The 89,590-nt window shown below is 67.5% G+C and carries 88 protein-coding genes and 2 pseudogenes; 39 read left to right on the top strand and 51 right to left on the bottom strand.

Going from position 1 to position 89,590, the window contains the following annotated elements; all coding sequences use genetic code 11:
* Positions 1-254 precede the first annotated feature (254 nt).
* The 7 genes from NA4_RS08755 (at position 255) to NA4_RS08720 (ending at position 7,945) form a co-directional block, all read left to right on the top strand.
* Entirely contained in the window at positions 255-773 is a 519-nt protein-coding gene (locus NA4_RS08755) for an acetyl-CoA carboxylase biotin carboxyl carrier protein (protein ID WP_067466760.1), read from the top strand.
* Complete coding sequence (locus NA4_RS08750; RefSeq protein WP_245671200.1) at positions 770-2,146, top strand: acetyl-CoA carboxylase biotin carboxylase subunit; 1,377 nt, start codon at positions 770-772, stop codon at positions 2,144-2,146. The genes NA4_RS08755 and NA4_RS08750 overlap by 4 nt, the downstream gene beginning before the upstream one ends.
* A gap of 316 nt (positions 2,147-2,462) precedes the next feature.
* A complete protein-coding gene (locus tag NA4_RS08745; protein WP_067466757.1) occupies positions 2,463-2,654 on the top strand; it encodes a hypothetical protein in 192 nt (63 codons plus the stop codon).
* A gap of 230 nt (positions 2,655-2,884) precedes the next feature.
* Positions 2,885-3,937, top strand: a complete 1,053-nt coding sequence (locus NA4_RS42080) for an ABC transporter transmembrane domain-containing protein (protein ID WP_218022269.1) — start codon at positions 2,885-2,887, stop codon at positions 3,935-3,937.
* A complete protein-coding gene (locus tag NA4_RS42075; RefSeq protein ID WP_218022268.1) occupies positions 3,934-4,665 on the top strand; it encodes an ABC transporter ATP-binding protein in 732 nt (243 codons plus the stop codon). Before NA4_RS42080 ends, NA4_RS42075 begins: the two co-directional genes overlap by 4 nt.
* Positions 4,666-5,354: 689 nt before the next feature.
* Positions 5,355-6,212: a hypothetical protein gene (locus NA4_RS08725; RefSeq protein ID WP_169811000.1), complete on the top strand. Its 858-nt coding sequence runs from the start codon at positions 5,355-5,357 to the stop codon at positions 6,210-6,212.
* 593 nt (positions 6,213-6,805) lie between these two features.
* A complete protein-coding gene (locus tag NA4_RS08720) occupies positions 6,806-7,945 on the top strand; it encodes a fatty acid desaturase family protein (protein WP_084496916.1) in 1,140 nt (379 codons plus the stop codon).
* Between the two features lie 315 nt (positions 7,946-8,260).
* Here NA4_RS08720 and NA4_RS08710 read toward each other — a convergent pair whose 3' ends face one another.
* Positions 8,261-8,905, bottom strand: a complete 645-nt coding sequence (locus NA4_RS08710; protein ID WP_067466742.1) for a TetR/AcrR family transcriptional regulator — start codon at positions 8,903-8,905, stop codon at positions 8,261-8,263.
* 81 nt (positions 8,906-8,986) lie between these two features.
* Here NA4_RS08710 and NA4_RS08705 point away from each other — a divergent pair, with 81 nt between their 5' ends.
* Positions 8,987-9,625 carry a maleylpyruvate isomerase family mycothiol-dependent enzyme gene (locus tag NA4_RS08705; RefSeq protein ID WP_067466739.1) on the top strand — a complete coding sequence of 213 codons (639 nt, stop codon included), beginning with the start codon at positions 8,987-8,989 and terminating at the stop codon, positions 9,623-9,625.
* Positions 9,618-9,911 (top strand): DUF1905 domain-containing protein, encoded by a 294-nt coding sequence (locus NA4_RS08700; RefSeq protein ID WP_067466813.1) that lies wholly within the window; start codon positions 9,618-9,620, stop codon positions 9,909-9,911. Before NA4_RS08705 ends, NA4_RS08700 begins: the two co-directional genes overlap by 8 nt.
* 164 nt (positions 9,912-10,075) lie before the next feature.
* Here the strand turns inward: NA4_RS08700 and NA4_RS08695 are convergent, their stop codons facing one another.
* Complete coding sequence (locus NA4_RS08695) at positions 10,076-11,431, bottom strand: helix-turn-helix domain-containing protein (RefSeq protein ID WP_169810999.1); 1,356 nt, start codon at positions 11,429-11,431, stop codon at positions 10,076-10,078.
* Between the two features lie 447 nt (positions 11,432-11,878).
* Here NA4_RS08695 and NA4_RS08690 point away from each other — a divergent pair, with 447 nt between their 5' ends.
* The 4 genes from NA4_RS08690 to NA4_RS08675 all read left to right on the top strand — a co-directional run bounded on the left by NA4_RS08690 (position 11,879) and on the right by NA4_RS08675 (position 16,231).
* A complete protein-coding gene (locus NA4_RS08690; RefSeq protein ID WP_067466736.1) occupies positions 11,879-13,099 on the top strand; it encodes a WXG100 family type VII secretion target in 1,221 nt (406 codons plus the stop codon).
* Positions 13,100-13,134: 35 nt separating this feature from the next.
* Positions 13,135-13,665, top strand: coding sequence for a hypothetical protein (locus NA4_RS08685; RefSeq protein WP_157128901.1), 531 nt, complete (start codon positions 13,135-13,137; stop codon positions 13,663-13,665).
* Between the two features lie 380 nt (positions 13,666-14,045).
* Positions 14,046-15,482 (top strand): serine hydrolase domain-containing protein, encoded by a 1,437-nt coding sequence (locus NA4_RS08680; RefSeq protein ID WP_218022267.1) that lies wholly within the window; start codon positions 14,046-14,048, stop codon positions 15,480-15,482.
* Between the two features lie 29 nt (positions 15,483-15,511).
* Positions 15,512-16,231: a MerR family transcriptional regulator gene (locus NA4_RS08675; RefSeq protein WP_067466808.1), complete on the top strand. Its 720-nt coding sequence runs from the start codon at positions 15,512-15,514 to the stop codon at positions 16,229-16,231.
* A 46-nt stretch (positions 16,232-16,277) separates the two neighbouring features.
* On the opposite strand, the gene NA4_RS08670 is transcribed toward NA4_RS08675, so the two are convergent.
* The gene (locus NA4_RS08670) at positions 16,278-16,709 is read right to left on the bottom strand and encodes a MarR family winged helix-turn-helix transcriptional regulator (protein WP_067466726.1); all 432 of its coding nucleotides are present in this window, start codon (positions 16,707-16,709) and stop codon (positions 16,278-16,280) included.
* 128 nt (positions 16,710-16,837) lie between these two features.
* On the opposite strand from NA4_RS08670, the gene NA4_RS08665 reads away from it, so the two are divergent.
* On the top strand, positions 16,838-17,929 hold the full coding sequence (locus NA4_RS08665) for an alkene reductase (RefSeq protein WP_067466723.1): 1,092 nt from the start codon (positions 16,838-16,840) through the stop codon (positions 17,927-17,929).
* Positions 17,930-18,085: 156 nt separating this feature from the next.
* The gene (locus NA4_RS08660) at positions 18,086-19,009 is read left to right on the top strand and encodes a zinc-binding dehydrogenase (RefSeq protein WP_067466720.1); all 924 of its coding nucleotides are present in this window, start codon (positions 18,086-18,088) and stop codon (positions 19,007-19,009) included.
* A 7-nt stretch (positions 19,010-19,016) separates the two neighbouring features.
* Here the strand turns inward: NA4_RS08660 and NA4_RS08655 are convergent, their stop codons facing one another.
* The 8 genes from NA4_RS08655 to NA4_RS08620 are packed head-to-tail and all read right to left on the bottom strand — an operon-like array spanning position 19,017 to position 26,800.
* On the bottom strand, positions 19,017-19,829 hold the full coding sequence (locus tag NA4_RS08655; protein ID WP_067466717.1) for a carbohydrate ABC transporter permease: 813 nt from the start codon (positions 19,827-19,829) through the stop codon (positions 19,017-19,019).
* Positions 19,819-20,805, bottom strand: coding sequence for a carbohydrate ABC transporter permease (locus NA4_RS08650; protein WP_084496908.1), 987 nt, complete (start codon positions 20,803-20,805; stop codon positions 19,819-19,821). The genes NA4_RS08655 and NA4_RS08650 overlap by 11 nt, the downstream gene beginning before the upstream one ends.
* 4 nt (positions 20,806-20,809) lie before the next feature.
* Complete coding sequence (locus tag NA4_RS08645; protein ID WP_067466714.1) at positions 20,810-21,667, bottom strand: metallophosphoesterase; 858 nt, start codon at positions 21,665-21,667, stop codon at positions 20,810-20,812.
* Positions 21,664-23,037: an ABC transporter substrate-binding protein gene (locus NA4_RS08640; RefSeq protein ID WP_245671198.1), complete on the bottom strand. Its 1,374-nt coding sequence runs from the start codon at positions 23,035-23,037 to the stop codon at positions 21,664-21,666. Before NA4_RS08640 ends, NA4_RS08645 begins: the two co-directional genes overlap by 4 nt.
* 34 nt (positions 23,038-23,071) lie before the next feature.
* Entirely contained in the window at positions 23,072-24,205 is a 1,134-nt protein-coding gene (locus tag NA4_RS08635; RefSeq protein ID WP_067466708.1) for an ABC transporter ATP-binding protein, read from the bottom strand.
* A 9-nt stretch (positions 24,206-24,214) separates the two neighbouring features.
* On the bottom strand, positions 24,215-25,108 hold the full coding sequence (locus NA4_RS08630; RefSeq protein ID WP_067466705.1) for an alpha/beta hydrolase family protein: 894 nt from the start codon (positions 25,106-25,108) through the stop codon (positions 24,215-24,217).
* Entirely contained in the window at positions 25,105-25,629 is a 525-nt protein-coding gene (locus tag NA4_RS08625) for a YiiD C-terminal domain-containing protein (protein WP_067466702.1), read from the bottom strand. Before NA4_RS08625 ends, NA4_RS08630 begins: the two co-directional genes overlap by 4 nt.
* 10 nt (positions 25,630-25,639) lie before the next feature.
* On the bottom strand, positions 25,640-26,800 hold the full coding sequence (locus tag NA4_RS08620) for an acyl-CoA dehydrogenase family protein (RefSeq protein WP_067466699.1): 1,161 nt from the start codon (positions 26,798-26,800) through the stop codon (positions 25,640-25,642).
* 146 nt (positions 26,801-26,946) lie between these two features.
* Here NA4_RS08620 and NA4_RS08615 point away from each other — a divergent pair, with 146 nt between their 5' ends.
* The 7 genes from NA4_RS08615 (at position 26,947) to NA4_RS08585 (ending at position 33,591) form a co-directional block, all read left to right on the top strand.
* Positions 26,947-27,879 carry a PDR/VanB family oxidoreductase gene (locus NA4_RS08615; RefSeq protein ID WP_067466696.1) on the top strand — a complete coding sequence of 311 codons (933 nt, stop codon included), beginning with the start codon at positions 26,947-26,949 and terminating at the stop codon, positions 27,877-27,879.
* An 85-nt stretch (positions 27,880-27,964) separates the two neighbouring features.
* The gene (locus NA4_RS08610) at positions 27,965-28,663 is read left to right on the top strand and encodes a DUF8020 domain-containing protein (protein ID WP_067466693.1); all 699 of its coding nucleotides are present in this window, start codon (positions 27,965-27,967) and stop codon (positions 28,661-28,663) included.
* 321 nt (positions 28,664-28,984) lie between these two features.
* On the top strand, positions 28,985-29,359 hold the full coding sequence (locus NA4_RS08605) for a DUF1304 domain-containing protein (RefSeq protein WP_245671197.1): 375 nt from the start codon (positions 28,985-28,987) through the stop codon (positions 29,357-29,359).
* On the top strand, positions 29,356-29,925 hold the full coding sequence (locus tag NA4_RS08600; RefSeq protein ID WP_067466690.1) for a TetR/AcrR family transcriptional regulator: 570 nt from the start codon (positions 29,356-29,358) through the stop codon (positions 29,923-29,925). Before NA4_RS08605 ends, NA4_RS08600 begins: the two co-directional genes overlap by 4 nt.
* A gap of 229 nt (positions 29,926-30,154) precedes the next feature.
* Positions 30,155-31,177, top strand: coding sequence for an alpha/beta hydrolase (locus NA4_RS08595; RefSeq protein ID WP_067466687.1), 1,023 nt, complete (start codon positions 30,155-30,157; stop codon positions 31,175-31,177).
* Between the two features lie 690 nt (positions 31,178-31,867).
* On the top strand, positions 31,868-33,115 hold the full coding sequence (locus NA4_RS08590; RefSeq protein WP_218022266.1) for an NsdA family TPR-like regulatory protein: 1,248 nt from the start codon (positions 31,868-31,870) through the stop codon (positions 33,113-33,115).
* Entirely contained in the window at positions 33,112-33,591 is a 480-nt protein-coding gene (locus NA4_RS08585) for a hypothetical protein (RefSeq protein WP_067466681.1), read from the top strand. Before NA4_RS08590 ends, NA4_RS08585 begins: the two co-directional genes overlap by 4 nt.
* Before the next feature lie 273 nt (positions 33,592-33,864).
* On the opposite strand, the gene NA4_RS08580 is transcribed toward NA4_RS08585, so the two are convergent.
* Together NA4_RS08580 and NA4_RS08575 are read right to left on the bottom strand one after the other, a co-directional pair.
* Positions 33,865-34,902: a pentapeptide repeat-containing protein gene (locus NA4_RS08580; protein WP_067466678.1), complete on the bottom strand. Its 1,038-nt coding sequence runs from the start codon at positions 34,900-34,902 to the stop codon at positions 33,865-33,867.
* Between the two features lie 258 nt (positions 34,903-35,160).
* Positions 35,161-36,999: an Hsp70 family protein gene (locus tag NA4_RS08575; RefSeq protein ID WP_067466675.1), complete on the bottom strand. Its 1,839-nt coding sequence runs from the start codon at positions 36,997-36,999 to the stop codon at positions 35,161-35,163.
* 138 nt (positions 37,000-37,137) lie between these two features.
* On the opposite strand from NA4_RS08575, the gene NA4_RS08570 reads away from it, so the two are divergent.
* Both NA4_RS08570 and NA4_RS08565 read left to right on the top strand, forming a co-directional pair.
* A complete protein-coding gene (locus NA4_RS08570; protein ID WP_245671196.1) occupies positions 37,138-37,827 on the top strand; it encodes a hypothetical protein in 690 nt (229 codons plus the stop codon).
* 209 nt (positions 37,828-38,036) lie between these two features.
* Positions 38,037-39,593 carry a phytoene desaturase family protein gene (locus NA4_RS08565; protein ID WP_067466672.1) on the top strand — a complete coding sequence of 519 codons (1,557 nt, stop codon included), beginning with the start codon at positions 38,037-38,039 and terminating at the stop codon, positions 39,591-39,593.
* On the opposite strand, the gene NA4_RS08560 is transcribed toward NA4_RS08565, so the two are convergent.
* The 7 genes from NA4_RS08560 to NA4_RS08530 form a co-directional block, all read right to left on the bottom strand.
* The gene (locus tag NA4_RS08560; RefSeq protein ID WP_067466669.1) at positions 39,584-40,567 is read right to left on the bottom strand and encodes a zinc-binding dehydrogenase; all 984 of its coding nucleotides are present in this window, start codon (positions 40,565-40,567) and stop codon (positions 39,584-39,586) included. The genes NA4_RS08565 and NA4_RS08560 overlap by 10 nt on opposite strands.
* A 16-nt stretch (positions 40,568-40,583) precedes the next feature.
* Positions 40,584-41,006, bottom strand: a complete 423-nt coding sequence (locus tag NA4_RS08555) for an organic hydroperoxide resistance protein (protein ID WP_067466666.1) — start codon at positions 41,004-41,006, stop codon at positions 40,584-40,586.
* Positions 41,007-41,008: 2 nt separating this feature from the next.
* Positions 41,009-41,455 carry a MarR family winged helix-turn-helix transcriptional regulator gene (locus NA4_RS08550; RefSeq protein ID WP_067466663.1) on the bottom strand — a complete coding sequence of 149 codons (447 nt, stop codon included), beginning with the start codon at positions 41,453-41,455 and terminating at the stop codon, positions 41,009-41,011.
* Positions 41,456-41,641: 186 nt separating this feature from the next.
* The gene (locus NA4_RS08545; protein WP_084496915.1) at positions 41,642-42,697 is read right to left on the bottom strand and encodes a PQQ-dependent sugar dehydrogenase; all 1,056 of its coding nucleotides are present in this window, start codon (positions 42,695-42,697) and stop codon (positions 41,642-41,644) included.
* 337 nt (positions 42,698-43,034) lie between these two features.
* Positions 43,035-43,937, bottom strand: coding sequence for a dienelactone hydrolase family protein (locus NA4_RS08540; RefSeq protein WP_067466661.1), 903 nt, complete (start codon positions 43,935-43,937; stop codon positions 43,035-43,037).
* A 158-nt stretch (positions 43,938-44,095) separates the two neighbouring features.
* On the bottom strand, positions 44,096-45,016 hold the full coding sequence (locus NA4_RS08535) for an LLM class F420-dependent oxidoreductase (RefSeq protein WP_067466658.1): 921 nt from the start codon (positions 45,014-45,016) through the stop codon (positions 44,096-44,098).
* An 85-nt stretch (positions 45,017-45,101) separates the two neighbouring features.
* Positions 45,102-46,268, bottom strand: coding sequence for a PucR family transcriptional regulator (locus tag NA4_RS08530; RefSeq protein WP_067466655.1), 1,167 nt, complete (start codon positions 46,266-46,268; stop codon positions 45,102-45,104).
* Positions 46,269-46,622: 354 nt separating this feature from the next.
* Here NA4_RS08530 and NA4_RS08525 point away from each other — a divergent pair, with 354 nt between their 5' ends.
* Positions 46,623-47,096, top strand: coding sequence for a gluconokinase (locus tag NA4_RS08525; RefSeq protein WP_067466793.1), 474 nt, complete (start codon positions 46,623-46,625; stop codon positions 47,094-47,096).
* 9 nt (positions 47,097-47,105) lie between these two features.
* Here NA4_RS08525 and NA4_RS08520 read toward each other — a convergent pair whose 3' ends face one another.
* Complete coding sequence (locus tag NA4_RS08520; protein WP_245671194.1) at positions 47,106-47,954, bottom strand: DUF5995 family protein; 849 nt, start codon at positions 47,952-47,954, stop codon at positions 47,106-47,108.
* Positions 47,955-47,964: 10 nt separating this feature from the next.
* On the opposite strand from NA4_RS08520, the gene NA4_RS40190 reads away from it, so the two are divergent.
* On the top strand, positions 47,965-48,120 hold the full coding sequence (locus NA4_RS40190; RefSeq protein WP_157128900.1) for a hypothetical protein: 156 nt from the start codon (positions 47,965-47,967) through the stop codon (positions 48,118-48,120).
* 165 nt (positions 48,121-48,285) lie between these two features.
* On the opposite strand, the gene NA4_RS08515 is transcribed toward NA4_RS40190, so the two are convergent.
* The 3 genes from NA4_RS08515 to NA4_RS08505 form a co-directional block, all read right to left on the bottom strand.
* A complete protein-coding gene (locus NA4_RS08515; RefSeq protein ID WP_067466650.1) occupies positions 48,286-49,065 on the bottom strand; it encodes a M50 family metallopeptidase in 780 nt (259 codons plus the stop codon).
* Between the two features lie 748 nt (positions 49,066-49,813).
* The gene (locus NA4_RS08510) at positions 49,814-51,562 is read right to left on the bottom strand and encodes a protein kinase domain-containing protein (protein ID WP_067466647.1); all 1,749 of its coding nucleotides are present in this window, start codon (positions 51,560-51,562) and stop codon (positions 49,814-49,816) included.
* A gap of 186 nt (positions 51,563-51,748) precedes the next feature.
* Positions 51,749-52,627 carry a LysR family transcriptional regulator gene (locus NA4_RS08505; protein WP_067466790.1) on the bottom strand — a complete coding sequence of 293 codons (879 nt, stop codon included), beginning with the start codon at positions 52,625-52,627 and terminating at the stop codon, positions 51,749-51,751.
* An 83-nt stretch (positions 52,628-52,710) separates the two neighbouring features.
* On the opposite strand from NA4_RS08505, the gene NA4_RS08500 reads away from it, so the two are divergent.
* The gene (locus NA4_RS08500) at positions 52,711-53,637 is read left to right on the top strand and encodes an MBL fold metallo-hydrolase (RefSeq protein ID WP_067466644.1); all 927 of its coding nucleotides are present in this window, start codon (positions 52,711-52,713) and stop codon (positions 53,635-53,637) included.
* Here NA4_RS08500 and NA4_RS08495 read toward each other — a convergent pair.
* The 3 genes from NA4_RS08495 to NA4_RS08485 form a co-directional block, all read right to left on the bottom strand.
* A complete protein-coding gene (locus NA4_RS08495; protein WP_067466641.1) occupies positions 53,634-54,524 on the bottom strand; it encodes a bile acid:sodium symporter family protein in 891 nt (296 codons plus the stop codon). The two genes, NA4_RS08500 and NA4_RS08495, sit on opposite strands and share 4 nt — an antisense overlap.
* A gap of 88 nt (positions 54,525-54,612) precedes the next feature.
* On the bottom strand, positions 54,613-55,665 hold the full coding sequence (locus tag NA4_RS08490) for a Gfo/Idh/MocA family protein (RefSeq protein WP_067466639.1): 1,053 nt from the start codon (positions 55,663-55,665) through the stop codon (positions 54,613-54,615).
* Positions 55,666-55,881: 216 nt separating this feature from the next.
* A complete protein-coding gene (locus NA4_RS08485) occupies positions 55,882-56,247 on the bottom strand; it encodes a winged helix-turn-helix transcriptional regulator (RefSeq protein WP_067466788.1) in 366 nt (121 codons plus the stop codon).
* Positions 56,248-56,305: 58 nt separating this feature from the next.
* Here NA4_RS08485 and NA4_RS08480 point away from each other — a divergent pair, with 58 nt between their 5' ends.
* Positions 56,306-56,887 (top strand): carboxymuconolactone decarboxylase family protein, encoded by a 582-nt coding sequence (locus tag NA4_RS08480; protein ID WP_067466636.1) that lies wholly within the window; start codon positions 56,306-56,308, stop codon positions 56,885-56,887.
* 22 nt (positions 56,888-56,909) lie between these two features.
* Here the strand turns inward: NA4_RS08480 and NA4_RS08475 are convergent, their stop codons facing one another.
* Together NA4_RS08475 and NA4_RS08470 are read right to left on the bottom strand one after the other, a co-directional pair.
* Positions 56,910-57,587: a response regulator transcription factor gene (locus NA4_RS08475; protein WP_067466633.1), complete on the bottom strand. Its 678-nt coding sequence runs from the start codon at positions 57,585-57,587 to the stop codon at positions 56,910-56,912.
* The gene (locus NA4_RS08470) at positions 57,569-59,257 is read right to left on the bottom strand and encodes a sensor histidine kinase (RefSeq protein WP_174552915.1); all 1,689 of its coding nucleotides are present in this window, start codon (positions 59,255-59,257) and stop codon (positions 57,569-57,571) included. Before NA4_RS08470 ends, NA4_RS08475 begins: the two co-directional genes overlap by 19 nt.
* A 148-nt stretch (positions 59,258-59,405) precedes the next feature.
* Here NA4_RS08470 and NA4_RS08465 point away from each other — a divergent pair, with 148 nt between their 5' ends.
* Genes NA4_RS08465 through NA4_RS08455 form a run of 3 tightly spaced genes read left to right on the top strand, consistent with a single transcriptional unit; the run spans position 59,406 to position 62,144 of the window.
* Positions 59,406-60,212 carry an ABC transporter ATP-binding protein gene (locus NA4_RS08465; RefSeq protein ID WP_067466630.1) on the top strand — a complete coding sequence of 269 codons (807 nt, stop codon included), beginning with the start codon at positions 59,406-59,408 and terminating at the stop codon, positions 60,210-60,212.
* Positions 60,202-61,089, top strand: coding sequence for an ABC transporter permease (locus NA4_RS08460; RefSeq protein WP_067466627.1), 888 nt, complete (start codon positions 60,202-60,204; stop codon positions 61,087-61,089). Before NA4_RS08465 ends, NA4_RS08460 begins: the two co-directional genes overlap by 11 nt.
* Positions 61,090-61,091: 2 nt before the next feature.
* Positions 61,092-62,144: an ABC transporter substrate-binding protein gene (locus NA4_RS08455; RefSeq protein WP_067466783.1), complete on the top strand. Its 1,053-nt coding sequence runs from the start codon at positions 61,092-61,094 to the stop codon at positions 62,142-62,144.
* Positions 62,145-62,408: 264 nt separating this feature from the next.
* Here NA4_RS08455 and NA4_RS08450 read toward each other — a convergent pair whose 3' ends face one another.
* The 3 genes from NA4_RS08450 to NA4_RS40180 form a co-directional block, all read right to left on the bottom strand.
* Positions 62,409-62,936: a DUF6879 family protein gene (locus NA4_RS08450; protein WP_067466624.1), complete on the bottom strand. Its 528-nt coding sequence runs from the start codon at positions 62,934-62,936 to the stop codon at positions 62,409-62,411.
* 68 nt (positions 62,937-63,004) lie between these two features.
* Entirely contained in the window at positions 63,005-63,343 is a 339-nt protein-coding gene (locus tag NA4_RS40185; protein WP_157128899.1) for a PCC domain-containing protein, read from the bottom strand.
* A gap of 49 nt (positions 63,344-63,392) precedes the next feature.
* A complete protein-coding gene (locus tag NA4_RS40180; RefSeq protein ID WP_157128898.1) occupies positions 63,393-63,563 on the bottom strand; it encodes a hypothetical protein in 171 nt (56 codons plus the stop codon).
* On the opposite strand from NA4_RS40180, the gene NA4_RS08440 reads away from it, so the two are divergent.
* From NA4_RS08440 to NA4_RS08430, 3 genes are all read left to right on the top strand, one after another.
* Positions 63,556-63,792: a hypothetical protein gene (locus NA4_RS08440; RefSeq protein ID WP_067466621.1), complete on the top strand. Its 237-nt coding sequence runs from the start codon at positions 63,556-63,558 to the stop codon at positions 63,790-63,792. The two genes, NA4_RS40180 and NA4_RS08440, sit on opposite strands and share 8 nt — an antisense overlap.
* A 187-nt stretch (positions 63,793-63,979) precedes the next feature.
* The gene (locus NA4_RS08435) at positions 63,980-64,924 is read left to right on the top strand and encodes a GlxA family transcriptional regulator (RefSeq protein WP_067466613.1); all 945 of its coding nucleotides are present in this window, start codon (positions 63,980-63,982) and stop codon (positions 64,922-64,924) included.
* A gap of 84 nt (positions 64,925-65,008) precedes the next feature.
* Positions 65,009-65,731, top strand: a complete 723-nt coding sequence (locus tag NA4_RS08430; RefSeq protein ID WP_067466610.1) for an HD domain-containing protein — start codon at positions 65,009-65,011, stop codon at positions 65,729-65,731.
* Positions 65,732-65,809: 78 nt separating this feature from the next.
* Here the strand turns inward: NA4_RS08430 and NA4_RS08425 are convergent, their stop codons facing one another.
* The 10 genes and pseudogenes from NA4_RS08425 to NA4_RS41910 all read right to left on the bottom strand — a co-directional run bounded on the left by NA4_RS08425 (position 65,810) and on the right by NA4_RS41910 (position 76,704).
* A complete protein-coding gene (locus NA4_RS08425; protein WP_067466607.1) occupies positions 65,810-66,571 on the bottom strand; it encodes a siderophore-interacting protein in 762 nt (253 codons plus the stop codon).
* A gap of 489 nt (positions 66,572-67,060) precedes the next feature.
* Complete coding sequence (locus NA4_RS08420; protein WP_067466604.1) at positions 67,061-68,053, bottom strand: LLM class flavin-dependent oxidoreductase; 993 nt, start codon at positions 68,051-68,053, stop codon at positions 67,061-67,063.
* A gap of 66 nt (positions 68,054-68,119) precedes the next feature.
* On the bottom strand, positions 68,120-69,307 hold the full coding sequence (locus tag NA4_RS08415) for a serine hydrolase domain-containing protein (protein WP_067466601.1): 1,188 nt from the start codon (positions 69,305-69,307) through the stop codon (positions 68,120-68,122).
* Between the two features lie 206 nt (positions 69,308-69,513).
* Positions 69,514-69,918: a DUF4345 family protein gene (locus NA4_RS08410; RefSeq protein WP_067466599.1), complete on the bottom strand. Its 405-nt coding sequence runs from the start codon at positions 69,916-69,918 to the stop codon at positions 69,514-69,516.
* A 49-nt stretch (positions 69,919-69,967) separates the two neighbouring features.
* A pseudogene (locus tag NA4_RS08405) lies at positions 69,968-71,389 on the bottom strand (MDR family MFS transporter); the annotation flags it as partial.
* A gap of 174 nt (positions 71,390-71,563) precedes the next feature.
* On the bottom strand, positions 71,564-71,965 hold the full coding sequence (locus NA4_RS08400) for a DUF779 domain-containing protein (protein ID WP_067466593.1): 402 nt from the start codon (positions 71,963-71,965) through the stop codon (positions 71,564-71,566).
* Positions 71,965-73,482, bottom strand: a complete 1,518-nt coding sequence (gene exaC / locus NA4_RS08395) for an acetaldehyde dehydrogenase ExaC (protein WP_067466590.1) — start codon at positions 73,480-73,482, stop codon at positions 71,965-71,967. The genes NA4_RS08400 and exaC overlap by 1 nt, the downstream gene beginning before the upstream one ends.
* A gap of 118 nt (positions 73,483-73,600) precedes the next feature.
* Positions 73,601-74,803 (bottom strand): sigma-54-dependent transcriptional regulator family protein, encoded by a 1,203-nt coding sequence (locus NA4_RS08390; protein ID WP_067466587.1) that lies wholly within the window; start codon positions 74,801-74,803, stop codon positions 73,601-73,603.
* Between the two features lie 400 nt (positions 74,804-75,203).
* The gene (locus NA4_RS08385) at positions 75,204-75,758 is read right to left on the bottom strand and encodes a DUF8020 domain-containing protein (protein WP_067466584.1); all 555 of its coding nucleotides are present in this window, start codon (positions 75,756-75,758) and stop codon (positions 75,204-75,206) included.
* 631 nt (positions 75,759-76,389) lie between these two features.
* A complete protein-coding gene (locus NA4_RS41910) occupies positions 76,390-76,704 on the bottom strand; it encodes a hypothetical protein (protein WP_067466581.1) in 315 nt (104 codons plus the stop codon).
* Between the two features lie 215 nt (positions 76,705-76,919).
* On the opposite strand from NA4_RS41910, the gene NA4_RS08375 reads away from it, so the two are divergent.
* Both NA4_RS08375 and NA4_RS42480 read left to right on the top strand, forming a co-directional pair.
* Positions 76,920-77,432: a mycothiol transferase gene (locus NA4_RS08375; protein ID WP_067466777.1), complete on the top strand. Its 513-nt coding sequence runs from the start codon at positions 76,920-76,922 to the stop codon at positions 77,430-77,432.
* A gap of 91 nt (positions 77,433-77,523) precedes the next feature.
* On the top strand, positions 77,524-79,332 hold the full coding sequence (locus NA4_RS42480) for a metallophosphoesterase (RefSeq protein WP_245671193.1): 1,809 nt from the start codon (positions 77,524-77,526) through the stop codon (positions 79,330-79,332).
* 79 nt (positions 79,333-79,411) lie between these two features.
* Here the strand turns inward: NA4_RS42480 and NA4_RS08365 are convergent, their stop codons facing one another.
* Positions 79,412-80,887 (bottom strand): AIM24 family protein, encoded by a 1,476-nt coding sequence (locus NA4_RS08365; protein WP_067466578.1) that lies wholly within the window; start codon positions 80,885-80,887, stop codon positions 79,412-79,414.
* A 549-nt stretch (positions 80,888-81,436) separates the two neighbouring features.
* Complete coding sequence (locus NA4_RS08360; protein ID WP_067466576.1) at positions 81,437-81,733, bottom strand: hypothetical protein; 297 nt, start codon at positions 81,731-81,733, stop codon at positions 81,437-81,439.
* A 413-nt stretch (positions 81,734-82,146) separates the two neighbouring features.
* Between NA4_RS08360 and NA4_RS08355 the strand changes: the two genes are divergently transcribed.
* Positions 82,147-82,341: a hypothetical protein gene (locus tag NA4_RS08355; protein ID WP_157128896.1), complete on the top strand. Its 195-nt coding sequence runs from the start codon at positions 82,147-82,149 to the stop codon at positions 82,339-82,341.
* A gap of 71 nt (positions 82,342-82,412) precedes the next feature.
* Here NA4_RS08355 and NA4_RS08350 read toward each other — a convergent pair whose 3' ends face one another.
* The 4 genes from NA4_RS08350 to NA4_RS38805 form a co-directional block, all read right to left on the bottom strand.
* Positions 82,413-83,117, bottom strand: coding sequence for a DUF6081 family protein (locus NA4_RS08350; protein ID WP_245671192.1), 705 nt, complete (start codon positions 83,115-83,117; stop codon positions 82,413-82,415).
* 7 nt (positions 83,118-83,124) lie between these two features.
* On the bottom strand, positions 83,125-84,093 hold the full coding sequence (locus NA4_RS08345) for an SAM-dependent methyltransferase (RefSeq protein WP_245671191.1): 969 nt from the start codon (positions 84,091-84,093) through the stop codon (positions 83,125-83,127).
* 78 nt (positions 84,094-84,171) lie between these two features.
* Positions 84,172-84,636 carry a hypothetical protein gene (locus NA4_RS08340; protein WP_084496905.1) on the bottom strand — a complete coding sequence of 155 codons (465 nt, stop codon included), beginning with the start codon at positions 84,634-84,636 and terminating at the stop codon, positions 84,172-84,174.
* A gap of 26 nt (positions 84,637-84,662) precedes the next feature.
* A complete protein-coding gene (locus NA4_RS38805) occupies positions 84,663-84,911 on the bottom strand; it encodes an SAM-dependent methyltransferase (RefSeq protein WP_245671190.1) in 249 nt (82 codons plus the stop codon).
* A 260-nt stretch (positions 84,912-85,171) separates the two neighbouring features.
* Between NA4_RS38805 and NA4_RS08325 the strand changes: the two genes are divergently transcribed.
* Positions 85,172-86,077, top strand: a complete 906-nt coding sequence (locus NA4_RS08325) for a Sco1979 family transcriptional regulator (RefSeq protein WP_067466556.1) — start codon at positions 85,172-85,174, stop codon at positions 86,075-86,077.
* Between the two features lie 619 nt (positions 86,078-86,696).
* Here NA4_RS08325 and NA4_RS08320 read toward each other — a convergent pair.
* The gene (locus NA4_RS08320; RefSeq protein WP_067466767.1) at positions 86,697-87,446 is read right to left on the bottom strand and encodes an LGFP repeat-containing protein; all 750 of its coding nucleotides are present in this window, start codon (positions 87,444-87,446) and stop codon (positions 86,697-86,699) included.
* A 300-nt stretch (positions 87,447-87,746) separates the two neighbouring features.
* Positions 87,747-88,628 (bottom strand): LysR family transcriptional regulator ArgP, encoded by an 882-nt coding sequence (locus NA4_RS08315; RefSeq protein ID WP_067466553.1) that lies wholly within the window; start codon positions 88,626-88,628, stop codon positions 87,747-87,749.
* Positions 88,629-88,708: 80 nt separating this feature from the next.
* Here NA4_RS08315 and NA4_RS08310 point away from each other — a divergent pair, with 80 nt between their 5' ends.
* A complete protein-coding gene (locus tag NA4_RS08310; RefSeq protein ID WP_067466764.1) occupies positions 88,709-89,326 on the top strand; it encodes a LysE/ArgO family amino acid transporter in 618 nt (205 codons plus the stop codon).
* Here the strand turns inward: NA4_RS08310 and NA4_RS41305 are convergent.
* Positions 89,316-89,590 (bottom strand): annotated as a pseudogene (locus NA4_RS41305) (LLM class flavin-dependent oxidoreductase); the annotation flags it as partial. The gene NA4_RS08310 and the pseudogene NA4_RS41305 sit on opposite strands and share 11 nt — an antisense overlap.

Here is an 89,590-nt window from a genome sequence, read left to right as displayed (position 1 = left end):
ACCGCCGCAGTGCGGCATGCGCTGCGCCAGGCGGTCGCCGAGCTGGGCGCGCTACCCCGCTCGGAGCTGCTCGACCGCCGCCACCACCGTTTCCGCGCTTTCGGACTGTCCACCAACAACCAGGTCTCTCGATGATCGTGTCACCCCCAGCGCTGATCGGGGCGTGTGCCTCGAGGCTGCTGGCGCGGTTGTCACGTAAGCGATCAGCAACCCAGGGCGCCCAGCCTGAACACCGACAAACTTATGGAGAAGTGATGACCGAGTCCGTGACCACCGAGCCGGTCGGCCGCGCGCTGAACCCGGTCGACGCCGACCACGCGCTGGCCGTGCTGTCGCGTCACGCGCTGTCCGTGCGAGCCGAGACCGCGCCGACCTCCGTCACCGTCGCCAACGGTCCGCTGGTGTTGCGGATCAGCTGGGACGGGCAGGTCGCGGCGAGCGCCCCCACCGTTGCGCCCGTTCCCCGGGCGTCGGCCGCGACTACCTCGGTCGATGAGCCGGAGATCATCGAAAACGGTTCGGACACTGATACTTTCACCGTGAACGCGGAGACCGTGGGCGTGTTCTATCGCGCACCCGAGCCAGGGGCCGCCCCGTTCGTCACCGAGGGCGACCCGGTACGGGCCGGTCAGCAGGTCGGCATCGTCGAGGCGATGAAGCTGATGATCCCGGTGACCGCGACCAGGGAGGGGCGGGTCGCGGAATTCCTGGTGGACAACGGCGAGGCGGTTGAGCACGGCGCGCCGCTGATGGTGCTCGAGGTGGTGCGGTGACCGTGCGCCCGATCCGCAAGGTGCTCGTCGCCAATCGCGGCGAGATCGCCGTGCGGGTCATCCGGACCTGCGCGGAACTCGGGATCGCCACCGTGGCGGTGTATTCCGCGGCCGACGCCGATTCGGCCGCCGTCCGGCTCGCCGATCAGGCGTTCCGGATCGGTCCCGGCCCCGCGAAGCGCAGTTACTCCTACATTCCCGCCGTGATCGAGGCCGCGCGGGCCACCGGCGCCGACGCGATCCACCCTGGATACGGATTTCTGTCCGAAGACCCGGATTTCGCGGAAGTCTGCGAGTCGGAGGGATTCGTGTTCGTCGGCACGCCCGCCGCGATCATGGCCGATCTCGGCGACAAGTCCACGGCGCGGTCGCTGATGGCGGCGGCCGGGCTGCCGTTGTTGCCCGGCAGCCGCGATCCGCTCGATACGGTGGACGAGGCGCATGCCCTCGCCGACGACATCGGCTATCCGGTGATCATCAAGGCGGTGGCAGGCGGTGGCGGCCGCGGCATGCGCGTCGTGCGGGACTCCGCCGACTTCGCCGCCGCCTGGCAGGAGACCCGAGCGAATGCCACCGCGGTGTTCGGTGACGGCAGGCTCTACGTCGAGCGTTACCTCGACTCGGCCCGGCACATCGAAGTGCAGATCCTGGCCGATCGGCACGGAACGGTGCGGCACCTCGGCGTCCGGGACTGCTCCTTGCAGCGGCGACACCAGAAGCTCGTGGAGGAAGCCCCTGCCCCCGGGCTCTCCGGCGAATTGGTCGCCCGGATCGGCGCGGCCGCCGTGCGCGGCGCGGAAGCCGTCGGCTACGTCGGGGCCGCAACCTTCGAATTCCTCCTGGACCAGCAGGGACGCTTCTACTTCATGGAGGTCAACTGCCGCCTGCAAGTGGAGCATCCGGTCACCGAGATGGTCACCGGCATCGACTTGGTCGCCGAACAGCTGCGCATCGCCTCCGGTCTCCCGCTTGCGCTGCCTGCCGACGCCGCCACCCCACGCGGCGTGTCCATCGAGTGCCGCATCAACGCCGAGGATCCGGAACGCGAATTCGCCCCCGCCCCGGGAACGCTCACCGAATGCGTGCTGCCGGGCGGACCGTTCGTCCGGATCGACACCCACGTCCGTCCGGGATATGCTATTCCGCCGCACTATGATTCGCTGCTCGCCAAGATCATCGTCTGGGCCCCGGACCGTCCCGCCGCGATCGCACGGATGCGCCGCGCTTTGGCCGAAACCAGGATCAGCGGCCGCGGCATCGCCACCACGACCGACTTCCTCCACGACATCCTCGACCACCCCCGCTTCCGCGCCGCGGACCACGACACCGCCCTCATCAGCACCCTCACCACGGTGTCCCGCGTCGCTTCATGAAAGCCGCCGCCATCGGACGCGGTTGACGGCCCGCGTCCGATGGCGGCGCACCCCCGGCCCCTGTGCTGTCGGTGGTCCGATGCTGTCGACCCGCTCGGAGTTCGCGTCCGCCGTGCGGCGAAGCTCGCGATGGCGAGGACACGCAGCGGCACGTCGAGCGGATGGGACGGTCGTCGCTGCGTTCTCGAATGCGGGGTGAACGGGGCGCGTGCCGGTGGCTTTGTAACGGGCTTTGTAACGGGCGGAGCCCGGCGCTCGATTCAGCCACCAAGGTCATATTTGTGGCCGAAACCAACTCAAAGAGAACAGGTTTGAGATGATCCGAGTCAATCGCCACGTCGTCGCGGGGGCCCTGCTAGCCGGTGCGGTGCTGATGTCCGTCGCTCCCGCGCAGGCCGAGGCCCCGGTCGAGCCCCAGGCGATCGGCAACAGCGAGATTTCCAGCGGTTCGGCCGATCTGAACCGCTTCTTCTGCGGCACGATCTGGCGTCCGGTCTGCCCCTTCTGATCTCCTCGCGGAGAACGACGAAACCCACGGCGGCATCTCGCGCCGTGGGTTTCGATCTACAACCACCTCGTCAGCTTCGCCGTCACCAAGGCACTTCCAGGCCTCGACTGGCCCTGAGAGTTACGAGAGCGGACCCAGCTCGCGGTCGGCGGATATTCGCTGGCGGTAGCCCGCCTGGACGCGGGATCATTGCTCTGCATCGCTCGTTGATTCGAGACGAGAGGGGGAGCATGAGTTCACGCGCAACGGCGGTCAAGCTGGTGCTGCGTTTTTATGGCCGGGAAATGGCCGCCCGCAAGGCCACGACGATTCCGGCGCTGCTGGGGCCGGCCCTCGGCAATATCTGCAACCTGTACATCGCACCGCTGATCGTCGCCATGGTGGTCGGCCGCGTCGCGGTGACCGGAGATACGAGCTTCCGGGCGCTGGCTTCGTATATCTTCGCCTTCGGTGGCGCCCTGCTACTCGCGGAACTGCTGTGGCGCATCGGGATTCACTGTCTGAACCGAGTCGACGCCTACGGTATCGAGCACCTGTACGTGATCGCAATGGACGAGCTGCTCGCCAAGGACGCGGCGTTCTTCCACAACAACTTCGCCGGTTCGCTGACGAAGCGCTCGCTCAGCTTCGCGGCTCGGTTCGAACAGTTCGTGGACACCCTCGCCTTCGAGATCCTGGCGGCACTGGTGCCGCTGGTGTTCGCCTCGGTTGTGTTGTGGCGCTACAACCCCGTGCTGGTCGTCGTGCTGATGGGAATGCTCGTGCTGACCGCGCTGGTCATCATGCCCTTGATCCAGCGCCGCCAGAAGCTCGTCGACGACCGGGAGGCCGCCATTGCGCAAGTTTCCGGGCATGTGGCCGACAGCCTGGCCAATATGCAGGTGGTGCGCGCCTTCGCTGCCGAACCGCAGGAGGCGGCCGAGCATCGGCGGCGGGTGGCCTCGTCGCGGCGAAAGTCGTTGCGCTCCTGGGATTACGCGAATCTGCGGATAGATACGCTGGTGGCGCCGCTGTTGGTGCTCACCAACGTGATCGGCCTGCTGATCGCGCTGGGCCTCAGCGGCGGGAATGCGGGGGTGGAGGCCATTGTGGTGGCATTCACCTACTACTTCAACGCCACCGGGATCATGTTCCGGTTCAATCAGATCTACCGGCGGTTGGAGACCGTGCTCACCGAGGCGGCGCAGTTCACCGAATTGCTGCTCGACGGCCGAAGGTGCTCGATATCGAACATCCGGAACCACTGCGGCCCAATGGCTTCGATGTGCGGTTCGACAGAGTGAACTTTACGCACGTTGGTGCGCGGCAGCTGTTCCACGGATTGGATCTGCACGTGCCCAGCGGCGCCAGGGTGGGCCTGGTCGGCCGATCCGGTGGTGGCAAGACCACCATCACCCAACTGCTGCTGCGGTTGATGGATATCCAATCCGGAACGGTACGCATCGGCGGGCAGGACATCGCCCGGCTGCGGCAGGCGGATCTGCGCAGTCTGGTCGCCTATGTGCCACAGGATCCGGCCATGTTTCACCGGACCCTGAGCGAGAACATCCGGTTCGCGCGCCCGGACGCCACGGACGAGGAGATCCTGCGGGCCGCCAAGGCCGCGCACGTCACCGAGTTCGCGGACGCGCTGCCGCAGGGTATGGAAACGCTCATCGGCGAGCGCGGCGTGAAACTGTCCGGCGGCCAGCGCCAGCGGGTCGCGCTGGCCCGGGCCATGCTGCGGGACGCGCCCATCCTGCTTCTGGACGAAGCGACCAGCGCTCTCGACTCGGAAAGCGAATTGCTTGTGCAGCAAACGCTCTGGGAGTTGATGGAAGGGCGTACGGCGTTGGTCGTCGCGCACCGGCTGAGCACTGTGGCCGGGATGGACCGGCTGGTGGTGCTCGACCACGGGCGAATCATCGAGGAGGGGACACACGAGGAACTGCTCTGCGCGCAAGGAACATACGCGCAGCTGTGGCGGCACCAGTCGGGTGGATTCCTCGGCGAGGACGCGGTCGCCCGTTGATCGGAGTTTATTGGTTCAGTCGGATCTCGTCGAGTCACCTTGCCGGGCAACCGACAGTGGCCTCACGCCGGTCGAGTCAGCAGTCGAGTAAGTTGCTTCGCCTGCGACGTTCTCAGTCGCACGTCCACCCGTTCCGCCTCCCCCGGACTGGTCACCGCCGGGTCGTAGGTGAAGCACACTCGGTTCGGCCGGTCGAAGCGAAACTCGATTGCCGCCCATAGCGGATGCGTCATCGGCACATCGATGTGTTTGAACCGGCCCGCCCACACCATCACCCGTCCGCCGACAGTGTAGTTCCCCGCTCATGGCCAATTGACGAATCCAGCAACTTCCTGGCGATGATTGGCTTGCTGAAGCACGGAAGGCGCGCACCCGTAGTCGGAGCACGCCCACAGCGAGGTTGTCCGGTGTTTGTCGCGCGACCAGCGGCATTTCCGGACGTTCGCGCCCATCACGTAGGGCTCGGTCCAGCCGGACCAGGTGAGCTGGTCGAGGAAGCCGGCGGCCGGGCCACCGAGCCAATCGGCCTTCCGCGTCAATCCCTGAAAAGATATGGCAGACAACAGAGTAACGAGCAGGCCGTCATTTGACGACTATCCGGTCAGGAAAGGATCTAGCTCGTGCGAGCAGCTGGTTATGGCCATGCTGTGCACGATACGCACTGGATCGGCAAGGGAAAGAGACATGCTATGAGAGTGGTTCCGATGGCGGCTGCCGTGGCGTTGGCCGTCGGCCTTGTCGCCAGCTGTGGTCACAGCGACAAAGCGCCCGGGCCGACCCAGGCTGCTGAGCCGGCGTCGGCGACCACGGCCGCGTCGGCGCCCGGTCAGTCATCGACACAGTCGACCGGCGTGCCATCGACGCCGGTGATGCCCGCAGGCACACCGAAGACGGCGGAGATCACGACACCACACGATGGAGGGAACAGCTCCAAACCAGCCCCGCCGCCCGCGAATCCGCCGCAGGGCACCGGCACCGTGGTGATACGCACCCACACCCTCAACGGCGCCCCAGTGCCGAACGTGCCGGTCGAACTGAGCCTGCGGCAGCCGTGCGACCCTGCGATCAAAGACATTCCAACCCCCTCCGCCGAGGCGCTGCGCCGCGACGCGGTCACCGACGCGAACGGAACGGCCACCTTCACCGTGCCGGTCGGCTGCTACTACTTCGGCATGGGCACCCCGCCGCCCGGTACGACGCCGGTCCCGGAAGGACTGCACACCCTGTTCCTGGTCCACGCCGGACAAACCGTCACCGGCAAGTTCCGCTTCCAGGATCCCGAACCGTCCGAGCCGTGTGCAGTCCAAACGGTTTTGCGCGAACTCGACATACGTTTCGACCATCTCCGCAGCGCGAAGGCCACAGTCAGTCAATGTGACGGCGAGTGGGCACACATCGTCTGGGACTCGCCCGGCGACAGCGCGCGCATCATCCGCCGCACCGCCGGCGGCTGGACCAACTATGTCTTCTTCCCCCACGACATCTGCTGGGGCCCAGCCGCCGCGGACGGCGTCCCCGTCCGCTTCAAGGAATACTTCACCTGCTGACGGCATGGGACCAGGTCACCACCGCGCGCTGACCGTGGCATTCAGACTCGTACCGGACGGAAGTCCGGATCGTCTCGCACCTCCACCCACTCGAAGTGGGAACCACCCCAGTCCACACCCTGCCAGGCCCATGCAGGTCATCGACCACAACGGGAACGCATGCACATCGGCATAAGCTCAGCGCTTCTGAGCACGCGTGAAGCTCGCACGCTACCAGCGAGGGTTGTGAACACCATTCTGGAAGCCTTCATCATCATCGTCGTGCTGCTCGCAGCGCCGACCGTTATCGTCGCGACGGGGGGTTCCGCCGGGAAACAGGATGGGGTTCGAGCAGTTGTCCCATGGCGACGCGCCGGGCGTTCAGCGGAATCCTGGCGCACCGGCCGAGGCTGGCGCAGCGCAATGGTCACTCAGATGTACCGTCCGTCGGTACGTCAGTTAGCCTGGCGGTGTTCTCATCGCGACATTCTGTTGTCGAGGTAAGCGAGTCTCCATGTGTTGACTTCCAATAGCCTGCTGTGCTGGGCAAGGCCGTGGAGCGTAACGGTTCGAGCCCCGAGACCAACAACGACGACAGGATGCATAGGCAGCCCATGGCAATCGAAAGTAGTACCGGCTGGGTGGTGCCGAAATCCGCCGCGACAACGACCGCGCTCCTAGCCTTGGAGCACATCGATCCAGGCGCACCGGGAAGGGGGGAACACGGACCGGCGCGTGGCAGCGAGTACGCGGTCTTGTTGCGTCGGGTGCGGCAGGCGGGGCTGCTGGATCGGCGGCTGCGGTATTACGTCTGGAAGAGCGCGGTCACCGCGGTGGCGTTCGCTGCCGGGTGGGCGGCGTTCTTCTTCGTCGGCGACTCGTGGTGGCAACTGGGCGTCGCCGCATTCTTGGCGGTGGTGTTCGCCCAGATCGCGTTTCTCGGTCATGATGCCGGGCACAGGCAGATCTTCGGCAGCCGGCGGGCCAACTACCTGTTCGGTGTGATCGCGGGCAATCTCGGTATCGGGCTGAGCATCGGTTGGTGGGTCAGTAACCACAACCGGCACCACGCTCACCCCAACACCGAAGGTGCGGACCCCGACGTGATGGGAGTGCTGGCCCATTCCGGCGATCGAGCACGGGCGGGCCAGGGTTGGCGGCGGCTGATCTTCCGCTACCAAGCCTGGCTGTTCTTTCCGATGCTGTTCCTCGAGGCGGGCAGTCTGCACTACGCGAGTGTTCGGGCGGTGCTGCGCTGGGCGATACCCAACCGCATCTGGGAGGCCGTTCTGCTCGCCGCGCACGCCGCCGGGTATCTCGCCGCGGTATTCCTGGTCCTGTCGCCGGGCAAAGCGGTGGCCTTCATCGTCGTGCAGCAGGGCCTGTTCGGGTTCTACATGGGCTGCACCTTCGCCCCCAACCACAAGGGGATGGAAGTACTGGCCGAAGGCGAATCGACAGACTTCCTCCGCCGTCAAGTGCTCACGTCTCGCAATGTCCGCGGCGGTTGGCTCGTCGACGCGGCCCTGGGCGGTCTGAATTACCAGATCGAGCACCACCTGTTCCCGTCCATGCCGCGGGCCAACTTGCGCCGAGCCCAGCCGATGGTCGAAGCGTTCTGCCTCGAGATCCAGGTGCCCTACCGCCAGACGAGCCTGCTGGACTCCTACCGCCAAGCGCTGAGCCACCTCCACACCGTCGGCGAATACGCGCGACCACTACCTCCTGCGGTAGCCGACAGTCGAGCCAACTGAGTTTCATCCCGCTGCCCCCCATGCCCGGTACGGCCGTGACATTGCGGCCCATCGCACCTGGCGGTCGTCGGCCCGCAGCGACGAAATCCGGGCTCTCAGCTGTTCGGCTGCCGCGGGTTTGTCCGGCACCGGCCGGATATAGACCGGTAGGTGTCCATACCGGGGTCGCGCCTCGCGCGGTCGGCCAGTGCCAGCGCTATCTCCTCGGATTCCGACTGGCGCAGGTCCCGAACCTCGAACGCGGCGCGCACGAAATGCTCACGGTCGTATCCGAACACACTTCGTCCCTGTCGTTCGAGCCAGTCGCGGCGGATGTCAGCGGCGACCGATCCGGTACCGCCCCAGGAACAGGTCGACGCCGTCAGTGATGAGCCGGTCGGCGAAATCCTGGGGAAGGCCGGCGCCCATCGAGCCGACGATCAGATGGGGGTAAATGGTCAGGCCGAAGAACTGGATCACGGCCACATCGATGTCAGCGATTTCCAGCTGGCCGCGGTCGCACAGATCGCCGAATACTTCGCCCAAAGCGGCGCCGGAGCGGGTCGGCCCACTTTCCCGGTAGGCCCGGCCGAGTTGGGGGAAACGGCGCAGCTCACCGGTCACGAGGTTGCGCAGCGCCAGCCTTGACGGGTCGGTGGCCGCCGCGACCAGGGCGCGGGCGGTGTGGAGCAGGGCCTCGCGCACGTCCTCGATGTCGGCGAGACGAGCTCGTACCTCGGCCATCGTCTCGTGTGCCCCGCCCATCGCCTGGCCGATGACCTCGGTGAACAGCTCCTCCTTGCTGCCGAAGTGGTTGTACACGGTCACCTTGGACACCCCAGCCGTGGCGGCGATCATGTCCATGCCGGCGTCGAACCCCTCACGAATGAACATCTCCCGCGCAGCCGTCAGGATCGCCCGCCGGCTGTGTTCGGCTCGCTTCCCCGATGGCGCGGACGACCTGCCGCTGTCTCTGCCCACGCCGGCATCCTATCGAGACTGAACTCTTGAGTACAGTTGCCCTTTCCTGTACTGTACGGTTCAGTTGAATGAGGGGTAGATGTGAACGAGATCTGGGCCGTGGTCCACGCCGAACGCGACGCGCTGATCAGAGACTTGGAGAGCGTCCCCGCTGAGCGGTGGGCCATACCGTCGCTGTGCCCCGGCTGGGACGTTCATGACGTCGTGGCCCATCTCGCTGACGACGCCAAGACCACCCGGCTCAACTTCCTGCTGCGTTTCGCCGCCGCCCGCTTCGACTTCGACCGCTACAACAACGCGGGGGTCGCCCGGGAACGTGCCGGCGAACCAAGGCTCACGCTCGCCTCGTTCCGTGCGGCAAGTCGCAGGACCACCAGCGCCCCGGCGCCGAAGACCACCCGGCTGGTCGAGGTTTTCGTGCACGGCGAAGACATTCGGCGCCCACTCGGGCTGACGCGGAGCTATCCGGCGGCACACGTCGCCGTCGCTCTGCGGTATCAACTCGGCACCAGCGGGAAGCATGGCGGAGGCAAGGAACGGGCACAGGGGTTGCGGTTGGTGGCGACCGACGCGGACATCGACCTCGGCCAGGGACCGCAGACGCGGGGCACCGCCCTGGCGCTGCTGCTAGCGGTATCCGGGCGGCCCACCGGCGCGGCCGAGTTGACCGGCCCAGGCGCCCGGACGCTGACCCGAGATGGAGGAATTCGCCATGGCTGAGACCGTTAGGACAGTGCTCGACATCGACACCACGTTCACCGCCGCGATCGTTCCCGATTCCAACAGCGGTTGGCCCTGTGTGCGAATGCCCGGCTCGGCGGAGTTCTTCGGTACTGGGAGGGCGGTCAAGGTGGCGGGAACCGTCGACGGCCACGCCTATGAGGCGACGTTGTTACCGGTGGGCGGCGGAACGCACATGCTGCCGCTTCGCGCGCCGTTCCGGAAGATCATCGGCAAGGACCTCGGCGACGAGGTGACGGTGCGCTTGACGCGCCGACTCTCCTGAGCGGAACGATCGTAGACCTGAACTGGCGCGGTGGGACCCTGGACGAAACCAGCGTCGTTCAGGCCCGTGAACCCTCCGTCCACGGCGATGGACGCGCCCGTGAATGTTGTGTCCCCACCCGGCCGCATGAAGAGCATCAGTGCCGGGCAGACCACTATCCGTGTTCACAGGGCAGCTGGTGCGACCGTGCGGATCTCCTCGCGCATTTCGGCTACGGCGGGGTTGCGGTCGTAGCGGGCAGCGAGGGCGTCCAGATCGCGCAGGCGTGTGCGGCAGCGTTGCGACGACACCGAGCCGAGGGTGGTGATCGCCTCGCGGGCATGGGCCGCCGCAGCATCGTAGTCACCGGCCTGCAGGCATGCGGCGGCCAATGTCGGCAGCTGGCTGGCCCGGCTGTGGGCGTGCTCGGGCGGGTGGCCGTTGACGGCGGTGGTCAACGGGTCAATGGCGGCGGGGGCGACGGCGGTGTCAGTCAGCGATAGCAGGTAGTACGAATGGCCTTCCTGCGCACTGATTTCCGATGGAGTAATGTACGACGCCCAAGGCGGGGTGTTGTCGGCATTGACCGTACTGTAGTGCTCTTGTGCGGTGCCGATGGCTCGACGCATATGTTCGGACTCGCCAATTGCCGCCCAGTATAAGGCAGTTCTCGCGGACATGAAGCCCGCCGTGATCGTGCTGACCGGATGCTTTCTCGTACTGGCCGTCGTCGCCGCGAGGTGGGCAAGCGACAGCGCTTCCTTGGGTCGGCGATCGTTGCGATGCTGGGGGTTCAGTGGCCGCCACAGGTGCTCGGACTGGTGAGCCATGTCGAGGAGGATGCTCACCGCCAGATCAGTACTGCGCGGATCATCCTGCCCTCTGTAGGTGAGATCGAGCGCGTAAGCCCACAGCCGACGAGCTGACTCGTGATCCTCGGCACCGTCGTAGAAAAGCCAGGCCGCGGTCGCCGCCAAGTCGGCAGCGGCGATCCAATAGCGGGTACGCACGTTTGGACTGCAGTCGGCGCTCTCCAGGGCGCGTGCCTGGTGCACCTGTGCGAGTGCCGCCGTCCGGCACAGTCCTCCGCCGTAGGCAAGGTCCCAGCGTCGAAACCCCTCACTGATGGCTTCGATCGCATCAATGTCGGCCGCGCCGATGTGAGTGCGAGTGACCGGTGCACATTCGCCCGGCAGCTCGTTGCCCAGCCGGGCCAGTTCCGGATACAGACCGGAGCCGAGCGTCGCGGCGGTAGCAAGGACCAGGAAGTCTCGTCGCTCCACCCAACTCACCTCCTTTACCCTAAGGCTACCGGCATCCGTGCACGGAAAGCCCAGGCTCTGCGCCGGAATCCCCAGCCGCGCCGCCACTCGTGCCACGACTTTGACGTGCCCGATGCGCCGCTCGCCGCGCTCGACCGCTGATACTCGGGGCTGGCTCAGGTCGAGCAGGGCGCCGAGCTGAGTTTGGCTCAACCCCGTGTGTTCGCGCAGCGCAAGGAACACAGCGCCGAAGTCGTAGGCCGCCAACGCATCCCGCACCAGCGGCTGTTCATAGAACTCTGGCGGGATCGGACCAGAAAGCCCGACAACACGCAGACACGACGCGCATACCGCACCCCGACTCCCTGCATGCCAAACCCCACCGCATTTGGCACAGCTCGCTCTCCCCGTCATAGCGTCGCTCTCCCCTTGTCGCCGGTCGTGACCGACGTCGCCGACTCAACTCGATCGCCTTGTAGCCGAACAGTTTTCCGCCCCTTTACCCCTGCAGTCAGCCAAGGTCGGTCAACTGTGTTTTGCCAGGTAAGCCCACTGAACGGCGCGCGTCAAGCCCCAAAGGGGCTACACCTGCGGGGCGTGGAAAATGCATGCCACCGAGGCGACCGTTGGTCCCGGTACCCGGCACCGGGGTGACGCCGTGGCTCCCACACGGCGCATCGTCCCGCACGAGCCGGACCTGCGTCAGGCCACCCAGCGATGAGTTGGATGCCGCCCACGAAGACCCAGATCCGCCAATGGAACTTCGATGCCCTGACCGAACAGGGCAGCGAATGGGCCCGCGCCGCGCAGACGGTCACCGATCAGCACCGCGTCATCTCCCAGCAGCTCGCCGATTCTCCGGGATTCTGGCGCGGGTCCGCCGGTGAGGCAATGCGCGCGAAGAGCGAGGAAGCCAAGACATCCTTGTCCAAGGTGGTCACGGCCTTCGACAAGGCTGAACCCGCCACCTCGCAGATCGTCTACCTCCTGGGTTTTGCCAAGTCTACTGCCGTCAACGCGATCAAGGCGGCCGAGGACGAGAAGTACACAGTCGGCGAGACCGGTGACGTAACCTACGACCCCGCAGTTCTGGCTTGGCTGATGGAAAAAGACGGTGCCGAAAAGTCCGTCGCGGAGGCAGCCCTGAATCAGGGCGCCCGGCAGCACCGGGACGCGATCGTCAAGGCGCTGCGAGAAGCCGGTGATGCTGCGGCATCCGCCCGCGAGACGATCGAGAAGGTTTTCGCTGACGTCCCGATCCCACCCAATGCCAGACTCGACGAGATTCTGAACAACTACCAGGTCGAGCCCGACCCTCAGGGCTTGGTGGAGTGGCCTGACAACGAGCTACTGAAGCAGTTGCGAAGAATACCCTGGCTCGGTGACCAAATTCCGCAGGAAAAGGTCACGGTGAGTGAAGCTGCCATGCTCGACCAGCTCAGCCTTCTCGACAAGGCCAAATTCTTCCAGATCCAGTCCGACGCCAAGGATGTCTGCGAAGAGCTCTACCCCGACACGCGCGTCGACGGAGACGGAAAAGAAGTAAAAGACTCTCAAGACAACCACGCCGATGCCTTCCGCCACACCTACTGGAACGCGCGGATGACTCAGGAGTTCGGCGAGGAGTGGACCAAGGAGTACGCCTCGAAGCATGAGGGGAGGGGCGACAACGCCGCGGTGCGCGAGGCAATGGACCTACACAACAACGAACTCGGGCGCAAGATCGCTATGGCGAACCCGGACGCAAGCCCCGAGGAGTTGCAGGACATCGTCAAGGACGCCGTCGATCGCGGTGACGCGGTACTCATCGACCAGAATCAGCAGTTGAACTGGACCAACAAGGTCTCGCCCGACCACGATGTGGACTCGGATGCGTACGACGCCAACCAGGACAAGGCATACCTTCCGGGTTCGCCGACAACAGACAACCGACCATCGCCCAAATAACGACCTGCCGCTGTTCCAGGCAATAGAGAGGACGCATGCACGTCGCCACAAGGAAGACCGCTGGACGGCTGCTCCGCGCCGTGGGCATGGCCGCTGTTCTGGCCCTTTCATCAGGGTGCAACCCTCCATTCTTTGGTGACCGCGTCACGGTCGCGAATGAACCGCCGGCCTTGGCGGCGGCCTTCGACCGCCTCTGCAGTGGTCCGGGAACGGCGCGCGTGGGCGACCTCGTCGCTGAGTCCGGCATCGCCATTGGAGAGTGGGACCGGTGGTACAGCTTCTCCGCCCCGTTCTCGGAGGAGAAGATCAATTCCACCCTTGGGACGCGCGGAGCAGATTGGTACAGCTACTCGAATGATGAGCATGTGAGAACCGAAGTCTTTGTTCGTGACGGTCGAGTGGTTTACGCCTTTACGAACTATCTCAGAGCCGGCCATGGCTTCAACCCCACTGTGAATCACGGGAAGTACGCCACTCCCGACTCGATGGTGACGTCGCAGGTAAAAAAGGGGGAAATGATCGGGGAGGCGGATGTTTGTCGCACGGAGATCCAGGGCGCGGGGTAGCGCCAACGCTGCAACACGCGACCTCTCCGGGTAGCCGCGCGCCACCCGGCTGGATATGTCATGTAATTCGTTTTGCTGGTTGGTGTTACGGCACGGTGTGCGTCAGGTGGGCGGCTGTTGACTGCGGTGGTCAGCGGGTCGATGGCGGCGGCGGTGTCGGTCAGCGGGAGCTGTGCCCGGCACATCGAAGTGCTGGTCCCGGCCGACCGGCACGAGACGGTGCGGGATCTGAGCGCACGGGATCGCTCCTTGCAGCGGCGACATCACTGCCCGATCCCGCCTCGCCGCTTCAGGGTTGCGGCCCGATCAAAAGTGCTCGCCGGTCTTCTTTTGTTTCGGGGTTGACCTTGCCCTAAGGGCAAGGTTCGACGATGGTTCGCATGAACAACAACGCACTGCACACCGTCGAAGCCCAGATCCGCGAGCAGGTCGCCGCCTACTGCGAATCCGACAACGTCCCCGGGTTCGTCGCCGGCGTCTACCACGGCGGCGAACAGATCGTCGTCGCCCACGGCACCGCGAACGTCGCCACCGGCGCGCCGATGCTCGACGACACCGGATTCCTCTTCGGCTCGGTCACCAAGGTCCTGACCACCACGCTGGTCCTCCAGCAGGTCGAGCGCGGAGTCCTCGACCTCGACGCGCCGGTGGTGAAGTACCTCCCCGAATTCGCGCTCACCGCATCGGGTGCGGCCGAGAAGATCCTGGTCCGGCACCTGATCTCGCACACCAACGGCATCGACGCGGACCTGTTCTTCCCCGATGCCAAAGGCCGCGACGCCCTGAAGACCTACGTCGACGGGCTCGCGATCAGCTGCGGGACCCTGTTCGAACCCGGCGAGCAGCTCAGCTACTCCAACGGCGGCATGATCGTGGCGGGCCGCCTGCTGGAAGTGGTGACCGGCTTGTCCTTCCCCGACCTGCTCGAGCGCGACATCTACGCACCCGTCGGTATGCGAGACTCCAGCACCTCAGCCGAGCAGGCCATCCTGCGCAGTACCGCTGTCGGCCACTTCCCGAACGCCGAAACCATGGCGGCCGAGCCCACCGGCATGTTCACGCTGCCCGAGACCTGGGGACCTGCAGGCGGCACGCCGATCGGCACCATTGCCGACCTGCTCGCCTTCGGACGCACCCACCTCGAGGGCGGTGTGTCCCCATCCGGCACACGCGTCCTCTCCGCCGAGTCGACCGCGCTGATGCAGCAGGTCTCCTACGACATGGCCAGTCCGAACGTCCCGCCGATGGGCCTGGGCTGGGTGCTGTATCCGTTCGGCGAAACGACCGTCCTGGCCATGTCGGGCGCGTCGCCCGGTGGCGTGTCCATCCTCTGCGTCGTGCCCGAATACGACCTGGTCTTCACCGCTTTCGGCAATACCCCGGGGGCGATCATGCTGCAGGACCAGCTCCTACAGTGGCTGCTGAGCGAGCATCTCGGCGTCGAGATCCCCACTCTGATCACCGAATCGGCGCAGGACGTCGACCTCACCCCATACGTGGGCACCTACCGGTCCGATCAGCTCCGAATCGACGTCAGCATCGTGGACGGTCAACTCGAGGAGCGGATGACCTACGAACCGGCGGACGAATCGCAGGAGCGGATCTTCACCGAGTTCGCGGGCGGCATGACCGCCGCCCCGCCGCAGCGCTACGTGCCGATCCGGCCCGGCCTGTTCGCGCCCGCCGGATACCCACTGGAGACCTTCGACGGATACCTGCGCCTGCTGCTCGTCTCCTACCACGACGTCCGCGAGGGCCGAGCGCGCTTCCGCAACGGCGGCGGCCGCCTGACCCGACGGGCCGACCGTTCCGAATGACCTGATCGCCGAGTGGAAGGATGTCCAGCATGATCACGATCGGGCGGCTCGCGGACTACGCCGGAGTGACCATCAAAGCCATCCGCCACTATCACGAGCGCGGTCTGCTCGCCGAGCCCGACCGCGACTCGTCCGGCTACCGGCGCTACACCGCCCAAGATGCCATCGATCTCGTCAAGATCAGGACCCTTGCCGATGCGGGTGTGCCACTGGCCCGCATCAAGGACCTCCTGGACGCGGACCCGGCCGCGCTCGCCGCGGCCATCGCCGAGATCGACCGCGACCTCCGAGACCGCATCGCGCAGCTGCGGCGAACCCGCGAGCAACTCGCCCAGCTGCGCGGCGGCGACCGGCTTTTCGTCTCCCAGGAAGTCGCCGACTATCTCGACGATTTGCGCGAACTCGGCGTCAGCGAGCGCCATATCCACCTGGAACGCGACGGCTGGATCCTCATGCAAACAGCCTCACCCGAAGACGCCGCCGCGTGGATCGCCGAAAAGCGCGACCTCCTCACCGATCCCGAGTTCCGCGCCCTCATCCTCGACCACGACGCCGCCTACGACTGGTCGCCGAGCGATCCGCGCCTGCCCGCCCTCGCCGACCGCACCCGCAACTGGTTCGCCAACCACCACAGCCGATCCGAGACCCAGCCCGTCGCCAACCCGGCTATCGCCCGGTTGGCCGCGCAATCCCAGCCCGGAGCCTCATCCCCAGCGTGGGACCGCCTCGCCCAGCTGATGAAAGGCTAGCCGCGATTCCGCGGTATGGCCGACCCGCGGTGGTCCTCGGATGCCGCTACTGGGGAGCAGTAAGGGCTTTGCGGAGTAGCTCGGTTAGTTGGAGTTGTTCGTCAGGGGTGAGGTTGGCCCCGGCGCGACGGGGGAAGTCGAAGGATTCCTCGAAGGCGGCGTTGACGGCGTCGCCGTCGAGGGTGCGCTGAATTTGCCGGGAGCGGCGGTCTTCGGGGTTGGTTTGGCGCTGGACCAGGGAGCGGGCCTCCAGGCGAGTGACGATCTGGGTGATGTTGGAGGCGTCGCAGCCGAGTTCTTCGGCGAGCTCGCCCATCCCCCTGGGGATGCCGACCCGGCCGAGGACGCACGCGTGGGCCATGCTCATCGCGTGTTCGTGGGCCGCGGCCTCGAAGGCGTGGTTGTAGGCGTCCACGAACTCGAACATCAACCGCTCGAGGTCGGTGGACGTGCTCACGGGGCCTGCCGGTACTGCCATGCGGAAATTCTAGGCCAACTTTTAGCGGAGATACTTGATCCACTAAAGCAATCGTGTCACGATGATGCTTGATTCAATAAAGTATTCGCGCTCGGGCATCGTGCGCGAGTCGGACAAGCAAGGAGTACATGGTGAGCACCCTGTTCGAGCCGGTCTCGATAGGCAGATCGCAGCTTCCGAACCGACTGGTGATGGCTCCGATGACCCGGAACCGGGCCACCCCGCAGGGCCTCGTCACCGAAGTCACCGCCGAGTACTACGCCCAGCGGGCGAGCGCGGGTCTGATCATCAGCGAGAGCATTCAGCCCAGCGTGATCGGACAGGGCTACTTCCTGACCCCGGGGCTGCACAACGAGGAGCAGACCACCGCGTGGCGCCAGGTCACCGATGCCGTGCACGGGGCGGGCGGGCGAATCTTCGCCCAGCTCACCCACTGTGGCCGCATCGGGCATCCCGCCCTCTACCCGGACAACGCGCTTCCCCTCGCCCCGTCGGCGGTGGTTTCCGGCGAGCAGCTGTTCACACCCGACGGGATGCTCGATCACCCCACGCCCCGGGAAATGACCACCGAGGACATCGCCACCACGATCACCGACTTCACCGCCGCCGCGCGCAATGCCATCGCCGCCGGGTTCGACGGTGTCGAGCTGCACGGCGCGAACGGCTATCTACTGCACCAGTTCTTGGCCGACAACACCAACCTGCGCACCGACTCCTACGGCGGATCGGTGGCCAACCGCATCCGTTTCGTCATCGAGGTCGTGGCCGCGGTATCCGAAGCCATCGGCGCCGACCGCACCGGCATCCGGCTCTCGCCCGGCAACCCGTTCAACCACATCGAAGAGGCCGACCCGGCGCCGCTGTATGTCGACCTGCTGACGAAGCTGGCCGAACAGGGCATCGCCTACGTGCACATCGTCGAGGGCGGCGACCGCGAGCTGACCACGAAGCTGCGCGCCGCCTGGCCAGGCGCGCTCATCCTCAACCCGCACCGCACCCCGGACGCGTTCCCCGCGACCGTCGAAGCCGCCGAAGAGGCGCTGGAATCCGGTGTCACGGACGCGGTCTCGCTCGGCGCCCTGTGGCTGGCGAACCCGGATCTCGACGCCAGGATCAAGGCGGGCGGGCCGTACAACACCGCCGACCAGGCGACCTTCTACGGCGGCGACCGCGCCGGATACACCGACTACCCGACTCTCGACAAGGTCACGTCGGCCTGATATCCGCGACGACCGCTCCGACGCCGGGTCCCGGGCTCCGGGCGACGTCGGGGCGGTCGTTGCGCGCCCGTCCCGAGCACGCGGTGGCGTTCGGCGAACGCGCGCCACACCACAACGCCGGCGCTCCGTGCGCCGGCCCACGGAGGAACACAGGAGATGAAGGCACTCGTACACGACAGGGTCAGTCCGCACACGCTGCGCATGGCAGACGCGGAGGACCCCGTTCCTAGGCCGTCCGAAGCGCTCGTCGAGGTCGTTTCGTTCTCATTCAATTTCGGGGAGGTCGCTTTCCGGGTACCCGACCTACCCGACGGGACGATCCCTGGCTGGGATGCCGCAGGCATCGTCGTCACACCCGCGGCGGACGGGTCGGGACCACCCGCGGGAACCCGGGTGGTCACGTTCGGCTGGTCCGGTGCCTGGGCGGAACGCCGCGCGGTCGACACCGCTCAACTCGCCGTGGTGCCCGACGGCCTGGATCTGGGTGGCACCGCGGCCCTCCCAGTGGCCGGGGTCACTGCCCTGCAGGCGGTTCGGCAACTCGGGTCCATCGTCGGCCGTCGCGTCCTGATCACCGGGGCGTCCGGTGGTGTCGGCAGGTACGCAGTGCAACTCGCGCACCGCGCCGGGGCGGAAGTCATTGCCTCGGTGGGCAGTTCGGAACGGGGGATCGGTCTCGCCGAACTCGGAGCCGCTGAGGTGGTGATCGGACCCGAGGCGATGCGAGGCCGCGCCTTCGGTGTGATCGACAACGTCGGCGGGAAGCAATTGGCCGACGCCTACCTGCGACTCGAACCGGGCGGCACCGCGGTGGCCGTCGGCAAGGCATCGCGGGAACCGACCACCATCGACTTCGAGGAAGCCCGCATCCGGGTCGACCGGGGGCGCATCGAGACCTTCAATATCGCGACCCCCTTGGGTGACGACCTCGAGCAGCTTCTCCGGTTTGCCGAGCGTGACGAGCTCGACCTGTCGATCGGCTGGCGCGGCGACTGGGCAGACTATCGCGACGCCGTCGAAGCTCTGTTGCACCGGAAAGTCCGTGGCAAGGCCGTCCTCGATATCCGGCAATCGGTTTGAGGTTGTCCTACTTCAACCCAGACCTGACGAACGCGTTGACGATGTGGCGTTGCAGTAGCAGGTACATCAGCAGCACCGGCAGGCAGGCCAGGCTTGCCACCGCCATCATGGGTCCCCATTGGTCGCCCTCGGTGCCCATGAAACTGCGCAGGCCGAGTTGGAGCACGCTGTTGGATTGGCGTAGTACGACCGCGGGCCAGAAGTATTCGTTCCATGCGTTGATGAACAGCAGGATTGCCAGCGCCGCCAGGGCGGGGCGCAGATTGGGCACGACCACGGTCCACAGAATCGACCAGGAGGAGCGGCCGTCGATTTTCGCCGCGGCCACGAGTTCCTTCGGGAAGCTCGCCATGTGCTGGCGCAGCAGCAGCACCGCGAGTGCCGAGCACAGTGTCGGGAGCACCACGCCGATCAGTGAGTTGAGCAGGCCGAGCTTGGTCAGCAGCACGTAGTTGGGCAGCATGGTCACCTGGAACGGCACCAGCCAGGTGCCGACGAACGCCAGGTACAGCACTCGCTGGAAAGGGAAGGTGTACATCGCGAACGCGTACGAGGCCAGCAACGCGATGAGTAGCTGGCCCGCCGCCGACAGCGCCGCGACGAAGAAGGTGTTGCCGATCAGGCCCAGCACGTCGACCTTGTCGGCCGCGTCGCTGTAGTTGGCGAACGAGATCGGCCAGGGGATCGGTGACAACGAGGTCACGTCCTCGGGCCGCCGCAGCGACGTGGCGAACAGCCAGTAGATCGGAAACGCGCACAACACCGCGGTCGCGGCTAGCAGAACATGGCTGCCAGCGGTTCGCAGTCGGTCAATCGTCATGGAAGGCAACCTTTTCCGAGACCCACACCAGGATTCCGGCGATCACCCCGAATCCGGCGAACAGCAGCACACCGGCAGCGGCGCTGAGCCCGGCGTCGAAGCTGTGGAACGCGTAATCCCACAGCAGGTAGTAGATATTGGTGGTCGCCTGTGCCGGGCCGCCCTGCGTCATCGAGTCGATCAGCGGGAACGTCAATGTCGGACTGAGCAATACCGTGGTGAGCACCAGGAACAGCAGCGTGGGCGACAGCAGGGGCAAGGTGATCCACCGCCGGATCTGCCCTGCGCTGGCACCGTCTACCTGCGCCGCCTCGTCGTAGTCGCCGCTGATCCCGGCCAGTCCGGCCCAGACCACGAGCACGGCGAACCCGAGCAGCTGCCATCCGGTGATCACGATGATCACTGTGTGTGCCGTGCTCACGTCGTAGACCCAGTTGCGGTCCGAGCGGAGAACCTGGTCGACGAACCCGCTGCCGGGATGCAGCAGCCAGCGCCACACCGCCGCCGCCGCGACCGGTGCGACGAGGAACGGCGCGAAGACGAACGCGTGGTAGACGGTGCGCGCCCGAGCGTGCACCCGGCGGCTGGCCAGCGCGATGAGCAGCGGCAGCAGCACGGTGAACGGCAGCATGCCCGCGATCAGCACCCCGGTGCGGCCGATCGAGTCCCAAAACGCCGGAAGATCCAGCAGCCGTTCATAATTGCCGGTGCCGACCGGCTTCATCGGCGCAGTCGGCAGCAGGTTCCACGAGTACGTGGACAGCTCGACCGCTTGAACCAGCGGCCGATAGATCCACACGACGAGCAGCACCAGTGCGGGCGCCAGATACAGGTACGGCACGGCGAACCGCCCCGCCCGGCGAAACCGGGCGAGGCGGTTCGACGACGCAACCGAATCGGACACCTCCGTGATCTCGGTGTCCACCGCGCGGCCGACGTCCGTAGCGCGGCCAACGGGGGATTCGATGACGAACATCGAGTTACCCGGCCTCCGTGGCGAGCGCGGCGAGCTGGTCGAGCACGTCCTGCTCGGGCCGTTCGTAGAGGATTTCGGCGGGTGTCGCCTCGATAGCGGTGGCCACCAGCGCCGAGCCGAGCAGATCGATGCGGCTGTAGCCGAATCCGAGCAAACCCCGGTGCCGTCCCGCGGGCGCGATCGGATCGATCCGGTACGCCAGCGCGGGCCCGATCCAGACCGGTATCCCGGCCAGCGCCGCCGCAGCGGTGAGATGGTTGTGCCCGCAGACGATCAGCCGCACATCGGAATCCGCCAGGACCTCGGCGAGCAGCTCCGGACGTGCCAACCGCAGGTACTCGGTGGCCGCGACCGGCGAGGGGATCGGCGGGTGGTGCAGCACCAGCAGTGTGCCCTGCCGGGCCCGCTCACGCAGCTGGTCGGCCAGCCAGTCCAGCTGCCGCTCCTCCAGCCGTCCGTCGTGCCGCCGCGGGGTCGTGCTGTCCAGCGCGATCACCCGCAGTCCCGCCACATCGACGACCTGGTCGAGCGGGGCGCCGGGATCGACCGCGGCGGAATCCATCCCGAGCAGTTCGGTGGCGAAGGCGGTGCGCTCGTCGTGGTTGCCCATGACGTAGACCGTCTTCGCGCCGAGCTCCTCGGCCACCGGCTCGACCGCCGAGCGCAGCCGCCGATAGGCCTCGGGCGACCCGGTGTCGGTCAGGTCACCCGAGAGCACCAGCGCGTCGATGCGCTGCCGCGAGGCCCGCAGCTGCTGCAGCACGTGCGTGAGATTGGCGTAGGTGTCCACCATCCCGTGCACCCGTTCTCCGGCGGGCCGGATATGGGTGTCGGTGAGCTGGACGATCGTCGCCGCGCTCATGACGCCGGAAGGAGTTTGGCGCCCTGGTCCCTGGCGGTGGTGAGGGTGGGCTGCGGATCCTTTCCTTGGAACACGATTGCCTCGACCGCTTCCATCATGCCGTCGCGGATCTGCAGGTAGTTGGTGCCGGGCATGGAGATCCACGGCTCCATGTTCGCCAGCTGGGCGACATTCGGCGCCAGCAGCGGGTTCTGCTTGGACCACGCCTGCAGGCCGTCCGGATCGTCCATCAGGCCGGTGCGCAGCGGCAGGTAGCCGATGCCCTGCGAGATCTTGGTGTAGGCCGGTTCACTGGTGAGGAACTTGATCAGTTCCCACGACGCGCGCTGCTTGGCCGGGTCGTTGGACAGGATGTGCAGCGAGGCGCCGGAATTCGTCGGCACGGTGGGCTTGCCCGCGAAGCTCGGCATCGGCGCCGAGCGCAGATCCCACTTGTCCTTGGCGCCGGTGACGAAAGTGCCCTGGATCGCGCTGGTCTCCAGGATCATGCCGATCTCACCGCGGGCGAACGCCTCGTAGCCCTGCTTCTGGTTGAACTTCGGCATGCCGCCGGAGTTGACCAGCTGCTGGCCCATCGCCGTGACCTCGACCGCGGGCGCGTCGGCGAAGGTGAGCTTCGTGCGGTCCTCGGAGATCACCCGGCCGCCGTTGGAGCGCACCAGCGACTGGAAGCACCAGTCCTTAGCCGTCTTGGTCAAGCAATCGATGTAGACCCCGCCTTTGCCGGTCGTCCCGGTGATCGCCGCAGCGGCCTCGGCGACCTGCTGCCAGGTGGCCGGGGGCTTCGCGGGGTCCAGACCCGCTTCGGTGAACAGCGAGGCGTTGTAATACAGCACGGGAGTGGAGAACACGAACGGAACGCCGTAGGTGTGGCCGTCCCAGTCGGCCAGCGTGCGGGCCTTCGGCGCAAACGGGTGCTCGGCGCCGTCGAAGTTGCGCTGCACCTCCTGCTTGCCGACCAGGGTGTCCAGCGGCTTGGCGCCGAGCTGGTGAATGGTGAAGTCCAGGTCGCTGAAGCCGAGCTGCGCGACGTCCGGCGGCGCACCGGCCACCATCTGGTTCTGGATGCTGGAGATGGTGTCGGTGGCCGGGTTGGGGCTGTTGCCCTGCGGCTTCTGCGCGGTCACCGTGATGTTCGGGTGCTTCGTGCGGAAGTCGGCGATCAGGGAGTTGAAAGTGTCGGTCCAGGCGCCTGCGAGTCCGTAGTTGTAGGACTCGAACACGATCGACACCTGCTGATCCGGCTTCAGCTCCGGGATCAGCGCGGCGTCGGTTTTCGAGTCGGTGGTGGTGCTCCCCAGTCCGCCGCAGGCGCTGAGCGCCACGGTGGTTGCGAACACCAGGCCCAGAATGGGCGCGGTGCGTTTCACGGTGTGTCTCCTCATCGAGTCGGGGTGTGCGGGTTCAGGCGACGGCTACGGGTTCGTCCGCGCTGTCGATTCGGGCGTCCTGCCGCGCCTCCTGCCAGGTCAGGCGCAGTCCGGAGGCGGCATGGAACAGATGGATGCGCGCCGGGTCGACGCGCAGCGCGATGCTGTCGTCGGCCGCGACGCCCGCGGGCCGGGGCGCGCGGGCGCAGAGGGTGCGATCGCCGGTGGTGAAATGGATGAGCTCTTCGCTGCCCAGGTTCTCCACCATCGTGACCCGGCCGCGAATGTCGGAGCCGGTGGGATCCAGCCGCAGCTGCTCGGGGCGGATACCCGCGACCACTTCGATGTCGTCGCCGAAATCTGCTGTGCTGATGGCCAATTCGGTATCGATCCCGTCGGCCACCACGCGCAGGACGCCGTCGCGTTCGGTGACAGCGGCGGGGAACAGGTTCATCGGCGGCGCGCCGAGGAATCCGGCGACGAAGGTCGAGCGCGGACGGTCGTAGAGCTCGGTCGGCGTGCCCACCTGCTCTACCCGGCCTTCGTTGAGCAGCGCGATCCGGTCGGCCATGGTCATCGCCTCGACCTGGTCGTGGGTCACGTACAGGAAGGTCGCGCCGAGGCGCTCGTGCAGGGCGATCAGTTCGGCACGGGTCGCGCTGCGCAGCTTGGCGTCGAGGTTGGACAGCGGCTCGTCCATCAGGAACGCGCCGGGATCGCGAACCATGGCGCGCGCCAGCGCCACACGCTGCCGCTGCCCGCCCGACAGCGCGGCGGGCCTGCGGCGCAGCAGCTCGGTGAGACCGAGTATTCCGGCCACCTCCGACACCCGCTCGGCGATCTTCGCTCGAGGTGTGCGCCGGGCGCGTAGCGGGAACCCGATGTTCTTCGCGACGGTCAGGTGCGGGTAGAGCGCATAGCTCTGGAACACCATGGCCAAGTCCCGCTGCTGCGGTGCCTGGTGCGTGATGTCCTCGTCGTCCAGCAGGATTCGGCCGCCGGTCGGGTCCTCCAGGCCGGCGATCATGCGCAGCAGGGTGGATTTGCCGCATCCGCTGGGGCCGAGCAGCACCAAGAACTCGCCGTCAGCGATGTCCAAGCTCACCGCGCGCACCGCGTGAGCGGCGCCGAATTGTTTCGACACCGCTTCGATTCGCAGTCGTGCCACCGATGCCCCTCAGCCCGGCAGCTCGCCCGCGACGATCCAGGTCGCCACCCTGGCCGCGATCGCGGGCGAGTCCTTCACCCAGAGAAAGTGGTCGCGGTGCTCGACCGGCGAGTTCTCGTCGATGTGCCAGTGGGTCACCCGGGCGCTTGGCATCCGGGAGACCAGAAAGTCGACGTTGGACTTCGGGCCGAGCACGTCGTCGGACAGCGAGATGACCAGCACCGGCGCCGTCATGGTCCGCAGCAGTGTGTTGTACCGCCGCTTGCTGCCCTTCGGGCGGTAGTAGCTGGTCAGCGAGTGCATCGACCAGTCGCGCATGACGCCGCCTGGCATCGGGGCCGGAATGAGCACGCCGCCGGGCCAGTGACCCTTCCACCGGGAGACCAGGCCGATCCACTGGATCTGGCTCAACGCCTCCCACCAGCGGCGGGCGCCGAACGCCCACCAGAACACGGTGCCGGTGCCGATGACGGTCACGCCCGCGATCCGCTCGGCTTCGGCCGCGGTGAACAGCAGCGCCAGCTGACCGCCGAGGCTGTGCCCGAACAGGTGGATCGGCGCCTCGGGGAACCGTTCCCGCACGGCGGTGACCAGCGCGGGCAGGTCGGTCTCCAGCATCTCGCGGTAGCCGAAATCGCGATGCAGCCCCAGCTCCGGCTGGGCCTCGCCGTGTGCGCGCAGATCGGTCATGGCGACCGAAAGCCCTTGGGCATGGAGTTCTTTCGCGAGCAGCAGATAGTTCTTCGCCTTCATGGCCATGGCGGGCAGGATCAGCACGACCGGCGCGGCCGCCTTCTTCGCGGGCAGGAAGCGGACGGTGAAGGTGACGCCGTCGGTGGTGCCGACCTTGGCCGACTCCAGCGTGGTGAACTCCGAGCGATTGTGCGGTGCCGCGGTGGTCATCGGCCTGCCTCCGGAATGGTGACGTCGCAGACGTAGTCGAAGGTGAACTTGGCGACGGCCACATCGCCGTCGTCGAGCAGCGTCACCTTGCCGGACAGCTCGAACCGGTTCGACGCGGTCGCGGCGAGCACGTCGGCGAGTTCGCGCTGGTCGACGGTGGCGACAGCGCGGATGCGACCGACGGCGGGCTTGCGGTAGGACGCGGTTCCCCCGCGCAGCACCAACCGTTCGACGCTCGGCAGGCGGGTGGCCGCGGCGCCGACGAACGCGGCCGCTCCGCCGATGTCGGCGGCGGTGAACAGCGCACCGGCGTGCACGGTGCCCATGTGGTTGCGCATGGTGCCCGTGGCGGGGATCTCGACGACGGCGCGCTCCGGGCCGATCTCGGTGATCACCGTTCCGACATGACGGCCGAACGGAACCATCTCCTGCGACACCGCACGCAGGTATTCGTAATCCACAGCGGTGCAGTCGAGTTCGGGATAGGCCGCCGCGAACCCGGCGATCTCACGCGTTGTCATGATGTCTCCTTCAGCGTTTCGTGCGCAGGGCGCGGCGGGCGATGGACCAGCGCAGGACCTCCGACGGCCCTTCGTAGATGCGGAAAGCCCTGGCCTCCACCAGGAATCGGGCAACCAGGTGGTCTTCGCAGACGCCGAGCCCGCCGTGCAGCTGCACCGCACGGTCGAGCACCCGCCAGACCGCCTCGGAGACGAACGTCTTGGCGATCGACGCTTCGTGCCGCGCCTGCGAGGACGTCGGCCCCTGCGCGTCGATGGTCTCGGCGGCGGTGCGGATCACGCCGCGGGCCGCGGCGATGTCGATCTCGTTGTCGGCGATGAGTCCCTGCGCCATGCCGTGCTCGGCGATCGGGACGCCGAACGAGGTGCGCGTGCCGATGTGCTCGATGGCAAGCTGGTGCGCGCGCACGGCCAGCCCGAGCCAATTCATGCAGAACACCAGTCGCGAGGGCGCGAGCCGGACCTGAGCCAGCGTCAGACCCTGGCCGACCTCGCCCAGCACGGCGGAATCGGGCACCTCGCAGTCGGCGAAGGTCACCTCGCAGTGACCGCCCGGCGCGCTGGTGTGGTCGAGCGTCGGCATCCGGCGGCCCACCCGCAGCCCGGGGTTGTCCTGGTCGACCAGGAACATCGTCGGCCCGTCGCCGGTGCGGGCCACGCAGATGGTGAACGCCGCACCCTGCGCGCCGGTGGTGAAATGCTTGGCGCCGTTGATGATCCAACCGGAGTCGGTCTCCTCGGCGACGGTCTGCAGCATGCCGGGGTCGGATCCGGCGCCGGGTGCCGGTTCGGTCATCGCGATCGCGGACCGCACGTCGCCGGAGGCCAGCGGCGCGAGGTAGCGCTGTTTCTGGTCCTCGTTCGCGACGTGCGCGAGCAGGTGGATGTTGCCGTCATCCGGCGCCCATGCGTTCAGCGCGATCGGTCCGAGCAGGCTGGCGCCCGCGGCCTCGAGCACCTGCGCCTGCGCGCGGGTGTCCAGCCCGAGTCCGCCGTACCGCGGATCCGACAGCGGGCCGAAGACACCGGCCTCCTTCGCCTTCTTCTGCAGCTCGAGCCGCAGCGCGTCGTCCATCACCCGCCCGTCGACGACGACCTCGCGTTCCACCGGAACAACCTGGTCCCGAATGAACTGGGTGGTCTTGTCCACCAATTCCGCCACAGTGCTCATGGCGTCAGTCTCCGGGCGGCGCGCGGGTGCGGGCGGGGGCGATAGTCAACGTCGATTGTGCGAATCGACTGCCCGTTCGTCCGCTGCGGGCGCGGTCGGTCTCGGCGACGGTGATCGCGGAGACGTTGCCGGGCTAGGGGACGGAAATGACTGACATAGCACTACGAGTCTGGCGCCGCCGCGACGAGGCCGTGGGCGTGTTTTCGCTGGATCTGGCCGCCGTCGACGGCAGCGAACTGCCGTCGTGGACACCGGGTGCGCACATCGACGTCGCGGTGGGCGCGGCAGGGGTGCGGCAGTACTCGCTGTGCGGCGACCCCGCCGACCGGTCGCGCTGGCGCATCGCGGTGCTGCACGAGCCGGACGGGCGCGGCGGCTCGGCCTATCTGCACCGCGCCGCGCAGCCCGGGTCGGTACTGCGAGTGTCACAGCCGCGCAACAACTTCGAACTCGTCGAGCGCGCGAGTTACGCATTCCTGGCCGGGGGGATCGGGATCACCCCGATCCTGCCCATGCTGGCCGCCGCGGAAGCCGCGGGCGCGCGCTGGTCGCTCTACTACGGCGGCCGCACCCGGCGGCACATGGCATTCGCCGACGCCATCGCCGAGCGCTACCCCCGGGCGCACCTGCTGCCGCAGGACGAGCACGGCCTGCTGCCGCTGCCCGGGATTCTCGACGGCCTCCGCGACACCGCCGTGTACTGCTGTGGTCCCGAACCCCTCTTGGCCGCCGTCGAAGCCGAAGGAGCGCGCCGCGGTCTCCCCGTGCACCTGGAACGCTTCGTGCCACGGCGGGTGCAGTTCGCCCCGAACGAGACCTTCGAGGTGCGGTTGGCCGCCAGCGGACGGACGTTCCAGGTCGGGGCGAACCAGTCCATCGCCGACGTCCTGGAATCGGCCGGGATCGGCATCGTCACCTCATGCCGCGAAGGCACTTGCGGTAGCTGCGAAGCCGCGGTTCTCGCAGGCGATATCGAGCACCGCGACACGGTACTCACCGCCGACGAGCAGGCGCGCGGCGACACGATGATGCTGTGCGTCTCCCGGGCCAGGTCGGGCCGGCTCGTGCTCGATCTCTGACCTGCCCGCCGTGCATCGCGGCAGGCGTGCGGCGCGTCAGACGTGGCCGCAACCCCCGAGAAAACCCGAGAGGAAAGAAGCAAGGATGAGGAAAATCGTCGCGGTGGCCGCAGGTCTGGTCGCCGCAGTCGGGATCGCGTCCGGCGCGGCCGGTGCGCAGCCCGGGACCGAGGAAGCGGTCGACTTCACCGCCTACGCCACCGACACCCAGTCCATCGTCACCACCGACGCCGGTTCGATGGTCGTCGAGGGCGGTGTCTTCAAGATCAAGGCCGCCAATGGCACCGTGCTCACCGGCATGCCGCTGAAGTTCCGGGTCGACGACTTCGAATTCCCGATCGCGGCCGACATCGCCGGTCGCTCGGCGACGCTGACTCCGCAGTTCGACATGGCGCACGCGACCTACAAGCCGGTCGCCCTGCCGTTCGAGGACAAGGCGCCCTGGAAGACCGAATACGACCGGGAGCAGGCCGCCTGGTCCCGGATGACCAGCACCATCTCGATGGGCGCCACCCTCGGCACCCTGGTCGGCGGCATCGGCGGCGCCGCGGTCGGCTGCGTGCTCGGCGGCATCGCCGGCGCTACCGTCGCCTCCGCGGCGATCGTCGGCCTGTTCGGCGCGTTCATCCCGGCCGCCGCCATCGGCTGCCTCGGCGGCATCGTCGCCGTCGGCGCCCTCGGCACCATCGCGGGCCAGCTGCTGGTCACCGCCCCGATCGCCATCGGCGCGGCCATCCAGTACTTCTCCACTATCAACCAGCCTCCGCCGGCCCCGGCGAAGTAGATAGTGGCGAAGAACCCAACGTAGCGTTCGTTGGGGGACACCCGACCCCGTTCGGCTACGGCCGGGCGGGGTCTTCGCCGTTGTCGGCCGGGACACCGTCGGGTTCCGCGCCCGGGCAGGCTACGCAGGAGTGCGTCCGCCCGGCCTCGCCACGCCGTCGCTCTGTACCCATCGTCGAACCCCAGGAACTCCCACTCCACATGGCTTCTCCGAGTCGGGACCGGTGGATCTTCGCTGCACGCTGTCGGTGCCAACGAGGTGGGCGCAGTAGATGTACAACTGTCTATGTAAGATGGACATCTGTCTATAAAGTTTAAGCAGATGAGGATGACGATGGAGACGACTGCGAATGTCCTGGTCGGCCTGGTGGCCGCCCTGCACGTGTACTTCTTGGTTCTGGAGATGTTTCTGTGGGAGAAGCGGCCCGGGCGCAAGCTGTCCGGTTTCGATCCCGCTCTCGCCCGAGTCACCGCTCCGCTGGCCGCGAACCAGGGCCTCTACAACGGTTTCCTGGCGGCCGGGCTGATCTGGGGCCTGATCGCCGGTGATCCGACCGGGTTCCGGGTCCAGGTCTTTTTCCTGGCCTGCGTGCTTGTCGCCGGGCTGTATGGCGGCGCCACCGCGAACCGGCGCATCCTCATCGCCCAGGCGCTGCCCGGGGCGCTTGCCCTGGCCGCCGTCCTGCTGAGCCGGTGACGTCCCCGCATTTGCAAGACCCCCGGTCCGCCCGGACCCGAGGCAGGCTGCGCAAAGCCCTGCTGGACGAGTGCGCGCAGCGCCCGCTGGCAGAGGTCAGCGTCGCCGCGCTGGTGCGCCAGGCCCGGATCGGCCGCGCCACGTTCTACCTCCACTACAGCGACCTGGAGGCGCTGGCCGTCGACGCCTGCGCCGACGTGGTCCGCGACGCCGTGGACGCCCTGCACGCCTGGCGCGGCATCCCCGACCCCGAGACCCCGCCGCCCGCTCTGGCCGCCTTCTTCACCGGCCTCACTCCGCACGCCGGCCTATACCGCACGCTGCTGCGTCCGGGTGGTGGCGGCCCCCTCGGCCAGGTGCTGCACCGGGATCTGCGCGCCCGCAGCCACACCGAACGCACTCTGGCCAGGGCGCCGGAACCCGACCTGATCGCCTCGGCCGTGGCCGCGACGTTCGCGGGCGTGCTCGCCGACTGGCTGCACGGGCTTATCGAAGCCACCCCTGACCAGATCGCCCACCAGGTCTGGCGCCTGCTCGTCACGCTGCACCGCACTCGCCTGCCCTGACGGCCCCGTCTCTGCCGCGCCGACTCGGACGCGTCCGGCTCACCGACCCGGACCTCGGGCTCGAGGCCCAGCGCGTCCTCGACAGGTATGCCCGCGCCCAGAGGGCACCTCCCATCTGCGATAGCTATTTTCTAGCGAATCAACTGGGTGGATGCGGCAGGGCGTACCGTGATCGAGGAAGGGGGTCACTCTTCGGCGGATCCGCCGTGATACCGGAAAGGAGCCCTTCATGCCTCAGCTTCCGAACCCTCCCGGCCCCGCCCTGGAGCCAGAGGCCCGGCGCCTTGCCGAGGCGACCGCGGCGCACCCTCGTATCTACGAGGTTTCGCTCGCGCAGGGTCGTGAGCTTCTCGCCGATCTGCAATGCGGAGAAGGGGTCGACAAACCTCCGATCGATGCGCAGCGGGTGACGGTTCCCGGCGGTCCGACGGGCTCGGTGCGCACCCGCGTCATCCGGCCCAAGGGCGTGCGCGGCCGGCTGCCGGTAATCCTTTACATCCACGGCGCCGGGTGGGTCTTCGGTGACGAGAACACCCACGACCGGTTGGTCCGCGAACTGGCCGACGGCGCCCAGGCGGCGGTGGTGTTCCCGGTGTTCGACCGGTCGCCGGAGGCCAAGTACCCGACCGCGATCGAGCAGAACTGGGCCGTCGGAACCTGGGTCGTGGAACATGGCGCCGAACACGACCTGGACGGTTCCCGGATGGCTGTCTGCGGCGACTCCGTCGGCGGCAACATGGCGGCGGTGTTCGCGCTGATGGCCAAGGACCGCGGTGGCGTGAACCTGTCGGCGCAGGTGCTGCTGTACCCGGTGACGAACGCGGATTTCGACACCGCCTCCTACCTGCAGTTCGCCGAGGGCTACTACCTGACTCGCGAAGGCATGCAATGGTTCTGGGATCAATACACCACCCACCCGGAGGAGCGTAAGGAGGTCTACGCCTCGCCGCTGCGGGCGAGCCTGGACCGGTTGCACGGCCTGCCGACCACGCTGGTGATCACCGGCGAGGCCGACGTGCTGCGCGACGAGGGCGAGGCATACGCTGCCAAGCTGCGCGAAGCGGGGGTCGAGGTGACCGCGGTACGAGCTCTGGGCATGGTGCACGACTTCCTGATGCTGGACAGTCTGCGCGAATGCCACGCCACCAAAGTCGCTCGCACGCTCGTTGTCGAGGCGCTCGCCGAGGCGCTGCACGGCGCCAATGCTCGTGCCACCATCCCGCACTGGTTCCACGCACCGGCACACGTGTGAGTCGGAGACACGGCCGGGCTCCCTCAATCGCGCGGGATGATGTCTCGGGCTCCGATCAATCGGTTGGTTGTACCGGCAGGAGTACCGACGGCACCCGCGGGCGAGCGGACGCGAGGGCATTACTGCCGCACAACCCAGCCGGGCCATCTCGGCGAACAAGCCGACATCGTTCGGCAAGTCCGGGCCGGTCAGGAACGTCCAGCGCCGTGAGCGCGGATGAGTCAGGACCGGTCCCAGCCGGTGGCCGTGGCGCTGCATCCACGCCTTGACCTCCCACCCGACGAAAGCGGGCATCACCAACCCGCACACGCTGCCGGTCCGTAGCGCGATCCGTCCTAGATGTGCTGGTTCCACCTCTGCGGGCAGGTCACACACCTGCCGGTAGAAGTGGCAGACCGACAACGGCGTGTCCCCGATCCGTCCTGGTGAACCCACCCGCGCCTCCCTCGCTCGTCCGGTTGGTAAGCACCCGACGCCGAGGCCATCACCGCCGACCACACTGAATGGCGGCGTGCCGGGATGAGGAACCGGGAGCACCCGGCGTCGGGGCTGGTATCTACGGTGTCGTGTCGCGCACACGAGGTCGACGGCGGATGTCGGGGAAGACTGTGGGAAATCAGTGGGAACGCTGGCTGACTACTGCGGTTGTGCTTATTCTCGGGTGAGGTCCAGCAGAGAGGCCGAAGTCCCGTGACCGGACGGAATGACCTGCTAGTGGAGGCGCGGTTGCGGGTGGAATCGCCCGGAGCGCCTGGCCGTTCGATGACTCGGCAAGAACTGGCGGATGCGGTCAATGACCACGTTTTCCGGGCAACCAATATGCGGGGTGCCGTTGATGAACGGCACGTCGGCAAATGGGAGCGAGGCGAAACGACGTGGCCGCGAAAGCACTACCGTGCGGCACTCCGAGCTGTTCTGAACGTAGCGACGGATGCCGAACTCGGGTTCACCCGGCACCGAAGCCTGTCGGGCGATGATGACGTGAACCGCAAGCAGTTCCTCGAGACCGCGGTGGCGATGAGCGCTGGCGCGGTTTTAGTCAACTCAGCGCCGAGCGACAGCGATTTGGTCGATGCGATCGCTGGTCCGACCACGCATTACCGCCGTATGGAATCGTCGGTGCCGTCCGATCGGCTTCAACCGGCTGTCGAGGCACACCTTGGTCTTGTCACTGGCATCGTGGGTGATCGGCTGCGAACTTCGGCTGGCTTTCGCGTCCTGTCGGAAATAGCTGGCCTTGCGGCGTGGCTTGCGGCAGATCGGGGTGACGACGCCGCCGCGCGGCGGAGGTATACGGAGGCATTAGGCCATGCTGAGCGGACGCATCATCCGCTCCTCGTCGCGTATATGACAGCGAGCCTCGGGCACTACGCCGTGGAGAGCGGCGACGCGGGTGCGGGACTGGTTCTACTTCATACTGCATCGGCGCAACTGGGCACGGATGTACCAGACAGCGCCGGAGCGTGGTTGGCCTCCTTGCTAGCGGTAGCTCATGCGGCTACGGGGAACCGAAAGAGTGCCACAGAGTCGTTACGCCGTGCCGAGCAGCTGGCGAGCCGTCAGCGTGGCGAACCGCGTTGGCCATGGGTATTCGTGTTCGATGAGGCCAAGGCAGCGCGGTATCAGGCGAGCACCCTTGCGCGACTCGGCGATTTCCGGTCAGCACGTTCGGCGTTCATTGCGGCCGAGCCAGCGCTGAACACGGCGAAGCCACGGGCGTTGGCGCAGGTCGAACACGCGCACGTGTTGGCTCGCACCGGCGATATCGAGGGCGGCTGCGAGCTGGCCACCGAAGCGCTAACAGTTGGCCTCAGTCACCGCAGCGAGCGAATTACCAGGCGTGCCAGGGGCTTCCGAGCTACCCTACCGGCGAAAACGCTGGAAGCCCGGCGGCTGGATGACGCGCTGGCGACACTCTACCGACGGGACGAGCAATGACGCGTGTTGCTATTACCGGGCATCGAGGACTGCCACCTGATGCGACAGCGCTGGTCGAGACCGCGTTGCGCTCGGAGGTCGCGAAACGCGCAAGCAGCGAACTAGTTGCTGTGAGCTGCATCGCGGACGGGCCGGATAGTTTGTTCGCCCGTGCGGTGCTCGATCTCGGCGGCTCTCTGATCGTGGTGGTTCCCGCCCGCAAGTATCGGGACAGTCTGCCCGCCGAACACCACACCACCTACGACGAGTTGTATTCGGCCGCAACAAAAATCATCGAAGTCGGTCGGGAAGAATCCGATTCGGAAGCCCACCAGGCGGGCGGTGTGCGAATGCTTGACGAGGCGGACGAGCTCATTGCGGTGTGGGACGGTCTACCCGCCCGGGGATTCGGTGGCACAGCGGATGTGGTGGCAGTGGCTCGCGAGCGACATATGCCTGTCACCGTGGTGTGGCCTAGGGGCGCACGACGGGACTGAGGTCAAGTCTTCGTGGTACCAGGTCAGGTAGGGGGTGAACCGGGATGGGGCAGAACCACCCGTACTACGGGCAATTCACGATTTGGCGGGGGAGGGGGCATGGCCCGCTCGGGGAGGGGCAGGTGTCACGGCGGCCCTCGGGCCGAAGATCCGGCCCAATGGCATGGGCTGAACCTGCTCGGGTTCGCTCTCATGGAGGCACGCGCGGTACTGCGAGCCGCACCGTCGGTGGTGTCATGACTCCGACTGCGCACGTACGCTTCCGGCTGCGGTCTACCGCCGCTCGATGCTCGGGCGGCTCTTCGGCGGGGTGAATCCTTCCGGCCATCGTGTTGCGTGGTCGTAGTAGATGTCGGTGAGGTTCGCGTCGAGGGTCCCCGTTGTGAACGTGGCGGTCAGCTGGGCGTTGGTGAGGTCGGCGCCGACGAGGTTGGCGCCGGTCAGATTCGCGCCGAGGAGGTTGGCGTCGGTCAGGTTCGCGCGGGCCAGTTGTGCGTTGGTGAGATTCGCCCGGACGAATGCCGCGCCGGTGAGGTCGGCGTCGGAGAGGCTTGCCTCGGTGAGGTTCGCCTCGCCGAGGCTCGCGCAGCTCAGGCTCCCGCCGCTGTCTCTGGCGCAGCTCAGGTTCACTCCGCCGAGGTGTGCGCCGGTCAGGCTCGCGCGATCGAGCTGAGCGCCGACGAGGTTCGCGAAGGCGAGTTCTGCATGGGTGAGATTCGCGTATCCGAGTTCTGTACGCGTCAGATTCGCCGCATTCAGTTGCATGCCGGACAAACATGTCCGACGGAGGTCGAACGTCCGGCGGTGGTCGTCGCGGCTCGCTTCGCGGGTGCCGATGACGGTGAGCACGGCTTGGACGTCGACCGGTGCCGGAGTTGCCGGAGTCGGCGTCTCGCACGCGGATGCGCTGGTGTGGGTTCGCAGGAACGCCGAGAGCACCGCGAATATCGTCGGATGATCAGCGGGTGAGTCCTTCGCGAGCCGCTCCAGCAGGTAGATGCCGCCCAGGCGGATGTCGATCTTGTCGGAGGTCAACTGGTCGACCGCCTTCTGGAAACGGTCGGTCACCGCCACCTGCTGAGACAGCTTGTACTGATTGTCGGTGGCCCGCAACGACTGGCTGGTGAACCAGAGTGCGGCGATCGCGGCGACCGTCGTCGTCATCGCCGCAAGCTTCGTCCAGCCCGGCCAGTCGACAAGATGCCGTAACACACTCCGCACCCGGGAAGCCGGTGCGGGCGGCCGCAGTGAGCGGCGATGACCTGCGACCGGACCGCGCCGCCGCGGCGACCCGGTGCTCTTGGTGATCATCGGTGTCTCCCCTCGAACGTGCCGAACCTGTGTCGATCCGAGCGAATCGGGTCAGCCGAGCTCCTGCGGCTGATGCGCTGAAACCCAGTGCGAATTCGGCTGCGCGACATCCACATCGTATTAACGCGAGTGCGCGCGCGAGTCGTTTCACGGCGGATGTCCCGGACGAAGGCTACGGTCGGAGCACGCGGGGAAGGGAGTGGGCGCCAAGCCCTGTGGTCAGGTCCATCGAGGCCGGCGGCGCCCGTCGCTCATGCGTCACGATCCAGCGCGGGATCCGGTCTTTCCAGCGGAGCCGCTTCCCGCGTTCGTGCTGGAGTCGCTGCCCGTACTTCCGCCCGTCTGTCTCGACGCGCTCGTGCCGGAATGGCTTCCCGCATCTCCGCCCGAGCGGCTCGAATTGTTCGTGCCGGTGCTCGCGCTGGACTCGGTTCCCGTGCCATTACTGATCCGACTCGATGATGCGGTGTGGGAGTCGCTTCCTGTGCTGCCGGTGGGTCGGTTCGATGTTCGTGTGGCGGAGTCGCCTCCTGTGCTTCCATCGGACCGGCTCGATGTGCTCGTGGCGAAGCGGCTCCCTGCTGCTGCACCCGCGGCGCTCGGAGTACTCACTGATCCACCTATCGCGGCCGCCCCCGATCGACCGGACGTATTCGTTGTGGAAGCGATCGGCGGACCCACGTCACTCACCGGTTCGAGGTGGAACGCGGTTGGCGCCTCCGGGGGATGAATGCTCCCAACCGTCGGTATAGCCAGGTCGGAGGGTAATTCTGGGGCTTCGCCGGTTCCTGGTTGCGATACACCGGATCCCGATGTCTGCACCGGCCGGACCGGCAGCTGCGGCGAATCGGAGGTGGGCGATTCCACCATGGTCGTCGCTGGCTTCAGCGTGGAATGCGGGGATTCGAGCAGCGCGGCCGGCCGTCCGGAAGGTGCGGCAACCACGGCTTCGAGTGCCGAATTACGGTAGCCGACAAGGTAATCAGTGCGGATCCAGCGCGCGATACGCGGCTGGGTCGAGCCGGCACGGTCTGCTTGCTCACCGTCCGGTATCGCACTCTCGGCAACGATGAACGGCGCGGCCGCACGCGGATCCAGCGCCTGCTGTGTGCTCGGCTCGGCAGGATCTCCGACGGACATCGCCACCACACCCGCCGTGGCAAAGACGGCTGCGGCCCCGGCCAGCGCCGCGACGCCCTTCGCTGGATGGCCGGTCCGCGGCGGCACCAAGAGTTCGGCGCCGCCGAGACCGCGTGCGGCCAGCGCCGCCGCGCCGATGGCGATGCAGTGCGCGGGATCGGACGCGGTGACGACCGGACAGCCGAGTTCGTCCGCGAGCACCTGAGCTACCTCGGCTGGTCGGGCCGCGCCGCCCACCAGCAGGATTCGGTCGATATCCGCGGGTGCGAGCCCTACGGCTCGGACGCACTCGTGCAGCAGCGGTATCGATGATCGGACGAGTCCGGCCCGTACCCCGGTCACCGCCGCATCCGGTAGTTGCCCGGGCAGGCCGGGCGAGGTCGTGTCGGCGGTGAGATCGTGGGCGTAGTGGGCCAGCAGCGTGCTGAACGCCCGCCCACCGAACGCCGACGAGCGCGCCGGGCGGCCGATGATCCGCGCGTCGTCATCGGTATCGGTCCGCAGCAATGTGATGTCGAGACCGCCGCCACCTAGATCGTAGACCGCAATTACTGCGGGTTTGTCTGGCTCACACTGCATTTCGAGCCATGCCGCAGCGGCAATCGGTTCCGGGGTCAATGCGATTCGCGCCAGCCCGGCGGCATCGAGCGCCTCGCGCAGTGCGGACAATTCTTCCGCGGAATATATTGCCGGACAGGCCAATACCGTATCAACGTGCAAATCCATGCCATCGGTCAAGTAACCCGCCATCGCCGCAACGACTTCGGCGTCGGCCAGAACAGGATGATCGGCAATCGGTCCCACAGAGGCTCCAGCAGCGGAATCCTGGATCTCGGCCATGAACGGCAAATCATCGTTGGCGCCGCGCGGTGCGGCCTGAGTGCGGCATACTCGTACCCCTTTCTCGACTCCTTCGGAGACGACCGCCGCCACCGAGTTCACCGTGCCGACACTCAAACCAACACCACATGACATACCCATTCCCATCGTGTTCGGTCGTGCCGTCCCTCATCCGGCACGACCTTTACCCGACCCGAGAAGATAGTTTAGCCTGACCTAACTCACTTGCTCGCACGATATCGTTCGGAGGAATCCGTGCCCGGAATCCCACTCGTCGACAGTCCTGTCCCGGTTGCCGCGCCCGTCATCGTGGTGCTGCCGGGTCCGCGGGCCGACACCGTGCGGTGGGGCGAGCACCATACCGGCGCCCGGCTGACGCGCGGTAGCAGGCGGTGGCCGGTGGCGGAACCCGAGAAGCCTTTGAGCCTGCACGATTCGTGGTGGATCGTGGCCGCCGCCGGCGTGCTCGCGGCGTCGGTGCTGGCGGCAGCCGTCTGGATCTCCGCCCATCTGGTCGTCCATCCGGTCCTGCACACCGCCGGGCTGTTCGTGCACCTGGCTGCCCTGGTGGTCGGCTTCGGCGGTGTCCTGATGGCGGACTACCTGGCCATGCGCTGGCTGGCCGGTCGCAGCACCTTCGCCGAGGCGCTGCACGGCGCCAACCGGCTGCACGCGCCGATCTGGGCCGGGCTGGTGGGCCTGATCGCCAGCGGCTGCGTCCTGGAGCCGAACCTGGCATCGACGCTGACCCGGATCAAACTGGTCCTGGTGCTCGTCCTCACGCTCAATGGACTCCAGGCCTTGATGCTCAGCAAACAACTCGACCAGCACCCCTCCGCCGCGCTGTCCCCGCGCGTGCTCGCCTGGGCGGCCGCTACCGGCGTGATCTCCCAGATCTGCTGGTGGGGAGCAGTTTTCATCGGCTTCTGGAACGCCGAGCAGTGACGGTGGGGCGCTACTCGTTGTGAAATCGCCCGCCGCGTTCGCTGGGTGGAGCGATGTCGAGCAGAACTCTGCTCGGTCCGCTCGCGTGGTCTGATGGAACATTCGCCAGCACATCGGCTGGGCGACTGAAATGCGGCCTGGCGGCGGCATCTGTGCCGCTGTCGGCGGGGAGGCTGTCGCCCGGAAGCGATCCGTGCTATCGAGGACGGATGACGCCGACACGCTCCTCCTACGATGTGGTGATCGTCGGCGGCGGCCACAACGGTTTGGTGGCGGCCGCGTATCTGGCGCGGGCCGGGCGGTCGGTGCTCATGCTCGAGCGGCAGCGGCACACGGGCGGCGCGGCGGTGTCGGAACGGGTGTTCGCGGGCGTCGATGCGCGGCTGTCGCGGTACTCGTATCTGGTGAGTCTGCTGCCGCGGTCGATCGTCGACGAATTGGGACCGCGATTCACGACAAGGCGGCGAGAGATCTCGTCCTATACGCCGGTCGGTGACGGTGGACTGCTCGTATCCGCGGATCAGGCGCGAACCGAGGCGAGTTTCGCGCGGCTCACTGGGGCGGATCGGGAATTCCGCGCCTGGCAACGGTTCTACGGCGCCACCGGGCAGCTGGCGCGGCGCGTGTTCCCGACGTTGACGCAGCCGCTGCCCACCAAGGACGAACTGCGAAATCTGGTAGCTGACGCGGCCACCTGGGAAGCGTTGTTCGAACGACCGTTGGGCGAGACCATCGAGTCGACCTTCGACAACGACACCGTGCGCGGCGTGGTGCTCACCGACGCGCTGATCGGCACCTTCACCCACGCGCACGATCCCTCGCTGCGGCAGAACCGCTGCTTCCTCTACCACGTGATCGGCGGGGGCACCGGCGACTGGGACGTGCCGGTGGGCGGCATGGGCGCACTCACCGAAGCACTGGCCGAGGCCGCGCGCACGGCGGGCGCCGAGATCGTCACCGGTTGCGCGGCCACCAGCATCGAAACCGACGGCGGTACAGCCGAAGTCGGCTATCCGGACGGAAAGGTCGGCGCGCGCTACGTCCTGGTGAACGCCGCGCCGTACCTACTCGCCGAGTTGCTCGGCGAGCCGTTGCCGCCGAAACCCGAAGGCGCGCAGTTGAAAGTGAACATGCTGCTGCGCCGGTTGCCGCGCTTGCGCGACGCCGAGCTGGATCCCCGCGAGGCGTTCGCCGGGACTTTTCACATCGGCGAGTCGTACGCCCAACTCGATCGAGCGTATGGCGAGGCGGCGATCGGTCGTATCCCATCCGCCCCGCCCGCCGAAATCTACTGCCACACCTTGACCGACCCGACGATCCTGGCTCCCGGCCTCGCCGCGCAGGGCATGCACACCCTCACGCTGTTCGGTCTGCACGCCCGGGCGAAACTCTTCGCTGCCGACCCCCAGGGCGCAAAGGCAGAGTTGTTGAAAGCGACACTAGCGCAATTGGATTCGGTGCTGGCCGAACCGATCGCGGACTGCCTGGCGACCGATGCGAACGGCGCGCCCTGCCTGGAGGCGAAGACCCCGCCCGAGCTCGAGCGCGAGGTGGGCCTACCCGGCGGTCACATCTTCCACCGCGACCTGGCCTTTCCTTTTCTCCCGGAGGAGGCCGACCCGGCCGACCCCGCCGCCCGCTGGGGCGTGTCGACCGGCCATCGCAACGTATTCCTGTGCGGTTCGGGGGCGATCCGGGGCGGCGGGGTCAGCGGCATCCCCGGGCACAACGCCGCGATGGCCGTGCTCGACTTCGGTCAGGACTGAGCTTTCAACGCGATCTTCGCGTTGCGCCCTGGCGTCTCGGTGGCGACCGCGGCCTCAACCGCGGAATCCAGTGGGTAGGCGGCCTCGATGTCCAGCTTCAGCACACCGCGCGCGGCGAGGTCGATCAGCTCGCCGATCAGCCGCCTGCGCTGCTCAGCGCCGATCTCCTCGATTCGCTTGGTCGCCCAGAAGCCTTTGACCACAGTCTGTTTGAAGATGAGAGCGCCGGGATCGAGCGACAGCGGCTGGCCTGACAGCGCGCCGAAGGAGATCAGCTGCCCGCCCGGTGCGAGCAGGGCAAGCTCGTCGGCCGCGGCGCGCCCGCCCACCTGATCGACCGCCCGCGCGATCGGTGCGCCCGAGGTCACGGCTTCGACGTGGTCGCGCCAGCCCTCGCTCTCGGTGTCGAGCACCGGCTCGAAACCGAGTTCGTGCAGCGCGGCGACCGAGGCGGGCCCGCGTACGAGGTTCAGTACGTTCAACCCGCGCTGCCGGGCGAAGATGTTGACCTGCCTGCCGACCGCGCCGTTGGCGGCGTTGATCGCCAGCCACTCGCCTGCGTTCAGACCGAGGTCTTCCACCAGCATCAGCGAGCTCAACGGCATGGCGAGCAGCTGTGCCGCGGTCTCGTCGGACACCGACTCCGGCACCGGAATCACCGCCCGGGCCGGGACCACGAAGTACTCGGCCCACACGCTCTTCGCGCCGGAGACCGTGACGCGCTGGCCCACCGACAGTCCGGTGACCTCGGGACCCACCGCGTCGACGCGGGCGACCGCCTCGCTGCCCGGGATGGCGGGCAACTCGGGCCGGTAGCCGTACACGCCGCGCACGATGGCCAAGTCGTGATTGTGGATCGGCGACAGGATCAGCGCTAGTCGCACCTCGCCCGGTCCGGGCTCAGGAGCCGGGCGTTCGGTGGTGGTGAGCACGTCCTTCGGTTCGCCGAATGCTTCGATGACAACGGCACGCATATACGCTCCTTCTCGATCAGTCGTCGGCGACAACGACGTCGACGTCGATGTTGCCGCGGGTCGCGTTGGAATACGGGCACACCTGGTGCGCCTTGTCGGCAAGCGCCTGCGCGTCCTCCCTGGACAGATTGGGAAGCGAGACCTCCAGCGTAACCGCCAGACCGAAGCCGCCGGCGCCGTTCGGGCCGATGCCGACCTTCGCGCCGACCGCGGAATCGTCGATGTTCGCCTTGACCTGCTTGCCCACCAGGCGCAGCGCCGAGTGGAAGCAGGCCGCGTAGCCCGCCGCGAACAGCTGCTCGGGGTTGGTGCCCTCGCCGTTGCCGCCCAGCTCCTTCGGCGTGGACAGCGCCACGTCGATCTTGCCGTCGGTGGTGCGTGCGTTGCCGTTGCGTCCGTCGCCGCCGGCCAGGGCTTCGGCGGTGTAGAGGATCTGCATGTCTATTCTCCTTCGTTCAACTGGGACATCAGCGATCGCGTCAGTCGCCGCAGGATGTCGCGCAACGCGAGGAACTCCGCCGGGGACAGGCCGCTGGCCTCGGCCATCTCGGCCGGGATGTCGCCTGCCTCGGCGCGCAGCGCGCGTCCGCGGTCGGTGAGCTGGATATCGACGCGACGTTCGTCGGCCGCCGATCGCCGCCGCTCGACCAGGCCCGCCGCCTCCAGCCGCTTGAGCAGCGGGGACAGCGTGCCGGAATCCAGAGCGAGCGCGTGGCAGACGTCGCCGACACTGCGTCCGTCGCGTTCCCACAGCGCCAGCATCACTAGGTACTGCGGATAGGTGAGCCCGAGTCGTTCGAGCTTCGGGCGGTAGACCGCGGTCATCGCCCGGGACGCCGCGTACAGCGGGAAGCACAGTTGCTCGTCGAGGGTGAGGTGATCGGCCATGAGCAATAATATAGAGGGCAACTAAATTGTGCACAACTGATATGCGGAGTTATGGCCGTCACAGCCGCGGCCGGGGTCGGTAGTTCGGACAGCGGAGGCGGAAAGCTGTGGGGATCGGCGATCACGTACGGGCGCGGGTAGCACGCGCCGCGAGCCACCACGGTCGTCCTCGAATCGGATTCCGGCTCAGCGAGCAGGAAAGCGGAGCACGCGATCCTCGCCGGGGTCGACGTTCCCGCGGCCATCGGTGTCGGACGTGGTCAGCCACAGCGCGCCGTCCGGCGCGACGGCTACCGTGCGCAAGCGGCCGTAGCGGTCGCGCAGTTCCGCGCGGGGTGTGCCCAGGCGGCCGTCTTCCAGCGGTACGGTCCAGAGCCGTCGGCCGCGCAGCGCGGCGGCGTACAGGGTGTCCGCGGTGATGGCGATGCCCGAGGGGGAGGCTTCCGCGGTGGTCCACGTGACCAATGGATCGGTGTAGCCGCGGTCGGCGCCGCCCGCGCCCTCGACGGCGGGCCAGCCGTAGTTGCGGCCCGGCTCGATCAGGTTGATTTCGTCGAACCGGTCTTGACCGAACTCCGCCGCGAACAAGCGGCCGGCTCGATCCCATGCCAGTCCCTGCACATTGCGGTGGCCGAGGCTGTAGACCGGCGAGCCGGGGTCCGGATTGCCCGGGGCGGGGCGGCCTTCGGGCGTCAGCCGGAGGATCTTGCCGTTCGGGCTCGCTGGGTCCTGCGACCGGCGGGATTGCCCGGCATCGCCCGTTCCGGCGTACAGCATGCCGTCCGGCCCGAACGCGATCCGTCCACCGTTGTGGTTACCGGCCTTCGCGATAGCCGCGAACAGCACTTCCGGCTGGCCGTCGAGCCGGAAGCGCACGATTCGGTTGTCCGTCTCGGCGGTGAAATACGCATAGACATAACGGGTTTCGGCATAGTCCGGGGGGACGGCGATCCCGAGCAGCCCGCCTTCGCCGCGTGCGGCGACGCCGGGCACTTGGTACACCTGTTCCGGTGCGCGTCCCGGAACCAGTCGCCGGATCCGTCCGGTGTCGCGCTCGGCCACCAGCGCGGCGCCGTCGGGCAGGAACGCCAATCCCCATGGAACGTCGATATTCTCGGCTATCAGCTCGGGCGCACCGAGGTCGGGCCGCCCGGTCGGGAGACTCGGCGAGGTGGTGCCGACTCCGGTGGTTACCGGTGGGACGCTTGGTCCGGTCGGGCTCTCCTCTGCGCACGACACCATCGCACCCGCGATCAGCAACCCGGCGACAGCCACGCGGAACCGTGCCACACGGGGCCGCGCCTTTCCCAGGTACGACGATGTTTCGAACGCCTCATCGTCCGCCGCAAGCGAGCTGGCCGTTGCGGGTCCATGCGGACGACCGTGGGTTGGCGGTCTCACCCTTCCCATGTGTCCGCCCCCGGCGACAGGAGAACTTCCGATCGGTGGCGCATGCAACGCCAACGGGTATACCTGCGCCGAAAGCGGTGATCCGCATAACGGGCGCGAACGCCCTTACGCGTCGGCGCGCCCGGCGACTGATGCGCCAGTCGACCGAAGCGGTTCGGGCGGTACGTCATCAGCCGAGATACGCGCTGTACCAGTCGAGTACGCGCCGCCAAGCTTCGGTGGCGGCCGTGGCGTTGTAGCGCTGGCCGGTGTCGTTGAAGAAGGCATGGTCGGCGTCCGGTGCCGTGAAGACCTCGTACGGGTCGCCGGTGCGGGCCAGTGCCGCTTCGGCGGCGGGACGCGAAGCGTTCACACGAGCGTCGGCCGCGGCGTAGACCGCCAGCACCGCCGCTTTCGACGTGGCGAGATCACCGTTGTCGGGAAACGGCCCGTAAAAGGGTGTCGCCGCGGCCAGTTGCGCCGCGCCGGAGGTCAACAGCAGCCAGGTCAGGCCGCCGCCGAAGCAGAAACCGGTGGCGCCCACCTTCTTTCCGTCGACTCGGCGCTGGAGTTCGGCCAGCCCGGCGCCCAGGTCGGCCAACAACTCCTCCTGCGGAATCCGGCTCAGCTCGGCGGTCGCCGCGGCCGGATCGGTGAACGCGGCGGTACCGCCTCGGGAGGAGAGCAGATCGATCGCCAGCGCGGAGTATCCGGCACCCGCGAATCGCCCGGCCACCGAACGAATGTGGTCGTTGAGGCCCTTGTTCTCATGGATGACCAACACTCCGCCGCGGGGCTGCGCCGCCGCCGCCCACGCGGCCTGCACCTGCGTCTGGCCCGGCCCAGCGAACGTGATGGCGGCAGTGGGAATCGCGTTGGCCGTGCCGGGCGGTGCCGAGGGAGCCGAAGGCGAGGGGTACGAATCGGTGATCTTGGTGTCGTCGTTCCCCGCACACGCGGCGAGCAGCGCTACCGCGGCACTGGCACCGACGCCGAGCAGACCCAATCGGCGCAGCGCCTCCCGCCTGGTCAGGATGCCGTCGGCATGGTCGGTAGCGATCTCCTCAGCGATATAGCGCTGCAGCGGCGTCATAGGCCCAACCATAGGCCGGATCGGCCCCGCATGGGCGTCGTTCACCGGCTGGTCGCCCGCGATAAACAGGCCGGACAGCGCGTTCGCCAGGTTTGCAGAGCATGAGTGCGCCAGGTCTTGTCGCGCGACGAAAGGTGATCCGGACGGGCGGCGCGCACTCAGAACTGCGACTGCACCTGTGCGGAGATCAGTTCGAGATGATCGAGGTCGGACAGATCCAGGACCTGGAGGTAGACGCGGCTGGTGCCGATCTCGGCGTACCGGCCGATCTTGTCCACCACCTCGGCGGGCGAACCGGCCAGGCCGTTGGTCTTCAGTTCGTCCACCTCGCGTCCGATGGCCGCGGCTCGGCGCGCGACTTCGGCGTCGGTCGCGCCGACGCACACCACCAGGGCATTGGAGTAGACCAGGTCGTCGGCCTTGCGTCCGTATGATTCGGCGGCGGCGCGAACCCGATCGAACTGACGCGTGCTGTCCTCGATCGAGGAGAACGGCATGTTGAACTCGCTCGCGTACTGTGCGGCCAGCCGCGGGGTGCGGGTGGCGCCTTGGCCGCCGATCAGCACCGGTATGGGATCCTGCACCGGCTTGGGCAGGGCGGGAGAGTCGGTGAGCTGATAGTGCTTGCCGTCGTAGCTGAAGGTGTCGCCGGGCTTGGTGGCCCAAAGCCCGGTGATGATCGCCAGTTGCTCTTCCATCCGCGCGAACTTGTCGGCGGGGAACGGGATGCCGTAGGCGGCGTGCTCTGCGGCGAACCAGCCGGTGCCGAGGCCGAATTCCACGCGGCCGCCGGACATCTGGTCCACCTGGGCGACCTGGATGGCCAGCGGGCCCGGCAGCCGGAACGTGGCCGCGGTGACCAGGGTGCCCAGCCGGATCCGCTTGGTCTCCCTGGCCAGCCCGGCCAGCGTGATCCAGGCGTCGGTCGGGCCGGGCAGGCCGTCGGCGTCGCCCATGCTCAGGTAGTGGTCGGAGCGGAAGAACGCGTCGAAGCCCAGGTCCTCAGTGGCTTTGGCGACGGTGAGCAGCGTGTCGTAACTCGCGCCCTGCTGCGGCTCGGTGAAGATGCGTAGTTCCATATCCGACGACACTAGCCGGTGGGTTCGGCCGATGAGGCCGCGGACCTGGGCGCTCGAGAGTGGGCGGAAAGAGCGATTCCGCCGGTCACGGGGTGCGCATGGATGTCGGTTGTGCGTAGCTGCGTGCGATGAACGCGGCGCGCAGACGGTACAGCGCGTGGGGGAGGGCGGTATCGAGGCCGGTGAGGCGGCCGATCCGTTTGAGGCGGTGGTCGACGGTGTTGGCGTGCAGGTACATCGCACGCGAGGTGCGCTGGCGATTGAAGTCGTTGCGAATGTGCTCGCGCAGGGTTTGCAACAGCTCGGGATGGTCGTCCAAGGGGTCGAGCAGGGCGGCCAGCCGTTCGCGACCAGGTCCGGGTCGCGTGAGCTGGTATTCCAGGGCCAAGTCGTCGAAACGGTACAGTCCGGGTGGGCTCTGCAGGCGCTGCACCATGTCGAGCAATTCGTGCGCCTGGTCGGCGGCGTCGGGCAGCCGGTCCTGGTCGGCGGCCACCGCGGCGGCCGTGATCGGTGCGGAGATGGCCGCGGCCAGTGCGGCGACCAGGTCGTCCAGGGCGGTCTCGGCGAGCAGCGACACCGGTACCAGGATGGTGCCGCCGTTCGCGCTCAGCAGGCTCGGCACCTGCCGCCCACACTGGACGGCCAGGCAGATCCGCATCCGCTGCCGCAGGGCGTGCCCATCCCCGCCGTGTCGAGCTGGATGCTTCTCGGCCCGTTCGCCGACCGCCACGGCCAGCACGCTGTAGCGGTCGGCGACCGGAAAACCGTGCTCCCGGTACACCTTCGCGGTGTGCTGCCCGCCGAGCAATGCCGCGGCGACGGCGTGCGGAGCCGCCTGCTCCGCGCCGGGCGCGATCGACAGGTAGGCGAGCGACACGGTCGCCATGACCGCATGCAGGACGTCGAAGATTCGCCGTATGTCGTTGTGCCGCCAGGCGTGTGCGGATCCTTGCAGGTGATCGTCGAGATACAGCCGGAAACCCGCGTGGACGAGATGCTGGACGGTGTCCAGCGGAATGCCGGCGCAAGCCCATCGTGTCGCCGCGGTCAGGATGCGATCCATCCGGGCCGGGTGCTCAGCCCGATCGGATGCCACCAGGTCGAGGCAGTGGGCGACGGTGGCGCGGATCTCCTCCCGCAGCAGGTTCCCTCGCGAGGCGTGCCGCTGGGGAATGATGTCCAGCAGGTGTCGCACGATGTGCTCGTCGGCGGGGACGAATTCGGCGGATGCGGTGCGCGTGGAAGGCATGGCCGCCCGATCAGACGCCCGAGGCGGCCACGGCTCCGGTACCGAGTCCGTGGGTCGGCGCCTGCCCTGGTGCCGTGAGGGCGGTATGGTGCGCCCGTTGCGTCGTTGCAAACATGTCGCTACTTCCCGTTCGTCGATCCGCGTTCACTCGAAAGCCTTGGCTCGGCGGGTAGTTCACACCAGCCGGGTTCGCGAGGTCGCGGTCATTGAAATCTAAGACCCGGTGGCTTCGATCGTCACTGCACGGGTAGACGAAGTAATGGCCGCCAGGTTGTCGCCGATGACGAAAGTCCGCGACGCGGGATACGGCCAGGACGGAGTGTTCGAGTGCGCGATCTACCGGTGATCGTCGTGATGGGCGCGTCGGGTTCGGGGAAGACGACAGTCGGCACCCGCCTCGCAGACGCCTTGGGCGTCGCATACACCGAGGGCGACGACTTCCATCCGCCCGCGAACATCGCGAAGATGGCGGCGGGGACGCCCTTGGATGACGCCGACCGCGCCCCATGGCTGGACGCCCTTGCCGCCGCGTTGGCCGAGCGGTCCGGTCGGGGCGCCGTCGTCACCTGTTCGGCCCTCAAGCGGAGCTACCGTGACCGGCTGCGCGCGACCGTGCCCGAGGCGTTCTTCCTGCACCTGGACGTGCCGCGCGACGAACTCGAGCGACGCATCGCCAACCGCCGCGGACACTTCCTGCCGCTGAGCCTGCTCGACTCCCAGCTCGCCACGCTGGAGCCACTGGACGCCGACGAGAAGGGCGTCACCGTCGATGCGACCCGCACGCCCCAGGAGCTGGTCCGTGAGGTCGTGGCGATGCTGGGTAGGTGACCGAGTCGGCTAGAGACCGCCGAGGTGGGACAGCACTTCGAAAGCGAGATCGAGGCCGCGCCAGAGGGTGTCGATCTCGGCGGTCGCTGTGGGAGCCAGGACCGGGTCACTCAGGGCGAGACCGTTACCGAAGATGACGACGTTGGCGCCCGCGTCGGCGAAACGAAGCAGTGGACCGGTCGCGACGCCTTGTCCGAGCAGCGCGTCCAGGCCCTCGCCCAGGAAGTAGAAGCGCCACAGTGGTCCGAGGTCGGCGCCGTAGACCGCCTTCGTCGAGCCGACGATCAGCGTGCCTTGCTGGGCGATCGCGTCGACGAGACGGAAATAGTCGGCAGCGTTCGCTGGTGTGCTGCCGACCGACGCGACGGCGTAGGACAGGTCGACGGTCAGGTGTGCGTTGTAACCGGCCATCGCGACGCGCGCGGGAGACAGCTCGCAGCGGTGGGTCAGGTCGAAGTAGTGCGCCCAGTGTGGTTCCGCGGGCGAGCCGGTGAATTCGGCATGCACATTGCGCAGGAAGCGGGACAGCAGCTCGAGGCTGATCCGGTGCGCCCACTCCGGGTCGGCGAACGACGCGGGGTCGCGCTGCAACGGCAGCACCGCGGCGTATTCGACCGCGTCGAGCCCGAGCGCGAACAGCCCGCGCCAGTCGCGATGGCGGACCAGGATTTCGGTGATCCGCCGATGATTGCCGATGGCCTGTTCCAGTTGCCGCAGCGACGAACCGGTCAGCGTCGCGGTGTCGGAGAGCGCTGCCACGGCCGCGGTTTCGGTGGCTGTCAACGGGGTTCCGCAGGCCGTGTCGATCGGTGCGGCGGAAGCCGTGGCGCCGCCCAGCACACCCGTGAGGAGAATCATCGCGGCGAGCGTGATCATCGAAAAGCGGTGGCGCGGAATCGGTGTGCGCGCACGGGTGTACATCGTCGTCGCTCCGGATGTCGTGAGTGCTGGCATCGGGACGCCCGAAGCGGCGTTGCTCGGCGATGCGCCGCTGGCGGCGGCACAGGGCTGGCTTCGAGCCTAACCGAGCCGGCCCGCCTGCGCTGTGCGGGCCGCGTGGTCAGCGCCGCGCGACACCGCAGGTATCGAGGAATCGCGCCTGGCTACCGATCGTATTCCGTTGATCGCCTCCGACTGAGTGGTTGGTCTCACGCCTGCGGCACGGACAAGTATTGCTGTCGAACGCCGATCACGAACCGGCGGACATGTTCGGCAGGCTGAGTTCGGCGATGTCGGAGATCAGCAGTCCCGCGCCGAGCAGCAGCGAACCCACCGCGATCGCGCCGAACACGAAGACCCACAGCAGGCCGGGCAGTCGAGTGAGCCGCGCGAGTTGATCGGCGTCGGAGTCGACTTCGTGATGTCGGGAACGCTGCTGGCGGGAGCGGCCGCGCTGCAGTTCGGCCACCGGACGCGCCCCGGCGAACAGCAGGAACCACGCGCCCAGGTACGCGAAACCCGCCTGTAGCGTGTCGGTTCCGAACCAGGACACCGCGAAGACCGCCCCGCCGAGACCGAGCACGGTGATGCCGCCGTAGATATTCCTGATCTTGATCAAGAGCGCCGCCAGCAACGCGATCGCGGTCCACAGCATCAGCGTGATCCGGCTCGCCCCGAGCAGGGCGGCGAACCCGAGACCGAGCAGCGGCGGCGCCGGGTAGCCTGCCATCGTGGTGAGGATCATCCCGAGGCCGTAGGGTTTTCCGCTCGACACCGTCAGGCCCGACGTATCCGAATGCAAGCGGATGCTGTTGAGCTTCCGCCCGGTCAGCAGCGCGACCACGGCATGCCCGCCTTCGTGCGCGATGGTGACGATGTTGCGGGTGAACCGCCAGATCGGGGTGTAACCCACCAGCACGAGCGCCGCCACCGCGGCCGCTGCCACCAGCCACCACGGCGGTTGCGCTTGCGTAGTCGTGAGACGGTCGGCGATGGAGGCGCCGCGCTCGACAAATTCCGCTCTATCCACCGCCGCACCTTAACCGCCCGCACACGCCCGCGCTCGGGCAAGCGTTTTGGTCGTAAGGCCTGGCACGGCCGCCCCGATGGGGCAGGCGGTCGCGGTGCCCGGAGCATAGCCGGGGTGGAGGCTGGCGTGGCCGGACGAGCGCAGGCAGAGACGGGTGGGTTACGGGCGTGGTGTGGCGGAGTCCGTCCTCGGCTCGTGCTGGGCAGAGCGAAGGCGAGGTGGCTATCCAACCCGAGCGAGACAGAGCTGAAACCGGACCGACCGGTCGCTGTGGGAATTGGTATTGCCGTCATAGTTGTTTGTGGTATCTTGATGTCAAGACCGGATAAATTCCGTTGCTAGGGGGCTGCTGATCTTGCGTGGTTGAATCAAATTGGCAATGTAATTCTTGAACGAAAGATCGGCGTAATGTTTTTAAGATCTATGACAATCGCTGCTGTGGGGCTGTTCGGTGTTGTATCCCTCATATCAGGAGCCGGGCATGCGCATGCCCAGTCGACCGTGGAGTACTGCCTTGCCGGAGGTGGCGTGGTAGTAACCCGACCGAATGGGCAAGGCGGTACCGTTCAAGTCTGCGTGGGCGGCAAACTCGATGGTTGGATACTCAAGCAACCAATCGTCAACTAGCTGACTACTGTATGGTGTTGCCGATGCGTGCTCTGCGCATCGGCAACACCGATTGCTGGTCACCCTACCTTCTGAGCAATCCGTGAAAATTCATGGGAAGGTATTTCATTGGTGTGCCAAGTCAGCCAGTTCGATTGAGGATTCCTGTCATATCGCCGGCCGCGCCCTGAGTTCGATAGGAAATTGTTCCGTCCGGACGCAATTCCAATCGCGAGGCTACGCCGTCATCATTGCAGCCGCCGCTGTCGTCAGTGAGTTTAGCGGTCAGTACAACGCTGCCCGCACTTGCGGAAGTCAGCGTCTCCGCTCGGCCACACCTCACTCCGAGGACTCGGCCAGTATTAGTTGATTCGCCGACCCGCTCGCCGACGTTTCCCGGGTTGAGTCTCACTATGATGTCGTAGCTTCCCAGGAGGTCTTTGGCGACACCCTTCCACTCGCCGACGAACGCGTTCGGCAGGCTCGTGACGGAAGCGCCGCTGCTCGTCGGTTTCGTGCCAGCGGGCTGCGCGGTAGTGGCTGTGGCGGAGTCAATGCTGCCCGTCGTGGTCGAACCGATTGCATCCCCAGCACGCAACTGGGCGCCGACAACGAAAGCCGCCACCGCGACCGCGACGGCGACCACGAGCGCGCCCGCGATCAGAAGGGCGCGGCGGGGGCGACGCGAAGTGGGCACCTGTGCGGTAAGCGGGCCGAGCTGAAGCGAATTCTTTTGCGCAGGTGAATAAGTCGTCTGATCACCGTGATGGTGCGCGAACGCGGGGGAGTGGTGTTGGCCTCGCTGCGAGCTTTGTGCCGACGCCGAGTGGTCGGCGTTGCCGCTTTGGGCGTACTGCGGTGGCGGAGTCGGGCGGGCAATGCTGACGGTGCGCGCACTGTCCGGCGGACCGGGCACCGGGGGTTCCGACTGGTCGGCCGGACGGCGTGTCGCAGACTCCGGGCCGTCCAGGGGACCAAGCGTCGTGTGCTCCAGCCGGTCGATCGTTCCTGAGTCCAAGTCGAGCAGTTCGACCGCGCGCCTGCTGACCTGTTCGAGCAGTGGGCCGGGCAGCCAGCCGCCGCGATCGGGGATGCCAAGGGCGGTCAGCTGCGTGAGCAGTTGGTCCAGGGTCGGGCGCGCAGCGGGGTCCTTGGTCAGGCAGGCAGCCACCAGCGGACGCAGGCGTTCCGGCACGTCGTCGAGCTGGGGCTGCTCGTACACCACCCGCCACAGCATTTGCAGTGTCTCGCCGATGCCGAACGGCCCGTGGCCGGTCGCCGCGAACACGAGCACGCCGCCGAGCGCGAAAATGTCCGCGGGCGGACCGATCGGATCGCCGGTCACCTGTTCCGGGCACATGAATCCCGGTGAGCCGATGACCTTTCCGGTCGTGGTGAGCTTGCTGTCGTCGATGGCGCGGGCGATGCCGAAATCGATCACCTTCGGCCCGTCGAGGGCCAGCAGGACATTCGACGGTTTGAGGTCGCGGTGCACCACACCCGCCTGATGGACCGCTATCAGCGCCTCGACCAGTCCGTGCGTCAGCACGAGCAGCGAGTTCTCGGTGAACGGACCGTAGGTGTCGACCGCGTCGGCCAGCGCGAAACCGGCCACATAACCGGTGGCCAGCCAGGGCGGATCGGCGTCGACGTCGGCGTCGAGCACCGGCGCGGTGAACCGTCCGCCGACCCGGCGCGCCGCGGTGACCTCGCGACGGAAGCGCTCGCGGAATTCGGCGTCGATCATGTCCGGACGGATGACCTTGACGGCGACCGTGCGCCCACCCGCGTTCCGCCCCAGATAGACCCGGCCCATGCCGCCCGCGCCCAGCACACCGAGCAGCCGATAGTCGCCGATCCGCGCCGGATCGCTCGCACCGAGCGGTTGCATCGCGCTGCTGGCTCCCTTCGAATGGCGTCGACCCTCCGAAAGGCTACCCAGTGGACGAGCCCATGTCCGGATCGCCCGGTCTGATCGAGCTACTGCGCGCGGAAATGTGGGCTGCGCAACCAGAACGATCGGCTGTCCCTGAAGCAAACCGAGCTGGCGCTTCCGTATGGCCTGTAGCTAGGCGTTTCACGTCTGAGTGACGCGGTTGCGGGGGCGGTAGACCGTCGTCGCTATCCGCACGAATGAGCGGATCAACGGGTTGTGATCGGTGTTGTTCCAGGCCACGACCAGGTCGCTGGGCGGCATGTCGAGCAGCGGGATCGCGGTGAGGCCGTCGGGCAGTGTGTTCGTCAGCGGTGCCAGCCCGACGCTGCCGTTCCACAACACGGCTTGCAGACATTCGTGAACCGTCCGCACGACCGGGCCGCAATGATGTTGTCCGTTGGGTGGTGACCAGAATGCCCGCCAAGCGGGATCGGTGTCGTCGGGTAACCGGAACCATCGGCGGTCGGTGAGGTCGTCGATGGAGAGGCTCGGGCGTCGTGCCAGACGATCGTCCGCGCGCAGGACGACTCCCATCGGGTCGGAGCGCAGCACGTGGACGGTGATGCCACTGCGATCGAACGGCGCCCGGGTGAGTGCAATGTCGACCAGGCCGCTGCGGAGGCCGGCGGTCGGGTCGGTGAAGTCGGTTTCGTGGATGCGGATGTCCACCCGGGGATGGCGCTGGTGGAATGCGGTGGCCAGGCGGGTTCCGACCTGTTCGGCGCTGTCGGCGAGTGTGCCGACGGTGAGACTGGAAGCTCCGGCCGCGGCCTGTGCCCGTGCGCGCGCCTGATCGGCCTGAGTCAGCAGGGCACGGGCGTCCCGGTGCAGTGATCGCCCGGCGGGCGTGAGCGAGACCCCGGTTGGCGAACGCCGCAACAGCTCACAACCCAAGTCGGTTTCGAGCTGCCTGATGGCACGGCTCAGCGGCGGCTGCGTCATGTGCAGGCGGGCGGCGGCACGGCCGAAATGCAGTTCCTCGGCCACAGCCACGAAATAGCGCAGCGTCCGCAAGTCCATCAGCGGCAACGATACCCGCGCGGTATCGCCGAGCACCGAATCGGACTTGGACGATGCGCTGCCCGGCGCGATGAACTGGACTTATGACTGAATCAATTGCTTTGCGCGATCCCGTCGTGGAGTTGTCCGATGTCCGCGAACTCGCCGCCGACCTCGTGGTGATCGGGGACCGGCGAGTGCCGCTGGTCCCGAATATCGGCGTAATCGGTGGTCGCGACGCGGTCTTGGTCGTCGATACCGGGATGGGACCCGCCAACGCGGAGACCGTCCTGAAGTTCGTCACCGACTACGCTGCGGGCCGCGAACTGTTTCTGACGACGACGCACTTTCATCCCGAGCATGCTTTTGGCGCCGACACTTTCGCCGGCGCGGCGACCTACCTCGTCAACCGGGCCCAAGCCGACGACTTGGACCGCAAAGGCCAGGGCTACCTCGAGATGTTCCGAGGACTCGGCGAATCGATCGCTCGCAGAGTGGCGGGCCTACGTCTACCTCGGCCGGATCTCGTGTACGACCGCGTTTACGATCTGGATCTGGGCGGTCGGATCGTCCGGATGCGAGCCACCGGCCGCGCGCACAGCAACGGCGATCAGGTCATCGAGGTAGCCGACGCGGATGTGCTGTTCACCGGAGACCTGGTCGAAGCCGCACACTTCGCGATCTTCCCGTGGTTCCCGCCCCACGACACGGATGTGTCCGGCATACGGTGGCTGTCGGTCATGGAGCAGCTTTCCGCCGCGCCGCGGCGCACCGTGGTGCCAGGACACGGCGATGTCGGTGGCCCCCAACTGCTCACCGACGTCCGTGACTACCTGCGGTTGTTACGCGACGAAACCTGGATCCGCCGCGACTCGGCGATGAGCGAGCACGCCATCGCAGAGGAAGTCGCCGCAGTAATGATCCAGCGGCACCCGGAGTGGGCGGGCCGGGAATGGATCGCAAAAGGTATCGCGTGCCTGTGCGCTGAACACGCCCCGGCTACCTCGGCGGCGCAAGAGGATCGGCGCTAGCTCGCCATGCTGGGCTCCGGTGCGCTCCGGTCCCGTCGCGTCCGCCTGGCCAGCAGATATGCCGCGAGTGCCGCGGGGATGTTCATCAGCACGCCGTACACCGCGCCCGGCACGGCCATTGCGTCCTCGCGCAGAACCGAAGCGGCGACGGCGATCGCGATTGCCCCGTTGTGGATGCCGATTTCCATGGCGGAAGCGATCGCCTGGTCGGTATCCACCCGGAACAACCGGGGCACGAAGTAGCCGATGGTCAGGCTGATCACTGCGAACGACAGGCAGATCGAGGCCAGTGTGCCGATGTTCTCGGTGAGCGTCTCGAAGTTCTTGCCGACCGCCGCGGCGACCACCAGTGCGAGCACCACGATGGACAGGATCTTGACCGTGCCGCGCATCCGCTCCGACCACGCCTGGAACCGGCGGTGCACCGCCATGCCGATCGCGACCGGCACCAGCACGATGGCGAACACCTGCGCGAACTTGTCCGGTCGCAGTCCCAGCGATCCGTCGCCGTCCAGGAACAACGTGTAGGCCAGCGCGACCACCACCGGCATGGTGAACACCGCGAGCACCGAATTGATCGCCGTCAGCGTGATGTTCAGCGCCACGTTGCCACCCGCGATGTGGCTGAACAGGTTCGCCGACGGTCCGCCCGGTGACGCGGCCAGGAGCATCATGCCGACTGCCAGCGCACCCTCGAGGCCGAACAGGTAGATCATGCCCAGGCACAGCGCCGGCAGCACCACCATCTGGCACACCAGTGCGATCAGCGCCGCCTTCGGATACCGCAGCACGCGCGCGAAATCGTCCACCGTCAAAGTCAATCCGAGCCCGAACATCACCAAGGCCAGGGCCAGCGGCAGAAACACCGCAAAAACCGTTGAGCCCATTCGGATCTCCTCTCCACCCGACCGGCCCCGCCCGGGCCGACCTCGGAGATCGACGTTATCGAGTCGCGGCGGAGGTGGCCAGTCCCGGTCAGGCGGTGACGGTCACACCTGTGGCAGCCGACTCTCGCGCCTTCGCCAAAAGGCGCACGGTGGTGAGAGCGTCGCGCGGGTCCACCGGAACCGGCGCGCCGTCGAGGACGGCGGCGGCCATCGCGGAGTAGAACGCGGGGTAGTCGCCCGGCGCTGTCGGTAGCGGCGCGAAGTCCGGTTCGGCGCCCAGGACGCCCCAGCGCTCGGATTCGACAGTGCCCCATGGCAATCCGTCGTCGGGGCGGCGACCGGAGCGCAGCGCGTCTTCCTGCGGGTCGAGCCCGTAGGTGACGTAACCGGCTTCGGAGCCGAGCACCCGGAAACGCGGACCTAGTTGCGGGGCGATGGCATTCATCCAGAGCTGGGACCGGACGCCGCTGGTGTGGGTGAGCGCGACGAACGCGTCGTCATCGGTGGTGATCGCCGCACGCCGCCGGTCGAGTTCGCAGTACACCGAGCGCACCGGGCCGAACAGCGTCACGGCTTGGTCCACCAAGTGGCTGCCGAGGTCGAGCAGAATGCCCGCGCCCTCGTCGGCGGAGCCGATCTCCCGCCAGCCGCCTTTCGGGACCGGACGCCAGCGCTCGAACCGCGACTCGAAACGGTGCACCCGGCCCAGCTTTCCGGTCCGCACGAGTTCCCATACGGTACGGAAGTCGCCGTCCCAGCGCCGGTTCTGGAAGACCGACAGCGCAAGCCCGGACCGCTCCGCTCGGGCGACGAGGTCTTCGGCGTCGGCCACCGACACCGCGAACGGCTTGTCCACCACCACCGGCAACCCGGCGTCGAGCGCCAGCCTGGCCAGAGGCGCGTGTGTGCGGTTGGGCGTCGCGATCACGGCCAGATCGATCCCGCCCGGCGCGGCGAACAGCTCCTCCGCGTGCGAGACCACGCGCACGCCCGGGTGCTCGTGGCGCGCGTGCTCCGCACGTTCCGGCGACGAGGTGACCACCGCCGCCACCCGCATCCGTGGCTCGGCGGCGATCAGCGGAGCGTGGAACACCGACCCGGCCAAGCCATAGCCCACGATGGCGACCTCGAGGAAACTCATACCGTGACGCTACCGTCGCCGGATAGGTCGCGGTCGTCATGCCGACGCCGCCCCTTGACGCCGGCGCGGAGCGGATCGAAGGCGCAGACAGCGTCCGACGGCCTGGTGACGGCGCTGCTGCCGGCCGAGAACGGCATCGAGGTGGCCGTGGTCCCGGTCGAGCAGTCGCGGCGGTCGCGGGCGGCATCGTAGGGACGGTTTCTCGGTGCTGGAAGCTCAGCTCGACTCGGCTCCGGGATCGTCGGTCCAGCGCTGTACCCACACCTGTAGCGGGGCGAGTGCGGCGACCAGGTCCACGCCGTCGCCGCTGAGGTGGTACCCGTCTTTCCCCGCGACGACGACGCGTGCCGCACGCAATTCACGCAGCCGGTCGTTGAGCACGCTGGCCGACACGCCATCGCACCGCGCTTGCAGCTCGCGAAAGGTGACCGCACGCCCGTCACGCAGTTCCCACAGCACCCGCAGCGCCCACCGCCTGCCGAGCAGATCCAGCAGCACCATGATCGGGCGCCCCGAGCGTGATCCGCTCACGGGTGAGCCGACCACGGGCACCTTGTCTGCTTCGGATTCCGAAGCTACCATCGCCACCATCCTTGCTTTGATTTCCGAAGCAAGGATACCTACATCGAGAGGCCTGACCATGGCAGCGAAACAAACCACCTCGCGCATCGCACCGCTGAGCCCGCCGTACGCGCCCGGCATCGAGGAACAGCTGCGCAAATGGATGCCGCCCGGCGCCGCGGTCGAGCCGCTGGCGCTGTTCCGCACCCTCGCGATCCACGAGGAACTATTCGGGCGGATGCGTCCACTCGGCGCGGGCATCCTCGGTCACGGTCGCGTCCCGCCGCGCGACCGCGAGATCGTCATCCACCGCGTCTGCGCCAGGGCGGGTGCGGAGTACGAGTGGGGTGTGCACGCCGTCGTTCAAGCGCCCCAGGTCGGTTTGACCGTCGAGCAGACCGACGCGGCGGCGGCCGGAACCGCCGATGACCCGGTGTGGTCGCCGCAGGACGCCGTGCTCGTGCGGCTCGCCGACGAACTGCACGACACCGCGGACATCTCCGATGACCTGTGGCCGGAACTCGCCGCCCGGTACCGCGACGATCAGATCCTCGAACTCGTCACCATCGCGGGCTGGTATCGACTGCTCAGCGGCGTGCTCAACGCCGCGCGTACTCCGCACGAGCCGTGGGCGCGGCGATTCCCCGCCCGCGCCGAGTGAACGAGGGCGGCGGGCCGTTCGCTCAGTGCTGAGCCGCCGCCGAGTACTCCTGTTCCGGCCTTCCGGTGCTGCCGTAGCGCAGGCCCATGCGTACGGCGCCGCTGGAGACGAGGGCGGCGAGGTAGCGTTGGGCGGTGGCGCGGGAGACGCCGATGGCGGCGGCCACCTCACCAGCGGATTGGGGCACCCCTGCATCGCGAATGCATTGCAGGACCAGCTCTTTCGTCGGGGATGGCGCCACCGCTGCCGGCTGGGTCGCGGCGGCGGCGACGGGGCGTAGCGCGTGCAGCGCGGCGGAGACCCGGGTGTTGTCGACCTGCGGTGTGGCGAGGATGTGCCGGTAGCGGGCGTAGGCGGCCAGTCGGGCAGCCAGTTCGGTGTGCGGGAACGGTTTGACGAGGTAGGCCAGCGCGCCGGCCGCGACAGCCGCCCGCACCGTGTCGCTTTCGGTGGACGCGGTGAGAATCATCGCGTCGCAGCGGAGTTCCCGGACGAAATCGACGCCGGAGCCATCGGGAAGGTAGATGTCGACCAGTGCGAGATCGATCGGTTCGGCCGCGATGACCTTGCGTGCGGCGGCGAGGGTGTTGGCGGTGCCCGCCGCGGTGAAGCCCGCGATGGATTCGACTATTCCGGCGTGCAGATTCGCCACACGGAAGTCGTCGTCGACGACGAGGACGGTCAAATCTGCTGCGGCCATGGCACCTCGCTGTCGACGAGCACTCCGGGTATACGTGCGATGAATTCGGCGCCGGTGAGCGGTGGCCTGCCGCCGCGGGGACTGGACAGGCGCACGTCGCCGCCGTGGGCGCGCGCGATCTGGCGGATCAGGGCCAAGCCGACGCCGCGCCCGCCGGGGACACCGTGGCCGTCGTGGGTGGAGACCCCCTCGGTGAACAGCGTGTCGACCAGTTCGGGCGCGACTCCGTCGCCGCTGTCGGCGACCGCGATGTGTAATGTCGAATCCTCCTGCACCAGTTCGACTTCCACTTGACGCATCGGGCGGGCGGTGGCGCGGACGGCCTCCATCGCGTTGTCGAGCAGGTTGCCCAGCACCGTCGTCACGTCCACCGGATCGGCGAGGCTGCCCTCGACCCAGGTGTTGGCTCCGAGCACGAGCTCGACACCGTTCTCTCGGGCGTGTGCGGCCTTGGCGGCCAGGAATGCTTGGAGATAGGCGTCATGGATGGCGTCGATACCGGGTGTCGCCGGGCCGAGCGGGCCCGCGCCGACCAGCTCGTCGATCGATCGCGACGCCTCCTCGACTCGCCCGCTGTGCAGCAGTCCGCTGATCAGATGCATCTTGTTGGAGAATTCGTGGCGCTGCGCGCGCAGCACCGTGCTCATCGACTGCACGGCGTCCAATTGCCTGGTCAGCGACTCCACGTCGGTGCGGTCGCGTACGGTGAGCACCGCGCCGAGGTCGCGTCCCTCCCGGCTGACCCGTCGCGCCGAGATGATGACGACATGCGAACCGACCGTCGCCGACGCGGGCTGTTCGTCCCTCCGGCGAAATGACTCCAGCACCCGGGGTGTCAGCCCGATCTCGTCCACCGGCCGCCCGATATCCGGGGCGATGCCGAGCAGTCTGCGTGCCTCGTCGTTGACGAAGGTCGTCCGCCACGCCGCGTCGACGGCGAGCACGCCGCCGCCGATGCCGTGCAGCACGGCGGCCTGGCCGCGGACCAGTTCCGCCAGTTCGTCCGGCTCCAGCCCGAGTGTGAGCCCGCGCCACCGCCGGGCGAGCAGGACCGAGCCCGCGATGCCGACCAGCAGCGCCGCGCCGACCAGCAGGCCCGCGGTGCGCAGATCGTCCAGCAGTTGCTCGTGTACCGCGTCGGTGGAGATGCCGACGCTCACCGCGCCGACCACGTGCTCGGAATCAGGGGCGCGGACCGGGACTTTCGCGCGCACCGAGTCGCCGAGCGTGCCGCGTGCCTCGGTGATCGTCTCGCGTCCGGCGAGCGCTTCGGACGGGTCGGTGCTGACGTGCTCGGCCAGCCGGCCAGGGTCCGGATGCGCGAGGCGGATGCCGGCATCGTCGACGATCACCACGAACAACGCGTTATTGCGCAGAGTCGCGTCCACTGCCAGCCGCTCCAGGGAACCCGTTGCGAGCTCCTGGTACGTGGCGGGATCGTCGGTAATCGTGCCCGGTGCGTAGCGAGCCACCTCTCGGCGCACCAACGGGTCGGCGGCGATAGTGCGGGCGATGGCCAGCGCGCGCTGTCCGTAAGTCTCGCGCAGCCGCTGATCGCTGAGATAGCCGAACACCGCGAACGCGACGCCGAGGGTCAGCGTGACGACCACGATCTGCAACAGCAGAACCTGTGTCCGCAACCGCACGGCCCCCGCGCCCTCACTGGCCATAGCCGCAGCATAGACCACTCAGACGAGTGTGAGCAGAATGCGCAAAACCTGCGAATCCTGCGTTTGTGGCGGTTGTGCGCACAACCTCGGCGGTGTGACGCGGGACACGTACGGTCGCCCTATCCCGATCTCGCAGGAGTAGGAAGCAATGACGCAATCACTCATCGAGCTGCGGAGCGCGACCAAGCGCTTCCCCGGCACCGGCGGCGGCATCCACACCGCCGTGCGGAATTTGAACCTCGAGGTGCGGCCCGGCGAATTCGTCGCCGTCGTCGGCCCGACCGGATGTGGGAAATCCACCACGCTCTCGCTGGTATCCGGTCTGGAACCGGCGTCGGCGGGGCGGACGCTGGTGCGCGGCAGGGATGTCCACGGCATCCCGGATGGGATCGGCTACATGTTCCAGCAGGACGCGGTCCTGCCGTGGAAGAGCGTCCTGGACAACGTTGCGCTCGGCCCGCGCCTGCGCGGCGCGTCGAAAGCCGAGGCGCGGGAGAAGGCGTCGGCGTGGGTGCGCAAGGTGGGCCTGGCCGGGTTCGAGCGCTACTACCCGCACCAGCTTTCCGGCGGTATGCGCAAGCGCGTCGCGCTGGCGCAGACGCTGGTCAACGAACCGGAGATCCTGCTGATGGACGAGCCGTTCAGCGCGCTGGACGTGCAGACCCGCCAGCTCATGCAGGACGAGCTGCTGCGGGTCTGGGCGGGCACCAACGCCGCGGTCATCTTCGTCACCCACGATCTGGAGGAGGCGATCGTGCTCGCCGACCGGGTGGTGGTCATGACCGCGAGCCCGGCCACCGTCTGCGGTGACTTCACCGTCGGGCTGGAGCGGCCGCGCAGCGTGGAGGACGTGCGGCTGACCGTCGAGTTCCGCGACATCTACAAGGAAATTTGGGAAACGCTGCGCGACGAGGTCGAGGCAGCCCGGGCGAAGGGAGCCTCCCGTGTCGCATGACGTACTGGTCAAGGACGCCGTCGCAACGCCGGTGGTGGAGAACGAGACCGAAGAGCAGATCCTGGCCCGGGTGCGAAACAACGCCCGCCGCGCCCGCCTGCGCACCTGGGGGCTGCGCGCCGCGCTGGTCGCACTGTGGCTGGGCGCGTGGGAGCTCACCGCGACGGTGTGGATCGATCCGTTCTTCTACTCCAAGCCGTCGCTGATCTGGGCGCGGCTGGTCGAATGGTTCACCGAGGGAACCCAGTTCGGCTCGATCTGGCTGCAGATCTACACCACGGTGCAGGAGGCCGTGCTCGGTTTCGCGATCGGCACGGTGGCCGGTGTGGTGCTCGGCGTGCTGCTTGGCCGCAGCCGGTACTGGGCGGAGGTGCTCGCGCCGTTCATCAAGGCGCTCAACGCGGTTCCGCGTATCGTGCTCGCCTCGCTGTTCATCATCTGGTTCGGCCTCGGGCTCAGTTCGAAGGTCGCGACCGTGGTGGTGCTGGTGTTCTTCGCGGTGTTCTTCAACGCGTTCACCGGGGCGCGCGAGGTGGACGGCAACGTGATCAACAACGCCCGCATCCTCGGCGCGAGCCGCAGGCAGGTGCTGGTGTCGATCGTGCTGCCTAGCGCGACCACCTGGATTCTGTCCAGCCTGCACACCGCCTTCGGGTTTGCCCTGATCGGCGCGGTGGTCGGCGAATACGCGGGTGCGAGTAAGGGTTTGGGCCTGCTGATCAGCAACGCGCAGGGCACCTTCGACTCGGCGGGCATCTACGCGGGCATGATCATCATCACCGTGATCGCGCTGATCGCGGAGTGGGGGATCGGCATGGCGGAGAACCGGTTGCTGAAATGGCGGCCGTCCCAGGCGAACTCGAACCACGGGATCTGATCATGAGGCATCGCAAGTATTGGGCGCTCGTCGTCGTCGCGATCGCGGCACTGCTGCTGACCACCGGCTGCCGGGACTCCCGCCACATTCCGATGGCGGATGGCCGCCCGCAGATCACCATCATGGTGGGCGGGTTGGAGAAGGTGATCTACCTTCCCGCCATGCTCACCCAGCAGTTGGGCTTCTTCCAGAGCAACGACATCGACGTGAAGCTGCTCGGCGAGCAGTCCGGCGCCACCGCGGAGACCGCGCTGCTCAGCGGCGACGTGCAGGGCGTGGTCGGATTCTACGACCACACCATCGACCTGCAGGCCAAGGACCAGTGCATTCGCTCGGTGGTGCAGATGTCGGACGTGCCGGGCGAGGTGGAGCTGGTCTCGACGGCCGACGCGTCCACCATCACCTCGCTTGCCGACCTGCGCGGCAGGAACCTGGGCGTCACCTCGCTCGGTTCCTCGACCGACTTCCTCACCCAGGCGCTCACCGGCAAGGAGGGCATGACCACCGCGGACTACACGCGGGTGAAAGTCGGTGCGGGACAAACATTCATCGCGGGCATGAACCACGACGGCATCGACGCGGGCATGACCACCGACCCGACCGTCGCGCAGATGGTGAACTCCGGCGAGGCGCGGATCCTGGTCGACATGCGCACCGAGGCGGGGACGAGGGCCGCCCTTGGTGGCTTGTACCCGGCGACGTCGCTGTACATGAGCTGCGCGACCGTCGACGCCCACCCGGAGATCGTGCAGAAGCTCGCCACCGCGTTCGTGCAAACGCTGCAATGGATCAAGACGCACACCCCGGAGGAGATCGCGGCGAAGATGCCCCCGCAATACGCCAGCGCGGGCAAGGACCTCTACGTCCAGTCGATCCGCGACTCGATCGGCATGTTCAACGGCGACGGCATGATGAAACCGGAAGGCGCGCAGAACGTGCTGGACATCCTCGGGAAGTACTCGAAGAATGTGCGCCCCATGCGTGATCGCATCAACCTGTCCGATACCTACACCACGAAGTTCGTGGAGGAGGCGTTGCGCGCGCCGCGACAGTAGGGCGTCGTCCGTGGAGCCGCCCCAGGGCAATACCCGCCCTCGGGCGGCTCCCGGCTGGCTCAGGTCGGAGCTGGTTCATGGCATCGCAATGCAGGCACCAGGCCCACAGATCTGCTCGAGAGGATGTCTGCCTGCCGTACACGAACTACGAAACCTTCGACCGTAAGACCGGGGTTGTCAGCGCGGCAAGTGAGGTCCGCATTCTTGCGGATTCCACGGAAGGAAGTCTCTGCCCGAGCGCTTCGCGGGATTCTCAGAGGTTGGTCACTGCCGCACTGCGCGTGCATATTCGTCGTGCGGGATTGCCACCGGCCAGACTCGATCACGGACGGTGCGGAAGTGGGCAGCAATCACTGGGTCTGTAGTGACCGCGAATCCGGCACCCTCACCATCGGGAGTGAACACACTGAACGCGGCCAAGTGGTCATCGAATAGCCAGAAGTCGTCAGCGGTCAGCGTGGCGGATCCGATCGTATGTCGTGGTAGCCAACGGATTTCCTCACCGGAGGCGATGTTGCGCGGCGATACCGACACTGCCCACCGGGTGTAGTCGGTGTGCGGTTCGGTCACCACTCGCACCCGCTGAACGAGCTTGCCGGTGTCGGTGATTTCACGCACGAGATCGAGCCAGGGTCGTTGCCAGGCCCCGTCTTCGGGTTCACCTGCGAGGAACTGACGCACGGGCTCGTATTCGCCCGGCACGGCGTAGGTGTCCTGCAACTCGAGGTGGAACGCGCGCCGCCATCGTGATCGGAACAGCTCGTCGAGCTGTTCACCCGTCAGCGAGAGCATCGTGGCGAATCTCCTTCTCCTCGGCTCCTCGATACCCGACTTGTGCGCCGGAATATCCAGCCGCGGCCTCACGCGCCGTCGAGCGGCATGACGTAGGCGCGGGCGAACCATGTGCTGATCTCGGCTGAATGGACATGCCCGGCGATGGCCCGGTCCCCTTGGACGGCGAATGTGGCGTGCAGGTGCACCTTGCCGTCCTTGATTTCACCGGAGCCATGCATTTCGGCCGGTATCCGGTAGCCGCTGATCACGTCTTGTCCAGCGTCATGGGCGGGCATCGTGGATACCGCGAACGCGTCCACACCCCCGATCAGAGACACGATCGCGGCATTGGAGATGCCAGCCGATTCAGCTTGGGCCGCAAAGGATTCCATCATTTCGCCGTCGTTGACCTCGAATATCAGCATGATCGGACAGTAGCCGACAATCCGTTGCGTCAGCCGTATTCTGCGGTCTTCACTTCCCGAGCAGCGGCGACAGCTTGGACAACATCACAGCCGAGCACCACCGTGCTCCGGCGTCGGACGGGTTCAACGCTTCGGCTGCGAACCGTTGGGCCGCCAGCACGGGAGCCCCGATCATGGCCGGTGACGCCACCAGGGCAACCAGCGGGGCGTGCATGAGCACCACTGGCAGTGAGCTTCCGGAACTTCCGCGTCGTGTGGTCCGCGTCGAATTCGGTAAGGGTTCCCGCCATCCCGCCATCTCGTACACAGCACCAGCGGATGTCATCGCGAGATTTGTTGTGGCACTCAAGAACTGGAACCCGGATTACACGGTCGAGGTCGAGTCGGCCGACGATCCTGAAGGCAACGTGCCACCCCTGCCGTATTGGCAGCTCTGGGCCTGGGACTGAGCCGAATTCGCTGGATTGCGACGGCCGTTTGTGCCTTTTGGGAACCTCAGGGCTAGTCAGCCGTCGACGCGGGCAGTGTGCGGCGTGTTGCCGCCACTGTGGTGCGTGTCCTGAGGACAACCAGCATGTCCGGATCTGTGGGGTACACGTCATTGCGGACCTGGCCCAATGGCTCGAGACTGGGCTTATGCAAGAAAGTGGTGACGTCGTGGTCGCGGTGTCGGACGGTGTGCTGATGCTCGACGTCGCCGGGCCGGTGCAGGTGCTGCATTGGGCGGGGCATCGGGTTCGGTTCGCCTCGCCGGATGGTGCGGCCGTGCGCACCGACGTGGGGGTGTCGCTGGGTGTCGACGGTGCGCTGAGCGACTTCGGTGGGCCGATCGAGACGCTGTTGGTGCCGGGATACGCGCCGGAGGATCGTGTTCCGGACGCACTCGTTGACGCGGTGCGCGCGGTTGGAGGTAAGGCTCGCCGGGTGGCGTCAGTGTGCACCGGGGCGTTGGTGCTCGCGGAAGCGGGACTGCTCGACGGGCGGCGCGCAACCACCCATTGGATGGCGTGTGCTGATATGGCCCAGCGGTTTCCGCGCGTCCGGGTCGACGCCGACGCGATCTACGTGCGGGACGGGCCGATCATCACCTCGGCGGGCGTCACCGCTGGCATTGATATGGCCTTGGCGCTCGTCGAGGAGCAGCATGGTGCCGAACTCGCGCGCAACCTGGCCAAGCACCTCGTCGTATTCCTGCACCGGCCGGGCGGGCAGTCGCAGTTCAGCGTGCGCACCAGCATCCCGGCGCCGCGTACCGGCGGCGTGCGCCAAGTGGTGGACGCCGTTGTCGCCGACCTCTGCGCGGACCACAGCCTGGCGGCGATGGCGGCCCGGGCCGCGTTGAGCGAGCGCCACCTGAGCAGACTGTTCCAGCAGGAAATCGGTATGACGCCGGGACGCTATGTCAAACAGGCTCGAGTCGAGGCCGCGCAGGCGCTGCTCGAATCCGGTGACGACCCGATGGCGTTGGTCGCTCGCCGCTGCGGGTTCGGTTCAGAGGAGACGATGCGCCGCACCTTCGTCGAATTGCTCGGCACCTCGCCGAGCGACTACCGCAGGCGCTTCCGCGCGCCCGCGCGCTGATCGCACCATCACTCGGCGGGGTGTCGACACGTCGATATCACGCCCCCTCGCGTGACAACACTCATAACTCACAGGGAGCCGACCATGTCGATTTCAGACCGTCCCGAGCTGGCCGCGAGCGAATCCACTGGTGCCACGAGACCAGTTACCGCACAATCGCTTTCGCTGGATACTCCGTCGACCGAGTTGGTAAGCAAGGTGGACGAGCTGATCGCGGCACAGCTTGCCCCGTTCCTGCGCAACCACAGCGTGCGCGGCTTTCTCTTCGGACGCGCCATCGCCGAACGGCAGGGCCTGCGGCCCGGCGCCGACTACGATGAGGAGACCCTGTATCTCATCTGCGCGCTGCATGACATCGGCTTGGCCGACATCGCCGACGGCGACCAGAAATTCGAGGTCGACGGCGCCGACTATGCCGCGCGATTCCTCGAGGACAACGGCGTCACCGATGTCAGGGTGGACACGATCTGGGATGCGATCGCCGCGCATACCGCGGGCTTCACCGACTCGCCCGTGTGGCGCCGTCGCCGACCGCCGGAAACCTGGATCGCCGTGGAGGGCATCGGTCTCGACGTCGGCGGCGCGCCGACCGATCTGCCGCCCGGTTTCGCCGACCTGGTGCACGCGGCGTATCCGCGGCTGGGTGGTACCCGCGCCCTCGGTGACGCGATCGAAGCGCAAGCCCTGGCAAAGCCGCAGAAAGCGCTGCCGGGGAGCTTGGCCGGTGTGCTCCTGCAACAGCGTCACCCGGATCTGCCGTCCTTGACCTGGGAGGGGATTTTGGAGCTGAGCAGTTGGGGCGACTGACCGCATTGTGACTGCCGAATGCCACTGTGCGACAACGCGGTCGCGGTGGGCGTTCACAGAACGCCCACCGATGGCGGTTCAGCCGTTGGCCGGTGCCACCTCGGCCGCGTTGAATTCGGCCTTCCACTCCCGGAAGCCTTCCTCGGTGCGGCCGCGGCGCCAGTAGCCGGAAATCGACGCGGCCCACTCGGCGGACACGCCGCGCTCCCTGCGCACGTAGCGGCGCAGGTCCTGCATGACCGCCTTGGCCTCGCCGTGGATGAACACCTGAACCTGACCCGGCGCCCACGGCGCCTGGCGGACGGTCTCGGCGAGCAGTTCGCCCGGCGGTCGGACGCCGCGGTGCAGCCAGGTCAGCTCGACGCCATCCGGCCTTTTCAGCAGGAGCTCGTCGTCCGGACCGGCGACCTCGACGAACGCGAGCCCGGTCGCGTCCCCCGGCATCGCCTCGAGCGCCGCCGCGATCGCGGGCAGCGCCGCCTCGTCACCGGCCAGCAGGTGCCAGTCGGCGTCCGGGCGGGGCGAGTACGCGCCGCCCGGACCCTGCAGATCGATGGTTTCGCCCGGCTGGACCGCAGCCGCCCACGGTCCCGCGATTCCCTCCGCGCCGTGGAAGACGAAATCCACGGCGATCTCCCCGGCGACCGGGTCCACCGAGCGGACGGTGTAGGTGCGCAACACCTCGATCCCGTCGCGCGGGAAGATGAACTTCACATACGAATCGGTGTACTCGCTGGGCCGGAACGCGGCGAAGCCGGGTCCGCCGAGATGGACCCGGATGAGATGCGGTGTCAGCCATTCGGTGCGTTGCACGGTGAGGGTGGTGCGAGGGCGGGCCAAGAGAACCTCCGATACGAGAATAATTAGGATTGCCTTACTCAGGCTACCTGTGTCCGGCAGGTGCTGCGGAGAACCGCTGACGGCGCGCCGCTTGGCAGCACGGATGACCGTACGGGGAGCTGCGAACCGGAAGCCCGGCGCGCGCACGTGGAGAATCCGAGCGCCGGAACACTGAAGTCTATGCCCGGCAACAACTCTCACAATCCTGGGCCGAGCGCGGTGCTGGGCCGGGCTCGCCTCGACGGCAGGCACCGGCTCCGCGAATCGCTCGCCAACCACGGTATCCGGCCGCACTGATCAACCGGCTCCGGCGGGGCCTCCACGCCCATGCTCCGGTTGGTTGCCGGGGCTCCGGCAGGACCACAGGCGGGGCTATGCCATGCCTCGCTCCCCATTCCTCTCGCGCGGCTCGAGCATGCCCACGAGGCCGCCGTCATGATCCACTCGCCCGTGTTTTGCTCGGCGGTGTGCATCGCCCGCAGCGCTCGCCTACGCGGCGACCTTCTCCTTGATCAATTCGAATGAACGCACCCGGTCGTCGATGTCGTAGACCAGCGTGTTGATCATCAGCTCGTCGGCTTCCGTGCGCCGCAGCAGGTCGGTGAGCTGGGCGCGCACCGTCTCCGGCGAGCCGAGCAGTTGCCCGGCCCGGCGCTGCTTGATGAACGCGCGCTCCTGTTCCGACGGTTCGAACGCAGCGGCCTCCTCCGGCGTCGCCAGAGCCCGCGGTGTGCCGCGGATCAGATTCAGGAAAGCCAGGTCACGGGGTCCGGCGAGGGTTTCGGCGCGCTCGTCGGTATCGGCACAGATGGCGGCGACCGCCACCATCGCGTGCGGGCGTGGCAGCCGTTCCGAGGGCCGGAAATGCTCGCGATACAGTGCCAGCGCGGGCTCGGTGTTGTCCGGGGCGATGTGGTGGGCGAAGGCGAACGGCAGGCCCAGCACCGCCGCGACCTGCGCGCTGTAGCCGCTGGAGCCGAGCAGCCAGATCTCCGGCTCCTCGCCGCGGCCCGGCGTCGCGGCGATGCCAGCGGGATCGGCGCCGCGGAAGTAACCGAGCAGCGCGGCCAGTTCCTGGGGGAACGACTCCGCCGACAAGCCGTTCTCGGTCCGCCGCAGCGCGCGTGCGGTCGCCTGATCGGTGCCCGGCGCGCGTCCGATGCCCAGGTCGACCCGTCCCGGGTGCAGCGCGTGCAGGGTGCCGAACTGCTCGGCGACCACCAGGGGAGCGTGGTTGGGCAGCATTACCCCGCCGGAACCGACCCGCATGGTCGAGGTGGCGGCCGCCAGGTGGGCGAGCAGCACGCTCGGCGCCGAGCTGGCGATGCCGGGCATGTTGTGGTGTTCGGCGACCCAGAACCGGTGATAGCCCAAAGTTTCGGTGCGCCGGGCCAATTCGGTCGTCGCGTCCAGTCCCTCGCCGACGGTGCGGCCGGACTGCACCGGCGCGAGATCCAGTACGGACAACGGGACGTCGATCATGGGTCTCCTCACAGTGCCGATCCCCAGTGCCAACGCCGGGCGCGCCCGCTGTATTTCGCGGCCGCCTCAGCCGCGGGCGATCGCGCGGAACACCTCGATCGTCTCCTGCTCGTCCTGCGTGGTCCCGTGGTCGCTGAGCTCCACGATGACCGTGCCGCTGGGCGGGTCGACGTAGACGTACTGTCCGTAGACCCCGACGGCGGTGAGGTCCGCGCCGTCCCCACCGGTCGGATGCCACCACTGCGCGGCATAAGGCCAGTCGCCGACCAGGTGCGGGCCCGGGGTGCGGATGCGCTCGATCCACGCGGGCGGCACGATCTGCGCATCGCCCGCGCGTCCGCCGTCCAGCACCAGCTGGCCGATCTTGGCGAAATCGCGGGCCGTCGCGTTCAGGCAGCAGAACGCTTTCTCGTCACCGCCCGCGCGGTCGAGGTTCCACAGCGCGTCGTCCTGGGCGCCCATCGGATCCCAGATGTCACGCTGCAACACCTCGCCGAGCGGCATCCCCTCGACCTTCGCCACCGCCATGCCCAGCAGTTGGGTGTCCACGCTGCGGTAATCGCCCGCACTGCCGGGATCGAATCGCAGGCCGCGGTGCTCGCGGACGAATCCGGCCAGGTCCTCGGTGAGATACATGCGGGCGGTGCCGGTCAGCGGCAGGTATTTGTTGTAGTTCTCCCCGACGTCGACGCCGGAGGCCATGTCCAGCAGGTCGCGGATGGTGACGCGGTCGTAGGGGCCGCCGGTGGCCAGCTGGGGGAGGATGCCCACCAGGCGATCGTCTTCGCGGAGCTTCCCGGCGTCGATAGCTCGGCCCGTCAACAGCGACACGATGGATTTCGCCACCGACCACGAGGACTGGCGTGTGGTCGCCGCGACGCCGTCGCGATACCACTCGTTGGTCAGGGCGCCGTCACGCAGGACCAGGAACGAATTGGTGTGCGTCATGCGGAGGAAGTCGGCGACCGAAACCTGCGAGCCCTTCCACGGAACCCGGTCCGGCAGTGGTCGCGTCGCGACCGGGAGCGGACGCGGAGTGGCGGAGGCGGCCACCGTCCTGCTCTCGAACAACGCGCCCTGGGTGGACGGCGGGTCGGCCATGAGGTTCAGCAGTGTCGGCGGCGCCGGGATGCGCAGGAGACTTGTTGTCGCGAACGCCGCGCCGACAAGGACGGCGACGACCGCGAGCAGGGCAACAATGGTGCGGAGGGCGTAGCGGCGTAGTCGCGGCAGCCGCGTCGGTTGTTCAGTCATGACAGGTTCTCATCGGTATCGAACCGATCATGGCATGCGGAATGTCCGGTCTGGTAGGAATCCGCTGCCCGGCATCAGGGCGCCTCCACGCGGCGCGGTAGCGTGCCGGGCTGATTCATGCCGTCCAGCGCCCCAAGCCAAGCCGTGGTGCGCTGAACCGCCGAAACGGGTAGCGCGAGTCGGCGTGCGCGGCTCGCGCCTGGTCATTACACCGTGAGGAACAGCGCGGTAGCGCCGATCGCTTCCACCGCGCAGTAGAACCAATTGGGGTAGAAGGAGGTTCGCTCGTCGAGCACAGCGGAGACGACTCGGCCGAGCGCCATACCCGCCAAGGCGGCGCCGACCGCGACCATGATCCCGGAGCGCAGTGATCCGACGTCCAGCGCGGCCACCGCGAGCACGGCCGCCATCGCCACGCCGAAGCCGCCGTAGACGGCGCGCACTTCATAGCGCGCCGGTGTTTCGGTGAGCTGGACGCCGAACGGCCGGATCAGCGCGGCGGGCGCGCCGAGCCCGTAGCCGCCCATTCCCAAAAAGCACACCCCGATGATCGCGCAGACGGCTACCGCCACTGTTTCCTCCAAGTCCGGTTCGGTCAGGAAGCCCAGCATGCTTCGGAGGGTATCGGGCGAACTTCCGAAAACCGGCTGACTTCGCGCGTCAGTCGCTCGATGAGCGGCTCGGCATCATGGCCGAGGCGACCACCATCACCACCGCCATCGCCGCGATCGCGACGAAGACCAGGTGCACCGCCGAGGCCAGCGCCGCGGGCTGCGGGTGATCGGCATGGCCGATCCGGGCGTTCACCATCGCCCCGAACACCGCCACGCCCACGGCGCTGCCGATCGAGCGGGCGAACATATTGGCCGAGGTCACCACGCCGCGTTCGGTCCATTCGGCGCTGGTCTGCGCCGCGATCAAGGTCGGAGTGGCGACCAGGCCCATGCCGGTGCCGATCACGAAACAGGACGCGGCGACCTGCCACAGCGACGAACTCTGCGTGATCAGCAGCGTGCTGGCGGCTCCGAGCGCGGCCAGTCCGCTGCCGATCAGGGCGCTCACGCGAAAGCCGACCCGCAGGTATACCTTCCCGGCCTGGGACGCAGCCAGCGGCCAGCCGAGGGTCAGCGCGCCAACCGTGAGCCCCGCGACGAGCGCACCGGTGCCGAGCACGCCCTGGGTGAAAGTCGGGACGTAGGAGGTCAATCCGAGCAAGACCGCACCGATCAGCACGGACACCAAGCTGCTGGCGATCACCACGCGGCGGGTGAACACCCACAGCGGCAGGATCGGATTCTCGGCGCCGCGCTCCACCAGCCCGAACAGCACGAGCACGACCGCGCCGCCGCCGAAGATCCCGATGCTGGTGGGGGAGGACCACGCCCACGCCTGGCCGCCCTCGAGCAGTCCCAGGATCAGCGCGCCCGCGCCGAGGGTGAGCAGGGCCGCGCCGAGGTAGTCGACGCGCTGGGTGCGCCGCGGCGCGCTCTCGGTGAAGTTGCGCACCAGCATCCAGCAGGCGAGCGCGGAGAGCGGAAGGTTGATCAGGAAGATCCAGCGCCAGCTGACGTATTCGGCGAACAGGCCGCCCAGCAGCGGGCCCGCCACGCTCGACATGGCCCACACGCTGGCCAGATAGCCCTGCACCCTGGCGCGCTCCTGCAGCGTGTACAGGTCACCGGCGATGGTCATCGTCATCGGCTGGATCGCCCCGGCGCCGATGCCCTGCACCGCGCGGAAGACGATCAGCGCGAGCATGCTGGTCGCCACCCCGCACAGCAGCGAACCAACCGCGAACATCGCGATGCCGAACAGGATCACCGGCTTGCGGCCGACGGTGTCGGCGAGCTTGCCGTAGATCGGCACCGTCACCGCTTGCGCCAGCAGATAGACCGAGAAGAGCCAGGGGAACTGCGCGAAACCACCGAGACTGTCGGTGATGGTCAGCACCGCCGTGGCGATGACCGTCGAATCGAGCGCGACCAGCCCGGTCGCCAGCATCAGCGAACCGAGGATGGCGCCCCGTTCGGAGCGGAGGCCGACCGGCGCCGTCACAGTCTCGGTCGCCACGGCGGCCCCTCTCGTTCGCTTATCTAATCATCTCGGATGACCGTATCCGCTCCTCACTTATTCCCGCATGGAATTTTTTTCCGGCCGCGCCCGGGAGGGGCGGGCTGCTCACCGAGGCGGCATTTCGGTGAGCAGCCCGGTCGGTGCACCGGCGCAGTCGTATCGCTCAGTCGGCCGATGCCCCGGTCACTGGGGCTGGTCGGCACCGGTTCGTGGCGGATACGCGTCGAGGAAGGCCACTTCCTCGTCGGTGAGCAACCGCGAACGGATCAGGAAGCGCACGCCTTCGGGCGCTTCCAGGGAGAACCCGCTGCCGCGTCCCGGCACCACGTCGACGGTGAGGTGGGTGTGGCGCCAGTACTCGAACTGGTCCGCGCTCATCCAGAACGGCGTGTCCGCGGCGAGGTGCCCGAGCAGCACGTCCGACGCGCCGACCCGGAACTCGCCGCGCGGATAGCACATCGGTGAGCTGCCGTCGCAGCAGCCGCCGGACTGGTGGAACATGACCGGGCCGTGCTGCTGGATCAGCTTGTGCAGCAGCACTTCCGCGGGCTCGGTGAGTTCGACGCGCTGGACCGGATCGGGCATCAGAAGAATCCGAGCTTGTCCGGGGAGTAGCTGACCAGCAGGTTCTTCGTCTGCTGGTAGTGGTCGAGCATCATGCGGTGGTTCTCGCGTCCGATACCGGACTTCTTGTAGCCGCCGAAGGCCGCGTGCGCGGGATAGGCGTGATAGCAGTTGGTCCAGACGCGGCCGGCCTTGATCTGCCTGCCGAGCCGGTAGGCGGCGTTGATGTCGCGGGTCCACACCCCGGCGCCGAGACCGTAGAGGGTGTCGTTGGCGAGCTTCAGCGCCTCGTCGGTGGAGTCGAACGTGGTCACCGACACGACCGGCCCGAAGATCTCCTCCTGGAAGATCCGCATGTCGTTGCGGCCGGCGAAGATCGTCGGCTCCACGTAGTAGCCGCCGGGGTAGCCCTCGACCTTGCGCGCACCGCCGCCGGTGAGCACCTGCGCGCCTTCGCGACGCCCGATGTCGATGTAGGACAGGATCTTCTCGTACTGGTCGTTGCTAGCCTGCGCGCCGATCATGGTGGTCTCCTCCAGCGGGTCGCCGCCCTTGATCGCCTTCGTCCGCTCCAGGCACCGGGCGATGAACTCGTCGTAGATCGACGAGTGGATCAGCGCGCGGGACGGGCACGTGCACACCTCGCCCTGATTGAGCGCGAACATCACGAATCCCTCGATGGCCTTGTCCAGGAAGGCGTCGTCGGCGGCCATGACGTCGGGCAGGAAGATGTTGGGGCTCTTGCCGCCCAGTTCGAGCGTGACCGGGATGATGTTCTCGCTGGCGTACTGCATGATCAGCCTGCCGGTGGTGGTCTCTCCGGTGAACGCGACCTTGGCCACCCGCGGGCTGGCGGCCAGTGGTTTGCCCGCCTCGACGCCGAAGCCGTTGACCACGTTCAGCACTCCTGCAGGCAGCAGATCGGCGATCAGCTCGACCACCTTCAGGATCGAAGCCGGCGTCTGCTCGGCGGGCTTGAGCACCACCGCGTTGCCCGCGGCCAGTGCGGGCGCGAGCTTCCAGGCGGCCATCAGGATCGGGAAGTTCCACGGAATGATCTGCCCGACCACACCGAGCGGTTCGTGGAAGTGGTAGGCGATGGTGTCGGCGTCGACCTCGCTGATACCGCCCTCCTGGGCGCGGACGGCTCCGGCGAAGTAGCGGAAGTGATCGACCGCCAACGGCAGGTCGGCGGCCAGCGTTTCGCGGACCGGCTTGCCGTTCTCCCAGGTCTCGGCGACCGCGAGCGCCTCGAGGTTGTCCTCGATCCGGTCGGCGATCTTGTTCAGGATGTTCGCGCGCTCGGTGGCCGAGGTGGCACCCCACGCGTCGGCCGCCTGGTGCGCGGCGTCCAACGCCAGATCGATGTCGGCGGCCGACGACCGTGCCACCTCGCAGAACGTCTGTCCGTCCACCGGGGAGGGATTCTCGAAGTACCGGCCCTCCACGGGGGCGGTCCATTCGCCGCCGATGAAGTTCTCGTAGCGCGTGGCGAATTCGACGACGCTGCCCTCGGTTCCCGGCTTTGCATAGCTCATGGCGGGTGACTCCTCGCTGGTTGCGGACGTGAAGCGCACGGCGGTCCGGCCGTGATGCAGGTCACTATGCCGCGCGAGGGTTGAGGAAACATTGAGGCGCACGGGCGGGGCCCGGGTCTCAGTCGTGCAGCGCGCTGTGCAGCCGCGCCGCGGCGAGCGCACGACGACCGTCGCCGGCGGGCAACAGGCGCAGCGCGTGTTCGTGCACTTCGATGTCGTGGGGCGCGCGTTCCCCGTAGCGCAGCGCGTGCTCGGCGGTCGCGCTGGACAGCACCGCGGTGCGCACGCCGACCTCCAGATACTCGCGCCACCGCACAATTCCCGGAGTATCCGAGTCGGGCAGCAGCGGCCCGCGATACAACTCGACGGCCATGGCGGTATCGCCTGCTTCCAGCGCCGCGAGCACGTCCACCGCGTCGCAGGACAGTGGGCTCACCAGCTGATAGACCCGGCTGGTGATGTCACCGCCGGTCGCGCGCCGCAGGTAGGACATCTCGGACTTGAGTGTGCTCGCGCCGACCGGCCGATCGCCGTACACCGCGAAGTGCAGCCGCTCATGCGTATAGCCCTCCGGCTCGAGCGCCAGCAGCGCCAAGATCTCCAGGTGCCTGGGGCGCAACCGCACAGGTGCTCCGGCGCGGGTCAGGCGGCCGGTGCCGAGGCAGGTCAGCCGGACGCCCGGCGCTGCCATGCGGTGGTGCAGCTTGGTCTCGATGGCGCTGACCAGGGCGCGTGCCGTGGCCATGGCCAGCGGGTGGGCTCGGTCCCAGGTCGTGGACAGGTCCAGCACGCCGAGCTGATGGCCGTCCGCGCCGCGGATCGGCGCGCAATAGCAGACCCATCCGTGCAGGGCAGCCACCAAATGCTCAGCGGAGAACACGGTGTGCGGCCGTTCGGTGCGCAGCGCCAGTGACAATGCGTTCGTGCCCATGTGCGCCTCGTCCCATCGCCCGCCCGGCGCGAAGTTCACCTGCTCGGCGCGGCGGCGCATGACCGGGCCGCCGTGCGACCACAGAATGGTGCCGCTCTCGTCGGTGATCGCGGCGACGTAGCCCGCGTCCTCGGTGACGCCGCGCAGCTGGTCGGTCAGCTCGGATACCGGTGTGCGCAGCGGGGACTCGGCCCAGCGGGCGGCTACGTCGGCTTCGTCGTGGGGAGCGTGGTCACACGCGGGATCGACGGTGCGCAGCGATCGCAGCCAGGATTGCGCGACCTCACTGCGCAGCGCGGAATCACCCTGCGGTGTTCCGGCGGGTATCCATCGGGACCACTCTTGTTCCAGTGCAGCCCGTTGCTGCGCGAGGGAACGGCTCTGTGCCATCTCGCGATCCTGTGTCGTCGCTCCGATCGTCTCCGTGCTCTCTCATCATGCCGCAGTGAGCGCCTCCGAGATCCCGTTTTGCGCCGGGCTGCACGGAGTCGGTCAGCGGCAGCGGAGACCGCGGTGGGTGAGATGTCGCCGGGGCGCCGACCGGCGCGCAGGCTCTTGGACCAGCGGATGGCGGACTTTCGCGTGAGTCATGACATCTGCGCAGAGCTCGGCGGGCGTGGGGCGCTGTTTCCGGCGTGAAACCGTCCTCGGCGCACAGGCCGGTGCTGGAGTTCGGTGCCTTGTGGTCAGCCCCTGTACTTTCACACCGCACGCGAAATGAACGGTGTCTACGCAATTCCGGCGGCGGTGTGCGGTCGCGCGATCGGCGGCCGCACACCGAACCGGCGGATTACGGTGTGGCGAAACCGATCAGCGCACCGATTCCCGCTCCGATCGGAACAGTGACCAGCGCACCGACGCCGCCGAGGAAGAAGCCGATCACGGCCCCGATTCCCGCGCCGATGAGGGCGCCCACCCCCGCGTTGTGCTGCTTGCGCGCGAGCGTTTCCTGCTCGTTGACGAACTGGTTGAGCCGATCGGTCGCCGCGGGAGCGCCGACCGGAGTCACCGTGAGGGTGCGGCCGGCATCGGTGATCGTCGGCGCCAGTCCGTACGTCGCTCCGGAGGACTGGAAGGCCAGCGGAACGGTCGTGATGACCTGCCCAGCGCCGTCACGGAGTTCGACGGCTCTGGCGTCGGTGGTCAAGGCGAAGCTGCCCGCGGCCACAGTGGTGACCACCGCGCTGCCGTCAGGAGCAGGCGCCGAGGTGAATCCGACTCCCTGCTCGACACCGTGCACGCTGACCTGCGCGGGCGCGGCGGGATGGGCATTCGCGACGCCCGTCGCTATTCCGGTGGCTCCGACCGCGAGCAGGGCGGTGGCGGCGAATCTGTTGACTCTCATCGTATTTCCCCACATAGTCGTGTCGGCCACGAGTGCCGACGAATCCCCGAAGTGCCGGTTCTCGGCCCTACCCATTCTGGCCGCACGGCTTTGCCGAAGCAATCGTTCTGCGAATTTCACTGAAAAATAACCACATCGCTCCACCGCTACGGGTGCGCGAATTATGGATGGGCAGTGGGACTTTCGTCCACATTTTTCGATGGATTGCCAAATGTCTGCTGACCCGGCCGATATGGCAGATAATTCGATCGCTGGAATGACGTATTTCTTCGAAAATTCCAGGCGCGAGCACATGGTGCGGTGCGAGCACGCCGGTGGTGCTGCCCCGATGCTGCTGCGGCATCGCTCTGGTGTGTGGAGAAGCCGCCATGGGCTGCGAGCTTCGATCGCTCAAGCAGTCTCGTTGTGCGGAAGCACAATTCGAGGACGCCATCCTGTTGCGGATTTCCGTCTCACCGGGACGATCGCCGGGGAAGGTGCAAGGTTCGGGTGGGCGGCGGGTTCGGCCATCGAGAGCCGAGTCCATTCGGCTACAGGCGATTCCGGCTCCACGGTCGCAGCGTGCGGGAAAGGCCGCTGCCCCGAAGCGGATGCCGCGGAGCCGGAATCAGCTGAGGTAAGACGCTGGTGCTCAGAAGGCGCTTCCAGTGCCGAGCAGCGGCACGAAGATGCCGGGCCACATGCCGAACGGGCTGCCCCAGAAACCGTATGGGCTGCCCCAGTATCCGTAGCCGCCCCAGCCGCCCCAGCCGCCGTAGCCGTGGCGACCCCACCCGCCGTGGTGATGCCACCCGCGTCCGTGGATTTCTTCGGCCTGCGCGACGGTCGGCTGCTGCGCCAGCGCGGGCGCCGCGGTGGCGGCGACCGGCGTCAGTGCGAGCGCGGCGACCATCGCCACGCGGACAGCCGTGCGCCGTGCGCGTCCGGCCTTGTGGTCGTGCATCATTCGGTACTTCCTCACTGCGGTAGGTAGTCGTCCGGCCGGTGACCCAGTTGCCTCCACCGAACCTGATCTCGCCACTGAATATCGTACCGCCATATAACGGCACGTTCAATGTGGTGCGATCGTGCGAGAATTCCGCCTCGCCGGCCGCGTCGGCGCTCGTGCGGGGTGGCCGCGCTGGGTACCGTCAGGGCACCGGACATCGAGAGGAGTCGACCATGGCCACGAGTGCCGATGTGCTGACCGACGGCTACGAACGGATCAAGGAGACAGTGCACGAGGCGGTGGACGGACTGGGGGAGGACGACCTGGTCCATCGGGTCGATGCAGGAGCCAACTCGATCGCGTGGCTGGTGTGGCATCTGACCCGCGTGCAGGACGACCACATTGCCGATGTGGCAGGCATCGAGCAGGTATGGACCGCGCAGGGCTGGTTCGACCGGTTCGGCCTGCCGGTCGACAAAACCGCGACCGGATACGGCGACCGGCCCGCCGACGTGGCCGTCATCCGCGCGTCGGCCGAACTGCTCACCGGCTACTTCGACGCCGTGCACGAGCAGACGCTGCGTTTCGTTCGTGAACTCGAGGACGGCGATCTGGACCGCGTCGTCGACACCCGATGGGACCCGCCGGTGACGCTGGGCGTGCGGCTGGTCAGCGCGATCGCCGACGATTTGCAACACGCGGGTCAGGCCGCCTTCGTGCGCGGCGTGCTCGAGCGGACGAGATGACCGGAAGCGGGAACCCGGCTCGGCGCGCGTCACGGATGCCGTGACGTAAGTTGGTGCCGCGGATCCCGAAAAGCTCACAGAGAGTGCCGTTGTGGTCGTTGTGCTTGTTGCCGTCGGAGCCATCCTCGCGGTGGTCGGTGTTGTCGCAGTGTTCGGCGCGCTGCACTGGTACCTGTGGCGGCGCTTGGTGCGGGACACGACGAACGAGGGCTCCCCGGGGCGACGCGTCGGCACCGCGGTGGTGCTGGCAGGGCCGCTGCTGCTGATCGGTGCGACGGTCGCCGAAGTGGCGTCCGCTCCGTTCGCCGTGGTCCGGATCATCGCCTGGCCCGGCTACCTCTGGGGTGCGCTGTTCGTCTACCTGCTGCTGGCGCTGCTGGTCGGCGAGCCGATCCGGTTCCTGCTGCTGCGCTGGATCGATCGCGACCCACCGCTGGACGCACCGGCCGCTACGGTCGAGGTGGAGCCCACATCCGCTCTGAGTCCCGACCAGGACAAGGCTATTGCGCGGGAACCTGCCGCCGCCGCGGACTCGGGTGCGCTCGCATCGAATTCCCTACGGGCTACGGCTGTTGCGAGTGAACCGGCTGCTGCCGTGGATTCCATAGCAACGCCGGATTCCGTGCAGGCGAGGGCTGTTGCGAGTGAAGCGACTGCTGCCGGGGACTCGGGTGGGCTCGCATCGGATCCCCTACGGGCTACGGCTGTTGCGAGTGAACCGGCTGCTGCCGTGGATTCTGTAGCAACGCCGGATTCTCTGCAGGCGAGGGCTGTTGCGAGTGAAGCGACTGCTGCTGGGAACTCGGGTGGGCTCGCATCGGATCCCCGACGGGCTACCGCTGTTGCGGGTGAAACCCCTGCCGCCGCGGACTCCGCAGCAGCACCGAATTCCGGGCGGGCCACGGCTGTTGCGGGTGAACCGGGTGCCGTCGAGGACTCCGTAGCAGCGCCGGATTCCGTGCCGGACGAGGTTGCCGCGACAGCGTCGGCTGAGTCCAGGGCGGCGGGGTCGGCGGGGTCCAGGGCAGCGGGGTCGGCTGAGTCCGTCGCCACCGCGCCGCCTACGGCCGCTCGACTACCTCGTCGCGTCTTCGTCTCGCGGGTGGTGGGTGGAGCCGCTGCGGCCGCCGCCGCGACCACCGTTGGCCTCGGAGCGTATGGCGTCCTCAACGGACCCAGCGTCAAGCGTGTGGCCGTGCCCCTGGCGAAATTGCCGCGCAATGCCGATGGATTCCGCATCGCGGTGGTCAGCGACGTCCATCTCGGCCCCATCCTGGGCCGCGGCTTCGCCGAGCGGGTGGTCCGGACCGTCAACGACACTCAGCCCGACCTCATCGCCGTCGTCGGTGACCTGGTGGACGGCAGCGTCGAGCACCTGCGCTCGGCCGTCGAGCCGCTGGCGCGGCTGCGGGCCCGGCATGGCGCGTTCTTCGTCACCGGCAACCACGAGTACTTCTCCGGCGCCGAGCAGTGGATCGAGCACGTCCAGGAACTCGGCATGCACTTGCTGGCGAATGCCCGCACCGAGCTACCGGGATTCGACCTCGCGGGCGTGAACGACGTGCAGGGCGAACGGACCGGCCAGGGCCCGGATTTCGGCAAGGCGCTCAGCGACCGCGACCGCGCCCGCACGGCGGTACTGCTGGCGCACCAGCCGATACTGATCGAGGACGCGGTCGCGCACGGTGTCGATCTCCAGCTGTCCGGCCATACCCACGGCGGGCAGATCTGGCCCGGCAATTACCTTGCCGGCCTGGCGAATCCGGCCGTTGCCGGGCTGGAGCGCTACGGCGACACCCAGTTGTACGTCAGCAGGGGAGCCGGGGCGTGGGGCCCGCCGGTGCGCGTGGGCGCACCGTCGGACATCACCGTCGTCGAGCTCGTTTCGCTCCAGGCATGAGCGGCCGGGCCCGGAGGCGGCCGAGCGTGACCACGGAGGCTTCCGCTCATGCCGGCAGAGGACACGGCGTAGCGCCGCGCTACCCGAACAGCCCGCCCAGCACGCCGCCGCTCTGCCCCGCCTCCTGGCCGCCGCCGGTGCCGCCGAGGAAGCCGCCGGGCGGAAGCTCCGAGGGCTGCACGATGACGAAACCGTGGCCGGAGAACGACAGCGTGATCCCCTCGCCGGTGCTGCGGCCCATCAGCCTGCCGAGGCCGAAAGAGTCGTTGCGCTTGATGCCGGTCTGCAGGCTCGACGACCAGGCGACCGCCGCCTGCGGATCGGCATAGGTCGGCTGATCGACGTTGAGCACCACCGGTGTGCCATGCGTGGTGATGGCGATGCGGCCGCGGCCGGTGAAGACGCAGTTGAACAATCCGGCGTTGCTGGCGAATCCGGCGGCGCCCTGCACCATCCGGATGTCGTAGCGCAGGCTGGTATCGAACGCGAGCACGTTGGCGCCGTTGATGGTGAGGCCGTCCGTGCCGTCCAGATCGATGGTGTGCACGTCGGCTGCGCCGTTCGCGACGAACAGGTCGCCGCGGCCGGAGACCTTCATCAGCGGAACGCCTTCACCGGTCAGCCGCTGCTGGATCGCCCGCCCGATACCGCCGGCGCCGAGCGCCTGGAAATGCAGGTCGCCCTGGTAGGCGACCATCGACCCGGCCCGCGCCATGACCTCGCCGTTGACGGCGACCTTGATCATCTTGCCGCCCTGCTTCTGAATGCCTGCGCCGGTGACTTCGGCGTGGCTGGGGGCGAACAGTTCGCTCTGCATCGGCAGCGCTCCTTGCTGAGGTGAAGGCATCGGTGGTGGCGGCGCCGCGGCGGGCGCGGAATAGGCCGGTTGCGGTGGATGGGCCGGTTGCGGAGGGTAGGCCGGTTGCGGTGGATAGGCCGGGGGCGCGGGATAGGCCGGGGGCGCGGGATAGGCGGACTGTGGCGCGGGCTGATACGACGGAGGCGCCGCAGCCGCTGGTCCGGATACCGGTGGGGGAGCAGGAGCGGGCGGCGCGGGTTCGTCGTCGATGTTCACGCCGAACGCCGTCGCGATCCCGGCCAAGCCGTTGTCGTAACCCTGGCCGACCGCGCGAACCTTCCACCCGCCGCCGCGCCGGTAGATCTCCACGCAGACCACCGCGGTCTCGGTGCTGAGCCCGGTCATCGGGAAGGCCAGCGTGCCCGAGGGGGACGCGATGGTCGCGCGCAGCGAGCCGACGGCCGCGAACGTGGGCGGCCCGCTGCCGTCCAGGCTCGCGGTGACGACGACCCGGTCCACATCGGCGGGCAACGCGCTGGTCTGGATGTCCACCACGTCACCGGCGCCTTGACCGTGCCGGTAGGTGACGCCGGTCGCGACAGGCTGATTGAAGAACACGAAGTCGGCGTCGGAGCGTACTCTGCCCGCGGCATTCAGCAACAGCGCCGAAACGTCGACGGGAGCCGAGCAGGTGACGGTAACCGTCAGCCGATCTCCGGGCGCGGGGCGGTTCTCACCGCGAGCGAGATCGGTCACGGCAGGCCGTCCAGTGCGCGGTCGCGCGGTCGGATTGACATGCGATTCACGGCGTCCAGTGTGTCGTGCTCCCGGAACGCGCGCCACATGCGGGGCCTGTCGCGCCGCCCACCAGCCTTTTCGTCCACCGCAGAGCCCGCGGGTCCACGATCTGCCCCTGCCCTCCCTTACCTCGATCCGCTACGCCCCGCACTGCTGTCCTCAGGTCCCGGCTCAGCGGGGAATGCGCCCCGGCGGTCAGGCTCGGCGGCCGCCCAGACGACCAATCGGCCGGCTCACACGCGTGCCGGACCACCTCGCCGCCGACGCAGCGGACTCGACGCACCGGCACAAACCGCCGCGGCGCCCGGCTGGTTCGACACCCGCAGAATCACCGTCGTCCGGCCGAGCCCTGGCGCACGGCCGCATGTCGAGTTCGTGCGCCTTCCGCTGGCCGGCGCGGGCCGCGGCGCGGGGGTGATGCCGCGATCATTCGCGCCGACACACCACATTCGATGCTGAAGTCCGGCTGCCGCAATGCGACGGCCGTGGCTTGGGCGCGCCTGTCGTTCAGAGGATTTCGGCGTACATGATGCCGTCGAGAATGCCGAATTCGACCTGACCGGGAAACAGGGGCGGTGCGCCTGCGGCGTGCGTGGCGTGGCTGAGTGCGATGGTTTCGGTTGCCCACCGGTGCAGCGGCTCCGGTAGGCGCAGGACTCGGTGGTCGGTGCAGCGGATGAAGGGATAAGTGATCTCGCCGGGTCCGGCGAGGGGGTTGTGGATGCTCAGGGCGGCGATGTCCAGGACCAGGCCGGTGTGTTTGGGGGAGGCGACGGTCGGTGGCTGCAGTTCGATGTCGTCCATGACCGAAGACGGTAGCTCTACGGATGCCCGATGCGCGTGATTCCACGCGAATGTCCGCGGGATTTAGGGGGAATTGGGGAACGGCGAGGTTCATCGGGTTGGGTGAACCCCACCGCTACCACCAGCAATCGCGGCCGGATTGGGCTTACCGGTTCCGCGTGGGATGTCCCGGAGCCACCGGGACAGCGCTGAGCCTAGGCGACGCTGAACGTTCGCGGTGGTGTTTCCGCTGAATCGGTGTGCGCCGTGTTCCCGTGCCGGATCGGCGCGATGGTGAGTGGGGTCACCGATCCTCGGCCTGCCGTGGGGACCGGCTGGGTTTAAAATTCGTGCGACGTGAAAAGAGCTGTGCGCGTTGAGTATCCGGCACGGCCGTGTCGGCATTTCGTTAATTCTTCAGGAGGGTGTTAGACGTGCTGTATGGAGTCATAGCCGCCATAGTCATTACGCTGCTGGCAGTGGCGGCCGCGGCGATGGTGTGGGACCCGCGCCGTCGCGAGTTCGACGAGTACGACTTCGACGTGGCGGAGACCGACGTCATGTCGGACGAGTACGCCCGCCAGGGCGGTGCCGAATGGCCACGGAAGGAGATGTCCGAGCGGTGGTAGCCCCGCGATAGGCGGCGGACGAAACGGTGCCCGGTCGAAGGCGACCGGGCACCACGTGTTTTCGGACTCGATCAGTCGACGGTGAAGTTCCGCCAGGACCCGTGCAGTCCCTGCCCGCGCAGCGACGTGCTGTGGCCGTCCTCGATCGGATGCAGCGTGATGATGCCGAACCCGATTTGCACCGACTCGGGCAGTTGCGGAGCGTAAGTGGTGTATACCGGCGAGTCGTCGACGTACCAGCCGACGGTGCCCGCAGCCCGGTCGATGGTGACGGCGTAGCGATGGAACTCGCCGGGTTTGATGTCGACGCCAGCCAGCGGCGCGTGCACCACATGAGTGAATGCCTGCTCTTTCGGGACGACACCCGGCACGAACAGCCTTTCGTGGATCGCATAGGCGTTCGTGCTCGTCGCGATCAGGTCGAACACCTGGGCACTGCCCATATCGAGAACGTTGAAGGCGGCGAACCCGTCCCGGTAATCCTCGCCGGTGACGCCGATGTTCTCGGCAGCCATCTCCACCGCGAAGGTGCGTGATCCGCCGGTGAGATCGAACGACTCGGTCGACACCAGCAGCTGCTTCGGGTTGTCGAGGATCTGGATGTCGGCATTGGACCGGGTGAAGGCGGCGATGCGGACCGACACTGTGCCGTCCCCGATCTCGGTCTCGGCGGCGGGGTCGGCGTAGCGCCAGGTCTGGCCTTCGCCGAGCGGAACCTCCAGAAAACGCCACCGGTCTTCGCGGAGATCTGGTCCGTTCAGGTCGTCGTATGTCATTGCGGCATTACCTCTCTGCCGAGTAATCATCGGCGGAATCGGGCAGATCGTGCGTGCCCGTCGATCGGGGGCGCAACGCAGTCACGACACCGTTGGTGGAGCCCGCTTTGAATCCGACCCCGCCCAGCAGGAGGCGTTCCTCGGTCAGGCGCGGGCGCAGCGCGGGACCCATCGGCCACCAGTCGTCGAGTTCGACCAGGCCGGGTTCGATCAACTCCAGATCGCCGAAGTAGGAGGCGATCTGTTCGCGGGTGCGGTACCAGCCGGAGCCCAAACCCATTTCGGTGAAACGTCGTTGCAGCTCGACGGCCATATCGTGGGCTTCGGATCCGTCGGCCGGATCCCAGAAGTGGGTGATCGCGACGTACGAGCCCGCGGGGAGTGCGTCGATGTACTGCCGCATGATTCCGGCGGGATCGAGCGCGTCGTCGACGTGGTGCAGGATTCCGCACAGGATCAGCGCCAACGGACGCGTGATGTCGAGATGTGGCGTGACCTCCGAGTGCGCGAGCAAGGTCTTGGGCTCGGTCAGATCCGCGGGAACGAAATGGGTGTACTCGTTGCGTTCGAGCAACACCCGGCCGTGGATGTTGCACACCGGGTCGTTGTCGACGTACACCACGCGCGCCTGGGGATTCTGCTGTTGCGCGATCTCGTGGGTGTTGCCGACCGTCGGCAAACCGGCACCGACATCGAGGAATTGGTCGATGCCTACGGTACCGGCGAGATATCGCACCACACGGTGCAGCCAGCGACGGTTCATCCAGGCCACATCGCCCTGTCGCGGCGCGACCTCGGCGACCTTGTCGCGGACGAAACGGTCGACTTCGTAATTGTCTTTGCCGCCCAGGGTCGCATCGTAGACGCGGGCGATGCTCGCGCGTGTGGTGTCCACGCCGACCGGCACCCTGACACCGGTCTGGGGAGCGGAATCGGACATGGAGACCTCTCTCTGCGTTTCAGTGGCCTGGCTCATCAGCCTAAGGGTGCGCTGATTTGCCGGGCAGTTGGTGCTGATCCATTCGGCCGGAGCCGAATTCGTCTGATTTGCCGCTTATGTGCCGTGCCGGTACAGCACGCGTCCCGGCAGTAAACCGCCCTGCACATGGGTGACCCGCCACCAGTCGACCCGCACCACCACCGCCTCGATCGGTGTGGACAGGAACGGCTCGATCCGCGGCTCCTTGCGCAGCAGGGCCTGGAATGTCTCCTCTCGCTCGCTGGATTGCGTTCGCACCGCGGCCGTGCCCAAACCCTGGGCGAACGGGTTGAGGAATCCGTCGGGGACGACTTTGACTCCGACACTCGGGTTCGCGCGTAGCCCCGCCAATGTCCGTCCCCCGGACTCGAGTACGAGCGTCAAGCGGAACGGATCGCCGTCCAGCTCGGCGAAGAACGCATTCGAGCACCAGTTGACGCCGTCCTTGGAGGTGGCGAGATCGATGCTGGTGAAACGGAGGACCTCGGACAGCTTGTCTTGGATGTCCTGATCGCTGATCTGCACGTCGTTCGATGTCATATCGCGCTCCGTAGTGGGGGAATGGTTTACGGTTTGCGGCCGACGCCGCCGAGGATGAGGCGTTCGTCGGGCCACGGCGTGCGCAGCGCGGGTCCGCCGGGCCACCAATCGTGCAGCTGCACCAGTCCGGGTGGAACCATGTCCAGCCCCGCGAAGAACGCCCTTTTGACGTCGAACAAGTTCGTCCCGCCGAGGGCGTAGTCGTACACGCGTGCGATGCTCGGGGTGGTGGGATCGACTCCCGCTAGCCGGGTCGACCCTTCCGCTGACGTCATGGCTCTCCTCCTCCGCGCGGCGGCCACCGTCGGGGGCGACTTTACGCACACCGGTTCCGCCTTGCCCAGCCTTGTGGTCAAGTTATTGCGTTGCCGCTCTTGCGAATACATGCACGCGCACCGGAGTTTGCGGTTCGTGCTCGCATCGTGATCGGGGCTGAAGTAGAGCCGAGTAGGATCAGCAGCCGACGTCACGTGAGCTGTAATGGTGGAGGCATCGAGCCCCGCGGTCTACCCCCCTCGATCGACCGGAGGCACTCATGACCAACGATGAGGACAGCGGCGACAGCGCGGAATTCCCTGCTGCAGAACGCGGTCCGACCGTGCTGCGGATCGCGCTCGGCAGTCGTCTGCGTCAGCTCCGCGAGGGATGTGGGATCACCAGGGAGGCCGCGGGCGACTCCATTCGCGGTTCGCACGCCAAGATCAGCCGTCTGGAGCTGGGCCGCACCGGGTTCAAGGAACGCGATCTGCGCGACCTGCTGACCCTATACGGCATTGTCGACCCCACTGAACGCGAAACATACTTCGAACTGGCTCGCCGCGCCAACGACCCCGGCTGGTGGCAGCGCTACAGTGATCTGCTCCCAGCGTGGTTCGAGACCTACATCGGTCTCGAACAAGCCGCCACCACGATCCGCACCTACGAGGCGCAATTCATTCCTGGTCTGCTGCAGACCGCCGACTACGCGCGTGCGGTGATCCAGCTCGCCAATAAGAACGAGACCGAGCGCCGGGTCGCCATCCGCATGCGCCGCCAGCGGATTCTCGACCGGATGGCCGCGCCGACCCTCTGGGCGGTCATCGATGAGAACGCGCTGCGCCGCCCGGTTGGCGGAACGCAAGTCCTGCGGGAGCAGATCGAGTATCTGGTCGAGATGGCCGCACGCCCCAATGTCCGGATCCAGGTCCTGACGTACGCGGCGGGAGGGCACTCCGCCGCGGGCGGGCCGTTCAGCATTCTCCGGTTCCCGGAGCCCGAACTGCCCGACATCGTCTACACCGAGCAACTCACCAGCTCGCTCTACTTCGAGAAACGGCGTGACGTGGAGGTATACATGTCGGTCATGAACCGGCTCAGCGTGGAAGCGCTGTCGCCCGCGGACAGCGTGCGCTTCCTGCGCGCGCTGCTGTCGGAGACCCGGCCCGGTGAGCGGAACGCCTGATTCTCGACCGAGATCCGCGCCTCGCCATGCAGTGTTCCGCGGTGGCGACAACCGGATAGCCGGCGCGGCGCAATAGCTGGTGGGTTCTCCGTCGATGTGGAGATCCCGAGGCGCGGCGTCCGCTTCGTGCGCGTCGCGGCCCACTTCGACACCCGGCGGTTCGCATCGCCGCCGTGACTTCGATGAATCATCAAGTAACAGAGGGTGACTGGTTTCCGAGATCGCGGATAAGGTTGTCGTCGAGTCGAATTGGTTGCAGCGCTCGCGATGGCAGACAACAGTTCGGTATCGGAAGCCCTTCGCTGATGCTGATTCGTTATCAATTCAGGGTCGCCGACCTGGATTTCCGAGGATTCCGGGTCCGCAGTCGTCCATGCACATGCACGCGCGCATGTGCGTACCGATGGACGATCATCGCTGCGACGCCGCCGAAACGATGTGGCAGTATCCCTGTCGAGGTCGGGGTCTGAGGATCGACTCGGGCACAGGCTGGTTCGGCCGCGGCGGCCCCAACATTGGTTGGGGCCGCCGGCGGAGCCGACGTGATCGCACGGAATCGCCGGATTGCCAGGAGTTCACGGCGTCCGGACGATGCGCCGGTCGCTCATCCCGCGTGATATCACGGTCGCCAGGTGATCCGGCCGCCTTGGAAGTCTTGGGCTTTGCCGTTCTGGAAGTCGTATTCGTCGCTTGTGGGGTATCCGTAGCGGCCCGCTTCGCCGCCTGCGGCTTCCCAGGATTCCCGGATCGCTCCCCAGACGACATGGGCGCCGGTGAGCGGAGACCAGTAGATGGCACCGCCGCCGAAGAGGTTGTAGCGCCCGAAGCTGCCGCGCGCGGGTGATTCGTCGGTGATGGGAAAGCCCAGCGGGCTGTTCTCCCACCCGTAGGAGGCCCACTTGTCCCGGATCGTGCCGCCGATCTGATGGGCGGCGGTGCCGATCGACCAATAGATGGAGCCGTTCTGGAAGACGTTGTAGCGGCCGGGCTTGGACGGTGTTGCCGCTTCCCGGGCCACGGGATAGCCGAGCAGCCCGCCCTCGAACCCGAGGTCGCCCCATTTGTCGCGGATGGCGCCACCGACTTGATGCGCTCCGGTGTCGGGGTGCCAGTAGATGGAGGAGCCGCGCTCGAAAGCTTGGTAGCGGCCGCCGCGTGCGGCGGGGGATTCGGGGGAGACGGGATCGCCGAAAAAGGCGGGCCCACCGGCTTGGTCGTATTCGACCTCGATCGCTCCGCCGACGTCGAAGGGGCCGATCGGGCGTGCGGCCGCGTCGGTTCCGAGGCCGGTCAGCAGGATGCCGATCACGCCAGCCCCGGCGGCTGCGTCACGAGTGCGCGATCGGTGCGAACGACGGTGCCGTGCCAAGTGAACTCCTCGAGCATCTGGTGTCGGGTGCGAGGTGGAGCCGAACCTGTGGTCGCCGTGCGGGATCAAACTACCTCTCGACAGCCCGAGACCGCCGGATCGGACGTGCATGAACCGGCGAGTGTCGTCCGGGGCCGCCGACTCGAAGTCCATCCACCCTTGCCTCGACTCCGAACCACACTGCGGTGCTGCCGTGCCCACGGTCGCACCAACTCGGATACGGCGTCGCCGGGGCGGGAGTACTCGCACTTCCGGCCCGGCGACGTCAGGGGCCGTGAATGTCTTGCCGGGAAACGACGCTCAGCGCAGCACGGCCGCTGCCGATGCGGCGATGGTCGCTGCGACCGCGCTGAGGGCGGGGGAGTCCAGGCGCCACTGCTGCCAATACAGGGGAACGTCGATGACGACGCCTGGATCGATCGAGACCAGGCGACCGGCGGCCTGATCGTCTTCCGTTTGCAGATCGGGCAGCATCCCCCAGCCGAGTCCGAGACGGACCGCCTCGGCGAACCCGGAGGACGACGGGACATAGTGGCGTGGCGGGTTCAGCGGTTTGCGGCTGCGCCTGCGCAAAAGGCGATCTTGCAGGTCGTCTTTGCGGTCGAACAGCACCACCGGAGCCGCCGCGTAGGACTTCGCCGTCGCGCCGTCGGCGAACCAGGTGCCTGCGAACTCCGGACTGGCCATCGGCCGGTAGCGAATAGCGCCGAGCCGCTCCACCTTGCAGCCTTGCACCGGTTGCGCGATGGAGGTGATCGCGGCCATCACGGTGCCGTCGCGCAGCAGCCGGGTGGTGTGCTCCTCGTCCTCGCGATGGATCTCGAAGCACACTCCGCGTGGGGCGCGACCGAGCGCGGGCATCACCCAGGTCTCCAGCGAGTCGGCGTTGACCGCGATCGGTACCCGGATCGGACCGTCCGAGGGGCGGCCGCCCAACTCGCGTTCGGTGTCTGCGGCGAGCAGTTGGATCTGTCTGGCCAGCCGGACCACGGCGAGACCGGATTCGGTGGCGCGCACCGGTTTGGTGCGTTGCACGAGAATCCGTCCTGCTGCGTCTTCCAGGGCTTTGATCCGCTGACTGACCGCCGACGGGGTGACACTCAACCGCCGCGCCGCGGCGTCGAATGTCCCCTCGGTGATCGCGGCGTCGAGAGCGCGGAGCTGGTCGAGCTGAAGGTCCATAATTAAGAGATGCTAATGACCAGTAAGAATCTTTAGCTTGTCTGGGTATGGTGCCCGGCTTAGCGTCGCTGGATGTGAGCATTTCTTCCGCGGCGGTGGCGGCCGCGTCCGGTTTGGGCTTCGGCCTCTCGCTGATCGTGGCGATCGGTGCGCAGAACGCGTTCGTCCTGCGGCAGGGAATCAGCGGCGGGCACGTGCTCGCGGTGGTGACGGTGTGCGCGGTCTCGGACATCGTGCTGATCGCGGCCGGGGTCGGCGGCTTCGGCGTGATCGTCCAGGCCGCTCCCGGGGTCGTGGTGGTGGCGCGCTACGCGGGTGCGGCGTTCCTGATCGGCTACGCGGCGCTGGCGGCGCGGCGAGCGTTCGGCTCCACCGCGCTCACCGTCGAGTCGGCAAAGGCCACCGCGGCATTCGGTGCCACGGTGGCCACCTGCCTGGCATTGACCTGGCTCAACCCGCACGTCTACCTGGACACCGTGGTGCTGCTCGGCTCGCTCGCCAGCACCTATGGCAGTCCGGACCGCTGGTTCCTCGGGGCAGGGGCGATGCTGGCCAGCGTGCTCTGGTTCACCGCACTGGGATTCGGCGCGCGACTGCTCGGCCCGCTGTTCGTTCGGCCGTCCGCGTGGCGGGTACTGGATGCGGTGATCGCGGTGGTGCTGCTCGGCCTGGGCCTCGGACTGCTGTTCAGCGGGTGAGCAGGGTATTCACTCGCTCCTTGATCTTCGCGGCGAACTCGTAGTCGGCGCGCCACTGCGCTCCGGATGGAGCCAGGATGACACGTTCCACGCCCGCGTCGGCGTAGGCCGCCAATTGGTCGGCGGCATGGCCCGGATCGGTCGCCAGCGGGGGCGCGACGATCGTGACAGTAGGAGGACGACGGCCGTATCCCTCGGCAAGCGAAGCCAACTCGGCCTTGCTCACGCGCACCCGATCCGGTTCCAGGCCGATGGCGACCCAGC

The sequence above is a fragment of the Nocardia amamiensis NBRC 102102 genome, from assembly GCF_001612745.1.
In the GTDB taxonomy this organism is placed as follows: domain Bacteria; phylum Actinomycetota; class Actinomycetes; order Mycobacteriales; family Mycobacteriaceae; genus Nocardia; species Nocardia amamiensis.
This window is presented reverse-complemented; position numbering and strand designations above follow the sequence as displayed.

Bases quoted from the DNA above. Each gene is read 5' to 3' on its own strand.
- NA4_RS08755 (WP_067466760.1), top strand. From the start codon at position 255: ATGACCGAGTCCGTGACCACCGAGCCGGTCGGCCGCGCGCTGAACCCG.
- NA4_RS08745 (WP_067466757.1), top strand. From the start codon at position 2,463: ATGATCCGAGTCAATCGCCACGTCGTCGCGGGGGCCCTGCTAGCCGGT.
- NA4_RS42080 (WP_218022269.1), top strand. From the start codon at position 2,885: ATGAGTTCACGCGCAACGGCGGTCAAGCTGGTGCTGCGTTTTTATGGC.
- NA4_RS08725 (WP_169811000.1), top strand. From the start codon at position 5,355: ATGAGAGTGGTTCCGATGGCGGCTGCCGTGGCGTTGGCCGTCGGCCTT.
- NA4_RS08720 (WP_084496916.1), top strand. From the start codon at position 6,806: ATGGCAATCGAAAGTAGTACCGGCTGGGTGGTGCCGAAATCCGCCGCG.
- NA4_RS08700 (WP_067466813.1), top strand. From the start codon at position 9,618: ATGGCTGAGACCGTTAGGACAGTGCTCGACATCGACACCACGTTCACC.
- NA4_RS08690 (WP_067466736.1), top strand. From the start codon at position 11,879: ATGCCGCCCACGAAGACCCAGATCCGCCAATGGAACTTCGATGCCCTG.
- NA4_RS08685 (WP_157128901.1), top strand. From the start codon at position 13,135: ATGCACGTCGCCACAAGGAAGACCGCTGGACGGCTGCTCCGCGCCGTG.
- NA4_RS08680 (WP_218022267.1), top strand. From the start codon at position 14,046: ATGAACAACAACGCACTGCACACCGTCGAAGCCCAGATCCGCGAGCAG.
- NA4_RS08675 (WP_067466808.1), top strand. From the start codon at position 15,512: ATGATCACGATCGGGCGGCTCGCGGACTACGCCGGAGTGACCATCAAA.
- NA4_RS08670 (WP_067466726.1), bottom strand. From the start codon at position 16,709: ATGGCAGTACCGGCAGGCCCCGTGAGCACGTCCACCGACCTCGAGCGG.
- NA4_RS08665 (WP_067466723.1), top strand. From the start codon at position 16,838: ATGGTGAGCACCCTGTTCGAGCCGGTCTCGATAGGCAGATCGCAGCTT.
- NA4_RS08660 (WP_067466720.1), top strand. From the start codon at position 18,086: ATGAAGGCACTCGTACACGACAGGGTCAGTCCGCACACGCTGCGCATG.
- NA4_RS08655 (WP_067466717.1), bottom strand. From the start codon at position 19,829: ATGACGATTGACCGACTGCGAACCGCTGGCAGCCATGTTCTGCTAGCC.
- NA4_RS08650 (WP_084496908.1), bottom strand. From the start codon at position 20,805: ATGTTCGTCATCGAATCCCCCGTTGGCCGCGCTACGGACGTCGGCCGC.
- NA4_RS08645 (WP_067466714.1), bottom strand. From the start codon at position 21,667: ATGAGCGCGGCGACGATCGTCCAGCTCACCGACACCCATATCCGGCCC.
- NA4_RS08630 (WP_067466705.1), bottom strand. From the start codon at position 25,108: ATGACCACCGCGGCACCGCACAATCGCTCGGAGTTCACCACGCTGGAG.
- NA4_RS08625 (WP_067466702.1), bottom strand. From the start codon at position 25,629: ATGACAACGCGTGAGATCGCCGGGTTCGCGGCGGCCTATCCCGAACTC.
- NA4_RS08620 (WP_067466699.1), bottom strand. From the start codon at position 26,800: ATGAGCACTGTGGCGGAATTGGTGGACAAGACCACCCAGTTCATTCGG.
- NA4_RS08615 (WP_067466696.1), top strand. From the start codon at position 26,947: ATGACTGACATAGCACTACGAGTCTGGCGCCGCCGCGACGAGGCCGTG.
- NA4_RS08610 (WP_067466693.1), top strand. From the start codon at position 27,965: ATGAGGAAAATCGTCGCGGTGGCCGCAGGTCTGGTCGCCGCAGTCGGG.
- NA4_RS08605 (WP_245671197.1), top strand. From the start codon at position 28,985: ATGAGGATGACGATGGAGACGACTGCGAATGTCCTGGTCGGCCTGGTG.
- NA4_RS08595 (WP_067466687.1), top strand. From the start codon at position 30,155: ATGCCTCAGCTTCCGAACCCTCCCGGCCCCGCCCTGGAGCCAGAGGCC.
- NA4_RS08585 (WP_067466681.1), top strand. From the start codon at position 33,112: ATGACGCGTGTTGCTATTACCGGGCATCGAGGACTGCCACCTGATGCG.
- NA4_RS08580 (WP_067466678.1), bottom strand. From the start codon at position 34,902: ATGATCACCAAGAGCACCGGGTCGCCGCGGCGGCGCGGTCCGGTCGCA.
- NA4_RS08565 (WP_067466672.1), top strand. From the start codon at position 38,037: ATGACGCCGACACGCTCCTCCTACGATGTGGTGATCGTCGGCGGCGGC.
- NA4_RS08560 (WP_067466669.1), bottom strand. From the start codon at position 40,567: ATGCGTGCCGTTGTCATCGAAGCATTCGGCGAACCGAAGGACGTGCTC.
- NA4_RS08555 (WP_067466666.1), bottom strand. From the start codon at position 41,006: ATGCAGATCCTCTACACCGCCGAAGCCCTGGCCGGCGGCGACGGACGC.
- NA4_RS08550 (WP_067466663.1), bottom strand. From the start codon at position 41,455: ATGGCCGATCACCTCACCCTCGACGAGCAACTGTGCTTCCCGCTGTAC.
- NA4_RS08545 (WP_084496915.1), bottom strand. From the start codon at position 42,697: ATGGTGTCGTGCGCAGAGGAGAGCCCGACCGGACCAAGCGTCCCACCG.
- NA4_RS08540 (WP_067466661.1), bottom strand. From the start codon at position 43,937: ATGACGCCGCTGCAGCGCTATATCGCTGAGGAGATCGCTACCGACCAT.
- NA4_RS08535 (WP_067466658.1), bottom strand. From the start codon at position 45,016: ATGGAACTACGCATCTTCACCGAGCCGCAGCAGGGCGCGAGTTACGAC.
- NA4_RS08530 (WP_067466655.1), bottom strand. From the start codon at position 46,268: ATGCCTTCCACGCGCACCGCATCCGCCGAATTCGTCCCCGCCGACGAG.
- NA4_RS08525 (WP_067466793.1), top strand. From the start codon at position 46,623: ATGGGCGCGTCGGGTTCGGGGAAGACGACAGTCGGCACCCGCCTCGCA.
- NA4_RS08520 (WP_245671194.1), bottom strand. From the start codon at position 47,954: ATGATTCTCCTCACGGGTGTGCTGGGCGGCGCCACGGCTTCCGCCGCA.
- NA4_RS08510 (WP_067466647.1), bottom strand. From the start codon at position 51,562: ATGCAACCGCTCGGTGCGAGCGATCCGGCGCGGATCGGCGACTATCGG.
- NA4_RS08505 (WP_067466790.1), bottom strand. From the start codon at position 52,627: ATGGACTTGCGGACGCTGCGCTATTTCGTGGCTGTGGCCGAGGAACTG.
- NA4_RS08500 (WP_067466644.1), top strand. From the start codon at position 52,711: ATGACTGAATCAATTGCTTTGCGCGATCCCGTCGTGGAGTTGTCCGAT.
- NA4_RS08495 (WP_067466641.1), bottom strand. From the start codon at position 54,524: ATGGGCTCAACGGTTTTTGCGGTGTTTCTGCCGCTGGCCCTGGCCTTG.
- NA4_RS08490 (WP_067466639.1), bottom strand. From the start codon at position 55,665: ATGAGTTTCCTCGAGGTCGCCATCGTGGGCTATGGCTTGGCCGGGTCG.
- NA4_RS08485 (WP_067466788.1), bottom strand. From the start codon at position 56,247: ATGGTAGCTTCGGAATCCGAAGCAGACAAGGTGCCCGTGGTCGGCTCA.
- NA4_RS08480 (WP_067466636.1), top strand. From the start codon at position 56,306: ATGGCAGCGAAACAAACCACCTCGCGCATCGCACCGCTGAGCCCGCCG.
- NA4_RS08475 (WP_067466633.1), bottom strand. From the start codon at position 57,587: ATGGCCGCAGCAGATTTGACCGTCCTCGTCGTCGACGACGACTTCCGT.
- NA4_RS08470 (WP_174552915.1), bottom strand. From the start codon at position 59,257: ATGGCCAGTGAGGGCGCGGGGGCCGTGCGGTTGCGGACACAGGTTCTG.
- NA4_RS08465 (WP_067466630.1), top strand. From the start codon at position 59,406: ATGACGCAATCACTCATCGAGCTGCGGAGCGCGACCAAGCGCTTCCCC.
- NA4_RS08455 (WP_067466783.1), top strand. From the start codon at position 61,092: ATGAGGCATCGCAAGTATTGGGCGCTCGTCGTCGTCGCGATCGCGGCA.
- NA4_RS08450 (WP_067466624.1), bottom strand. From the start codon at position 62,936: ATGCTCTCGCTGACGGGTGAACAGCTCGACGAGCTGTTCCGATCACGA.
- NA4_RS40185 (WP_157128899.1), bottom strand. From the start codon at position 63,343: ATGCTGATATTCGAGGTCAACGACGGCGAAATGATGGAATCCTTTGCG.
- NA4_RS08440 (WP_067466621.1), top strand. From the start codon at position 63,556: ATGAGCACCACTGGCAGTGAGCTTCCGGAACTTCCGCGTCGTGTGGTC.
- NA4_RS08435 (WP_067466613.1), top strand. From the start codon at position 63,980: ATGCAAGAAAGTGGTGACGTCGTGGTCGCGGTGTCGGACGGTGTGCTG.
- NA4_RS08430 (WP_067466610.1), top strand. From the start codon at position 65,009: ATGTCGATTTCAGACCGTCCCGAGCTGGCCGCGAGCGAATCCACTGGT.
- NA4_RS08420 (WP_067466604.1), bottom strand. From the start codon at position 68,053: ATGATCGACGTCCCGTTGTCCGTACTGGATCTCGCGCCGGTGCAGTCC.
- NA4_RS08415 (WP_067466601.1), bottom strand. From the start codon at position 69,307: ATGACTGAACAACCGACGCGGCTGCCGCGACTACGCCGCTACGCCCTC.
- NA4_RS08410 (WP_067466599.1), bottom strand. From the start codon at position 69,918: ATGCTGGGCTTCCTGACCGAACCGGACTTGGAGGAAACAGTGGCGGTA.
- NA4_RS08400 (WP_067466593.1), bottom strand. From the start codon at position 71,965: ATGCCCGATCCGGTCCAGCGCGTCGAACTCACCGAGCCCGCGGAAGTG.
- exaC (WP_067466590.1), bottom strand. From the start codon at position 73,482: ATGAGCTATGCAAAGCCGGGAACCGAGGGCAGCGTCGTCGAATTCGCC.
- NA4_RS08390 (WP_067466587.1), bottom strand. From the start codon at position 74,803: ATGGCACAGAGCCGTTCCCTCGCGCAGCAACGGGCTGCACTGGAACAA.
- NA4_RS08385 (WP_067466584.1), bottom strand. From the start codon at position 75,758: ATGAGAGTCAACAGATTCGCCGCCACCGCCCTGCTCGCGGTCGGAGCC.
- NA4_RS41910 (WP_067466581.1), bottom strand. From the start codon at position 76,704: ATGATGCACGACCACAAGGCCGGACGCGCACGGCGCACGGCTGTCCGC.
- NA4_RS08375 (WP_067466777.1), top strand. From the start codon at position 76,920: ATGGCCACGAGTGCCGATGTGCTGACCGACGGCTACGAACGGATCAAG.
- NA4_RS08360 (WP_067466576.1), bottom strand. From the start codon at position 81,733: ATGGACGACATCGAACTGCAGCCACCGACCGTCGCCTCCCCCAAACAC.
- NA4_RS08350 (WP_245671192.1), bottom strand. From the start codon at position 83,117: ATGACATACGACGACCTGAACGGACCAGATCTCCGCGAAGACCGGTGG.
- NA4_RS08345 (WP_245671191.1), bottom strand. From the start codon at position 84,093: ATGAGCCAGGCCACTGAAACGCAGAGAGAGGTCTCCATGTCCGATTCC.
- NA4_RS08340 (WP_084496905.1), bottom strand. From the start codon at position 84,636: ATGACATCGAACGACGTGCAGATCAGCGATCAGGACATCCAAGACAAG.
- NA4_RS38805 (WP_245671190.1), bottom strand. From the start codon at position 84,911: ATGACGTCAGCGGAAGGGTCGACCCGGCTAGCGGGAGTCGATCCCACC.
- NA4_RS08325 (WP_067466556.1), top strand. From the start codon at position 85,172: ATGACCAACGATGAGGACAGCGGCGACAGCGCGGAATTCCCTGCTGCA.
- NA4_RS08315 (WP_067466553.1), bottom strand. From the start codon at position 88,628: ATGGACCTTCAGCTCGACCAGCTCCGCGCTCTCGACGCCGCGATCACC.